The sequence below is a fragment of the Pseudomaricurvus hydrocarbonicus genome (genome assembly GCF_011602365.1).
Classification (GTDB): Bacteria; Pseudomonadota; Gammaproteobacteria; order Pseudomonadales; family Cellvibrionaceae; genus Pseudomaricurvus; species Pseudomaricurvus hydrocarbonicus.
Window position 1 is genome coordinate 115,344 of the sequence record NZ_JAAONZ010000001.1, and the last position, 115,343, is coordinate 230,686.

98 protein-coding genes (2 of these 98 cut by a window edge) are annotated in these 115,343 nt (G+C 53.6%); 46 read left to right on the plus strand and 52 right to left on the minus strand.

Features of this window, described 5'->3' with window-relative positions; genetic code table 11:
• Nucleotides 1-416 carry the 5' portion of a uroporphyrinogen-III C-methyltransferase gene (cobA, locus tag G8770_RS00465; RefSeq protein WP_167180635.1) on the minus strand. The gene continues 451 nt to the left of window position 1, outside the view, so 416 of the gene's 867 nt are visible here — the first part of the coding sequence; it begins with the start codon at nt 414-416; the stop codon falls past the left edge of the window.
• Nucleotides 417-930: 514 nt separating this feature from the next.
• Here cobA and G8770_RS00470 point away from each other — a divergent pair.
• From G8770_RS00470 to moaB, 4 genes are all read left to right on the plus strand, one after another.
• Nucleotides 931-3,822 carry a molybdopterin-dependent oxidoreductase gene (locus tag G8770_RS00470; protein WP_167180637.1) on the plus strand — a complete coding sequence of 964 codons (2,892 nt, stop codon included), beginning with the start codon at nt 931-933 and terminating at the stop codon, nt 3,820-3,822.
• A gap of 88 nt (nt 3,823-3,910) precedes the next feature.
• Entirely contained in the window at nt 3,911-4,921 is a 1,011-nt protein-coding gene (gene moaA, locus G8770_RS00475) for a GTP 3',8-cyclase MoaA (RefSeq protein ID WP_167180639.1), read from the plus strand.
• Between the two features lie 103 nt (nt 4,922-5,024).
• Complete coding sequence (gene mobB / locus G8770_RS00480; protein WP_167180641.1) at nt 5,025-5,558, plus strand: molybdopterin-guanine dinucleotide biosynthesis protein B; 534 nt, start codon at nt 5,025-5,027, stop codon at nt 5,556-5,558.
• Between the two features lie 56 nt (nt 5,559-5,614).
• Entirely contained in the window at nt 5,615-6,124 is a 510-nt protein-coding gene (gene moaB, locus G8770_RS00485; protein WP_167180643.1) for a molybdenum cofactor biosynthesis protein B, read from the plus strand.
• Between the two features lie 21 nt (nt 6,125-6,145).
• Here the strand turns inward: moaB and G8770_RS00490 are convergent, their stop codons facing one another.
• Nucleotides 6,146-8,077 carry a DUF3604 domain-containing protein gene (locus tag G8770_RS00490; RefSeq protein ID WP_167180645.1) on the minus strand — a complete coding sequence of 644 codons (1,932 nt, stop codon included), beginning with the start codon at nt 8,075-8,077 and terminating at the stop codon, nt 6,146-6,148.
• A gap of 617 nt (nt 8,078-8,694) precedes the next feature.
• Between G8770_RS00490 and G8770_RS00495 the strand changes: the two genes are divergently transcribed.
• The gene (locus G8770_RS00495; RefSeq protein ID WP_167180647.1) at nt 8,695-9,843 is read left to right on the plus strand and encodes a glutathione S-transferase family protein; all 1,149 of its coding nucleotides are present in this window, start codon (nt 8,695-8,697) and stop codon (nt 9,841-9,843) included.
• A gap of 24 nt (nt 9,844-9,867) precedes the next feature.
• Here the strand turns inward: G8770_RS00495 and G8770_RS00500 are convergent, their stop codons facing one another.
• From G8770_RS00500 to G8770_RS00520, 5 genes are all read right to left on the minus strand, one after another.
• Nucleotides 9,868-10,854 (minus strand): MBL fold metallo-hydrolase, encoded by a 987-nt coding sequence (locus tag G8770_RS00500; protein WP_208021960.1) that lies wholly within the window; start codon nt 10,852-10,854, stop codon nt 9,868-9,870.
• 148 nt (nt 10,855-11,002) lie between these two features.
• Nucleotides 11,003-11,905, minus strand: coding sequence for a bile acid:sodium symporter family protein (locus G8770_RS00505; RefSeq protein WP_167180649.1), 903 nt, complete (start codon nt 11,903-11,905; stop codon nt 11,003-11,005).
• A gap of 170 nt (nt 11,906-12,075) precedes the next feature.
• A complete protein-coding gene (locus G8770_RS00510) occupies nt 12,076-13,203 on the minus strand; it encodes an acyl-CoA dehydrogenase family protein (RefSeq protein WP_167180651.1) in 1,128 nt (375 codons plus the stop codon).
• A 14-nt stretch (nt 13,204-13,217) separates the two neighbouring features.
• Nucleotides 13,218-14,417: an acyl-CoA dehydrogenase family protein gene (locus G8770_RS00515; protein WP_167180653.1), complete on the minus strand. Its 1,200-nt coding sequence runs from the start codon at nt 14,415-14,417 to the stop codon at nt 13,218-13,220.
• 52 nt (nt 14,418-14,469) lie between these two features.
• Nucleotides 14,470-15,621 (minus strand): acyl-CoA dehydrogenase family protein, encoded by a 1,152-nt coding sequence (locus tag G8770_RS00520; protein ID WP_167180655.1) that lies wholly within the window; start codon nt 15,619-15,621, stop codon nt 14,470-14,472.
• 313 nt (nt 15,622-15,934) lie between these two features.
• Between G8770_RS00520 and G8770_RS00525 the strand changes: the two genes are divergently transcribed.
• From G8770_RS00525 to G8770_RS00545, 5 genes are all read left to right on the plus strand, one after another.
• Nucleotides 15,935-17,821 (plus strand): acyl-CoA synthetase, encoded by a 1,887-nt coding sequence (locus tag G8770_RS00525; RefSeq protein ID WP_167180657.1) that lies wholly within the window; start codon nt 15,935-15,937, stop codon nt 17,819-17,821.
• 69 nt (nt 17,822-17,890) lie between these two features.
• Nucleotides 17,891-19,093, plus strand: coding sequence for a 3-oxoadipyl-CoA thiolase (locus G8770_RS00530; RefSeq protein WP_167180659.1), 1,203 nt, complete (start codon nt 17,891-17,893; stop codon nt 19,091-19,093).
• Between the two features lie 84 nt (nt 19,094-19,177).
• On the plus strand, nt 19,178-21,280 hold the full coding sequence (locus G8770_RS00535) for a 3-hydroxyacyl-CoA dehydrogenase NAD-binding domain-containing protein (protein ID WP_167180661.1): 2,103 nt from the start codon (nt 19,178-19,180) through the stop codon (nt 21,278-21,280).
• Nucleotides 21,281-21,459: 179 nt separating this feature from the next.
• A complete protein-coding gene (locus G8770_RS00540) occupies nt 21,460-22,005 on the plus strand; it encodes a hypothetical protein (RefSeq protein WP_167180663.1) in 546 nt (181 codons plus the stop codon).
• A 195-nt stretch (nt 22,006-22,200) separates the two neighbouring features.
• Nucleotides 22,201-23,001: a DUF4126 family protein gene (locus G8770_RS00545; RefSeq protein WP_167180665.1), complete on the plus strand. Its 801-nt coding sequence runs from the start codon at nt 22,201-22,203 to the stop codon at nt 22,999-23,001.
• Nucleotides 23,002-23,150: 149 nt separating this feature from the next.
• Here G8770_RS00545 and G8770_RS00550 read toward each other — a convergent pair whose 3' ends face one another.
• Nucleotides 23,151-23,912 carry an alpha/beta hydrolase gene (locus tag G8770_RS00550; RefSeq protein WP_167180667.1) on the minus strand — a complete coding sequence of 254 codons (762 nt, stop codon included), beginning with the start codon at nt 23,910-23,912 and terminating at the stop codon, nt 23,151-23,153.
• 827 nt (nt 23,913-24,739) lie between these two features.
• On the opposite strand from G8770_RS00550, the gene G8770_RS00555 reads away from it, so the two are divergent.
• From G8770_RS00555 to G8770_RS00625, 15 genes are all read left to right on the plus strand, one after another.
• On the plus strand, nt 24,740-25,948 hold the full coding sequence (locus G8770_RS00555; RefSeq protein ID WP_167180669.1) for a tetratricopeptide repeat protein: 1,209 nt from the start codon (nt 24,740-24,742) through the stop codon (nt 25,946-25,948).
• A 320-nt stretch (nt 25,949-26,268) separates the two neighbouring features.
• Entirely contained in the window at nt 26,269-27,414 is a 1,146-nt protein-coding gene (locus G8770_RS00560) for a hypothetical protein (RefSeq protein WP_167180671.1), read from the plus strand.
• Nucleotides 27,415-27,505: 91 nt separating this feature from the next.
• On the plus strand, nt 27,506-28,783 hold the full coding sequence (locus G8770_RS00565; RefSeq protein ID WP_208021961.1) for a hypothetical protein: 1,278 nt from the start codon (nt 27,506-27,508) through the stop codon (nt 28,781-28,783).
• 318 nt (nt 28,784-29,101) lie between these two features.
• On the plus strand, nt 29,102-30,697 hold the full coding sequence (locus G8770_RS00570) for a tetratricopeptide repeat protein (RefSeq protein ID WP_167180673.1): 1,596 nt from the start codon (nt 29,102-29,104) through the stop codon (nt 30,695-30,697).
• Between the two features lie 98 nt (nt 30,698-30,795).
• Complete coding sequence (locus G8770_RS00575; protein ID WP_167180675.1) at nt 30,796-32,889, plus strand: PEGA domain-containing protein; 2,094 nt, start codon at nt 30,796-30,798, stop codon at nt 32,887-32,889.
• Nucleotides 32,890-32,982: 93 nt separating this feature from the next.
• Nucleotides 32,983-33,261 (plus strand): hypothetical protein, encoded by a 279-nt coding sequence (locus G8770_RS00580; protein ID WP_167180677.1) that lies wholly within the window; start codon nt 32,983-32,985, stop codon nt 33,259-33,261.
• A gap of 135 nt (nt 33,262-33,396) precedes the next feature.
• Complete coding sequence (locus G8770_RS00585) at nt 33,397-34,194, plus strand: MotA/TolQ/ExbB proton channel family protein (protein ID WP_167180679.1); 798 nt, start codon at nt 33,397-33,399, stop codon at nt 34,192-34,194.
• Between the two features lie 10 nt (nt 34,195-34,204).
• Complete coding sequence (locus G8770_RS00590) at nt 34,205-35,482, plus strand: hypothetical protein (protein WP_167180681.1); 1,278 nt, start codon at nt 34,205-34,207, stop codon at nt 35,480-35,482.
• Nucleotides 35,483-36,562, plus strand: coding sequence for a vWA domain-containing protein (locus G8770_RS00595; RefSeq protein WP_167180684.1), 1,080 nt, complete (start codon nt 35,483-35,485; stop codon nt 36,560-36,562).
• Between the two features lie 90 nt (nt 36,563-36,652).
• Nucleotides 36,653-37,618, plus strand: a complete 966-nt coding sequence (locus G8770_RS00600) for a vWA domain-containing protein (protein WP_208021962.1) — start codon at nt 36,653-36,655, stop codon at nt 37,616-37,618.
• A 175-nt stretch (nt 37,619-37,793) separates the two neighbouring features.
• Nucleotides 37,794-38,543, plus strand: a complete 750-nt coding sequence (locus G8770_RS00605; RefSeq protein WP_167180687.1) for a hypothetical protein — start codon at nt 37,794-37,796, stop codon at nt 38,541-38,543.
• A gap of 7 nt (nt 38,544-38,550) precedes the next feature.
• Nucleotides 38,551-39,264 (plus strand): hypothetical protein, encoded by a 714-nt coding sequence (locus tag G8770_RS00610; protein WP_208021963.1) that lies wholly within the window; start codon nt 38,551-38,553, stop codon nt 39,262-39,264.
• Nucleotides 39,265-39,539: 275 nt separating this feature from the next.
• Nucleotides 39,540-41,042: a M48 family metalloprotease gene (locus G8770_RS00615; RefSeq protein ID WP_167180689.1), complete on the plus strand. Its 1,503-nt coding sequence runs from the start codon at nt 39,540-39,542 to the stop codon at nt 41,040-41,042.
• 441 nt (nt 41,043-41,483) lie between these two features.
• The gene (locus tag G8770_RS00620) at nt 41,484-43,112 is read left to right on the plus strand and encodes a long-chain fatty acid--CoA ligase (RefSeq protein WP_167180692.1); all 1,629 of its coding nucleotides are present in this window, start codon (nt 41,484-41,486) and stop codon (nt 43,110-43,112) included.
• A 223-nt stretch (nt 43,113-43,335) separates the two neighbouring features.
• Nucleotides 43,336-44,400, plus strand: coding sequence for a phosphotransferase (locus G8770_RS00625; RefSeq protein WP_167180694.1), 1,065 nt, complete (start codon nt 43,336-43,338; stop codon nt 44,398-44,400).
• A 32-nt stretch (nt 44,401-44,432) separates the two neighbouring features.
• Here the strand turns inward: G8770_RS00625 and G8770_RS00630 are convergent, their stop codons facing one another.
• From G8770_RS00630 to G8770_RS00725, 19 genes are all read right to left on the minus strand, one after another.
• Nucleotides 44,433-44,618: a hypothetical protein gene (locus tag G8770_RS00630; protein WP_167180696.1), complete on the minus strand. Its 186-nt coding sequence runs from the start codon at nt 44,616-44,618 to the stop codon at nt 44,433-44,435.
• 889 nt (nt 44,619-45,507) lie between these two features.
• The gene (locus G8770_RS00640) at nt 45,508-45,756 is read right to left on the minus strand and encodes a GlsB/YeaQ/YmgE family stress response membrane protein (protein WP_167180698.1); all 249 of its coding nucleotides are present in this window, start codon (nt 45,754-45,756) and stop codon (nt 45,508-45,510) included.
• Between the two features lie 308 nt (nt 45,757-46,064).
• Entirely contained in the window at nt 46,065-47,093 is a 1,029-nt protein-coding gene (gene glsA / locus G8770_RS00645; RefSeq protein WP_167180700.1) for a glutaminase A, read from the minus strand.
• A 234-nt stretch (nt 47,094-47,327) separates the two neighbouring features.
• Nucleotides 47,328-47,807, minus strand: a complete 480-nt coding sequence (locus G8770_RS00650; protein ID WP_167180702.1) for an NYN domain-containing protein — start codon at nt 47,805-47,807, stop codon at nt 47,328-47,330.
• Nucleotides 47,808-47,838: 31 nt separating this feature from the next.
• The gene (gene sbcB / locus G8770_RS00655; protein WP_167180704.1) at nt 47,839-49,260 is read right to left on the minus strand and encodes an exodeoxyribonuclease I; all 1,422 of its coding nucleotides are present in this window, start codon (nt 49,258-49,260) and stop codon (nt 47,839-47,841) included.
• A 228-nt stretch (nt 49,261-49,488) separates the two neighbouring features.
• Nucleotides 49,489-49,986 carry an aminoacyl-tRNA deacylase gene (locus G8770_RS00660; protein WP_167180706.1) on the minus strand — a complete coding sequence of 166 codons (498 nt, stop codon included), beginning with the start codon at nt 49,984-49,986 and terminating at the stop codon, nt 49,489-49,491.
• A gap of 189 nt (nt 49,987-50,175) precedes the next feature.
• Nucleotides 50,176-51,741 carry a SulP family inorganic anion transporter gene (locus G8770_RS00665; RefSeq protein ID WP_167180708.1) on the minus strand — a complete coding sequence of 522 codons (1,566 nt, stop codon included), beginning with the start codon at nt 51,739-51,741 and terminating at the stop codon, nt 50,176-50,178.
• Nucleotides 51,742-51,938: 197 nt separating this feature from the next.
• Nucleotides 51,939-52,463 (minus strand): cyclic nucleotide-binding domain-containing protein, encoded by a 525-nt coding sequence (locus G8770_RS00670; protein ID WP_167180710.1) that lies wholly within the window; start codon nt 52,461-52,463, stop codon nt 51,939-51,941.
• 136 nt (nt 52,464-52,599) lie between these two features.
• On the minus strand, nt 52,600-52,983 hold the full coding sequence (gene gloA, locus G8770_RS00675) for a lactoylglutathione lyase (protein ID WP_167180712.1): 384 nt from the start codon (nt 52,981-52,983) through the stop codon (nt 52,600-52,602).
• Between the two features lie 28 nt (nt 52,984-53,011).
• Nucleotides 53,012-54,025 carry a sulfite exporter TauE/SafE family protein gene (locus G8770_RS23990; protein WP_243760209.1) on the minus strand — a complete coding sequence of 338 codons (1,014 nt, stop codon included), beginning with the start codon at nt 54,023-54,025 and terminating at the stop codon, nt 53,012-53,014.
• A gap of 78 nt (nt 54,026-54,103) precedes the next feature.
• Complete coding sequence (ccoS, locus tag G8770_RS00685; RefSeq protein ID WP_167180714.1) at nt 54,104-54,376, minus strand: cbb3-type cytochrome oxidase assembly protein CcoS; 273 nt, start codon at nt 54,374-54,376, stop codon at nt 54,104-54,106.
• Between the two features lie 216 nt (nt 54,377-54,592).
• Entirely contained in the window at nt 54,593-57,046 is a 2,454-nt protein-coding gene (locus G8770_RS00690) for a heavy metal translocating P-type ATPase metal-binding domain-containing protein (RefSeq protein WP_167180716.1), read from the minus strand.
• On the minus strand, nt 57,043-57,606 hold the full coding sequence (locus tag G8770_RS00695; RefSeq protein WP_167180718.1) for a FixH family protein: 564 nt from the start codon (nt 57,604-57,606) through the stop codon (nt 57,043-57,045). The genes G8770_RS00690 and G8770_RS00695 overlap by 4 nt, the downstream gene beginning before the upstream one ends.
• A gap of 242 nt (nt 57,607-57,848) precedes the next feature.
• The gene (gene ccoG, locus G8770_RS00700; RefSeq protein WP_167180720.1) at nt 57,849-59,297 is read right to left on the minus strand and encodes a cytochrome c oxidase accessory protein CcoG; all 1,449 of its coding nucleotides are present in this window, start codon (nt 59,295-59,297) and stop codon (nt 57,849-57,851) included.
• Nucleotides 59,298-59,894: 597 nt separating this feature from the next.
• Nucleotides 59,895-60,794 carry a cytochrome-c oxidase, cbb3-type subunit III gene (gene ccoP, locus G8770_RS00705; RefSeq protein ID WP_208021964.1) on the minus strand — a complete coding sequence of 300 codons (900 nt, stop codon included), beginning with the start codon at nt 60,792-60,794 and terminating at the stop codon, nt 59,895-59,897.
• A gap of 2 nt (nt 60,795-60,796) precedes the next feature.
• Nucleotides 60,797-60,994, minus strand: a complete 198-nt coding sequence (locus tag G8770_RS00710; RefSeq protein WP_167180723.1) for a cbb3-type cytochrome oxidase subunit 3 — start codon at nt 60,992-60,994, stop codon at nt 60,797-60,799.
• Between the two features lie 17 nt (nt 60,995-61,011).
• Nucleotides 61,012-61,623 carry a cytochrome-c oxidase, cbb3-type subunit II gene (ccoO, locus tag G8770_RS00715; protein WP_167180725.1) on the minus strand — a complete coding sequence of 204 codons (612 nt, stop codon included), beginning with the start codon at nt 61,621-61,623 and terminating at the stop codon, nt 61,012-61,014.
• A 12-nt stretch (nt 61,624-61,635) separates the two neighbouring features.
• A complete protein-coding gene (gene ccoN, locus G8770_RS00720; RefSeq protein WP_167180727.1) occupies nt 61,636-63,078 on the minus strand; it encodes a cytochrome-c oxidase, cbb3-type subunit I in 1,443 nt (480 codons plus the stop codon).
• 256 nt (nt 63,079-63,334) lie between these two features.
• Nucleotides 63,335-64,564 (minus strand): argininosuccinate synthase, encoded by a 1,230-nt coding sequence (locus G8770_RS00725; RefSeq protein ID WP_279537066.1) that lies wholly within the window; start codon nt 64,562-64,564, stop codon nt 63,335-63,337.
• 571 nt (nt 64,565-65,135) lie between these two features.
• Here G8770_RS00725 and pyrC point away from each other — a divergent pair.
• The 3 genes from pyrC to G8770_RS00740 all read left to right on the plus strand — a co-directional run bounded on the left by pyrC (nt 65,136) and on the right by G8770_RS00740 (nt 67,368).
• Entirely contained in the window at nt 65,136-66,179 is a 1,044-nt protein-coding gene (gene pyrC, locus G8770_RS00730; RefSeq protein WP_167180731.1) for a dihydroorotase, read from the plus strand.
• A gap of 11 nt (nt 66,180-66,190) precedes the next feature.
• Nucleotides 66,191-66,865, plus strand: coding sequence for a ribonuclease T (rnt, locus tag G8770_RS00735; protein WP_425049673.1), 675 nt, complete (start codon nt 66,191-66,193; stop codon nt 66,863-66,865).
• Between the two features lie 71 nt (nt 66,866-66,936).
• Nucleotides 66,937-67,368, plus strand: coding sequence for a thioesterase family protein (locus tag G8770_RS00740; RefSeq protein WP_167180733.1), 432 nt, complete (start codon nt 66,937-66,939; stop codon nt 67,366-67,368).
• A 96-nt stretch (nt 67,369-67,464) separates the two neighbouring features.
• Here G8770_RS00740 and G8770_RS00745 read toward each other — a convergent pair whose 3' ends face one another.
• The gene (locus G8770_RS00745) at nt 67,465-68,070 is read right to left on the minus strand and encodes a peroxiredoxin (protein WP_167180735.1); all 606 of its coding nucleotides are present in this window, start codon (nt 68,068-68,070) and stop codon (nt 67,465-67,467) included.
• Between the two features lie 440 nt (nt 68,071-68,510).
• Here G8770_RS00745 and G8770_RS00750 point away from each other — a divergent pair, with 440 nt between their 5' ends.
• Together G8770_RS00750 and G8770_RS00755 are read left to right on the plus strand one after the other, a co-directional pair.
• Nucleotides 68,511-68,720, plus strand: a complete 210-nt coding sequence (locus G8770_RS00750) for a bacterioferritin-associated ferredoxin (RefSeq protein ID WP_167180737.1) — start codon at nt 68,511-68,513, stop codon at nt 68,718-68,720.
• A 349-nt stretch (nt 68,721-69,069) separates the two neighbouring features.
• Nucleotides 69,070-70,347 carry an aspartate aminotransferase type Ic gene (locus G8770_RS00755; RefSeq protein WP_167180739.1) on the plus strand — a complete coding sequence of 426 codons (1,278 nt, stop codon included), beginning with the start codon at nt 69,070-69,072 and terminating at the stop codon, nt 70,345-70,347.
• Nucleotides 70,348-70,472: 125 nt separating this feature from the next.
• Here G8770_RS00755 and G8770_RS24290 read toward each other — a convergent pair whose 3' ends face one another.
• Complete coding sequence (locus G8770_RS24290; RefSeq protein WP_279537067.1) at nt 70,473-71,141, minus strand: class I SAM-dependent methyltransferase; 669 nt, start codon at nt 71,139-71,141, stop codon at nt 70,473-70,475.
• A 300-nt stretch (nt 71,142-71,441) separates the two neighbouring features.
• On the opposite strand from G8770_RS24290, the gene G8770_RS00765 reads away from it, so the two are divergent.
• Nucleotides 71,442-71,789, plus strand: a complete 348-nt coding sequence (locus G8770_RS00765; RefSeq protein ID WP_167180742.1) for a hypothetical protein — start codon at nt 71,442-71,444, stop codon at nt 71,787-71,789.
• A gap of 62 nt (nt 71,790-71,851) precedes the next feature.
• Here G8770_RS00765 and G8770_RS00770 read toward each other — a convergent pair whose 3' ends face one another.
• From G8770_RS00770 to G8770_RS00800, 7 genes are all read right to left on the minus strand, one after another.
• Nucleotides 71,852-72,916, minus strand: a complete 1,065-nt coding sequence (locus G8770_RS00770; protein ID WP_167180744.1) for an AI-2E family transporter — start codon at nt 72,914-72,916, stop codon at nt 71,852-71,854.
• A gap of 232 nt (nt 72,917-73,148) precedes the next feature.
• Nucleotides 73,149-73,535, minus strand: a complete 387-nt coding sequence (locus G8770_RS00775; protein WP_167180745.1) for a hypothetical protein — start codon at nt 73,533-73,535, stop codon at nt 73,149-73,151.
• 68 nt (nt 73,536-73,603) lie between these two features.
• Nucleotides 73,604-74,365, minus strand: a complete 762-nt coding sequence (locus G8770_RS00780; RefSeq protein WP_167180747.1) for a TSUP family transporter — start codon at nt 74,363-74,365, stop codon at nt 73,604-73,606.
• A gap of 85 nt (nt 74,366-74,450) precedes the next feature.
• Nucleotides 74,451-76,007, minus strand: a complete 1,557-nt coding sequence (locus G8770_RS00785; RefSeq protein ID WP_167180749.1) for a phospholipase D-like domain-containing protein — start codon at nt 76,005-76,007, stop codon at nt 74,451-74,453.
• A gap of 190 nt (nt 76,008-76,197) precedes the next feature.
• The gene (locus G8770_RS00790) at nt 76,198-76,788 is read right to left on the minus strand and encodes a 1-acyl-sn-glycerol-3-phosphate acyltransferase (RefSeq protein ID WP_208021965.1); all 591 of its coding nucleotides are present in this window, start codon (nt 76,786-76,788) and stop codon (nt 76,198-76,200) included.
• Between the two features lie 211 nt (nt 76,789-76,999).
• Complete coding sequence (locus G8770_RS00795; RefSeq protein WP_167180752.1) at nt 77,000-78,583, minus strand: peptide chain release factor 3; 1,584 nt, start codon at nt 78,581-78,583, stop codon at nt 77,000-77,002.
• 238 nt (nt 78,584-78,821) lie between these two features.
• Nucleotides 78,822-80,180 (minus strand): MATE family efflux transporter, encoded by a 1,359-nt coding sequence (locus tag G8770_RS00800; RefSeq protein ID WP_208021966.1) that lies wholly within the window; start codon nt 80,178-80,180, stop codon nt 78,822-78,824.
• A 249-nt stretch (nt 80,181-80,429) separates the two neighbouring features.
• Here G8770_RS00800 and G8770_RS00805 point away from each other — a divergent pair, with 249 nt between their 5' ends.
• From G8770_RS00805 to G8770_RS00815, 3 genes are all read left to right on the plus strand, one after another.
• Nucleotides 80,430-82,535, plus strand: coding sequence for a TonB-dependent receptor (locus G8770_RS00805; RefSeq protein ID WP_167180756.1), 2,106 nt, complete (start codon nt 80,430-80,432; stop codon nt 82,533-82,535).
• An 86-nt stretch (nt 82,536-82,621) separates the two neighbouring features.
• Nucleotides 82,622-83,944, plus strand: a complete 1,323-nt coding sequence (locus G8770_RS00810) for a sensor histidine kinase (protein WP_167180758.1) — start codon at nt 82,622-82,624, stop codon at nt 83,942-83,944.
• Nucleotides 83,941-84,519 carry a response regulator transcription factor gene (locus G8770_RS00815; protein WP_167180760.1) on the plus strand — a complete coding sequence of 193 codons (579 nt, stop codon included), beginning with the start codon at nt 83,941-83,943 and terminating at the stop codon, nt 84,517-84,519. Before G8770_RS00810 ends, G8770_RS00815 begins: the two co-directional genes overlap by 4 nt.
• 191 nt (nt 84,520-84,710) lie before the next feature.
• Here G8770_RS00815 and G8770_RS00820 read toward each other — a convergent pair whose 3' ends face one another.
• The gene (locus tag G8770_RS00820; RefSeq protein WP_167180762.1) at nt 84,711-85,067 is read right to left on the minus strand and encodes a MaoP family protein; all 357 of its coding nucleotides are present in this window, start codon (nt 85,065-85,067) and stop codon (nt 84,711-84,713) included.
• A gap of 133 nt (nt 85,068-85,200) precedes the next feature.
• Here G8770_RS00820 and G8770_RS00825 point away from each other — a divergent pair, with 133 nt between their 5' ends.
• A complete protein-coding gene (locus tag G8770_RS00825) occupies nt 85,201-86,073 on the plus strand; it encodes a LysR family transcriptional regulator (protein WP_167180764.1) in 873 nt (290 codons plus the stop codon).
• Nucleotides 86,074-86,136: 63 nt separating this feature from the next.
• Here G8770_RS00825 and nhaC read toward each other — a convergent pair whose 3' ends face one another.
• The gene (nhaC, locus tag G8770_RS00830) at nt 86,137-87,624 is read right to left on the minus strand and encodes a Na+/H+ antiporter NhaC (protein WP_167180766.1); all 1,488 of its coding nucleotides are present in this window, start codon (nt 87,622-87,624) and stop codon (nt 86,137-86,139) included.
• Nucleotides 87,625-87,912: 288 nt separating this feature from the next.
• Here nhaC and G8770_RS00835 point away from each other — a divergent pair, with 288 nt between their 5' ends.
• Entirely contained in the window at nt 87,913-88,818 is a 906-nt protein-coding gene (locus tag G8770_RS00835; RefSeq protein WP_243760210.1) for a kinase, read from the plus strand.
• A gap of 189 nt (nt 88,819-89,007) precedes the next feature.
• Here the strand turns inward: G8770_RS00835 and G8770_RS00840 are convergent, their stop codons facing one another.
• The 5 genes from G8770_RS00840 to G8770_RS00860 all read right to left on the minus strand — a co-directional run bounded on the left by G8770_RS00840 (nt 89,008) and on the right by G8770_RS00860 (nt 95,329).
• Nucleotides 89,008-90,186 (minus strand): alginate export family protein, encoded by a 1,179-nt coding sequence (locus G8770_RS00840; protein ID WP_167180768.1) that lies wholly within the window; start codon nt 90,184-90,186, stop codon nt 89,008-89,010.
• 97 nt (nt 90,187-90,283) lie between these two features.
• Nucleotides 90,284-91,123 (minus strand): ABC transporter ATP-binding protein, encoded by an 840-nt coding sequence (locus tag G8770_RS00845; protein ID WP_167180770.1) that lies wholly within the window; start codon nt 91,121-91,123, stop codon nt 90,284-90,286.
• A gap of 48 nt (nt 91,124-91,171) precedes the next feature.
• Nucleotides 91,172-92,101: an ABC transporter permease gene (locus tag G8770_RS00850; RefSeq protein ID WP_243760224.1), complete on the minus strand. Its 930-nt coding sequence runs from the start codon at nt 92,099-92,101 to the stop codon at nt 91,172-91,174.
• A 103-nt stretch (nt 92,102-92,204) separates the two neighbouring features.
• Nucleotides 92,205-93,524: a CmpA/NrtA family ABC transporter substrate-binding protein gene (locus G8770_RS00855; protein ID WP_279537074.1), complete on the minus strand. Its 1,320-nt coding sequence runs from the start codon at nt 93,522-93,524 to the stop codon at nt 92,205-92,207.
• 983 nt (nt 93,525-94,507) lie between these two features.
• Entirely contained in the window at nt 94,508-95,329 is an 822-nt protein-coding gene (locus G8770_RS00860; protein ID WP_167180776.1) for a hypothetical protein, read from the minus strand.
• Nucleotides 95,330-95,814: 485 nt separating this feature from the next.
• Between G8770_RS00860 and G8770_RS00865 the strand changes: the two genes are divergently transcribed.
• Complete coding sequence (locus G8770_RS00865; RefSeq protein WP_208021967.1) at nt 95,815-96,651, plus strand: type IV pili methyl-accepting chemotaxis transducer N-terminal domain-containing protein; 837 nt, start codon at nt 95,815-95,817, stop codon at nt 96,649-96,651.
• Between the two features lie 133 nt (nt 96,652-96,784).
• Here the strand turns inward: G8770_RS00865 and G8770_RS00870 are convergent, their stop codons facing one another.
• The 3 genes from G8770_RS00870 to G8770_RS00880 form a co-directional block, all read right to left on the minus strand.
• The gene (locus G8770_RS00870; protein ID WP_167180778.1) at nt 96,785-97,426 is read right to left on the minus strand and encodes an ANTAR domain-containing response regulator; all 642 of its coding nucleotides are present in this window, start codon (nt 97,424-97,426) and stop codon (nt 96,785-96,787) included.
• A gap of 285 nt (nt 97,427-97,711) precedes the next feature.
• The gene (gene rimI, locus G8770_RS00875; protein ID WP_167180780.1) at nt 97,712-98,200 is read right to left on the minus strand and encodes a ribosomal protein S18-alanine N-acetyltransferase; all 489 of its coding nucleotides are present in this window, start codon (nt 98,198-98,200) and stop codon (nt 97,712-97,714) included.
• Between the two features lie 74 nt (nt 98,201-98,274).
• Nucleotides 98,275-98,838 (minus strand): hypothetical protein, encoded by a 564-nt coding sequence (locus tag G8770_RS00880; RefSeq protein ID WP_167180782.1) that lies wholly within the window; start codon nt 98,836-98,838, stop codon nt 98,275-98,277.
• Here G8770_RS00880 and G8770_RS00885 point away from each other — a divergent pair.
• A complete protein-coding gene (locus G8770_RS00885; protein ID WP_167180784.1) occupies nt 98,816-99,175 on the plus strand; it encodes a hypothetical protein in 360 nt (119 codons plus the stop codon). The genes G8770_RS00880 and G8770_RS00885 overlap by 23 nt on opposite strands.
• A 78-nt stretch (nt 99,176-99,253) precedes the next feature.
• Here the strand turns inward: G8770_RS00885 and G8770_RS00890 are convergent, their stop codons facing one another.
• On the minus strand, nt 99,254-100,795 hold the full coding sequence (locus G8770_RS00890; protein ID WP_167180786.1) for a 2-isopropylmalate synthase: 1,542 nt from the start codon (nt 100,793-100,795) through the stop codon (nt 99,254-99,256).
• Between the two features lie 161 nt (nt 100,796-100,956).
• Here G8770_RS00890 and G8770_RS00895 point away from each other — a divergent pair, with 161 nt between their 5' ends.
• The gene (locus G8770_RS00895) at nt 100,957-101,328 is read left to right on the plus strand and encodes a hypothetical protein (RefSeq protein ID WP_167180788.1); all 372 of its coding nucleotides are present in this window, start codon (nt 100,957-100,959) and stop codon (nt 101,326-101,328) included.
• Between the two features lie 192 nt (nt 101,329-101,520).
• Nucleotides 101,521-101,985: a hypothetical protein gene (locus tag G8770_RS00900; protein ID WP_167180790.1), complete on the plus strand. Its 465-nt coding sequence runs from the start codon at nt 101,521-101,523 to the stop codon at nt 101,983-101,985.
• 339 nt (nt 101,986-102,324) lie between these two features.
• On the opposite strand, the gene G8770_RS00905 is transcribed toward G8770_RS00900, so the two are convergent.
• Together G8770_RS00905 and G8770_RS00910 are read right to left on the minus strand one after the other, a co-directional pair.
• On the minus strand, nt 102,325-102,900 hold the full coding sequence (locus tag G8770_RS00905) for a hypothetical protein (protein ID WP_167180792.1): 576 nt from the start codon (nt 102,898-102,900) through the stop codon (nt 102,325-102,327).
• 29 nt (nt 102,901-102,929) lie between these two features.
• Nucleotides 102,930-103,691: a class D sortase gene (locus tag G8770_RS00910; RefSeq protein ID WP_167180794.1), complete on the minus strand. Its 762-nt coding sequence runs from the start codon at nt 103,689-103,691 to the stop codon at nt 102,930-102,932.
• A 657-nt stretch (nt 103,692-104,348) separates the two neighbouring features.
• Between G8770_RS00910 and G8770_RS24295 the strand changes: the two genes are divergently transcribed.
• Nucleotides 104,349-104,570 (plus strand): cation:proton antiporter, encoded by a 222-nt coding sequence (locus G8770_RS24295; protein ID WP_279537068.1) that lies wholly within the window; start codon nt 104,349-104,351, stop codon nt 104,568-104,570.
• Between the two features lie 60 nt (nt 104,571-104,630).
• Entirely contained in the window at nt 104,631-105,170 is a 540-nt protein-coding gene (locus tag G8770_RS24300) for a cation:proton antiporter domain-containing protein (RefSeq protein ID WP_279537069.1), read from the plus strand.
• A 350-nt stretch (nt 105,171-105,520) separates the two neighbouring features.
• Here the strand turns inward: G8770_RS24300 and G8770_RS00920 are convergent, their stop codons facing one another.
• The 3 genes from G8770_RS00920 to apbC all read right to left on the minus strand — a co-directional run bounded on the left by G8770_RS00920 (nt 105,521) and on the right by apbC (nt 108,866).
• Entirely contained in the window at nt 105,521-106,714 is a 1,194-nt protein-coding gene (locus tag G8770_RS00920; RefSeq protein ID WP_167180796.1) for a BaiN/RdsA family NAD(P)/FAD-dependent oxidoreductase, read from the minus strand.
• Between the two features lie 228 nt (nt 106,715-106,942).
• Nucleotides 106,943-107,512, minus strand: coding sequence for a dCTP deaminase (gene dcd, locus G8770_RS00925; protein ID WP_167180798.1), 570 nt, complete (start codon nt 107,510-107,512; stop codon nt 106,943-106,945).
• A gap of 247 nt (nt 107,513-107,759) precedes the next feature.
• Nucleotides 107,760-108,866, minus strand: coding sequence for an iron-sulfur cluster carrier protein ApbC (gene apbC / locus G8770_RS00930; RefSeq protein WP_167180800.1), 1,107 nt, complete (start codon nt 108,864-108,866; stop codon nt 107,760-107,762).
• Between the two features lie 317 nt (nt 108,867-109,183).
• Between apbC and metG the strand changes: the two genes are divergently transcribed.
• From metG to rsxC, 4 genes are all read left to right on the plus strand, one after another.
• The gene (gene metG, locus G8770_RS00935; RefSeq protein WP_167180808.1) at nt 109,184-111,235 is read left to right on the plus strand and encodes a methionine--tRNA ligase; all 2,052 of its coding nucleotides are present in this window, start codon (nt 109,184-109,186) and stop codon (nt 111,233-111,235) included.
• 300 nt (nt 111,236-111,535) lie between these two features.
• Nucleotides 111,536-112,111, plus strand: a complete 576-nt coding sequence (rsxA, locus tag G8770_RS00940; protein WP_167180810.1) for an electron transport complex subunit RsxA — start codon at nt 111,536-111,538, stop codon at nt 112,109-112,111.
• 58 nt (nt 112,112-112,169) lie between these two features.
• Nucleotides 112,170-112,793 (plus strand): electron transport complex subunit RsxB, encoded by a 624-nt coding sequence (gene rsxB / locus G8770_RS00945; RefSeq protein ID WP_167180812.1) that lies wholly within the window; start codon nt 112,170-112,172, stop codon nt 112,791-112,793.
• On the plus strand, nt 112,790-115,343 hold the 5' portion of the coding sequence (rsxC, locus tag G8770_RS00950; protein WP_167180814.1) for an electron transport complex subunit RsxC. The gene runs 62 nt beyond the window's last position; only the first 2,554 of its 2,616 coding nucleotides appear in the window; it begins with the start codon at nt 112,790-112,792; the stop codon falls past the right edge of the window. The genes rsxB and rsxC overlap by 4 nt, the downstream gene beginning before the upstream one ends.

A 115,343-nucleotide genomic window follows, 5' to 3' on the forward strand; every position in this document is an offset into this window, starting at 1 on the left:
AATTCAACGTCTATACCGGACTGCTTGAGACGTAACATTTCTTCACCACCGCGACCGAACACAAAGGGGTCACCACCCTTAATGCGACAGATGTTTAAGCCTGTCTGTGCCTTTTCGACCAGCAGCTCATTCAATTCAGCCTGCGGGATAGAGTGGGCATCTTTAATCTTGCCAACATAAAAAGCGGGCGTTGATGCTGGAAAGAGATTGCGAATTTCCTGACTCACCAGATTGTCGAACAGGATCATATCCGCCCGCTCGATTACCCGAACCGCTTTAACGGTCAACAGTTCAGGATCGCCTGGACCCGCGCCAACCAGCCACACCTTGCCGGGTTTTATACCCGCCAGCGGTTTGGCCACCTTCAGCTTTACAATGTCTGTTACTGGACTTGTCACAATGTCTGTCGCGGGCATATTGATGACCTTGAATCATTTAATCTTGATTTAAGTTCAGCAAAGACAGTGCCAGACTGATAAAAAACGTTAAAAAAAATAATAACTTGTTAAAAATCAGATAGTTAAAGAAAAACAAAGGCCACAAGAAACAACTCAGCTTTCTGGTGGGCCACCCCCAATCCCAAACAAATTTGGCATTTACGCACCATAACAATGCTTACGCGCACCACTTTTGCCCCCTAAAGCACTACAAACCAAATATTGCCTAGTCTATTATTTCATTTGAGACAAACCCATTGAGCACACTATTGGTGCAATAAAATAATGAAAACCCAGTTTGGATCACGTTTTAAACGCCAGCTATAGGCGCTCTGCCTATAAAGCAGCAGCCCCACGAGGTTTACCTTGTCCGGTGCCGTGGATACAGGGTTTGTACGCTCACTGGCAACAACCGCTCCAGAATCGGGCTGATGGCTCGGTTATTGCTTAACCTGTACCAGAGCCTAAATTTTTCATTGTACGGAGCCGGATCGTGACCTCAGCAGTCCCCAATATTACCCCCTGGACCAAAAGCACCTGCGCCTACTGTGGTGTAGGCTGCGGACTCGAAGCCCGCCCCAAAAGCAATGGGCAACTGGAGATTCGCGGGGACAAAGACCACCCTGCCAACTATGGCCGACTCTGCTCTAAAGGTATGGCCCTGGGTGAAACGGTGATCCCTGACGGTCGATTACTACACCCCTCTATCAGTGGTGTTCGTACCGATTGGAACAGTGCCCTGGACCATGTGGCGAAAAGCTTCCAGGAAACCATTGCTGAACACGGCCCCGACTCCGTCGCCTTTTATGTCTCAGGTCAGCTATTGACGGAAGATTATTATGTGGCCAACAAACTCATGAAGGGCTTTATTGGCTCCGGCAACATCGACACCAATTCCCGACTCTGTATGTCCTCCAGTGTGGCCGGGCACAAACGTGCTTTTGGTACCGATACGGTACCCGGCTGTTATGAGGATCTGGAATTGGCGGACATGATTGTGATCACGGGCTCAAACCTGGCCTGGTGTCACCCGGTTCTCTATCAGCGCATTAAAGCGGTTAAAGAGCTGCGCCCGGAAGTTAAGGTTGTTTCCATTGATCCCCGGGTTACAGACACCTGTGAAGTTGCCGACCTGCATATTGCCCTGCAGCCCGGCAGCGATGTCGCTCTTTTTAATGGTTTACTGAGTCATCTGGCCAGCTGTCAGAAGGTCGATGAACACTATGTCCAGGAGCATACCGAGGGCTATAACCGCGCCTTGATGCACGCGCTGGAAGATGGCTGTAATGCCGATGCCCTGGCCGAAACTCTGGGCGTCAGACTGGACGACCTGAAACAGTTTTTTGACTGGTTCGCGCACACAGAGAAAGTGGTAACCCTCTACTCCCAGGGGGTCAATCAGTCTTCCCGTGGCGCCGACAAGGTCAACAGTATTTTGAATTGTCATCTGGCCACAGGTCGCATTGGCAAGCCGGGCTGTGGTCCCTTCTCACTGACTGGCCAACCAAATGCCATGGGTGGGCGTGAAGTTGGCGGTCTGGCGAATACCCTGGCTGCTCATATGGAACTGGACAACCCCTATCATCATCAACTGGTCAGTAACTACTGGCAAACGGACAACCTGACTGCCACCGCGGGCTATAAGGCCATTGACCTGTTTGACGCCATCGATCGCGGCCAAATCAAGGCCGTCTGGATCATGGCCACCAACCCCGTAGTCAGCTTGCCCGACGCCGACAAAATTAAACGGGCGCTGACCCACTGCCCGCTGGTGGTAGTCTCTGATTGCATTGCGGACACCGACACCACACGCTGTGCTGATGTGCTGCTGCCGGCTCAGGGCTGGAGCGAAAAATCCGGCACCGTCACCAATTCAGAACGCCGAATCTCCCGCCAGCGACGCTTGCTGCCCACGCCCGGAGAAGGCAAGCCGGACTGGTGGATCATGTGCGAGGTGGCCAAGCGGATGGGCTTCGGTCATGCGTTCAACTTCCTGCACGAGGGAGAAGTGTTTGACGAATATGCACGGATGACGGGGCTTGACTACAGCAATGATCAACTGCAGGTCAATCGCGATCTCGACCTGACCGGGCTGAGCGGGCTCAGTACCAAAGAGTATGCCCAGATGCCGCCTCAGCAGTGGCCGGTGCCACAAAAAGCCACCCGCATTGAACACAAGCGTCTGTTTGCCGACGGTCGCTTTTTTACCCCGAATGGCAAAGCCCAGTTTGTGGCCGTTCGCTATAAGGCCCCGGCGTCCAAACTCAGTAACAAATACCCCCTGAGCCTGAACAGTGGCCGTATTCGCGACCAATGGCACACCATGACCCGCACAGGGCTGTCCACCCGGCTGGGCGCACATTTGCCGGAACCTTACATCTCCGTCAACCAGACAGACGCCGAGCTTTACGGATTGGAAAACGGCAAGATTGCCGCGCTGAGCAATGAGTGGGGCTATGCCCGCATTCGCGTGGATGTGTCCAGCAAGGTGGCTCCAGGCCAATTGTTTATGCCCATTCACTGGACCGGCGTCATGGCCAGTGCCGGCCGCGTCTGCAGCCTGGTAAGCCCTGACACCGATGCGGTCTCCGGACAACCGGAATTCAAATTCACTCCGGTTGCCATCAAACCCTGGCACTATGAAAGTGAAGCGCTGCTACTCAGCCCCAACGTCATCGACACGCAGGATCTGGATTACTGGGTTCGACAAAAAGTCGATGGTGGTTATTTATACCGGGTAGCCAGCAGAGAGGCTCCTGAAGTCTTGGAACAAAAATTAAAACCCTACTGCCAGACGCCCACAGCACCGGCCATGCACACTGGCGCGGCTCATCACCCCAGCGCTCAACAGGTTCACGGCCGTCATCTCAACAGTCGTCATCTCTACTACAGCAGCCCCAGCCGCGGTCAGTACCGGTTTGCCCTGATCAATGGACAACAATTGCGCGGTTGCTATCTCATTGCCCCTAACCTGCAAAATCAGGATTTCGACTGGGTGCAACCCCTACTGGAAGAACCCGTGGATGATAATGTTGAACGTTCCATTCTGACCGGGGTAGCCTCAGGCAAGCTGGCGCAGGGCAAAACCATTTGTGCTTGTAAACAAGTGGGTAAAACCACCATTTGCAACGCCATCCGCGAGCAGCACCTGGCGACGATCAAACAAGTCAGCGACTGCACCGGAGCCGGCACCGGCTGTGGCACCTGCGTGCCAGAGCTTCAGCAGATCCTAAACGAAGAGCTTCAGCAGATCCTAAATGAAGAGCTTCAGCAGGGCCTGAATAAAGAACAGACAGCAAAACCGCAATCAGCCATCAAGGCACTGCCTACGACACCGCTCAAACACGCTACGGGTGCCAGTCTGGCGATAAATGTGGGACACTGACGTGTAATTTTCTACTGGAGGCCTTTGCTCACATAGGCCACAATAAGGTAATACAGAAAATCATAAAGACGGATCAACCGACTAAACGATGAAAGCCCGCACTGAGAGAGAGACAACCCTGACCGACGCTTTTGGTCGCGACATCACCTACTTGCGCCTGTCCGTCACCGACCGCTGTGACTACCGCTGTGTTTACTGCATGGCCGAAGATATGGTCTTTCTGCCCCGTGCGCAGGTACTCTCGCTGGAGGAAAGCATTGAAGTCTGTGAAGCTTTTGCGGAATTAGGCGTCAACAAAATCCGCATCACCGGTGGCGAGCCCCTGGTTCGCAGAGGCATCACCACCCTGTTTGAACAGCTGGGTCAAATTGACTCGCTGGACGAACTGACACTGACCACCAACGGCTCTCAGCTGAGTAAATTTGCCTCACAGCTGGCACATTCTGGCGTGAAACGCATCAATATCAGCCTCGACACCCTGGATGCAGAGCAATTCACCGAACTTACCCGCTTCGGCAAACTCAACGATGTGCTCACGGGCATCCAGGCCGCGAAGGCTGCCGGCATTGAACGCATCAAACTCAATGCCGTGATCCTCAAGCACCGCAATCTGGATCAGGTCTTGCCACTGGTGAATTACGCGCTGGAGCAGCAGCTCGACATCAGCTTTATCGAGGAAATGCCCCTCGGGCAAGTGACCGAACACGGCCGTAAAACCGAGTTTTGCTCCAGCGCCGAGTTGCGCAAGCTGATCGGTGAACACCATTCATTAACCCCCAGTGCCCATCAAACCGGTGGGCCCTCGCGCTATTGGAGCCTGGCCGGATCGAACAGCAAACTGGGTTTTATTTCGCCCCACAGTGAAAACTTTTGCAGCAGCTGCAATCGCGTTCGCGTCACCGCAGAAGGAAAATTACTGCTGTGTCTGGGCAATGAAAATGCCGTCGATTTAAAAGCGGTAATTCGACGCTACCCCGGAGAACGTGAGCGGCTCAAGCAAGTCATTGTGGATGCCATGAGCGCCAAACCGGAAAAGCATCATTTTTACGAAGACGACGCTCCGCAGATCATTCGCTTCATGAATGCAACGGGGGGCTAGAAACTAGAAACTAGAAACTAGAAACTAGAAACTAGAAACTAGAAAAGCCTAACCAGCAAAAACCGATTTCCTCTTTTACAGTTACCCCTGAGCACAGATATTCGTGGAAAAAAAATCCCCTAAAGTTTTTGGCATTACTGGCTGGAAGAACAGCGGTAAAACCACTCTGGTGAGTGAGCTGGTGCGCTGGTTTTGTGATCACGGCATCAAGGTGTCGACCATCAAACACGCCCACTGTGATTTCGACATTGATCGCCCTGGAACCGACAGCTTTAAGCACCGCCAGGCCGGAGCTCAACAGGTATTACTGGCTTCAAGCCACCGCTGGGCACTGATGAATGAATTGCGCGATCAGGACGAACAGGAGCTGGAAGATCTACTGGAAAAGCTTGATCCGGTGGACCTGGTGCTGGTGGAAGGTTTTAAAATGGGCGACCAGCCAAAAATTCAGGTGGTGCGCCCCAGCAACAACACCGAGCGACTCAGCCAAGAGGCTCAGCCGATTGTCGCCATTGCCAGTGATCAGGACATCTCGCCCGCCGACTATGGCTGTTCTGGTCCCCTGCTCGCTCTGGACAATATCAACAGTATCGGATTGTTCATTACCGAGTACTGTCAACTGACATTGAAAGCCTAACTATTGACACCCCATAACTGCAGTGAACTGCAGGCAAACATCGACGTTGGATCCCCATGAGAGCTGAATTTATCCCTCTAAACCTGGCCGTACTGACGGTGTCGGATACCCGTACCGAAGAGACTGACACCTCCGGACACCTGCTGCGCGATGCGCTGATCGAGACTGGCCACCACTATTACGACCACCAAATCGTCATTGACGACATCTACCAGATACGTGCCGCCACTTCACAATGGATCGCCAACAGTGACATTCATGGCATCCTGATTACCGGAGGGACGGGCTTCCACGGCCGCGACAGCACGCCTGAAGCCATGCTGCCACTGTTTGATAAAACCATTGATGGCTTCGGTGAATTATTCCGCCAGGTATCCTTCGACCAGATTGGCAGCTCCACCATCCAATCCCGTTGTGTGGGTGGCCTAGCGAACCGCACAGTGATTTTTTGCCTGCCCGGCTCGAACAACGCCTGCAAAACCGGGTGGGAGCACATCATTAAACCGCAACTGGACAACCGCCAGAAACCCTGTAATTTTGTTGGCTTGGTGACTCAACGGGATTAACAGCCTGCCCATGATGACCGCTTAGGGTGTATACCAAATGGGGGACGACCACGCTCGCTCCTGAATACTGACCGGCAAATCACCCCGCGGCGGTATGCCCAGGGTCATCGCATCGTATGTCGACCAGCGTGGGGTCGGGATCTGCAGAACCCGGGCATAATAAAACGCATGCATTGCGGGGTCGAAATCCGGGTCCTTCCAGACCGTGAACAACTGCGCATCACCAATGGCATTGGTATAAGTCGCCGTGGATGCATTAACGGTGTTACCTACGGGTGCAACCTTGCCCGCAGGGTCCACGGTACGGCCGTCGGACAGGGCCACGTTGTAAATTTTTTCATAGGCCTTGCCATCTTTTACCCAGCCTTTAATGACCTGTACTCGATCCAGGTTTGCGCCATCGGCTTCTTTGGTCGCAAACACGACAAAACTCGGGGTCTGGTCTGACCGGCCAGCTTTCAGCTCGCCCCCCATGGGCACCCCTTGTGCGTAGGCCTTTTTCACCCAGTTATCCGCCGTCATCATGTCAGGGTTGAAATCATACCCGCCAAAAAATCGAACTTTTAAACGCGGACCGGAGGTGGCGAACGTCTCTTTCTTTTGAATGGCGTCAAACAAACTGTCTCGGGTATTTTGTTCCGCCCAAATGCCGGCAACACCACCGGAGCTAAATTCCCGAATCTGTTTTTTGTTAGCCTCGGGAAAACCTTCAGGTCCGTTCAACCGATCCTGCGGGTTATTTTCCAAACCGAATTTACCGGTATAATTGTCTTCTTCGATAGAAGCGGCAGAATTGTGCGTATCCGAGTCCCCGATCAAACCGAATTTATAAGGATTTCCCCGTCCCCGCGATTCCAACAATAGACCGCGTTTGAGCGCATCACGTGCGTAACTGCCCACCCGATGGGTGGGCGGGTTGGCATTTGCAGACAGGGTGTAATCCCAGATCTCAAAACCGGAAAATTCATCCGTGGGCGATAAGTCCGGATGGGTTTCCGATGTGCCTTTGATTTGAGTGACTTCGTAAATGGGCTCGTTGCGCATGCGGGTGTTGGCGTAATAGGGATTCAGATCGCTTCCCCCATAGGAGGTTTCCTCCGGAAACATCAACCCATCGCTGGCATTGCCGTTATGAGCGACTGCCAGCAGCGCTGCCCCGTGAATACGCTGTTGCTCCATCCACCGCCAGAGATCTTCCGGCTTGTCGGAATCCACCGTGGAGAAAGGCACCTCGGGAATGTGGCTGGAATTTTTGAAAAAAACCACGCGGTGCAGATTGCGTTCTCCCGGCGCCGAGGTCCACTCGAAACCCGGAAAAGTGGTAAATTTACCCGGTTCGTTGTGTTTTTCGGCGGTAGTAACGACCTCTTTCCAGATGGTGTGAGTCACGGCCGGATCGCTTAACTGCGGATCGGACTTACCGGCATTCATGTCGTCAAGCACTTTTGAGAATGCGGCGAACGCTCTCTGTCTGTCTCCAGAGGTCACTTCTTTGGCAATCGGCAATTGGCTAAACGGACTGCTCGGGTCCTCCATTTTTTTAAACACACCGAGATATTCCGCGTGATCTGAGACGACGTACCAATCCAGTGGTTTCTTTATCTTTAACTCGCCTCTGCCGCCTCCCCCAGGAATAGCCTCACCCTTAGCCCAACGAAAAGCATCATCGGGCTCCGTGACAGAACCATTGGTATAAGCATCAAACGAATAACTGGTGTGAACGTGAAAATTCCCGAAGTACGCCTCCTTATCGGAATTAACCCTGACATCACTGACGCTCCCCTCAGCCTGACCGGATTCTTGCGCCCCGGATTCTTGCGCCATAGTCGGCGAGACAGCGGCCTGCTGATCACCGGAGTTACATCCCACCAGCACTAACACCGACCAGAGTGACACGCGACAGACAAATTGAGGAACCGCACCCGTATGGCGGAAAAATGGATTGGCAATCATGGGCATTCTCCGATTGAAACTTCTTGTCACCCTGAGACATCTGACTCGGCAACATTTATTGTTATAACGTAGACAGCGACTTAGGCGGAATACGGGCTCTTAAAAAAAACAATCTCGACACGCGGCTCAACGTGTAAAACCAACATCTCGATTTGGGTAAAAACCCTCATCTTACAGAGTTTGGGAACTATAACCCCGCTCGTCTAAAAACCCTAGCCCCTATTGCCTAAAACCCTAGCCCGCTTGTCTAAAAACATGGCACCCGTTTTGTTTAACGCCGCAGCGTCACTTTGTCTTACACCCACTTGGTCTTACACCCACTTGGTCTTACACCATGGCCTCGCTTTGTCTTTCACCGCCGCCTCGCTGCATTGATGGTAAACGGTCTATCCGCGCTCTTAACTCAGCCTTAGCCGCACTGGCTCTCTTATTCGTGCAAAGACACGCCCTTGTGTTTGCGAGCGGAAGGTGAGATTTATGCTTGATTGGCCCCAGTCAGCCGGTGGGCGATTTACCCAGCCAGTCTGGTCTGAAATGACATGTTTATGGCTGTTAAAGTTCGGTAATATGAAGCACACAAAAAAGAATAATGACGTCAAAACGCGAGGAATCTGCCGATGACACCGCATGAGGTTCAATCTCAACAGCATCAGTCTCGACTGCATCAACTAATAGGCGCCGAGGTTTCACTGTACACGGGCAAGTTGCGCAGCTATCTGCAATACAAAAACATTCCCTTCACCGAGATCACGGCCTCAACCAAAGTCTACCGCGAAATTATTCTCCCTCGCACCGGCGTCCGATACATTCCTGTGTTGATCACCGATGATGATATCGCCCTGCAGGACACCACTGAGATCATCGATTTTCTCGAACAGCGCTATCCGCAAGACAGTGTGTATCCCACAGGGGCCTGTCAAAAACTGATGGCACTGCTGCTGGAAACTTACGCCGATGAATGGCTGGTGATCCCGGCCATGCACTATCGCTGGAACTACGAGGAAAATCGCGAATTCGCCATCCGTGAGTTTGGCCGCACCGCGGCACCCACTGCTTCAGCGGAAGAACAGCTGGCTATAGGCCGGAGCAATGCCAAACCTTTTGCGGGCGCCCTGCCCAGGCTGGGGGTAACAGCGAACAATACCGCCGCCATTGAAAAAAGTTATCTGGCTCTGCTCAGCGAACTGGACAACCACTTTCAGCAGCACCTTTTCCTGTTCGGTGCCAAACCCAGCATTGGCGATTTTGGATTATTCGGGCCCCTCTATGCGCACCTGTACCGCGATCCCTATTCCGGTCGCTTAATGCAGGCACAAGCCCCCCATGTGGTTGCGTGGGTCCAGCGCATGTTGCAGCCTCGCTCCGGCAGCGGAGAGTTCCTGCCAGACGACCAGATCCCTGAAACTTTGCTGCCCATACTTTCACGCATGTTTGCCGAACAGGGGCCCGTCTTAAAAGCCACCATAGATCAGGTAAAAAACTGGGCTGCAAACCATGAGGACGAGGTAATACCCCGCGCCATCGGGGAATTGACCTTTCACCTGGACGGCATTGCCGCCACCCGCCTGACATTCCCTTATATGCAATGGATGTGGCAGCGTGGCTACGATGCCTATCGGGACATGACAGAGGTGGATCAGCGGAGAGCGCAAGCCATACTCGCACCCGTACCGGGTGCAGCAGGGTTATTGCAGTACCCCATCGAACAAAGGGTCAAACGCCAGCACAACAAATTGATCTTAACTCAATCACACTCGGCTCGCTGAGATTGAGCCGAGTGGCGCTGCCCGTCAACGCGTTGCAGCTCGTCGCGCTGACCACACCACCAACCCCTGAGCGTTCAAGCCCATGTCAAAGGCAATGGTTTCAGCCGCCACCGATGTTTCACAACCGTGCGCAACGGCCCGCTTGAGGGTGTAATCGGTTAAACGGGTAAGAATGGCATCCAGCAACATAACCTCCCGTTTCTCACCTTGCGCCCCAGATTTTTTCACCTCGGCCTCGGCCTGATCCACCAGTGATACGTAAGCATCAATTTGTTCAAGCAACTGCGGCGCCAGGGCTTTGGGGTTTTCTACCACACCATAATGTGTCAGGTACATACGTTTTGGTTGCATCGCCAACAGCTTGCCAATGGAAGCCTTCAACGCGTCCGGATCAAACTGAACGGGGGTGGTGGTGGGAAAGATGAATGGCTGCCCATCCACCATCAGTTCGCGATAGGCAATGCCAAACGTGTCACCCGTGAAAAAACTGCGGGTCACGGCATCCCAAACGCAGAAGTGATGATTGGCGTGACCCGGGGTGTCGACAAACTTCAGCGTCTCGCCACCCAGTAACAGCTCATCGCCATCGTCGGCAATGACAATACGAGAGTCATCCACCGGTATAAGGTCACCGTACATTTCCTGAAAGGCCGCCTCTCCGTAAACCGCGGTAGCCCCGGCCTGTAATTTGGTCGGATCTACCATATGTCGGGCGCCTTTGGGGTGGATCACCAGCCGCGCATACGGCAGGTCTTGCATCAGCAAACCCACACCACCGGCGTGATCCAAATGCACATGAGTCGGGATCACATAATCCACCTGATTAAAGTTGACGCCTCTTTCTTTTAAATGGGTCAAAATGCTGGGAACGGAATGGTGGGTACCGGTTTCCACGATGGCAAAACGGCCATTCCGCTCAAGCAGATAGCACGCCGCCAAGCCAATACGTATCATCCCGCTGTCAATTAAATACACACCTTGCGCGACTTCGTTAGCAATTACCTGATCCAAGCAAGCCTCTCTTACGTTTCTGTTTATAGTTAAAGTTCTGCTCCGCTAGAGGACAGTATAGAGAGGCCGAATACAAAAAACAGCCCGCGGAGTGACCGCCCTGACTGCCTTTACCCAAGGTGCTCAGGAAAACGCCTGCCCGCTGCCATCATTCCGGCTGTAATTGCAGGGCCCCCTTTCTACGCCATACCACCAAGGCCAACCCCAGGAAGGTCTGCAAAGCACCATATAAAAGCAAAGAAAAAAGGACAAAATTCCCCAATGGATCATCCACCCCGTGGACCGCCGGGAACAATGACACCTTAATCAGCAAGCCCAGATTGATATTACGAACGACCACTTCCATCTCAATAGCCGTAGAGTCTTCACGAACGAGACGAAACAGACGTGGGAGAAGCGCACCAATGGCCGCCAGCAACAGAAAAAACAGACCTATCAGAGCCACATTGCTCCAACCAAAAGCGCCGACATTGAGCCGCCCTGCTCCCGCAGAACCCACCACAATACACATAATGGCAAACAGCGACCCACGGATGCCCCAACGGGAGACCCATGCGGACAGGCCGGGTAAAAACTGCAGAATCAACATCCCCAAAATCAGGGGGATGAGCAGACACAGGGTGATCTCAGTGGCAATTTGTCTGGCCGGCATGGTGAAATCCGGTGGCATGTAGGCGGAAATCAGGAAACCTAAAATCAGCGGAGTGGTAATCAGGCACGCGACCGTGGTAAACGCGGTAACAGAAATGGACAGAGGCACACTGCCTTTGGCCAGATAGGTGAAAATATTGGACACGGAACCGCCAGGGATTGCGGCAATCAAGGCGATCCCCACCAAAACACCCCCCGTGAGACCCAGCGACACAATCAAACCGAAGGTCACCAGTGGCACCGCAACCAGCTGTGTCAGGCACCCCAAAGTGACGGCTTTCGGTGTTTTTAAAACAGTTGTAAAATCCTGTAATCTCAGGGTCGCGCCCATTCCCAGCATCGCCAGAAACAACTGTACGGCCGCAAACCAATATTCATTCTCGACATACCATTCAAACATCTTTTTCCCCGAGCAAAAAGCGCAATACTAGCAAACAGCATCGGCTGAGTCTGTCGTGAGGGTGACATACTCGGATGGGCGTTAAAGCAAGAAAAAAGGCAAAAAAAGGGGCAGTTGTATCTACAACTGCCCCTTCCTGAACACGCCAAAGACCTATAAAAAATAAAGTCTTACAATTTGGCGAAACGCTGGGTGTGAAAGTCACCGTTACCGAACAGCAGTTCAATCATTGTCAGGCGCTTGAAATAGTGCCCCACATCCAGCTCTTCCGTGACACCAATGCCGCCGTGAATCTGGATCGATTCCTGTCCAATTTTACGGGCCGCCTTACCAATGCGGGACTTCATCGCCGACACCGCTTTATCCGCCTCGGCGCCGCCCTGATCCAGCTTCATGGCCGCCATCAGCACAATAGACTTGGCCTGCTGATGTTCAATAAACATATCCGCCATGCGGTGCTGTAGCGCCTGAAATTTGGCAATAGGCACCCCAAATTGCACACGGGTTTTGGTGTACTCCACAGTCTTTTTGTAGGACACTTCCATCGCCCCAACCGCTTCTGAACAGATCGACAAAATGGCCCGATTTAAAACCTGGTTCATCACGGGCAGCGCCTGCCCTTCGGCACCCAGTAATTGATCCGCTGACACCGTCACATTGTCCAGATGCACTTCTGCCGCACGACCACCATCCTGTGTACGATAGGTTTTCAGCCGAACCCCGTCACTCTTGGGGTCTACCAAAAACAGCGAGATGCCCTCGGCATCCATTTGTGAACCCGAGGTGCGGGCAGAGACTGCAATGACATCGGCCGCAGCACCGTTTAATACCACAGCTTTATGCCCTGAAAGTCGGTAGCTATCGCCGTCTTTCGTGGCGGTGGTGGCCACATCGGCAAGGTTATAGCGGCTCTGTGGCTCTGCATAGGCAAATGCCATTTGCAGATTGCCCTCCATAATACCGCCAATCAATTCGGCTTTTTGGGTGTCATTACCCACGGCGGCTACCAGCCCGCCCCCCAACACGGTTGTCGCCAGGAAAGGCTCAATAACAATTCCTTTGCCAAACTCTTCCATCACCACCATTAGGTCTGCGGCACTGCCTCCCAGGCCACCATCGGCCTCAGAGAAAGGCACCATTAACCAACCCAGTTCAGCAAACAACTTCCAATTGGCTTCGCTGTAACCAAGATCACTCTTGACCAGCTTCATGCGGGAATCAAAGTCGTAATCGTTCTGCACAAACTTGGCAATGCTGTCTTGCAGCATTTGCTGCTCTTCACTGTATGAAAAATCCATAATGATTGCTCCTCTTACAGGCCGAGAACGGCTTTACAGATAATGTTTTTCTGAACTTCGTTACTGCCACCATAAATGGAGGTCTTACGATTATTGAAGTAGGTCGGTGCGGTATTGGCCGCAGAACCCGGCCCAACCCATTCACCGTCAAAATTGATGTCGAATTGTTCGTCCAGGAACGGCAGCGCGTAGTAGCCGGCGATTTCCATTTTCAATTCGTCAATAGCCTGGGCGATCTCAGTGCCCTTGATTTTTAGAATCGAGGACTCAGGACCCGGTGCCTTGCCCGTGCTGACTGCGGCCAGCGTCCTGAGCTCTGTGTATTCCAACGCCAGCAGATCAATTTCCAGCTCCGCGACCTTTTGAGCGAAGGCCGGGTTTTCCAGGAGCGGGCGGCCAAAATCATTGGTTTCCGTGGCCAGTGCTTTCACGCTCTGCAGCGCCATTTTACTTTGGGCCACACGCGCAATGCCCGTGCGCTCATGGGTCAGCAAGACCTTCGCATAAGTCCAGCCCTTACCCTCTTCACCGATCAGGTTTGCAACCGGTACACGCACATTATCGAAATGCACTTCATTGACTTCGCGGCGCTCATCCAGCATGTAAATGGGCGACACGGTAATACCCGGCGTGGTCATGTCGATCAACAAAAAGCTGATTGCTTCCTGATTTTTGGCGTCACTGCCGCCGGTGCGCACCAGACAGAAAATCCAGTCCGCATACTGACCCAGGGTAGTCCAGGTCTTGGTGCCGTTGACCACATACTCATCACCGTCACGGGTGGCGGTGGTTTTCAGAGACGCCAGGTCAGAACCGGCATTGGGCTCGGAATACCCCTGACACCACCACACATTGCTGTTGAGAATGTCCGGCAGGAAACGTTTCTTCTGCTCTTCGTTACCAAACCCGTAAATCACCGGTGCCACCATGCTCATGCCGAAGGGAATCACACCGGGGGCTCCGACTTTGGCGCATTCATTGCTCCAGATGTACTTTTGAGTGGAGGTCCAGCCAGTACCGCCGTATTCAACCGGCCAGTTCACGGCCGCCCAGCCCTTTTCGGCCAGAATTTTTTGCCAGGTGACAAAATCTTCTTTTTCGAAATGCAGTCCTTTACGGGCTTTTTCAGCAATGTCTGCGGGTAATTTTTCTTTCAAAAACTGACGAACTTCCTCTTGGAACGCCAACTCTTCTGCAGAGAAATCCACGTTCATTCTCTCTCTCCTCTTGGGTGTGTTATAAAAAATCAGGTTTAAATATTGTGTCTTACTGTTTTTCTTTCACCATATTGCGGGCAATCACAATCTGTTGAATCTGGCTGGTGCCTTCATAGAGACGAAACAAACGCACATCCCGGTAAAAACGCTCAGCCGCGTATTCCGAGATATAACCTGCGCCGCCGTGTATTTGTACGGCGCGATCGGCAACCCGGCCTACCATTTCGGTACAAAATAATTTGCTGCAAGCCGCTTCCGTGCTGACCGGCTCACCCCGGTCGCGCTTTCGGGCCGCCTCCATCACCATGGACTTGCCGGCGAAAGCTTCTGCTTTTGAGTCCGCCAGCATGGCCTGAATTAACTGATGCTCACAAATGGGCTTGCCAAACTGAGTGCGCTCCATGGCAAAACGCAAGGCATCGTCAATCAACCGCTCGGCCACCCCCACACTGACGGCTGAGATATGCAAACGGCCGCGATCGAGAACCTTCATGGCAGTATAGAAGCCCTTGCCTTCAACGCCGCCAATCAAGCTGTCTGCCGGCACACGCACATTGTCGAATATCACATCACAGGTAGAGGAACCCGCCTGCCCCATCTTCTTGTCTTTGGCGCCCAGGCTGATGCCGTCAAGGCCCGCCTCGACGATGAACGCGGATACACCTTTTGCGCCTTTAACACTGCTATCGGTACGCGCCATCACCGTAAACGTGCCAGCTCGGGGGGCATTGGTGATAAAGCGCTTGGTGCCATTAAGAATATAATGATCGCCCTCGCGTACTGCGGTGGTTTTCACCGCAGCTGAATCAGAACCCACATCCGGCTCTGTGAGACAAAATGAACCGATTAATTCACCTGAAGCGTATTTGGGAAGATATTTTTGCTTTTGAGCCTCGGTTCCGTCAAAAACAATACCCGCCGAACCAATGCCGTTGTTGGTGCCGACGAGGGAGCGAAACGCCGGTGAAGTCTTCCCCAGCTCCATCGCTACCAGCACTTCCTCTTCCATGGTCAACCCCAGACCGCCGTACTCTTCCGGGATGGTCAGGCCAAACAGGCCCATCGCCTTCATTTCCTCAATGACGGCATCGGGAATGGCATCGTCTTCCGCCACCTGCGCCTCCAGCGGCACCAGTCGATCACGAACATAACGTGCCAGACTGTCCAGCAACGGATTGAGTGTTTCCGGGTCTCTGATCATGAACCTCTCTCCAACGATTTTTTACTTTAAAAATTATGCTTGTGATTATATTTCGGGCTAAAGTAAGGGGAAATACTAACAAGTAATTCCGCAGAGTGGAATTATCATCTCAATAATGTTTAAAATAACCCGGATTGTTCAATCACCCCCAGGCATAGAAATACCCGCATGGGCGCTGATGGGACCGACCAGTGAGTGTGACCACCCGCTTTTTGGACACTGAATCTAATAAAAACCAGAGGCCAGTAGGCCTCAAACTGATTCCTACGGGTCAAGGTAGTGAATCGGTACTTTGCAATATGGAGAGACACTGATGAATGCAGCACTGCCCCAAGGCCCCGCCGCCTCGGAAATGCACAGCCTAAAGGTTATCGAACAATTTGAAAAAAGCCCTCTTTCGCAGCGCTATCCGTGGACCAACAGCTACGATTTGATCCTTAACGCCTGTGAAAAGTGGGGAGACGATACCGGCCTGGAGTTCGTCCCCACCGGAACCGCCGGTGAACCCAGCGAAGTCATCAGTTACCGTCAGCTGGCGCGCCGTATCACCCAGACCGCGAATTTATTGCACAGCCTCGGGGTTCAGTCACAGGATGCCGTCTCGGTCATGATGCCCTCACTGCCTGAGACCTATTACGCCATTTGGGGAGCCCAGGCTGCAGGCATTACCAGCCCCTTGAACCCCATGCTGGACGCCCATCACCTGGCAGAAATCATCGACGTCACACAATCCAAAGTGCTGATCACGACCGCGCCCTTCACGGCTAACCGTGATCTGTGGGAGAAAGCGGTCGAGGTGGTTAAACAGGCGACCAACATCACCCACATGGTCATCATTACCCGCCCCGGACTGACCGAAGCCCTGCCTTCGGCGCCGCGCGAAGGGGTGATTATGGTCGACTACAATGCCATTGTTGATAATTTTAACGACAGCCGGTTGGACTCCGGCCGCCGTTTTCACGGTGATGACGCCGCCGCCTATATGCACACCGGGGGCACCACCGGTCGCCCCAAGGTCGCTCAACTCAACCACAGCAATTTTGCCTTTGTGGCTCAGTTAATCGCCGACATGGGGTCAGACCAGCCGCGCTACAACACCCCCTGTGCGCTGCCCCTGTTTCACATCTTTGGTCTGGTAGTCACCGGGATCGCGGCCTTTAGCATTGGTAACCCTATTATCATCCTGTCGCCTTCGGGGTTCCGTAACCCCAATGTTGTGGCTAACTTCTGGAGCTATGTCGAACGCTTCAAATTTAAAGGCGTCGCCGCCGTGCCGACCATTCTGTCGGTGCTCTACGAAGTTCCGGTGGGCGATCACGATGTCTCGTCGCTGGAAGAAATCATCAGTGGTGCCGCGCCCCTGCCCGATCATTTAAAACTCAAATTTGAAGACCGTTACCACTGTCGGGTGCGCAACGGTTACGGCATGACAGAAACCACCGCCTTGCTCTCACTGAGCCAGAAAGAAACCCCGGTGCCACTGGGCAGCTGTGGCCTGCGTCTCCCCTATGCAGAGAGGATCATTGGTCACATTGACGGCAATAAACTGACAAAAATTTGTGGCCCCAACGAAGCCGGCGTGATCCTGACGCGAGGACCGAATGTGTTTGCCGGTTACCTGGAAAAAAGTGACAACGACAAGGCCTGGGTCGACAACTGGTACAACACCGGGGATATAGGTTACCTGGATGAAGAGGGTTTCTTGTTCCTCACCGGACGCGCCAAAGACCTGATCATTCGCGGCGGCCACAACATCGACCCGCTACAAATTGAAGAGCCGTTGCTGAACCACCCGGACGTGGCCGACGTGGTGGCGATCGGCCAGCCCGATGCTCACGCAGGCGAACTGCCCATCGCCTATGTGGTGGCCAAGCCCGGCAAGCACATTGACGAGCAGGCACTGCTGGCCTACTGCCAGAAACATATCTCCGAACGTGCGGCCATCCCCAAACGCATTCAACTCCTTGAGAGCATTCCCCTCACCGCTGTTGGAAAAGTGTTCAAACCTCGCTTGCGTGAAATGGCTGCCGAGTACGTGCTGCACAGCATTCTGACTCATACCGAAATTGGCGCAAACATAGCAGTGTATACGGATCAACTGAAAGGCCTGACTGCGACTATAACGCTGGACGACAAAGACCAGGCTGAAACCGTTGCATCGGCTGTGCAATCGCTGCCGTTCCACATTGATATCGTGTAATGGCTTGGCCAATCGCTGGCACAACCACCACCGAGCAATTTATACCTGACACACGAATAGAGAAATGCTATGTCTGAAGCCTATATTTACGACGGCGGTCGCACTGCCTTTGGCCGTCACGGTGGCGCACTTTCCTCCGTACGTCCCGACAACCTGCTTGCCCATGTGATTCGCAGCCTGGTTGAACGCAATAATTTTGAACTCGGCCAGTACGAAGATGTGATCGCCGGCAACACCAATCAAGCCGGTGAAGACAGCCGCAATGTGGCCCGCTTTGCCGGTTTGCTGTCCGGCCTGCCCATTGCCACCGGCGGACTGACCGTCAACCGCCTGTGCGGATCCGGGCTGGCGGCGGCACTGGATGCCGCTCGCTGCGTAAAAACAGGTGAAGGTGAGCTGTTCGTTGCCGGTGGGGTGGAATCCATGAGCCGGGCACCGCTGGTGCTGTCCAAAGCCACCAGCGCTTTTGACCGCACTCAGGAAATTGCTGATACCACCATGGGGGCCCGCTTTACCAACCCTGAAATCGTACGCCTGTTTGGCGGCCACAGCATGCCAGAAACCGCGGACAACATTGCCGCCGATATTAACATCAGCCGTGAACAAAGCGACATTTTTGCAGCCGCATCCCAATCGAAATACGCAGCCGCACGAGCGGAGGGTTTCTTTATCGATGAAATTCTGCCCATCGAAGTTTCCCAAGGTCGCAAAAAGCCCTCAATCACCATTGATAGCGATGAACACCCCCGCCCACAAAGCAACCTCGACGCGCTGAGCCAATTGCGCCCCCTGAACGAAGGTGGCGTGGTGACCGCGGGCAACGCGTCGGGCATTAATGACGGCGCGTCTGCGGTGATCATTGGCAGCGAAAGCGCCGGGCTGGCAGCGGGGCTTGCACCCCGAGGCCGTATCCTGGCCGGAGCCATTGCCGGTGTCGAACCCCGGGTGATGGGCCTGGGCCCGGTTCCCGCTACACGCAAAGCTCTACAGCGTGCAGGGCTTAGCCTGGATGACATGGATGTGATGGAATTTAATGAAGCCTTCGCCACTCAAGCGTTAGGCTGTATGAAACAACTCGGTATTGCTTTCGATGACCCTCGTGTTAATCCCAATGGCGGCGCCATCGCTATCGGTCATCCACTGGGGGCTTCCGGAGCCCGAATTCTCTACACCGCACTTCGACAACTGGAACGCAGCAACGGTCGCTACGCTTTGGCGACCATGTGCATTGGCATCGGTCAGGGTATTGCGATTGTGATTGAGCGATTGTAAGTCTGGCCAGATTGACGTTTGAACGATTTAAAACCCCTGAGCCCACAGCTTGGCTCACCACACCCTACACGCAGGAGAGACTCTATGTCGGTCGTTACTTATACCCTTGAAAATGAAATTGGCATCATCCGGCTGAACAACCCGCCGGTCAACGCCTTATCGCTAGCCTTGCGCAGCGGCCTTGAAGAGGCCATCAACAATGCGCAAGACGACGCCAGCAAAGCACTGGTCATTCTGTGCGAAGGACGCACGTTTATCGCTGGCGCCGACATCACCGAATTCGGCAAGCCCCCCATGGAACCGTCGCTTCCCGCGGTCATTGCCACCCTTGAACAATCCAACAAACCCATTGTGGCCGCCATTCATGGCACGGCACTGGGTGGTGGCTTCGAAGTGGCTCTGGGCTGTCACTACCGAGTGGCACTCAGCTCGGCCAAAGTCGGCCTGCCGGAAGTCAAGCTGGGGCTGCTGCCCGGTGCTGGCGGTACACAGCGCACACCACGTCTGGCGGGAGTTGAGGCGGCGCTGGAATTGATGACCTCCGGAAACCCCATTTCAAGCCAAAAGGCACACGCCCTGAACCTGATCGATGAAGTGGTAGACACTGACCTTGAAGCGGCAGCCATTGCTTTTGCCCAACGGCTGATCACTGACCAGGCACCGTTGAAACGCATCCGCGACATTAACATTGACCCCGCCTCGGCGCCCAAAGAGCTTTTCGACGGCTACCGCAAAACGTTGGCTCGACGCGCCCGCGGCCAAATTGCCCCGCAAAATATCATTGCCTGCGTCGAAGCGGCGGTCAATCTGCCGATGGATGAGGGATTGGCAAAAGAGCGTCAATTGTTTGCAGAATGTCTGACCTCACCTCAGTCCGCCGCCATGCGCCACATGTTCTTTGCTGAACGTGAAGCGGCTAAAGTCAAGGGACTGCCGAAAGAGACACCACTGCGCCCCGTCAACTCCGTTGGCATCATCGGTGGTGGCACCATGGGTGGCGGTATCGCCATGAACTTCGCCAACGCCGGCATTCCCGTGACGCTGTTGGAGATTAATGACGAAGCGCTGCAACGGGGCCTGGGCATTATCGAAAAGAACTACGCCATCAGCGCCAAAAAAGGCAAGCTGAGTGACGCGCAAATGCAGCAATGCCTGTCACTGGTGCAAGGCAGCACCGATTATCAGGATCTGGCCGAAGTGGACCTGGTGATCGAAGCGGTGTTTGAAAATCTGGACATCAAAAAAGACGTCTTCACCAAGCTGGATGCCGTGTGCAAACCCGGTGCCATCCTGGCGACCAACACCTCCTATCAGGACGTCGATCAGATCGCTGCGGCCACCCAGCGTCCGCAAGACGTCATCGGTCTGCACTTTTTCAGCCCCGCCAACGTCATGAAACTGTTGGAAATTGTACGCGGGGAAAAAACCGCCGATGATGTCATCGCCACGGCCATGCAAATGGCCAAAACCATTAAAAAAGTGCCGGTACTGGCCCGCGTCTGCTATGGCTTTATCGGTAACCGCATGTTGCAACCGTATTTTCGCGAATCGCAACTGTTGTTGATTGAAGGCAGCACGCCGGAAAAAATCGACAGCGTCATGGAAAATTTTGGCATGGCCATGGGCCCCATTGCCGTCAGCGATCTGGCGGGTATCGACATCGGCTACAAAGCCCGTCAGGGGTTAAGCGCTGAGCAAAAAGGCCCCGCCAAAACCCACTGCGTGTCCGATGCTCTGGTGGAAATGGGTCGCCTGGGGCAAAAATCCGGCGCCGGCTTTTACACCTACGACCCGGAGACCCGAGCTCGTCAAAGTGACCCGCTGGTGATGGAGCTGGTCGAAGCGCAAGCCAAGGCACAGGGGATCGAACGCCGTGAGATCAGTGACGAAGAACACCTCAATCGCATGACCTTTGGCCTAATCAACGAAGGCGCCAAAATCCTGGAAGAAGGCATCGCTCAGCGCCCCGGGGATATCGACGTGGTCTACATCTATGGCTATGGCTACCCGGTGTCACGCGGCGGTCCCATGCATTACGCCGACAGCGTGGGCCTAAAAAAGATCTATGACACCATTTGCCAGTATCGTGAGCAGTACGGCGAAGTCTTCTGGCAGCCCTCGGCGCTGTTGAAACAACTGGCGGAAGAGAACAAAACCTTTGCTCAATGGGCTCAGGAAAACGCCTGACCAATTGCCAATCGGTCACCTGCGCATCGCCAGGCGACCGATCCGGTCAACCAGCGCGGCAACCATGCCGCGCTGGCTCCAAAACCTCAAAAAAACTGCTGATTCGCATTTATTCAGTCAGGATTCAGTCTTGTGAGGGGATACTGGCTCCACCTTATTGAAAAACCTCGGTGGGCACTATGAAACAGCTTCCTCAACCCTCAATCACCACAGGCGTGTATAGCGCCCTGATGGTTATCGGCCTGACATTGTTGACCCTCACAACCAGCCTGGAGGCCAGCGCGGATGATCGTCGCTACGACGGCTATGATTCACACCGCCATAATCAGCAGCAATTCGGTCACAACAAACATCAAAAGCAAAACAAACATTACTCTGGGAATAAGCACCAAGGCCATAAAGCCGAACAGTACTATTCGAATAAGCACCAGGGCCATAAAGCCAGACCTTACTATTCAAACCCGAAGCACGGTTCTTATAAAGGTTTCTATAACGGCAACGGACACCACACGCACGCCCTCAACAAACATGGCTTGCACACTAAAAAATATGACCACCGCCGCTACCATCATGACACGTACCGGGACCGCCACTCCTCTCATGACAGTTTTAGCCTGAACATCTGGGGCTTCGCCCCTCTGGTACCGCACTACCGCAGTTACCCCTCTTTCAGTGCGAGTTACCATTACCACAACAACAACCAACGCTGCTACAGTAGGCATTAACGTTGAGGAGCCGCTCTGCGGACACCTGGAACAATCGCTGCGCTGACACCACCGCTGCAGCCCGGTGACACGGTCAGCTTGCCCTAAGGTAAGCCACAGATATTCCAGAGCATCTATTCACCCGTGGTGCCAAAACACCGCCAGCAACACCACCCCCTGAGCGCTGACTTCAGGCTCAATACGAGGTTATATTACATGGAAAGCTATCAAGCACTGCTTGCGACCCTGGCCCTGAGTATGGGGGCATCCTGGGCCAGTGGTATCAATTTGTACGCTGTCTTACTGGTGCTTGGCATAGGCGGCTCTACCGGCAATATCGACTTGCCGCCAGACCTGCAAGTCCTTGCTGATCCGATGGTCATTGGGGCCGCCGGTTTGATGTATTTCGTAGAGTTTTTCGTCGATAAAACCCCGGGGGTGGACACCGCCTGGGACACCTTGCACACATTTATCCGCATACCGGCAGGCGCCATGTTAGCTGCCGGGGCCGTGGGGGACGTCACCCCGGCTCTGGAGATTGCCGCCGGCATCATGGGGGGTGCCCTGTCCGCAACCAGCCATGTGACCAAAACCGGAACCCGCGCCCTGATCAATACATCACCAGAACCTTTCAGTAATTGGGGCGCCTCTATATCAGAAGACATCGTGGTCTTTACAGGGCTTTGGACGGCGCTCAACTACCCTCTGGTTTTTTTGTGCCTGCTGTTTGCGTTCGTTGTGCTCGCGATTTGGGTATTGCCCAAAATATGGCGGGTGCTGAAAGCCATCGTCTTAAAAATAGGCGGCTGGTTAGGCATGCGGGATGCACCACCCCCCGCTTACAGCCACACCAGCGGGATGTCCCCGATTGACTTTTCTTTGGCTATCGACAATCACCCGGTGTATAGCGAAGAGCAATTGCGGCAGATTGAAGCCTTGCAATGCCTGAAAGAGGCGGGAAAAATCAGCGAAGAAGAATTTTTGAACACAAAAAAGAAAATATTGGGTGAAGAGTAAAGACAAGGCCTGATTAAGAAACACGCGCGCCCTAACGCTCCGGAACAGTGCCTGCCTTTTTTAAGGGAGTCCAGACAATCAACCGGCAATCAATCAACCGTCGGTGAGGCCTCGAGCGTTCGAGCAAGTGTTAAGCTGGTCGCAGCGACTCAAGGCTTGCCCAACCACTGGCGGATATACTCCGCACACGTCTCCCACCCCTGCTCGGCGACCACCCAATGAGTCTGCCCGGGAAAACAATGGTAATCCGCCTGCGGGTATTTATTGGCGACGTTTTTAGCGGCATTGGCCGGGATCAATCTATCCAGTTCCGCCCCCAACACCAGTGTGGGGCACTGCACTTTTGACGCACGCACTGCGGTTGCCTTGCGCCGATCGAGAAATGGCAGAGCGATCTCCAGCAACACTCGTCCTGATTCATAACCTAAACGATCATAGTAGACTCGACGCTGATCCTCCGGAATCAGTTGAAATGAGGAATAAACCACACTTTCAAAGCTGGGCCGGTGAGGCTTTTTCCAGAAGCCAGGCTGAAGGCACAGCGGTATAAAACTTTTTAGACCCGAGGCACTGATGGCCAACACATCATTCGGTGGTGCCGGGCAGGCCAGTACCAAACGCTCAACCAACCCTTTTTCAGCCAGTTTTTGCGCAATAAGCCCTCCCATTGAATGTCCGATGACAACCGGTTTTTCAGGCAGCGTGCGAATTAAAGTTTCGAGGTCTTCCACGTAATCCAAAAGACTCAAATGGCCCAATTCTTCATGGCCTGGATCCGCTTGCTGGTCTCCGTGGTAGCGCAGGTCGGGCGCAAGGCAGTCAAACCCCTGAGCTTCCATGTAGGTTTTCATGGGCTGCCAATACCAACCCCCACCCCACATGCCATGAATGAACACAATAGTTTTCTTCATTTGCACTCCCTTATTGTTCTCCCTGAAAGGTTTGCTCGACTCCAGTACCATAGCCTCAAGCGCTACCATGCTCTCACGCTGGGCAAATCGTCTCAACGAAGACCATTATCCCACGCGGTGCGGCTTGAGGCCCGTACAGAATAAATTCATGCCGCCACCAACGCAATTGATTGCACTTCAGACGCGCTCCTGTCACCTCTTCCACACTTGCCAATAAAATTAAAGACTATGATATAGATTATTTCGAGATAATACTTTACGGTATTTATTAGCATTAGCCATGAGAAATCCAGTCAATCCCTTGTTAAAGAGGCCACCTGCACAGGCAAAACCGGCAGTATTCAGGGGCTTTCGGCAACATTGCAGGGGGATCCAGTTTTTGCCCTCCCCGGTACTGGATTTAGGAAACGAATTAAAAAATGACAAACTGTAGAGCATCGCACAATAGATTCAGGGGGCTTGGCTATACTTTTTTGTGAGACCGGTCGAGACTACTTTGATTCCCCCTGGTGCAGCAATCAGGAACCCTTTGCTGACCAGTAGCTTGGGAATCAGCTCAACAATTACCGGGGATCGACAAACATGCGTACGATGGCATGCTGCGCATAACATCGTTTGACTCTGACGCGACTAAAGATGTGAATAACATGAAATTGTCTTTCTTTTGGCTGGCCGTTTTAATAACAACACAAGGTTATGCATTCGCTCAAACACCGGAAAATGAAGTCCTTACTCCAGAGGGTCAAAACGAATTCCCTGACACCAATAATGCATCGCGGGCAGCCCCAGCAGGGCCGCTAGGCGAAGGCCTTTTGGTCGGGACACAATTGAGTCAGTCTCCAACCCACCTGGCTCAAAATGATTTGAGCCCCAGAAGCTTAACCCGCGCTGCACCTACCGAGACTTTTGAAGGTGGCTTTGAAGAGAGGAGCTATCTGGATGCCATCGCGGAACTGGAACAGCACTACGGCCCCTACCACAGTGACCTGTCGCAATACCTGATGGGGCTTGGTATCAGCTATAAAAATCAGGGCAAGCATGAAGAGGCCACAGAAATATTCAAGCGCGCCATGCACGTCAGCAGAATCAGCGAAGGGCTTTACAGCTTGGGGCAGGTGCCCATTCTGGAACACCTGATCGAAAGCAATGTCTCCAGTGGTGACTGGGAAGGCGCCAGTGAAAGCCATCAATACCTGTACTGGTTATACCGCCGTAATTACGGTGAAGAAGACCCCCGGATGCTGCCGGCCATTACCAAGCTCAGCAACTGGCACTTAAACGCGTATGCACTGGATGTCGGCAGCGGCTTATTCCAGCATCTGATCAGTGCCCATAATCTTTACACCATGGCCGTGAATATCATTGACCGGACTTATGGTCACAACGACATGCGATTAGTGGGCGCCCTAAAAGGGTTGACCGTATCCAATTACTATCTCGCCACCTATCAGGCCAACGCCGCCAAGCAAGCGGAATTTGAGAGCAGCTTCAGCAGCCAGCGCGCCAGCATTGACGAAAAAGCTCGCCTCGACCAATACATACTGAACAGCTACAGCAGCGGCAAACGGGCCATTTCCCGCATACGTAATGTCTATGCCGCCAATCCGGAAGCCCCGGATGAGGCCGAGATTATTGCTGAAATCCAATTGGCGGACTGGAACCTCCTGTTTAACCGCTGGCACACAGCGATCGACATGTACCAGGAAGCCTACAATGCGCTGTCCCAGCACCCCAACGCCAAAGACAAGATCGATCAATACTTTGGCCACCCCGTGGCCTTACCCGATTTGCCGCTGCTGAAAGGGAATACTGACACGGCCAACGACGCCGATGAATACGTGTTGGCCAGGTTCAACGTCTCCAAACACGGTCAGGCCAGAAACATTGAAATTTTAGATGCCTTTCCTGAAAACAATGTAAAAAACCGTTCTCAAGTTCGCAAGACACTGAAAACAACCAAATTCAGACCCAGATTCGAAAATGGCGAGCCCGCTGCCACAGAAAATATCACTCATCGGTACGTTTTTGCGAACTAATCCCGTTACCCGCACTCCAAGATTTGTACTCTGGGGGCAGTCTAAACCCAACGAAGGCGGGTGTTTGGCCTTCACAGGGGTCTGTAACCCTCAAACTTGAAGCTGCCCCAGTATAAAATGCGCCTGATCAGCACATCAAAAACCCGAAAAATGCTATAGACTTGGGGTAAGGCTATCTTGGTATAAACCACTTGATATCAACCGCTTGGTATCAACCGATTCAGTCGGGATCTGTATTTAGGGCTCGCGGCAGTGCTGAGACAATGGTGCCGGGGGCCATCTTCCGATTGAGAAGATGCGTTAAACAACAGGGAATGAACATGGGTAGAAAAGCTTCGCTATTAGCGTTGGCCATTACTGCGATTGTCTTAACAGGCTGCAAAGAGGAACAACAGAGTTCCTCTTCTCCATCAATGCCATCACCCAGCTCGCCATCCAGCGCCTCGAGCAGCCCTCCTGCACCCAGCAGCCCCAGTTCGTCCCAGCAGCAGTCTCAACAACAGTCTCAACAACAATCCCAATCGTCGCCCAGCAGTTCGTCATCCAGCTCTCAGGCCTCGGCGCAACAAAGTGCTCGGGAGCGAGATTCCGCTCAGCCCAGTGGTCCAGAGCCTCAAGCCCGGGGAGAAAGTGGCAGTCAGGAAAGCGCTGACCTGCCTGCGGATGACGCCAGTGCTGATGACAATGGGGAGCCAGATACTGCTCAACCCAGCGAATCTTCACCCAGCGATGACATTGATTTCTCCGAAGAGGAAGCCTCAAGCGCTTCGGCGTCGAGCTCTTCCGCATCCAGCTCTTCAGCGTCCAGTGCATCCTCTTCAAGTTCATCAGCTTCCAGCTCCGCCAGCAGCGCATCTTCAGGGTCCTCGGGCGGCAGTAACGCAGCAGCGGCCGGCGGCCGAGCTCAATCGTCCCCCTCCAACTCCGGCCCTATGGGCGGCAGTTCAGGCGGCCCCATGACAACGGCCGAACGCGTTGCCGCTCTCGAAGGCCAGCTCGATGAATCCATGGCCAGCTACGACGGCATGATTCTAAGAGAGCGTGAATACGTTCTCAGCCGTTCCAATCAAAAGGGCAGCGAAGATGAACTGGAAGCTGCCGACGGCGGTGGCCTGCCCTATGAAGAGGTCGGTGAAGGGGATGGAGAAGGCGATGGCCAGGGCGGTATGGGTGAAGGCGCTCCTCCCCCACCATCAGGCCCCGAGGGGAGTGCCAGTCAGATGCCTGGCCAGAGCGGCAGTGGTAACGATTCTACCTCATCAGGCAGCGGCAGTCGTCCAGAGGGCAATCAAACCCGGGAAGGTGATTACCAACACGCCGGTGGCTATGCTCCGCCCGCAGACATTCCGGACGGCAGCGATGACGATGTAGTGGCGCGTCAAATTCGTGAGGCAGCCATGAAAGAAGCCGACCCGGCGTTGCGTGAAAAACTGTGGGAAGAATACCGCAAGTACAAAAATCAGTAAGCGCTAAAGCGGGTAAATGCACACCATCAGGTCCGTAAATAAACAGTCATTACACAAATACCAGTCGAACAAAAAGCCAATGAGTCAGCCCATGAACATCTCAGCGTTTTCTGTCAAAGCCCCTGATCTTCGCGGTGACCGTGCTCAAGACAATCTTCGCGATTGTTTGCACCCTGCCCGTCACTCCCTCCTGCGGAGAGTGTTGTTCACTTGCCTGATAGTGCCATTGGCCATTTTATCGGGCTGCTCCAGCAATACGGTGAAAACCACCCAGGTGGTGCCTGTAATGCAGGAACAGGCCGCCATCCCGGAAGCTGAACTGCTGGATGTGGGCATCCACTTGTTCGATCCTGGCCTGGAAGATGCCAATGATGACGATCAGGTTGTCTTTCCCGAAATCCGCAAGGCTGAATCACGCTTTATTCCCTACCATCTGATGCAGACATTGCAGTCCAGTGCGGCCTGGGGGGCGGTTCGGGTTATCCCAAATTCACAAAACAATGTGGACGTCACCGTCAAAGGCCAGATTCTGCAGTCTGACGGCGAGCAATTGCGCATCGTGGTCCATGTAATGGATGCCACCGGCAATGAGTGGTACGAAAAAGAGTACGAGGGCCTTGCCAGTAAATACGCCTACACCAAGCGTCGCAACAGCGCGGTTCCCAATGAACCCTTTCAGAGTCTTTACAACCAGATTGCGAACGACATGCTGCGCTATCGTCGTGAAAACTTTGCAAGCGCCGATTTGCAAAAAATTCGCACCATTGCCGAATTGCGTTTCGCTCAAAGTTTTTCTCCGGCCGCTTTCGGCGGTCACTTAAAAGAAACCTCCAAGGGTGAATATGAGATTACCCGATTGCCCGCCGAGGGAGACCCTATGCTCGACCGGATCCGCCAGATTCGTGAACGGGATTATCTGTTTGTCGACACCTTACAGGATTACTACGGCGGTTTCGTGAAAGACATGGATCAGCCCTATCAGGAATGGCGCGGCCAAAGTTACAACGAAGTCATCGCTCTGAGGGAACTCAAACGCGATGCCCGCAATCGAACTATTATGGGGATTGCCGCCTTGATCGGTGGAATCGCGGCAGCGGGTGGTGATCACGGGTCAACGCGAGCGGCTGGTACCGTGGCTGTTGCCGGCGGGGCCTATATGATCAAAAGCGGATTTGATAAACGCGCAGAATCGGAAATGCATGTCGAGGCACTGCAGGAACTCGGCGACTCACTGGAAGCCGCCATCGAGCCACAGGTAATCGAACTGGAAGACCGAACCATCACCTTATCCGGCACCGTCGAAAACCAATATGAGCAGTGGCGCGAATTGCTCCGTGAAATTTATCAAGTCGATACCGGAATGCAGTAATACCACCTGGCGCCCTCGTGCACTTAATCCCTGCATGAGGCCGGCAACGGCCATGAAGCGGGACAAGGATTGCGCGGGATGGCTGCTCATCTGTCCCGGAACGGGTGACTGCCCGGAATTCATGCAGCGCTGACTGGCAATCTGAAGAATAAACATCAATAATCAATGTGTAGGTATTAATCTAAGAGGCACTATTGTTAGAACCTTTGATGTAATTACCCCGGTCCGTCCTGCTGTTTTGCAGCAGATGGAAGCTGTGAAATAAAACAGCATAAGGACCTCCAGGCCATTCGACAGTGAGCAATTGAATACAGAACCATGACGGAGTCAAACATTAAACCCCAAACAGCGTCTTCTGCCGCCGACGCCAGCCCAGGCGCGGACGACAAGTGGGATGACAGTGAATTTCAGTCTCATCAGAAGCCCAACTGGCTGAAAACGCACCAGACCGAAGTCATCGGCTTTGCCGCATTAAGCGTCATTCTGCTGGCTGTCATCTTCTGGCTACCCAATGCCGTCGAACCACCAATACATGATTCAGCGGCTTCCTCTCAGTCCCGGCAAGCTGCCACCCCCCCCCAGGAAGCCGCCAGCAATACCCAGGGCGACGTAAGTCCCACCCCCTCTCCCAACAGCACCGGGCCACTGGAATCCCCATGGCAAGATGCCCAGACCACCAAGGCTCGACGTGCGGCCCAGGAAATCCTGGCAAAACTGCTGGACCAGCAAACCACTCTGGAGGGCATGCAGGTCAACCTGTGGGCCAAAGACGCGTTTGAAGCTGCCACCCTGAAAGCGAGTGAAGGCGACGAGCTCTATCGGACAAGAGCCTTTGGTGACGCCCTGGCCAGTTACGAAACAGCCCTGAAACTTTTTGAACAACTGGTGGCGCAGGCAGAAACAGAGTTCGCTCAGGCGATTGCTGCCGGTGACACGGCCATCACCAGCCAACAACCACAGGCAGCGGTAGATGCCTACACTCTTGCGACGGCCATTCGACCCAACAACAGCGATGCCCAAGCCGGATTGGCGCGAGCCAAGGTTCAGGAACAACTCATCGATCACCTCGAAACTGCCGACAATTTGATGTTGCAGTATCAATACCAGGAGGCAAAAGATCACATCAATCAGGCTCTGTCCCTGGACGGCCAATCCAAAATCGCGGCAGAGAAACTGGTTCAGATTAATAAAGCCATTGCCGAAGGCAATTTTGCCAGCCATATGGGCCAGGGCTATAGCCATCTTGAGCAGGGGCAATACTCCAAGGCCATCGCTCAATTTAAAAAGGCTCAAGCCTTAAAACCCAACAATCAGACAGCGCGTGACGCCATTGTCCAGGCCAGCAATCAACAGACCCAATATCGAATTCAGCAAGCCCTGCAGTTAGCCGCACAACAGGAGGATCAGGAGCAGTGGCGAAATGCCCTGTCCAACTACCAGGCCGCCGAAACGTTCGACTCCAGTCTGGTTGCTGCCAGAGTCGGTATTTTGCGGACCCAGGCTCGTGCCCAACTGGACGAACAACTGCAACAGCTGATCGATCAGCCACTGCGCCTTGCCGACCCGGCCGTATACCGCAGTGCACAGCAACTGTTGAGTGATGCCAGTAACGTCAAACCCCGCGGTCCGCGTATTGAAAAACAACAGCAACAATTGCAACAAGCGCTTGAAAAAGCACTGGATCCTGTCGCGGTGTTATTGCGCTCTGACAATCAGACACAAGTGACATTATACCGCGTGGGGCCGCTGGGCAATTTCAAAGAACAGACGCTGGAACTGAAACCTGGCCGTTACACACTGGTAGGAAGCCGTAATGGCTATCGGGATGTACGGGAAGAATTTACACTGCAGCCGGGCACCAACGCCAAAACCATTGTCATTCAGTGTGAAGAAAGAATTGCTCTGGGAGGATAAATGTAACAACCGATCGACTGCATTCGCGCACCGACATTACTGGCACTCAGGCTTTGTGCGGCAGGCAGACATTCACCACTCTGATTCAGACTGAATTTATGACTCAACAGGAAGAGATACCCGATATCAACGAGCGCAGCGATTCCCCTATGGCGGATGACGACATCATTCAACCGCTGGATTTCGAGCCGGCACAACCGCGACAGCACTCCCCCGGCTGGAAACCCTCCTCGCTGTCCGTCACGGTTGGCATTGCCTCGTTAGTAACCCTGCTGGTATTAGCCTATTTATTTGCGGCAAAATCCCTGTACATACGCACCAACACTGAACAACCGGCAATCAGCGTCGACGGTTTGCTGACGCTGAACGTGGGCGAACGTTTTCTGCTGTTAAAAGGTCCCCACCAAGTCAACATTCAGGCAGACGGCTACTACCCCTATTCTGAAACGCTGCAGATAAACAGCGATGACAATCAATATCACGACATTGACTTGAAACCGTTGCCCGGCCACCTGACCGTGATCAGCAATACCCCAGCCCAGATCTCTGTAGATGGCACCCCTTTGGGGGCCAGCGGAGAGCGCCTGCAAAACATTGCCGCTGGCGACCACCTGTTAAGCGCGCAGGCGGACCGTTACCAACCCCTTGAGCAACCAATCACCATCGAGGGGCTGGATAAAGACCAGAGCCTGACCATCGAACTGCAACCGGATTGGGCTAACGTGGACATTACCTCCACCCCCGCAGGGGCGAGTGTATTCTCCGACGGCGCTGAAATTGGCACAACCCCGCTGACCGCGGAACTGCTCACCGGCAAACATGATCTGATGGTCAAATTAGCCGGCTACAAAGCCTGGCGCCAGAGCCTGAGAGTCAAGGCTCAGGAAGCCGAAACCTTGCCGCACATTACACTCGTCAAAGCTGACGGGTTAGTGGACGTGGTTTCCAAACCTGCCGGTGCCAGCGTCACCGTCAATGGGCAATTTCGAGGCAAAACCCCGGTGGAAATTGCCCTTAGCCCCGGCAAAACCTATAACTTCACCCTGTTCAAAGACGGTTACAGTCCTCAACACCGCAAGGTCAGCGTGACCTCGGGCAAAGAGGCTTCGCTGTCGGTAAATTTAACCGCTGACCTGGGCAACATCTCCATCTCCGCAACCCCTGCCGATGCGCTGTTGTATGTGGATGATCGCTTAATGGGACGAGCCAATCAAAATCTGACGTTACCGGCCCGCAAACACCGTATTCGCATCAGCAAAGAAGGCTACGCCGATCATACTCAAACTGTGCTTGCGCGACAGGATCTGGATCAGAACCTGACCATTCGTTTACTGACCAATGAAGAGTACAAGTGGAAGAACATCAAACCCACCCTGCACACCGCAGCCAAACAAAAACTGCTGCTGTTTAAGCCTGACCACACGTTCACTATGGGTGCCTCACGCCGGGAACAGGGCCGTCGCGCCAACGAAGCGCAGCGCACCGTTAAGCTCGACCGGGCTTTTTATCTGAGTGAAAAACTGGTGACAAATGCTGAGTACCGACGCTTCGAAAAATTTCATACCTCGGGACACGTTAAAGGCAATAGCCTGAACGGTGAACAATATCCGGTGGTCAACGTTACCTGGCAAAAAGCCGCCCTCTACTGCAACTGGCTGTCAGCGCAGGACAACTTACCACCGTTTTATCAGGTCACTGGCGGTGTAGTCAGTGGTTTTAACTCCGAGAGCAATGGCTATCGTTTGCCCACTGAAGCCGAATGGTCGTGGGCCGCAAGACTCTCGGGCAACAAGATGATGAAATACTCCTGGGGTGAAAATCTGCCGCCGGCAAAAGGTTCCGGTAACTTTGGCGACCGTCAAGCCGCAGCCCTGTTAGGCGCCATCCTGGTCAGTTATGACGATGGATTTGCAGTAACTTCTCCGGTGGGTAAATTTCCTCCCAACCATCACAAGCTGTACGATATCAGCGGTAATGCGGCCGAGTGGATCAATGATTATTACGGCATAGAAACCGGTTTGTCACTCAAAGCGAAAGTCAATCCGATGGGGCCGGACAGTGGCGATTACCATGTGATCCGCGGCTCGAGCTGGGCCAACGCGACCATGACAGATTTGCGTTTATCTTTTCGGGACTACGGAACCGAAGCCCGCAATGATCTGGGCTTCCGCATTGCCCGGTTTATTGATTAAAGATTGCCGTTAAGACCATACAATAAGTTCACGACCAGACATGTAGAGCCTACAGGTCACCCATAATTGAAGATCATAAATTAAGAGCATTCAGTGAAGACCATTAGACAACGCAATGTAACCACAGCACTCCTTAGCGGCGTATTACTGCTGGTCATCTTCAGTCCACTTAGCCTGGCTCAAGCCACCACGCAAACCGAAGACACCACGTCAAAATCCCAGCAGCAACAAGAGTCACAAGAAGAACAAAAACAAACTGACACCCCCAAAGCAGCCGCGACAAAGACTGGCAGCGGCCAAACGGATCCGAACTTCACTCCGTCAGAACAAGTCTCTGAAGACTTGTCCGTCTCTTTTCCGGTGGACATATGAAGTGGCTAGCGGCGACCCCCGGGGGCCTTCTCTTGCTGCGCAGCTCACCTTGCAATAGCTAGTGTAGAAAACACCAATGAAAACCGATTTTCGAAACAACCAAATTACCCAGATCATGAGTTTAGGGACTTAACTATGAAACGCAACGCTGGATCAGAGTTCATCTACCAACTGTTTGCCCTGCTGATTTCCATCATCATCGTTCACTCTGTTTATGTGGCATGGGTTCGCCCCAATGCCGATGCCATTCTACAAGAACAAATGGACAAGCAAGCTGCAGGTGAACCTTACGTGGTGCAGCGAAGTCTGTTCGTGGTCATGCGCGATTACGAGCAGGAAGCCTGCTTTGTGTTAATGCTGTGGGCTATGTGCATCATGGGCTATAAAGCACGCCAGGCCATCCAGGAACGTAAAATGCTGGACATGCCGCTGCTTCGGGTTCGCGAAGGTGCCAGTATTCTTCCCGATGACACGGTTGAGTTTTCCAGACCCATTGAAGCCCTGCCCGCTAACCAACAAGCACTTTTAATTCCTCGCACCCTGACCACAGCCCTGCAGCGCTTTCAAACCACTCACAATGTGGCCGACGCCAGTACTGCGGTTAAAGATGCCTGCGAAACAGAATCCGACCGGCTGGACAGTGAACTGTCCATGGTGCGTTACATTGCCTGGGCGATTCCCTCTATCGGGTTTATCGGTACGGTACGCGGTATTGGCGAAGCCCTGGGCCAGGCACATAAAGCGGTTGAGGGCGATATTGCCGGGGTAACCATCAGCCTCGGCGTTGCCTTCAACTCGACCTTTGTGGCTCTGGTTATCAGTATTGTTGTCATGTTCTTCAGTCACCAATTGCAATTACTGCAGGAACGGCAAGTACTGGACACACAAAAATACTGCAACGAAAAACTGCTGCGTTTTCTGCGTGCTATCTGAGTAAATCATCATGCCTTTGTTCTTGGAACTGAATGATCTGGGTATCCGCTGCTACCATCAAGGCGAACTGCTATTCCAGAGCCCTGGCGTTGCCATTGTGGATAAGCCAATGCTGTTTGGTACAGACGCCTGGCACGCCAGCCGTAAAAAGCCCCTCAATACTCACTGTCAGTTTTGGTCACAACTCAATACAGACCCCATCCACAGCCATCACCCACAAGTGCGGCATAATGCAGATTTGGCCTATTTGCATTTACAGCATATAGAATCGCAATTACCCATCAATTTTGCAGATCAGGAAGTGATTTTTTCTCTGCCTGGCTCTACTCCCCGTGAATCACTGGGACTGTTGCTGGGCATTGCCCAGCAATGCGGTATGAACACAGTGGGACTGGTGGACAGTGCGCTGGCATCGATGATCAGGCACGTCAAAGACCAGAAACAATGGCATTTGGAAATGTATTTAAACCACTGTGTGTTAACGGAGCTGACACTTTCTGACAACCGTTTACAAAGGACCAACGTTGAGACCTTCAGCGATCAAGGTTGGCTGGACTTGCACAATCAACTGTTGCGATATTTCAGTGAACTGTTCATTCAACAGACACGCTTCAACCCTCGCCACGGCGCCGATTCGGAACAGTCCCTGTTTGATGCGATCCCGCTATGGCTGCAGGAATCTGTCAACACCGATACGCTGGAATGTGAACTGGAAGGTTACAGCATTAAGTTGGACACCAAAGCCTTGCGGCAGTTTGTGCAAAACTTTATGCACCCCTTACACCAACAACTCCGTCATACTCCCAACCTTTATTTAGGCGACCGGCTGGCCCAGTGGGCGGCTATATTAATCCACCCCATCAACGCCAGCCCAGTCACCGAGCGGGAAACAGCCTCTGCATTACTGACCATCAGTCAGCAACTTGCGTCATCCCCGGAGGGGGTACGCTTTATCAGCAGCCTGCCCTGTGAAGCCGTTACGCCAGTTACCGAAACCAGACCAACGGCTTCCCATTTGCTCTGGAAGCATCATGCATACCCGCTGCACGGGCATTATTCACTCAGTCTTCAAGGTGACATGGTCCGCGGTGAACACGCTCAGGCACTGCTGACCCTCAAAAACGGTGTCATTGAGGCGGACGCCGTACATGCTGACAGGCTCACCTTAAACGGTAGCGCCTGGAACCTGGACTCCACCGCTCAGGCCGAATACCCCTTCCTGTGTGGCGACTCGCTGCGTGTCAACGACCTAAAGGCTGAGCTGATGTTCATCCGGGTGGAACGTTAAATGGCCAAAAAACGTCGCTTTACAACGTTTAGTCTGTCTTTCCTCGACATCATGTCTTGTGGCTTTGGTGCCGTTGCGCTTATCTTTCTGATCATTAAACACGATGTGGACAACCGCATAAAAGTAGAGAACCAGGACCTGCTGTCTGAAGTCAGCTTGCTGCAAGAAGATATTCAAGACGGTGAAGAAGGTATGGTGCGTGCCCGCAACACCTTGTCGGCTTTGGACCAACGTCTGGCCGATGCCGACGGACTCGCCACGCGCATCAGCCAGGATATTGAAGCCTCCCGCTCCCGACTGGAAGAACTGATATCGGATCAGGACGACGACTCCATCGAATCCCTGGAGCAAAAAGTTCGTCAGTTACAATCTCAAAAAGACGAACTGGAAAGAGTTCAGCAAGACAAAGGCAATGACGTTCGTCAGTTCATTGGTCAGGGTAATCGGCAGTACCTCACCGGTATGAAATTCGGCGGCTCGCACATCCTGATACTGCTGGATGCCTCGGCCAGTATGTTGGACGAAAGCATCGTCAACATTATTCGGCGCCGCAATATGCCTGACGGCATCAAGCGCAACGCCGAGAAATGGCAGCGTTCCATGGCCACGGTGGACTGGCTGAGCTCGCAATTTCCCGGCGAAAGCCTCTATCAGATATACACCTTTAATACCGACGTCACCTCGGTTCTTAAAGGGTCTGAAAACAGCTGGCTCAAAGTCAGTGACGGCGCCCAACTGGAACAAGGCATTCTCAATTTGAGAAAAACCGTACCTGAAGGCGGTACCAGCCTCGAGCGGGTGTTTCAGGCTGTCAGCCTTCTCAATCCGCGCCCGGACAATATTTATCTCATTACCGATGGCTTGCCCACTCAGGGTCTGAGCAAGCCCAGAAAAAATACCATCAGCGGGCCGGAACGGGTCAAACTCTTTAATAAAGCGGTAGGTCTGTTACCTGACGGCATACCGGTCAACGTTATTTTGGCCCCGATGGAAGGTGACCCGATGGCCGCAGCTGCCTTTTGGCAACTGGCCCAGATTACACAGGGGTCGTTTATCAGCCCATCCAAAGACTGGCCTTAAGCAGCGACAGGCGTGAACCCCCGCAACTGACCGCATAGCCCAACAAGGAATTGCACGGTGAGAAAACGCAGAGACCAAGAAGAGTTTAACATGTCCTTTCTGGACGTGATCTGCTGTGGATTCGGGGCCATTGTACTGCTGTTGATGATCACAAAAACGGTACAGCCCCTGGTCGTTGAGCAATCCACGATCAATGCCGAAGGCCAGATCAAGGCCTTGCAGGAACAGCTCTTCACGTTGCGCGGTGAGACCCTGGTGCTGAATCGCGACCTGGACGCCAAACACGAGCAGCTCTCTGACAAGCAAAAGCGCATCGCGATCCTGAAGAGCAAACTGAAGCAAATACAGGCCGACTTTGCCGCCATGACCTCGTCATCCTCCACGTCAGAAAGCAAACGCGGCGAGTTGTATAAGGCCATGCAGACACTGACGGCTGAAATGGAGCGGCTGTTAGGCAAACAACATCAGCGTCAAAACAGTGTCATCGGCGGCATTCCGGTAGACAGTGAATACATTATTTTTATCATTGATACCTCCGGCAGTATGTTCAACTACAGCTGGGAGCGAATGATGCAAGAGCTGATCGCCACGCTGGAAATTTACCCTCAGGTTAAAGGTATCCAGATCATGAATGACATGGGAGACTATATGTTCTCCAATTATCGCGGTGAGTGGATTCCCGACACACCCGGGCGGCGGGAGATCATCATGAAGCGTTTGCGGCGCTGGAACCCCTTCAGCAACAGTAGCCCGGTGGAGGGGATTCAGCGCGCGGTGCGCCAGTTTTATGATCCCAATAAAAAAATCAGCCTGTATGTCCTGGGAGATGAATTTACGGGCCGCTCAATTCAGACCGTGGTCCAGACCGTAGACCGCCTGAACAAGGAACGAAAGCCCGGTGAACGCATGGTGCGCATCCACGCAGTGGGCTTTCCGGTTCAATTTTCCCGCCCGGCTCACTTGCAAACCACCGGGATCCGGTTTGCCGCCCTGATGCGGGAATTAACCTATCGCAACGGCGGAACTTTTGTTGGATTAAACGACTTTCGACCCTAACGTATTGTCGGTTTTCAACTAAACTGGAATTGCTATGGACAAGAAAACACTGTCTGGACATGTACCTGATAACAGAGTGCGGATTTGTGAAAGTCAATCAACACGCGAGCGTGCAGGCCGGAGTGACAACTCACCCGCCGTTGTTAACTGCGCCACACACACCTACTGAGAGACGATGACCATGAAGTCTGTCACCAAAGTGGTACTTCTGGGCCTTTTAAGCCTGCTCTGGGGCTGTACCAACAATATGAAGGTCACCGGCACTTTCCCCAAGCCCCTGATTGCATCGCTCCCGCAGCCCGTTGGCATCATTTATGACAACGACTTTCGAAATTACGTCTACACCGAAACCAGTGACGACCGGGGTAAATGGATCATTGATGCCGGGGCGGCTCAGGTGGATTTATTCAACACTGTCATCCCCGAACTGTTTGACTACGTTGAAGAATTGACCGCCATTCCGTCTGCCGACACGCCCGCCAATGTGAAATTGGTCCTCTACCCTAAAATCATCGATTTTCAATATTCGGTACCTCGTGAAACAAAATTCACCATTTACGAGGTCTGGCTTAAATACAATCTCAGCGTCTACGACGCTCAGGGGGCAATGGTTGCCGACTGGATACTGACCGCCTATGGAAAAACACCAACGGCCTTTATGCAGACAGACGAAGATGCCATGAACGCTGCGATCATGGTGGCCCTGCGCGATCTCGGCGCCAACCTCTCCATCGGTACCCGCCGGGTTCCGGAAATCCGCGCCTGGCTGGAAAGAAATACCCCCAATGACCCGTCATTAAAAGCCGTACAACCTATACAGAGCACTGACGTTAAGGCTCCCACCGTCATGTCGCCGAAGTCTGCACAAAAGACGCCCGCCCCGAACGGTTCCATACCCATCCACACCGCCCAGCATCAGGAGTGACGTGCATATGACTCTTTTAATTCGCACTCCACAAACCCAACCTCAGCATGGCACACTCTCGCCGCTGCTCATTCTCTCAGCCTTGCTGGTGCTCCTTCAGGGGTGCACCTCGATCACTATCGATGAATATCACGCGCGCGAACATCAGTCCATAACCGCCGGAGAACACGTCGTCGTGCTGGGGCGTCGTCATTCCAATGACTACGAAACCGAACCCGAGTTGATTGAGTGCATCGGGGATATACTCGACGACGACAACGAAGTGATTACGGTCATTCCCGAAAAGCAATTTGTGGATGCCCTCTACCCCTGGTTTGAACCCCGCACGGCCCCCATGCGGGTCAAAGATATGGGTCGACTGCTGACCCGTGAAGACGTCGCTGAAACCATACGCAGCTACCACATCCGGTATATTATCTGGGTGGACGGCAACACCGAAACCACCAGCAGCAGCGGCTCCATTGGCTGTTCTATCGGTGCCGGTGGCGCCGGCTGTTTTGGATTTGGCACCTGGGATAAGGAGTCCGATTACGAGGCCGCCATCTGGGATTACCAACATTTGGAAAACATCGGACAAATCAGTGCGGACGCCTCAGGAACCTCTTATATGCCCGCAGTGGTCGTCCCCATTCCGCTGATCGCTCGAGTACAACGCAACACCTGCGAAGCAATGGGACTGCAATTGCGGAGTTTTTTGAACCCCACTGAAAAAGCCCTATGACTTGCCTCCTTCATCGTGTCCATCCACAAAATAAACCCTATGACACTAACAGGGGACTGGCGCCTAAAAACAAACACATCGGAAAAGGACAGTCTGAGCCGCCTCCCCCACCCTGAAACTGGCCGCCCGTCTAGCCGATTACCTCGGGCTGCCTTTACCCACAGTCTGCGCGACACCTGAACAATCATCGCCCCCAACATTGGACCCAAGAGAAACCTGATACTCACCACCAGCGTAAAATGACCATGTCAAACAAAGCGAAAAGAGAAATTTATATGAACATACGTGCCATTACTCTCATACTCATCAGTGTGTGCCTTTTGAGTGTAACCGGCTGCGCCATCAACCCTGCCAGTGGTACCCCCGACTTTGTGTTTATGAGCGAACAGGATGAGCTCGAACTGGGTAAGGAATTGCACGAGAAAATCATCGCTTCTACCCCGATTTATCAGGATGAAAAACTGGCCGCTTACATTGATGACATTGGACAGAAGCTCGTCAAAAACAGCCACCGGCCAGACCTCAAATACACCTTTACCATCATCGACAGTCCAGACATCAACGCCTTTGCCTTGCCAGGCGGCTATATTTACGTCAACCGCGGCCTGCTGAGCTATCTGGATTCCGAGGCCCAACTGGCCGCGGTTATGGCCCACGAGATTGGGCACGTCACAGCACGACATTCGGTGAAACAGGATGCTGCCCGAAAAGGCTCCAGTGTGGTCACGGTTTTGTCCGTGTTAACCACCGGCAGCAGCGTCATCGGGGATGTCACCGATTTATGGGGAACCGCCGCCGTGATGGGGTACGGGCGTGATATGGAACTGGAAGCTGACAGCCTGGGCGCAGAATACCTCTACAACACGAACTATAACCCCAAGGCCATGATTGAGGTGATCGGTGTCCTGAAAGACCAGGAGAAGTTCTCACGCCGTATGGCTCGCGAGACCGGCAAGCAGGTCGCCACCTACCACGGCGTCTTTGCCACTCACCCGCGCAACGACGAACGTCTTCAGGAAGTCGTCGGTAAGGCTGGCGACCTGTCCAAAGACAAAGCCGGGAGCGACAATCGGGATCAGTATCGCGAAGCCACAGAAGGCTTGCTCTACGGCATCAATTACAACCCCAAAACGGCCAAAACCGCTGAAAACAACACCTACAGCCACAGCAAACTGGGCTTCAGCATTGACTTCCCCAAAGGCTGGGAATCTGAAAATCAACGCCAACAGATCCTGTCAAAAGCCCCGGATGGCCATGCCCGGATGAGCATTCAGGTCGATCTGCTACGGCAACCGGTCGCGCCCGATGTGTACATCCGCGAGGTGCTCGGTATTCCTTTTTTGCAACAATCTGAGCCCTTTACCCAATTCGGCCTTGTCGGGCATACCGGCATTCAACCGGCGGGCGACAAGCACCAATACCCTACCCGCATTGCGGTTATTTACCAGGGCCGCCGTATTTACATCATTCGCGGTGAGGTCAGTGGTCCGGCCACCGCTACTGAAGCCGCCACGGAGGAAAATGCCCCCCCCCAAAAAACGGATGACGAACAGTTTGTCGCCAGTATTCACTCATTTCGCCCCTCCCGGACAGCTCGCCGTGTCGCCGGAAAAAGTAAAAGCCTGCATTACGTTAAAGCCAATGAGCGCACCACCTTCAAACGTCTGGCTGAGCATGTCGAGCTGGGCAAATACGCCGAGGCACAATTGCGCCTGCTGAATGGCTATTACCCCCGTGGAGAGCCTCAGGTTGGCGAATGGATAAAAATCGTCCGATAATGGTGGCACTGTTATGCCCCGGTCATACCGGCTTTCCCCGGGCTCAGAGTTGAGCATTAGCCGGGGTATTTCTATATTAGTAAGCCGTGAGTCTGTCGCTCCGTAAAAACCGTACCTTCAGACCGCATGCTCATACTGAGCCCCCGTGAACTCGAATCTACACAGCGCGGTGGAGCTGTGAAGAGCTGATTGGGAGCTTGCGCTCAGTGACCAATGGTAGGCGAGCAGTCAGCAAAAGAAGAGGCTCGACGCTATCATTTAAACGTTTGTTTAAATATAATCTTGAGCCGTAAGGTCAAAACCTGACCACACTGGCTCAAAAATTGAATAACAAAATTTGTTGACCATTTAAACCAACATCCAAGTTGCGGTGACGCACCTAATGAATTGGCGATGTCGGCCTCATATGGCGACCTCACGAGAGACCAAGGGAGAAAATGAATGCACAGTACGATGATGAATACCCCTCTGACGATCACTTCGTTGATGGAATTTTCAGAGAAAGTGCACAGCGCGGCCGAAATCGTTTCCGTCACTGCAGACAACCCTAACCACAGCTACACCTACGGTGATGCCTTCAAACGAGTGCGTAAACTGGCCAATGCGCTGGAAAGCCTGGGGGCAAAGCAGGGTGACTGTATTGGCACCCTCGCCTGGAACGATTACCGTCATCTGGAACTGTATTACGCGATTTCCTGCTCTGGTATGGTTTGTCACACGATAAACCCACGCCTGTTTCCAGAACAACTGGAATTCATTGTTAACCATGCTGAAGATCGCTGGATTTTTCTGGATGTGGCCTTTGTGCCCATTATCGAGAAAATTCAGGACCTGATGCCTAATGTTGAAGGCTTTATTGTCCTGACAGACGAAGCGCACATGCCCGAAACCACGCTGCGCAACGCCCTGTGTTACGAAACCCTCATCGCCGACAAAGCCGATACGTTTGCCTGGCCAGAACTGGCCGAAACCACCGCGTCCGCCATGTGCTACACCTCCGGCACCACAGGCAACCCCAAAGGCGTGGTCTACGATCACCGCTCTACCATCCTGCACGTTTATGCCAGCTCTTTACCGGACGCCATGAACCTGTCCGCCCAAGAAGTGGTGATGCCTATCGTACCGATGTTTCATGTCAACGGCTGGGGGCTGGTGTATTCCGCACCGATGGCTGGCGCGAAGATGGTGATGCCTGGACCTAAGATGGGCGACGGAGAAACCCTCTGTAACTTGATTAACACCCATAAGATCACCTCATCCGCCGGTGTACCTACCGTGTGGCTGGCACTGTTGCAGTATCTGGAAAAGTCCGGCGAGAAAGTTCCCAGTTTACAGCGCCTGACCGTGGGTGGAGCGGCTTGCCCTCAAGTCATCATTGAAGAGTTTGCCAGCAAACACAGCGTTGAAGTTCAGACGGCCTGGGGCATGACCGAAATGAGCCCACTGGGTACTTACAACCGCCCCAACCCGAGTGAATTTGAGTTACCCAAGGATCAGTTTCTCGCCAACCGCCTGAAGCAGGGGCGCCCGGTCTTCGGGGTCGATATGCGCATTGAAGACGAAGATGGCAACGCTCTGCCGTGGGACGGTAAATCCTCAGGCTCCGTTAAGGTACGTGGCCCCTGGATCACCAAAAGTTATTATAAAATGGAGACCGGTGGCGCCGATGAGAACGGCTGGTTTGAAACCGGCGATGTTGCCTGCATGTCACCAGACGGCATGATGCAAATCACCGATCGCACCAAAGACGTTATTAAATCTGGCGGCGAGTGGATTTCCTCCATCGATCTGGAAAACTGTGCGGTTAACCACCCCAAAGTGGCTGAAGCCGCCGTTATCGGTGTCCCCCACTCCAAGTGGACTGAGCGGCCCCTGTTGTTAGCCATCTTAAAAGAGGACCAAACCCTCACCGAAAAAGAAATGCTGGAATGGTTTGACGGCAAAGTGGCTAAGTGGTGGATCCCGGCAGATTGCGTGTTTGTTGACTCCCTGCCGCACACCGCTACCGGAAAACTCAGTAAAAAAGACCTGCGCGAAGAGTACCAAGACTTTAAATGGAGTGACGAGTAACCCTCGGCCACCCGCTGCTGCGGTCACGCAACACCCCAAACGCCCCTTCTGGGGCGTTTTTTATGCCTGCCTGTTACTGCGCCCGGGATTCTCCTACACTGTTGCCGCCGGATCCCGCAAAATGGCGGCCACGGCCACCACAAACGCATGACAAAGAAGAACGCTGCAACCCCAAGGCTGCACACAGCAAGACGTCAAAAAGCCACGATCACAAGGACCTCCTTTGGACATTCAAACACTCCTGAAAGACCTCTTTAACGCTCACCAGGCGTCCCCCTGCGCAACACTGCAAGAGCTCTGGAGTGGCTATGGCCGCATTGTCCGATTTAAGCTCACCGATGTTCAAGGCAACCCCTGCCACCCTGCCAGTGTGGTGGTTAAGCTCATTCAACCGCCGACGGAATCCAATCACCCCCGAGGTTGGAACACCACTCGCTCACACCAACGCAAGCTGACCTCGTATCAAGTGGAAGCTCACTGGTATCAGCACTGGGCCAACCACTGCAACAATCAATGCAAAGTGGCCCACTGCTATGGCGTATTTGAAGAAAGTGCAAGCAACAAGACCTGCATCATTTTAGAGGACCTGGATCTCAGCGGATTTGATCTGCGCGCCGACGACCTCGCCCAGGACATAGACACAACCCTGGAGCTGTGCCGGGCCAGCTTGCGCTGGCTGGCCCGTTTTCACGCATCCTTTTTGGTTTCAACAGGACCACAATCCCCCCCAGCGGCAACGCCACAGAATGAAGAAGAGCGTAACGGACTGTGGCCAATAGGCACCTACTGGCATCTGGATACCCGACCGGATGAATGGGAGCGCATGGCAGACTCACCGCTCAAACAGCGAGCCCGCGCCATCGATCAACGCTTAAACAGCTGCAGCTACACAACGCTGGTGCACGGCGATGCGAAAGTCGCCAACTTCTGCATTGACAGCAGCGGCACGCACGTGGCCGCGGTCGATTTTCAATACGTCGGTTACGGCTGTGGCATGAAAGACGTGGTTTACTTGCTGGGCAGCTGCTTAAGCGAACACGAATGTGAACACTATCATCAAACATTGCTGAATCACTACTTTCAGGCACTCAGACAAGCCGTAGCCAGCAATCCACAGCTTAAAGACACCCACAAGGATCGACTGGAGCGGGAGTGGCGGGAACTGTTTGCCTTCGCCTGGGCCGATTTCCATCGTTTTATTTTAGGCTGGTCGCCGGGGCATGACAAAAACAATCGCTTCAGCCAAAAAATGGCCGATGAGGCACTGCATCAACTCAACTACGACTGACGCGGTGTGGCTTTTGCGCGGATACTACTGCCCTATTGAACGCTTTCCTTTCTGCGTTGATTGGCCTCAATCATTAACCCTTCGACGTTATTGGCTTTTTGCAGAGCATCCATTTGCTGTTTAGGAATCACTCCCGTGGGCTGGGCATCGGTTTTGGTGTCGCAACCGACAAAAAAGAACGCACAGACGAAAAAGGCAATATACAGAAAAAATCTCATCGTTTTACTCTTATTATTTTAAAATCAACTTTTCAACTTTCACCGTGTTCACGAGTTACTTCCGGTGCCGAACGGCTCGTACAGATCTTCATGCAAGCCACCTCTTTGGCCCCCTTCCCAAGAGTCACTGACCTCAAACAATCGCCCCTCTCCTGCCAATATTACCAAACACACCATTGATGAATCCCTTATGCCTGCCTTACAGGTTATGGCTACCATCACACAATGGCTGAGTGAGCGTCTGCTTACACCCACAAAAGTACACTCTTGTGGTTGCCGTGGCCAGGTATTGTATCGGTGTAATGCCGCTGCCCCTGTGCGACCCATCACAAAAAAGGCTGAGTGCGGCTTAAACCGCAGGCACACCAAAAGTACTGCTTGCCTGTTTCAACATCCACAGGAAAAGGGGTATCAGATGCTCTTACCGGTTTGTTCATCGCACACCTCCAACGTTCACTCTCAAGTCTGCTTAAGTATAGGAAACTCTCGCCCAGCCATGAGTGCGGCGATGGCTGAACGCTAGAGGCTAACAACATGTCGACTTTAGCGGCTATTGGCGGGTGAGGCCTGCTGCAGGGATCAGCGCCGACAATCACCTCGAGGTTTGAACTGATCTCTTCGGCTGTTCAATCCCACCCGCGAATTCTCAACAACGCATTAATGGTCGACGTTTCAAAACGGTATTTCACACACTCAGCAGGGTTGCCTCCGACAATTCATCGGCTCTTTTTCATCTGGGCTGGGTCCATACATAGTGAGCACCTCAAACTGTGTAAAACTGGCCAAGCACCTTGCAGTTCAAGTTTCTATCGTGTCCGCACCATGGCCATATCCTGAGACAAAAAAAAGGCCGTTTACAAACGGCCTTTTCAACCAGCGGCTTACCGCGTCACCTTTTCACCAGACCAACGATAAACAGTAAAACGCCCGCCCCCACCGTTGCGGTGATAATGGAGCCAATCAGGCCTCCTGCCGACACCCCCAGGAGACCAAACAAGAAACCACCGATCACCGCTCCGATAATGCCAACAATAATATTGCCGATCAGGCCAAAGCCACCACCAGCCATCAGGTTGCCCGCTAACCAGCCGGCAACCGCACCAATGGCAAGAAAGATAATCAATCCCGTTACATCCATATTCCACCTCTCATTGTGAAACTGCATCTTTAACAGCATGCAGACAAATGCCGACACCACGAATGAAAGTGCACAGTGCCGGCGACCCTGTACACTTTATGACTTCTTCCTGTCTGTTTTCAGTTGCCTATCCGTCCTGCCTTTTTCTGTCTTGCCAATCCTTATGTTGCCTCACAACGATGCAATGTCGGAGTTGTTAAGTTGGGGCTATTGAATCAATCGCGTGCGAAGCCGCTGGATAACATTGTTTGCTGTTGCCCGCACACCGGCGTCTGCCAAAACTTCACTCATGCCCAAATAAGAGCACACTAGCGGGGGCTAACCTCATAGGGGTTGCCACCCAACGCGTTAGAAATATCGGTAATGGCCTTTTGAGCCCGCACACTGTTGCCTGCCGCATCCAGCGGAGGCGAGATCACAGCAATACCAAACTTACCCGGCGAGACCGCGATAAGCCCCCCGCCGACGCCACTCTTAGCCGGCAACCCGGTCTTATACAGCCATTTACCCGAATCATCGTACAAGCCTGCCGTCGCCATCACGGCCAGAATTTCAGGCACATTCTCGGATTGAACAAGCGGCTGGCCGGTCACGGGATTTTTACCGGCATTGGCCAACGTTGCCGCCATCATCGCCAGGTCTTTTGCCGTCACCCCAACTGAACATTGCCGCGTATAAATATCGGTGGCCTGTAAGGGATCCCCATTGATATGACCATAGGCATACATCAACATGGCCAGGGCCTGATTGCGCTGATTAGTGGCCGCTTCCGATTGATACACATCGTCCAGCACAGTCAGCTGCCGACCGGCAAAATCACTGTAGTAGCTGAGTATGGAATGCCAGATATCGGCGGCGTCTTTCCCTTTCACCATACTGGTGGCTGCAATCGCTCCAGGATTAACCAGCGGGTTCATTTCTGCGCCCTGGTGTTGCTCAATGGCATTGATGGAATTGAATACCTGACCGGTTGCGTCCACACCCATATTGTCATAAATCGATAACCTACCGGACTCTTCCACCACCTTGGCCATGGTAAAAACTTTGGATATCGACTGAATAGAAACCTGGGTATTCAAATCACCCGCTGAATAGAGTTTTCCGTCAGTCGTGATCAAAGCAATACCAAAGAGCGCAGGGTCCACTTCGGCCAATGCTGGAATATAGTCCGCATTGGCGCCATCACTCAGTGACCGATAATCTTGATAGGCTTTATCCACCGCCGCCTGGATCTGGGTATCGTCAGGCAATGACGCTGCCACAACCAGGCCATTCATCAGCAGGGCCCAGATAGCAGCGGTGACGAACTGAATCGTTGCGTGAATCCGTTTAGTCATGCGCGCCCTCATGAATGAAACCTGTGGATGAACCCGCGTTAATCACGCGACAGGGCATTGATTGAAATAAAGATGCATCTGGCACCGGTCACAGAGCTGCCCTTCTTTCATCGTTGGCACGAATCTGACGGGTTTACCCAGCGGTAGAGTCAATCAGTATAGTCAAGATATGAGAAGCGAAATGAGAGGCAAGCAGAAGTTTTTGCAGTTCAGCAAAAGTTATTCATATGGCCATTATTTATTCAGCAACAAGGCGCCTTCAATGGGGAAAAAAGTAGAAGCGGCTGCCACCAAAGCGTCAGCGGTCAACGCTTTGACGCCGTAAACATCGACCTTGACACCGTATTTGTCTTTTAACCGTTGCACCAGAATATCAAAATCGCCGTCGCCAGAAACAAGCACCACTCGATCAACTTCCTGAGCGTAATCCAGCCCGTCAATCGCAATGCCCACATCCCAGTCACCTTTTGCAGACCCATCACTTCTTTGAATAAAAGGTTTAAGCTTTACTTCAAACCCTATCGCTCTGAGGATGTTCTGAAATTGTTTCTGTTGGCTGTCGCCGCGATCGATGGCGTACGCAAAGGCGTGCTTAACTTCACACCCGCTCGTCACCTGCGCCCAAAAAGCGTTGTAATCAAAATTACAGCGAAAAGTTTGACGGGTTGTATAGTAGACGTTTTGAACGTCGACCAGGATCAACAGTTTTTCCATTTAGATGTGAGTATCCCTTTTAAATAACGGTTTACAACAGTGTGGCTGCGTAGTCTTCAAGAGCCGTTAATACGCCATGCTGTTGCGGCGTTAACTCTCGCTCTTCACGCAGCGCAGCGGTTCGCTGATACAGTTCACTGAGAGTAATGCCCGCGCCAGCCTCCGGGTTCGTCAACCAGTCTTGACGCCATTGTTCATAGTCCTGCAACTCATCCGGCGAAAGGCTCTGTGGAAAGTAACGGGCGCGATAACGCAGTAACATCGCCGTCAAACGGTCGTCTTCAAACACAAAATGTTGAGCAGCAAAGGTATCCGCATCGGCATGGCGCACTCGTTCACACGTGTACTTATCGCCATCCTTTAAAAACCCGCCATACAGTCGCTGCTCAGGGTCAACCGGTTCTGAAAAACTTGATCCGCCATACACTTTTTGTAATTTTTCTTTCAACTGCACCGCGTGCAATTGTTGCCAATGACGTTCGCACAAGGCTTTATCAATTTTCAGGCGCTCAGCGGCCGCATCATCCAGCAATTTGACGGTGGTCAACACCGGGCACTTGTTCAAGTGCACCAATTTAAGAGGAACCCGTTCCTCTCCTTCAGCCAGATCTGCGGTTGGTGTGTACAATTTTTCCGCCAACTCTTCCGCTGACAGTTTGATCAGAGGCTCTGGATTCACCGATAAATTACACACAATGACGGCATTCTTGTTGGTCGGGTGCATGGCCAAGGGTGCGACAATGGCCGCGCACCCATTGTCGGCGGAAAACATCGAAGAAATATGCAGCAGAGGCTTGCGATTGACCACATCGATCAGCGCCGTCACTTTTTTCTTGCTGCGCAATTGATAAATGTGATCATACAGAGCCGGCTGCCGGTCTTTAATCAGTTTTGCCACCGCGATGGTTGCGTGTACATCCGACAGCGCATCGTGTGCGGCTTCATGGCCAATGCCATTGGCTGCCGTAATGTGCTCCAGCTTAAAACTGGGTTTGCCATCTTCGTGATTGGGCCACTCGATGCCATCCGGGCGCAAAGCACGGGTTAACCGCACCATATCGATGATGTCCCAACGGGAGTTGCCGTTGCGCCACTCACGTTCGTAGGGGTCATAAAAATTGCGATAGAGGGTGTAGCGGGTCACTTCATCGTCAAAGCGCAGTGAATTGTACCCCACTCCACACGTACCCGGCATGGACAGTTCAGCGTGAATGGCCGCGATAAATTCGGGCTCGCTCAGGCCTTCAGCCAATGCTTTTTGTGGCGTAATCCCGGTCACCAAACACGCTTCGGGTTTCGGTAAAACGTCCCGGGTTGGTTGACAATAAATCACCAGGGGTGCGCCAATGATATTGAGGTCTTCATCCGTGCGAATACCGGCAAACTGAGACGGCCTGTCTTTTGAAGGTACCTCGCCCCAGGTTTCGTAATCGTGCCAATACAGGGTTTTCATCGTTGAACTGCGCCTCCCCCAGCTTCCATTCAGAAGACACAGTGTACATAACGGAGATGCGAGTAGCGAGTGGCGAGTGGCGAGTGGCCACCCCAGGGTGCCTTCTCTTGCTGCGCAATTCACCTTGTAGTGGCTAGTAATTATAAAGCCGGAAACCCAGACTATAGCAAACCCTGCGAGGCTTTATTCTTGTCCTCGCTTCTACTCACTCGCCTCTCGCCACTGCCCTTAATGAATATACTGGTAGTATTCCACGCTATCGGGTGTGCAGCAGAGGGTCATGGACTGATCCTGATCCAGCAGGGAGAGAAAATCTTCGCCCTGCATGTGAATCACGCGCTTGTGATCACCGGCTTCAAAATAGGCATCCTGCAGGTCTCTCAGGCAGTGATCCCAAAGAACCGGCAACTCAAACGCCTGGCCCAAGGCGGGAACAGCACCTGGCTCACAGCCCTCCAGAAGCTTTTCAACCTCTTCTTCCGTCGCCAGGCGGTGCTTATGGCCGGTTTCATTATCAATCCAGCTCAGCACCAGAACATGCGAAGCGGGCAACAGGCACATCAAAAAGTGCTCCCCATTCCACAGCACCACGGATTTCACCATCTGTGAGGGTGAAATATGTGCCATGTGGGCGGTTTGCATCGCAGAGAATGACTGTGGGTGTTTCAGCGTTTCAAACTCCAGCTGATGCTCTGCCAGATAGGTTTCTGTGGGTAGAAAATTCATCACCATACCTCCTGCGTTGCTATGAAAGAAGTATAGTTCGCGGGGAGGCAAACAGAGGCCTAAGAGCGTAATACTCTAACAGCGCATCAAGATAGACAAGAGTGATAAGGGGCGTAAACCACGCCGAAAGCGTTGCTGAATAGCCAGCAGTCACAGGGCCTGCGGCTATTCAGCGGGGGGTGGACCGGATTAGCCTAATACGTCACTGGCCACATGGTATTTGGGGTCTTCCAGCACGTTGACTTCACACAGGCTACCGGCTTTTTTAAGCAGGATGCGACATTCGGGGCTCAGGTGGCGCAAATGCAATTTGGTGCCGTGGGCCTTGTATTTTTCTGCCAGGGTATCCAGAGCTTCGATCCCGGAATGATCACTGATGCGTGAGCGCTTGAATTCAATCACCACATGCTCAGGATCGTTGGGAATATCAAACAACTCTTTAAAATTACTCACAGAACCAAAGAAGATCGGACCCCGCAGGTCATAAATCTTTTGCCCGTTTTCATCAATGGTGATTTCGGCCTCGATGTGCTGGGCGTGTTTCCAGGCAAACACCAGCGCCGAGACGATAACGCCAACGACCACCGCGATCGCCAGGTCGAAAAAGACCGTCACACCCGACACCAGCACAATGATGAAGGCATCGGTAAACGGCACTTTGCGCATGATGCGGAAAGAAGACCATTCAAAAGTCCCCAATACCACCATAAACATGATACCGACCAGCGCTCCCAGCGGGATCATTTCGATAAATTGAGCCCCAAACAGAATGAACGCCAGCAACACCAAGGCGGCGGTGATGCCGGACAAACGTCCGCGGCCGCCAGAGTTAATGTTGATCATAGACTGGCCAATCATGGCACACCCGCCCATGCCTCCGAAGAAGCCATTGGTGGTATTGGCAATACCCTGACCAATGCACTCACGATTGCCCTTACCCCGAGTATCGGTCAGCTCATCAATCAAGGTCAGTGTCAGCAGGGACTCAATCAAACCAATCGCCGCGATGATCACCGAGAAAGGCAGAATGATCATCAGCGTTTCCCAGGAGAAAGGCACCATCGGGATGGCGAAGCTCGGCAGTTCACCTTTTAGCGTTGCGCTTGCTGCCTGATCCGCTGGCAGCATATCACGCACATAATCAATGACGGTGCGAGCGTCCAGGTCCAGTCCAACGACCAGCAGAGTGACAACAATAATGGCCACCAAACCGGACGGTACAGCGGTGGTCAACTTGGGCAGAAAGTGCATGATGAGCATGGTCAAAAAGATCAGCCCACCCATGATGTACAGCATTTCGCCCTGCATCCAGGCCATGACCCCATCGCTGACTTCCACTTTAAACTGCCCAAGCTGTGCCAGGAAAATGACAATGGCCAGACCGTTGACAAAGCCCAACATCACCGGGTGTGGCACCATGCGGATAAACTTTCCGAGCTTGAATACCCCGGCCAGAATCTGCAACAGCCCCGCCAGAATGACGGCGGCAAACAAATACTGAACACCGTGGATCGCCACCAAAGAGACCATCACCACCGCGGTAGCGCCAGTTGCCCCGGAAATCATGCCCGGACGACCACCAAAGATCGACGTCAGCAAGCCCATCATAAAGGCCGCGTACAAACCAACCATTGGCTCAACACCTGCCACAAAGGCAAAGGCTACAGCTTCCGGCACCAACGCCAGAGCAACAGTGAAACCCGACAGTACATCGTTTTTCACATTATTTTGTTCAGAAGTTATCAGCTTAAACATCAAAGTCTCTCAGGGAGCATGGGCAGAACGAAAAAGCAGCGATACTAGCAGATAGGGACTGCCACTCCAACCCGTGGCTATATTTCATACAGTCAGGCTAGACTAAATAAAATTACCCAGTGAAACAAGCCGGAGGGGGTCTGTGCGAGGTTTAGACAAGACTATAAACAGCTGAAGACAGAAGCCGCGATAACGACTCAATAACCTAAAATACCGTCTCCAGCTACTTCGGGAGAATGCACCAGATAGTCCCGCAATTTTTGGTTGGTCTTGCAAAGACGACGACAGGACTCGCGGGCAATATTGAGGATCAACATGGAGAACAGCTCCTTATCCTTTTGGTACATTTCTTCCAGAGCCTCTCCCGACAGCACCAGCAAATCGGATTTCTCCATGGCGATGGCGGTAGCAGAGTGAGGCTGAATGCCGATCACCGAGGTTTCCCCAAAACAGGTGCCCGGTACGAGTTCGGCTTTCAATCTCGGCTCCCCCCCCACATCAAACACCAAATCCACCTTCCCCGTTTCCACAATGTAGATGTACGACGCACTGTCGCCTTCTGCAAAGATGGTCTCACCCGGCTGGTAATGAACCAACTTCAGACGCTTAAAAATCTCATAGAGCTGGGGCTCGGACAACCCCCCCAAAATGGAGATTTTATCGAGGATTGGCAACACCTTTTCCACCTCCATGAGAGGCTCTCTGGGAATATGCTCGGTCATGCCACCACCTCCTGGATGGGTGAAATGATCACTATCCAACATCTGTTATGCCGCTTTTATCTTGCGACGCACAGGACTTCATAAACTTCCTGCTTCTTAGACAAAGGTAGTCGGGATTTCTTCGGATGTCAGTAGACTACTTGGCTCCTAACAACTCAATCTTATAACCATCCGGATCTTCCACGAACGCCAGAATCGTAGAGCCGTGCATCATGGGTCCGGCTTCTCGAACCACTTTACCCCCTCCGGCACGGATTTTTTCACAAGCGGCGTAAACATCTTCTACCTCAATGGCAATATGCCCATAGGCTGTCCCCAGATCGTAACTGTCCGTTTCCCAGTTATGAGTGAGTTCCAGTACGGTGTTTTCGGCTTCATTGCCATACCCCAAAAAAGCCAGGGAAAACTTGCCCTCGGGAAAGTCATTTTTGCGCAACAATGTCATGCCCATGATGTTGGTGTAAAACTCCAGCGAGGCGTCTAAATTACCTACTCGTAACATGGTGTGTAATAATCGCATGGGCGTTCTCCTTCAGACTGTCAATGATCTATTCAGATGAATGGTGATGATGGTGTTGCGGCTGGTCAGAGCCTTCAGCGGGTAAAGAGCCGTCAGCGGATAAAGAGCCGTCAGCGGATGAAGAGCCTTCAGCGGCTGTAGTAGATGATGAGCCTTCAGCGGCTGTCGATGAAGAACCTTCTGCGGGCGCCGACAATGAACCCTCAGCGTCCCCATCATTGTCAGCGGCCGACATCGGCTGAGCGGCATCCGCGCCCGGCTCATGGTTCCTGTGAGCGTCATGGTTCATATGAGCGTCATGATTCATGCTCCCGGAAGGCTGCTCTGCCATGGGGTGATTGGTATGGTCGGCATGATTCACATGCTGCGCCGTACCCCAGATGGTCCACAACCCAAAACCGATGATGAGCAGGGCCATCAGCGTGCGCAGCCCCTGCTTTTGCATGATCGCTTTGATTCTTTCGGCGAACACACCACTGGCCAATACCGCCGGCAGGGTGCCGATACCGAACGCCAGCATGACCCCGGCAGCGCCAACCACACTGGCTTGCACCAGGGCATAGGCCAGGGCCGTGTACACCAGACCACAGGGCAGCCAACCCCACAAGCCCCCCAATAAAAACGCGGAAGCAGGAGTTTTAACCGGCATTAAGCGACTGCCCAGCGGTTGAATCCGTCGCCATAACACCGCACCCGCTTTTTCCAGGTACGTCAGGCCACGCCACCAGCTCGCCAGGTACAACCCCATGGCAATGAGCAGCACCCCGGCGATAATCCGCATGATACTGAGCCCCTGCCCTGTTGACAGCTGATACCCCAGACCACCGGCCAGCACTCCAATCAAAGTATAACTGGTGATACGTCCCAGATTATAAGACAGCAAAATTCGCCAACGCCGACCCGGCTCACTGGCCGGCACGGAAAAGCTCAACGCCGCCATGATGCCACCACACATACTGATACAGTGGCTGCCCCCCAGAAAACCAATAATCAATGCTGACACATAGGGAACAATTTCTGGCGATGAAAGATAGGCTAGCAAAACAACGACTCAGTTAAAGGGAGGAAAGTAACAACAAACAGAATGATGCATTCCGTGCCAACGGTAAAATGGCGACAATTATCGGCTTTTTACCGGCGTCTCGACCGTGTCCGGCTTGGCGATGGCACGTTGCTCCGCAACCGCGCCTTGCGGCCCCTCTGAATCGTCTGTCGCGAGTGATTCGTGCTCCGGGGCAGTGGGCCTTGAAAGCGGCTCCTCATCAAACAGGATCCGATGGCCTTCCGTGTCCAGATCATCGTATTGGCCACTGTTCACCGCCCAGTACAAAACCCGAACGGCCAGTACCAGAAATATCACTGCGATGGGGATGAGGAGATAAAGACTTTCCACGGCGATTCCTATCTGGCAAGTTGCAACGCTTCAGGCTGCTTCAACGCTGGGCTCTTGCAGCGTTGGCGTATTTCAATTTAGGTCTGGATGAACTCGGACAGCCCTACCTGAAGGCGGTGTCCCGCAAGGCACTGACCCGGCTATTGTCCCGTTTATGGTGACCGACGTCCAGAATCCGTTTACCGCCCTCTTCTGGCAGCAGCCACCTCGGCTTGCTCATTTGCGACCAATTCTTAGGGCGTTCGCGACCACCACCAGCGAACTGGTCGACATCCCGATGGCCGCCGCCCAGGGTGGCACCATGCCCAGAGCCGCCAGGGGCAAGGCAATCACGTTGTAACCCAAAGCCCAGCTGAGGTTTTGCCGAATGATTTTGCGTGTTAGGTGAGCGCACTGGAAAGCCCGCTCCAGGGCCATCAAATCACTGCCCAGCAAGACACTGTCAGCCCGTGTTTGCGCGAGATCGCTCGCCCCGCCCATGGCCACAGAAACAAAAGCACCACTGAGTACGGGCACATCGTTGATGCCATCACCGACCATCAACACTTTTTCACCGGCTCGGTGCGGCTCTCCCGACGGCCCCTGCAGTGATTGCACATAGGCCAGCTTCTGATCCGGGCTTTGGTTGGATTGCCAGTGGGCAAACCCCAGCTCAGCGGCGACTCTGGCCACTTCACTTTCACCGTCACCGCTGAGTAATTCCACCTCAATGTTTCGCTCTTGCAACGCGGCAATCAGGGGCGCTGCGGTATCGCGCAAGCGGTCCTGCAACCGTATCCAGGCAAGGCCGCCCTGCGCATCCCCAAACAACAACCACTGCCCGGGGCGCTCGGGCAGTGGCGCGCCCGGACAGACGAAATCCGCTTTACCCAACCGGAACTGCTGGCCATGCCATCGCCCCTGCACACCTGCTCCGGTTATCTGCTGCAGATGATCCGCAGTGAGCCCTCGCCCATAGGGCATGAAGGCCTTGGCAATGGGGTGAGTGGACCCGGTTTCCAACGCGGCGCATTGGGCCAAATACTGCCCTCTTAACTCTTCACTGAGGGGCTGGCCGGCCATGTCCATGACGTCCACCACCTGCGGACTGCCCACCGTTAAGGTGCCGGTTTTATCAAAAATAACCCTCTGCACCTGTGTCAGGCCCTCCAGCACATGCCCGCGCGTAACCAGCAGACCGTGCTGGCGCAACCAGGCCACCGCGGTCGTCAGGGCCGCAGGAGACGCCAGCGACAAGGCACAGGGACAGGTCACCACCAGCACGGACAAGGTCACCCAAATAGCCTGACCCGGATCGATCTGCCACCAGGCGAAAGCGACCGCACAGGACACCAGCAATACCGCCGCGACAAAATACCCCGCCAGGCGGTCAGCCATCGCCACCTGTGTAGGCTTATCCTGCTGCGCCTGCTCCACCAGCCGTTCAATGGCCGAGAGCCTGGTGCCTTGACCCACCGCAGTCACTTCAACCCGCAACACACTGTCCGTGTTTAACGTCCCGGCGATCACCTCATCCCCAGGGAGTTTTTCCACCGCGTCTGGCTCACCGGTTAACAGGGTCTCCACGACGCCACTGCGACCTTCCAGTACCCGCCCATCACAGGGGATACTGGTGCCGCTGGCCACCAGCACGCAATCGCCCACCTGCAGTTGCCGCAGGGGCACCGTCTTCCAGGTGCCGTCAGACGTTTGCAGCTCGGCCGTCGCTGGCAGTATTTGCGCCATACGATCCGAGTCGATGCCATTGCGGTGACGCGCCCGCATCTCCAGGTAGCGGCCCCACAACAGAAAAAAAGTAAACATGGAGACAGAGTCGAAATACACTTCACCGCCACCAAACACCGTGGCCCAGCAGCTGGCAAGATACGCACCGCCAATGGCGATGGAGACCGGCACATCCATGGTGAGATGACGCGCCAGTAGTGAGCGCTTGGCCGCGACGAAAAAAGGCTTCGCGCTGAAAAAAACGACCGGGGTTGCAATCAGTAAGCTGAGCCAACGCAGGTACACCTGCCAACCGGCGTCGGCACCGCTGTAGAGTGCCACGGCCACCATGCCCACTTGCATCATGCCAAAACCGGCCACCGCCAATCGCATCAGCGCCGTGCGGTTTTCTTTTTCGCGCAGCTGTTGCTGCTGATCTTCGGTTGCCGGTACCGGCGGATAACCGATGTGAGACAGCGCCGCCATGATCTCGCTGAGGCGAATAACATCGGCATTCCAATTCACCAGGCAGCGGTGAGTGGTTGCGTTCACCCTCACCCGCTCAACCCCGGCAAGCTGAGCCAAGTGATGTTCGATCAACCACACACAGGCGGCACAGCTGATGCCTTCCAGAAGCAATTGGGCCTGCTTTAACGCGGGTGACTCATTGTCAGAGGTTTTGGCAGAGGTTGTGGCAGAGGGCGTTTCAAGGCTGTGCACAAACTCAGCCTGTACCTCGGGTAAATCATAGATGGCGAAGTTCGCCGTCTGTTCATTGGGGCGAGGATTGTTTTCGGTGCGAAAACGATAAAAATTTTCCAGGCCGCCAGATACGATGGCCGAGGCCACCGCCTGACAACCAGGGCAACAGAACGCTCGTGCCTTGCCATCAATCTCCAGAGAAAAATGACTGTGGGAAGGAACGTTTAAGCCACAATGGAAGCACCCCGAAGCAGCGGCAGTCACTCATCGCCACCAAAGGTCAGACTGGAACCCTTGGCCAAATCCAGCTCCCCAATCACCCGCCAATCCTCCAGGTCGGGGGCGGCGTCACCCAGCTCCGCCCGGGTCACGGGAACCGATGTCAATCTCACGTACCAGCGATTCAACAAACGCTTTTCCAGCTCGCCCTGATAGCGACCGGGCACCACTTCATGCAGCACAATCATGGTGTCGTGGTCCGCTTCCAGCGGGTGATCAAAATACAGATCCAACTGGGCAGGCAATTCATAGCCGGAGTCAGTACTGGCGATGGTTAACATCACATCCCCCACCTCTTGATCGACGGTGAGCTGGCCAGACAGACCCAATTGATGAGCATGTCGATCCTGATCAACCCGCTGATTGATCATTCGACCTTCCTTGTAGTAATTATCCAACACCATATCGTCTGCGCCCTTGACGATGATCGTCAGAAAAGGCACCCAGATCACCATGATGATCAACAGTGGAGCCAAGACAAACCACGCCCAGAACTGCTTATACCAGGGGCCGTTGTCTTTACCGTTCAAATTTTTGTCAGTCATAACACTCAAGTTTCAGTCGCAGTCGGTTGCATGGTTGGCGAGCACACCCCGCAGGGATCGCAGCGCAAACGGGTTAGTGCGCCATTCTACCACTGACAACCCTAACCTGACGATTTCCGACGCAATCTTTACGCTACTTGGCGCGGCTCACAACATCGTCAGCACCCTGAAAACTCACACAGAGTGGTTTTCAGAAACGGCAACCACTCATTGTCACGGCCGCGTCTAACAGCCCGCCCCGTTTACTCATCCAGCCCCTGGCTGGGGCCAATAAAGCTGGCCTTTTCCCTCGCGGTAATGGTGGGGTCTTTTTTCGCCGTCACAATAATGTTGATGACATTTTTCGACGATTTCAGCTGATCTTTTGGAATTGACACCCGCACCGGCAAGGTGAAGATTTCGCCCTCTTCCAGCTCCATTGGACGATAGCCACGAATGCGGAAGTCTCCATCGCCCTCTACGGCAATATCGTAGCTGTGCGCATGGCGGTCCATATTGTTGATTTTAACGGTATAGACATTCTGCACCTGATCATGGGACAGGCGGTACAAGCGGGCTCCCCGATCACGAATCACATCCACCGACAGTGGCTCACGCGTGCCGACGGTGTAGACAAATGCCGTCATCATCACCAGTACGGCGACAATATAACCAAACAACCTGGGGCGCAGAAAGTGGGTCTCTCCGTTTTCCAATTGATCCTCAGAGGTATAGCGAATGAGCCCCGGCTCATAACCCATCTTATCCATCACCTGATTACAGGCATCGACACACAACCCACAGTTGATGCAGTCGTATTGCAAGCCGTCGCGAATATCGATATCCACCGGGCACACCTGCACACACCATGAGCAGTCGATGCAATCCCCTTTGCCTGCCGCCTTGTAGTCTTCATTGGGCTTGCGTGGGCCACGGCTCTCACCGCGTGACTTATCATAATGTACCGCCAGTGTGTCGGTGTCGTACATGACCGATTGAAAGCGCGCATAGGGGCACATGTATTTACACACCTGCTCGCGCAACCAGCCAGCATTCATGTACGTCATGAAGGTGAAAAATAACGTCCAGAAAGCGGCCACCGGACTGATGCCAAAGGTCACCAGCCCGGATTCGGCAATGGAGGGCCAGAAGCCCAGCAGCAGCTCTCGAATGGGCGTGAAATAGCCTACAAAAGTAACGCCGGTAATAAAGGCAATCAATATCCAGAGAAAGTGCTTGCTGCCTTTACGGGCCACCTTTTCCAGACTCCAGGCCTGCTTGTCCAGCTTCATCATTTTATTGCGGTCACCCTCGCAAAAATGTTCGGCCCAGATAAACATCAATGTCCAAACCGTCTGCGGACAGGTAAAGCCACACCAGACCCGCCCGACCAGCACCGTCACCGTGAACAGGGTAAACGCGGCAATGATCAGCAACCAGGCCAGCAACATGCCGTCCTGTGGCCAGAAGGTCATCCAGAGAATGTGGAATTTTCGCGCCGGCAGATCAAACAACATCGCGGGCCGATCGTCGATCACCAACCACGGCATCAACAGAAAACCAACAATCAGCGGCAAACCGGTATAGCGGCGGATATTTTGATAGAAACCGGAGATTTTACGGGTATACACTCTGCCGCTAGAGTCATACAACATCCGGTAACGTACATCATCACCGGCCTGCTCTTCTACGGTTGGGATTTTATCGCCCATTCTCTGCTTCTCCTTAGGAATTACTCAACGGCAGGCTGCCGCAATGGCTGGCCCTCCTTCGCCCCCAGGCTCTTCGGCCATTAGTGAGGTGATTAATCATCACGGTACATTGGTAAACATCTTGGCACTGAGTGCGGCTCCGGGCTGGCAACCACAACGGTTAAACCCGGCAACGGCTGGCTTCGTGGCTATAAAACCCAGTGTGAAGCGCCGTTAAACTGACCGTAGCTGGCAGCGTAATTGTCCCGAACACCAGATTGCCCATCAGCTCAACACCTAGCTAAGGAACAGACAACACCAAACCAACGGTTATAACATTATAACTCTTTTAATGGTTGACCTTACTTGATCAAAGACAACCTTTAGGGATCGGGAAAAAGTTGCGCCAGTTTAAAGAAAGCGGCTCGTCGCTCGAAACAGAAAATTGCTTTTTGCCTTAGCTGTAAAAGCGTTAACCCTTCAGCCATTACACTAAAAACAGACAGCCTTCGCGCCAACAACCGTCAACCCCAAAATCGCCCACAACCAAACGGTCAAAGCCAAAAACAACAAAGCCCCGATAACGGGGCTTTGCAGGACTCTCACAACAGCGAGAAATTACTCCACATCTTGTGACAAGCTGTAAACGTAAGCCGCTAGCAGGTGGATTTTATCCGCACGCAACTTGTCTTTCTGAGCCGGCATCTGGTTAGAGCGACCGTTGCGGATCGAGTGACGGATGCCTTGAGGCGTACCCTCATACAACCAGATATCGTCCGTCAGGTTAGGCGCGCCCAAACTCTGACTGCCCTTGCCGTCAGCACCGTGGCAAACCGCACAATTCTGCGCAAACACCTGCTGACCCGTAGCGGCCAAAGCAGCGTCGTGTTCCTGACCGGAGATCTGCAACACATACTCGGCAGCGGCTTGAACATTTTCTTCGCCGATGACCGGTCCCCAAGGTGGCATAGCCCCACTGCGACCATCCGTAATGGTTTTATGAAGACTCTCGGGGTCACCACCGTACAGCCAATCGTCATCGGTCAGATTCGGGAAACCGTAGTTGCCCCCAGCGTCCGCGCCGTGGCACACCGCACAGTTGTTGGCAAACAAGCGCACACCCATCTTCAAGGCCCGTGGATCCTGAGCCACTTCTTCAATCGGCATGTCGGCAAACTGGGAAAAGCTTTCACCGTAAGCCTCTTCCGCTTTTTGCTGTTCACGCTCTAACTGATTGTGCGAGGTCCATCCCAGTATCCCTTTCCATGACCCCATGCCCGGGTAGGCGATCAGGTAGAAGACAGTAAAGACAAACGTGGCCAGAAACATGTAAAACCACCACTTCGGCAGGGGGTTGTCATATTCTTCAATACCATCGTAAACATGGCCGGTGGTGGCATTCTCCGGCTCACTTTCATCGCTAACAGCAACCTTGCGGTTTGCCATCAACACCCAAAACAGCAGCACCAGGTTTACCGTGGTCAGAACGATGATCCACAAACTCCAGAAAGTACTCATAATCAATCCTGTTTTTTCTTGTCATCTCCGGAAGACTTTATTGAGTCTCCGGAGCTGTTGATCTCATCATCACTGAACGGCAGATTTGCAGCTTCGTCAAACTGCTTCTTGCGGCTGGGTGAAAACGCCCACCAGCAAACCCCCATAAAGGCGATAAACACCAGTACGGTCGACAAGCTGCGAAAATCATTAATATCCATGATGGAGCCTCAAATCATTAACGTTTTTGTTGCAGCAACAGACCCAGCTGCTGAAGATAAGCCACCAGCGCATCCATCTCGGTCACACCTTTGACCGCAGCCTGAGCTCCGGCAATATCTTCATCGGTGTAAGGTACGCCGACTGAACGCAGAGCGGCCATTTTCTTGCCAGTGTCTTTGCCATCCAGCACGTTATCGAACAGCCAGGGGAACTCTGGCATGTTGGACTCAGGAACCACGTTACGAGGGTTGTACAAGTGAGCTTTGTGCCAGGCATCAGAGTAACGACCACCGACACGGGCCAGATCAGGACCTGTGCGCTTGGAGCCCCACAAAAACGGGTGATCGTAAACCGACTCGCCAGCAACAGAATAGTGGCCATAACGCTCAACTTCTGCACGCAGTGGACGAATCATTTGTGTGTGACACACGTGACAACCTTCACGGATGTAAATGTCACGCCCCTCCAGCTGAACCGCGTTCCAGGGCTTCAGGCCCTCGACCGGCTCAGTGGTTTCCTTAAGGAAAAACTGAGGAACGATTTCAACCAGGCCACCGAAACTGATCGCAACGACGACCAGTATCACCATCAAGCCAATGTTCTTTTCTACGATATCATGATTTTTCACAGTCGCTTCTCCTTAGGCCGTTTGCGGCTGCGCGTTGGTAACTTCGTCTTCTGACTCAGTCATGGTGCGATAAGTGTTGTAAGCCATCAGCAACATACCGGCCAGGAAGAAAGCCCCACCGATAGCGCGTACGAGGTAACCGTGATGACTGGCGGCAACGGCTTCTGCAAAGCTGTATGTCAGGGTGCCATCGGCGTTAAATGCACGCCACATCAAACCCTGCATGATGCCGTTGACCCACATCGCAGCGATGTACAGAACCGTACCAATGGTCGCCAGCCAAAAGTGCGTATTAATCAACTTCACACTCCACATGGCTTTACGGCCACTCAGGATCGGCAACAGGTGATAAATAGCGCCGATAGAGATCATCGCAACCCAACCCAGGGCACCGGAGTGCACGTGGCCCACGGTCCAGTCGGTGTTGTGAGATAAGGCGTTAACCGTCTTAATCGCCATCATCGGCCCTTCGAAGGTAGACATACCGTAGAACGACAGAGAAACCACCAGGAAGCGCAAGGTAGGATCCGTGCGCAGCTTATGCCAGGCACCGGACAGGGTCATAATACCGTTAATCATGCCGCCCCAGGATGGCGCCAGCAGGATCAGTGACATCACCATACCCAGGCTCTGGGTCCAGTCCGGCAACGCCGAGTAATGCAGGTGGTGAGAACCGGCCCAGATGTACAGGCTGATCAAGGCCCAGAAGTGGACGATGGACAACTGGTATGAATACACCGGACGGCCCGCCTGCTTCGGCACGAAGTAGTACATCATCCCCAGGAAGCCGGCGGTCAGATAAAAACCGACCGCATTGTGCCCATACCACCACTGGATCATGGCATCCATCGCACCGGAGTACATGGAATAGGATTTGGTCAATGTCACAGGGACAGCCATGCTGTTGACGACATGCAGCAGGGCGATGGTGACAATGAAAGCGCCGTAGAACCAGTTCGCCACATAAATGTGGGACGTGGTGCGTTTAACAATGGTGCCGAAAAACACAATGGCGTAAGACACCCACACCAGCGTAATCAGGATATCGATGGGCCATTCCAGCTCAGCGTATTCTTTGGCGGAGGTCATACCCTGCGGCAGCGTTATCACCGCCAGAAGAATCACCAGCTGCCAGCCCCAAAAGGTAAATGGCACCAAAAAGCCGCCAAACAACGGCGCACGACAGGTCCGTTGCACCACATAATAAGAGGTAGCAAACAAGGCACAGCCACCAAAGGCGAAAATAACCGCATTGGTGTGCAGGGGGCGCAAACGCCCGAAGTGCGTGTATGGCTGGAGGATGTTGTTTAACTCCGGCCAGACAAGCTGGGAAGCGATAAGCACACCAATAGCCATTCCAACCACGCCCCAAACGACGGTCATAACGGCAAATTGGCGTACTACGTTGTAGTCATATGCAGGCTGCTCTCCAGCCGCTGCCAGGTTACTACTCATAGTGACGATCCTAATTGGTTTTAATAGTAAGGAAGTTAAGTTTCAGAATTCTTGACTTCATCAGGCCGGGCACGCCTTCCCACCAGTCCAGTGAGGCCCGGCCTTGCGCCTGCCAGCCTGAATTTGCATCCGCAAATTCAGGCAAATTAGATGCCTCTCAATAACCACAAAGTGTAGGCCATAGAGCATTTTTTGCTCATATCACCCGACACGACATGGCATCCCCCAAAGAAAGAGGAAGGCATCTCGGCAAAAATTATTTCAGGTCACGACCTTTTCCGGCAGCAATGCGCAAACGCAAAGCATTCAGTTTGATAAAGCCAGCCGCGTCTTTTTGATCGTAAGCGCCAGCATCGTCCTCGAACGTGGCGATTTTTTCATCAAAAAGGCTGTCTTCAGAACGGCGGCCGACCGCAGTCACAGAGCCCTTATAGAGCTTCACACGAACCTCGCCGTTAACGACCTTCTGAGACTCGTCGATCGCGGCCTGCAGCATCTTGCGCTCCGGACTCCACCAGTAGCCGTTGTAGACCATATTGGCGTATTTCGGCATCAGCTCGTCTTTCAGGTGCGCCGCTTCACGGTCCAGAGTCAGAGACTCAATGGCACGGTGGGCTTTCATCATGACAGTACCCGCCGGTGTCTCGTAGCAGCCCCGGGACTTCATGCCCACGTAGCGGTTCTCAACGATGTCCAGACGACCCACACCGTTCTCGCCAGCCACTTTGTTGAGGTATTCCATCACGGTGGCAGGACTCATGGCTTGACCATCAATGGCCACGATGTCGCCCTTTTCGTAGGTCAGGACCAAATAGGTAGGCTTGTCAGGTGCGGCTTCCGGTGAAACCGTCCAGCGCCACATTTCAGGGTCTTCCGCTTCCCACCAGGGATCTTCCAGGTTGCCACCTTCATAGGAGATGTGCAGCAGGTTGGCATCCATTGAATAGGGAGACTTTTTCTTACTGCTGGCAAAATCCACAGGGATGTTATGGTCTTCGCAGTATTTCATCAGGGTTTCGCGAGAGGTCAAATCCCATTCCCGCCAAGGGGCAATCACCTGCACCCCCGGCATCAAGGCGTAAGCACCCAGCTCAAAACGCACCTGGTCATTGCCCTTGCCCGTTGCCCCGTGAGAAATGGCATCGGCACCGGTTTCCTTGGCAATCTCGATCAATCGCTTGGCAATCAGCGGACGCGCAATGGAAGTACCCAACAGGTACTCGCCTTCGTAAATGGCATTGGCGCGGAACATGGGAAAGACAAAGTCGCGGGCAAACTCTTCACGGAGGTCATCAATGTAAATTTCCTTGATGCCCATGGCTTGTGCTTTAGCCCGTGCAGGCTCTACTTCTTCGCCCTGACCAATATCAGCTGTGAAGGTTACAACTTCACAGTTGTATGTCTCTTGCAGCCACTTGACAATCACAGAGGTATCTAACCCTCCGGAATACGCCAGTACGACTTTTTTGACGGATGACATATGCATCTCCCACGCAATCACGGTGTGTTTGTATCGCCCGCGACAAAATGCCGCAGGCACTGGAAATTTTGGGCGCAAATTGTAGCTCTTAATGCCACTAAAGCCCAGTTAAATGCAGGGTTATTCATGCTAAACAATGGTACTTATCGGTAAAACTATAGCCGCCCCAGCCCCGCCTGCGCATTCTGTAGCCATCCTGCCGAGAGAGTGACCAAAGCTGTAGCCCGTCAAAATGTCGACCAGCCCGGGATGGTCAATTCGACCACCTTTTCAAGCCCCCACGGTCGAGCAGCTCAAATCAAGCGGCTCAGGCGCCCCATCTTGTCACTCACGGCCAGAACACACATGGAATCCGGGCGCTCCAGACCACCCCCGCTCATGGTATGCTTAACAGCAGGCGTGGCAATCCTGTCCATTAGAACCATTTTTCGGTAGGATGCGCCACCGGATTTGGCACTTGCTTACACAGTAGCTGACCTAAATCAAAATTTGCCCGCCACTTTGGCCCGCCAACCGCCTTAAAGAGAGCCGCCAAAGTGCCTGCCACCGCTTCACCGACTGCATTCAGGAGCCAATCATGACCCAGAAACCATCCACCATAACCCTTCTGCGTCCCGATGACTGGCACATCCACTTGCGCGACGGTGCAGCGCTCTCCAGCACGGTTGCTGATGCCGCCAAAACCTTCGGTCGCGCCATCATCATGCCCAATCTGGTACCGCCTGTAATGAACGCAGCCCAGGCCCTGGAGTACAAGTCACGCATTCAGGCACAGATTCCCGCCAATACCGCCTTTGAGCCGCTGATGGTGATCTACCTGACAGACAACACCACCCCCGAACAGATTGCAGCAGCCCGCCAGGCCGGCGTCGTGGCCTGTAAACTCTACCCGGCTGGCGCCACCACCAATTCAGACTCGGGCGTCACGGACCTGAAAAAAGTCTACCCCGCCCTGGAAGCCATGCAAGAACACGACATGCGCTTTCTGATGCACGGCGAAGTCACGGACAGCGACATCGATATTTTTGATCGGGAAAAGGCCTTTATAGATCGCACCCTGGTCAATCTGGAAGAGCAGTTTCCGGAACTCAAAATGGTACTGGAACACATCACCACCAAAGATGCCGCCGAATTCGTCGCCTCTGCCAGCAACCATGTGGCCGCCACCATTACCGCTCACCACCTGCTGTTTAATCGCAATCACATGCTGGCCGGCGGCATCCGCCCACATTATTACTGCCTGCCCATCCTGAAGCGCAACATCCATCAGGAGGCCCTGATTCAGGCTGCCACCAGCGGTAGCCCTAAATTCTTTTTAGGCACTGACTCCGCCCCCCACGCACGCGACAAAAAAGAAGCAGCCTGCGGTTGCGCCGGTGCCTACACCGCTTTCCACGGCATCGAGCTCTACGCCCAGGCCTTCGACAATGCGGATGCCCTGGACAAGCTGGAAAACTTCGCCAGCGTTTTCGGGCCCGATTTTTACGGTTTGCCTCGCAATAACGACACCATTACCCTGTCCAGAACGGACTGGCAAATCCCTGAAACCCTGCCTCTGGGCGACGACATTCTCGCGCCACTGCTGGCTGGCGAAACCATTCACTGGAAGCGCACCGCTTAAGGACCCTATCTGTGACCATTCTGGAACCCGTAGTCGAGTCCGACTCCGACACCGCAAAATCCCCATTAGCGAAACGCTTTCGAGGTTTTTTACCCGTGATCGTGGATGTCGAAACCGGTGGCTTTAACTGCGATACCGACGCCCTGCTGGAAGTGGCTGCCGTCACCCTGCGCATGGATGAAAACGGATTGCTGCATCGACACGAGACTTTTGACTTCCATATTGACCCCTTCGAAGGGGCCAATATAGAGCAGTCTGCCCTGGACTTTACCGGCATCAATCTTGAGTGCCCGGATCGCCCCGCACTTCCGGAAATGATGGCCCTACCGGAGCTTTTCCAAAGCATCCGCAAAGCCGTTAAGGAGCATGGCTGCACCCGTGCAGTGATGGTTGCCCACAACGCTCATTTTGACCTGGGCTTCGTCAACGCTGCCGCCAACCGCTGTGAAATCAAACGCAACCCGTTTCACCCCTTCAGCTGTTTCGATACCGCCACCCTCAGCGGCCTGGCCTTTGGGCAAACCGTACTGGCGAAAACCTGCCAGATTGCCGGCATCGAATTTTCCAACAGCGAAGCGCATTCCGCAGCTTACGACGCCGAAAAAACAGCCGATCTGTTCTGCCTGATTGTCAACCGGTGGCAAGAGCTGGGCGGCTGGCCGTTACTCGAACAGCCCGAAGCTTAACACCAGCGAGGCGGCTGAAAAAAACTCATCCGCCCGACGACACAACCCCGACCGCCGCAAGAGACCGCCACATGGCTCGCGTACAACTGGAATTGCCCGAACAGTTCATCTACAAAACCAGTATGCAAATTCGCTACACCGATTTAAATACCGGAGGCCATGTAGGCAACGACCAGATGATCTCGCTGATATCATCGGCCCGTTACAGCTTCTTTCAACACCTGCAGGTCAACCTTGAAAACATCGACAACCACCGGATTGTGGTAACCGATCTGGTCACCTCCTACCGGGCGGAAAGTTTTGCGGAAGAAGTGCTGCATTTCGAACTGGGGTTTATGGACTTCAACGCCTACGGCGGGGATATCATTTTTCGTGTCACCAAAACCGACAAGACCCTCGTAACCCTCGCCAAAACTGGCTTTGTGTTTATCAACCAGGCGGGGAAAGTGTCACCAATTCCTCAGGGGTTTATCAATCTGCTGCCCGACAACGTCAAACCCTGACAGACTCCACACCAGTAAAGCCCTGCAAATGACCGAACCCCAAACGCAAAAAAGCCACCCGAAGGTGGCTTTTTTCGCAGCGAACGCCCAAGCCTCTTACAGGCTGTCAGCGTTCTCGCTCAGGTAAGCCGCAACACCGTCCGGGGAAGCAGTCATGCCTTTATCGCCTTCCTTCCAACCAGCGGGACACACTTCACCGTGCTCCTGGTGGAAAGCCAGCGCGTCAACCATACGCAACATCTCGTCAACGTTACGTCCCAGTGGCAGATCGTTAACCACCTGGTGACGAACCACACCGTCTTCGTCGATCAGGAAAGAGCCGCGGAAAGCAACACCGGCGTCAGCGAATTCAACGTCGTATGCCTGGCAGATCTCGTGCTTGGTGTCAGCCACCAAGGTGTATTTGACGGGACCAATACCACCTTCGTTAACGGGAGTGTTACGCCATGCGTTGTGACTGAACTGGGAATCGATGGAAACACCGATCACTTCAACACCACGCTTCTGGAACTCTTCAAAGCGGTGGTCAAACGCCAACAACTCAGAAGGGCACACAAAGGTGAAGTCCAGTGGGTAGAAAAAGACAACCGCTTTTTTACCTTTAATGGCTTCGGACAAAGTAAATGAATCTACGATTTCGCCACTGCCCAGTACGGCTGCTGCGGTAAAATCTGGTGCTGGCTTGCTAACTAATACGCCCATGATAAATCTCCCTTCATTATTTAGAGCAATGCAATTACGGTATGTAACCTTAGCAGCAGTCAGGAAAACTGCTACCGACAAATTCGGCCAGAGGGTCTTAACAGGTTCAACATTGTGACCGCAGGCAGTCAAATATCAACCTATGAATTTCTAACGCCTCAATAGCTGCTGGCTATAATACACAGCCCATCCGCCCTGTCCCATTAATTTTTTATATCGCTCTGATTACAGCAAACATGCCGTCACACTACCAACTTCTTATGCCCAACTACCCAACAAATGGTGCGTTTTACAACCAAAAGATAGTTAATGGGAAACAGTCTCAATTGTTGTTGACAACAATTCTCGTTAGCACTACTATCAACCCATAAACAAACGCTATCGCTTTGATAGCTCTGTGATTAACGCCCTTTGGGGCTCAGCTGTTGGATATACGAGTCATGTACGTTTGCCTCTGTAAAGGTATCACCGACAATCAAATCAAGGATGCTGTCTTTGGTGGAGCCTCCAGCCTGCGTGAAGTGCGCAAGCAACTGGGTGTTATGAGCCAGTGCGGCAAGTGCGGCATCATGACCAAGCAAATTGTCGAAGAGACGCTCTCGGTGCCAACGACCCAGGAACAGGAAAACCTGTTTTACGCGGTCAACTGAACGCTACACCTCGCGTCATCCAGACGCACCAATCCGCAGACATTTCTGCTACCCCTTGTGTCATCTCTGCGGCCCCGATTATCACTCCTGGGGCCCTGAAGGTCCAAACCCAAAAGGTGGCGCCCCCCAATCAGCCATTCAATAACCCGCACGCCACCGCTCACTGAATACCCGCAGCTCATCCGGCAACCCCAATCAACAGTGTTTTCCTGCCATGAGCTGTTGGCCAGAGATTGACCATCCAACAGCTAATGCTTTCTATAGCCGGACAAGAACAGGTATAATGCGCGCCGATTTCTGTCCGCCACATCCCCACTCTGGGGCTGGCAACACCTTGAGGAATAAAACCTTGAATTTGGATCAAGCGACTCCGGAACAACTTCAACAATGGGAAGCAGAACTGGCGAACCAATACCAAAGCCTGCAAGACCAATCTCTCAACCTGGACCTGACCCGCGGCAAACCGTCGGCTGAACAGCTGAACCTGTCAGATGCGCTCGACGGCATCCTCGACGGTGACTATCGCGCGGCTGACGGCACGGACGTGCGCAACTACGGTGGCCTCGATGGCATTCAAGAAGCCAAGCAATTTGCCGCCGATGTCCTGCAAGTCAATACCAGTGAAGTTCTGGTCGGTGGCAACAGCAGCCTGACCTTGATGTTCCAAACCGTTCTGTTTGCCCACGAATTCGGCCTGCAAGGTGCTGATAGCGCCTGGAAAACACAAGGCAAGGTCAAGTTCCTGTGTCCGGTCCCCGGTTATGACCGTCACTTTACTGTGTGCGAGCAGCTGGGCATCGACATGGTCACCGTTCCCATGCTGTCGACGGGCCCGGACATGGACCAGGTCGAAGCCATGATCAAAGCTGACCCGCAGATTGTTGGCATGTGGTGTGTGCCGAAGTACTCGAACCCTACCGGTGTGGTTTACAGCGACGAAACGGTGGAGCGCATCGCCCAGCTGGCCAACATCGCCAACCCTTACTTCCGGGTGTTTTGGGACAACGCCTACGCTGTTCACGACCTGGTCGAAAACCCACCCGAGCTGGCCAACATTATGGACGCCTGTCGCAAGCACAACACTGAAGACAGCGTGCTGCAATTCGCCTCGACCTCTAAAATTACCCATGCGGGTTCAGGCGTGTGCTTCATGGCCGCCTCGCCGGCAAACCTGGCGGGCTTTCAACAGGTTCTGGCCAGCTGCACCATCGGTCCTGACAAAGTGAATCAGTTGCGCCACGCTCGCCTGCTGCCGGACATGACGGCATTGCGCGCGCACATGAAAAAGCACGCAGCCATCATTCAGCCTCGCTTCAATTCGGTACTGGAAAACCTGAGCAGCGCTTTTGACGGCACCGGACTGGGCACCTGGGAAACGCCAGTGGGGGGTTATTTCATCTCATTCGACACCCTGCCTGGTTGCGCTCAAGCCGTGGTTAAATTAGCCGCTGACGCAGGCGTGAAACTCACCCCCGCCGGCGCCACCTTCCCCTACGGCAAGGACCCCCAGGATCGCAATATCCGCCTGGCGCCCACCGTGCCCACGGTGGAAGAAGTGGATCAGGCCATGAAAGTGTTTGAAGTGTGTGTCAAATTAGCCTCTGTGCGCAGCAAGCTGGCCGCCTAATCGGCCCGGGACCTTAACCGGCCCCACCTTCAAGCAAAAGCGTCAAAATGGCTGCCCCGGGGCAGCCATTTTTATTGGCGGTCCTCGAACCTACCGCTTTGCCACTGCCGGTTCGTTCAAGGCGGTTAAAGACACGCAGCTTCTGTAGCCGCCTGATAGATTCTGACATCGCGAAATTCTGCGGACTCATCCAGGTCCGGCATGGTGCAGCCGGAACGGCGATCAATTTGACGATAGGGTGGAAAATCAAAGTTCTTCACTCGCGAATCCGCAATCAGAACCTCGCCCGCACGATCGACAAAGCGGGACAGCCAGGGAAAATTATCCCGATCGTAGAGAACGTCTGCAACGATGATGAGGTCCACCGAACCGTCGATGTGGTCAAAGTCATCACTGTAGGTTAACGTCACCTGGTTCAGCTCGGCGTTCTCCCGAGTCGCCAACATAGCCACCGGATCGATATCGCAGGCAACCACTTCCGCGGCTCCCGCCTTGGCGGCGGCTATCGCCACAACTCCCGAGCCACACCCAAAATCCACCACCCGCTTGCCCGCCACCAAGTCGGGATTCGCCACGATGTACTCTGACAACACCAACCCGGAAGCCCAGCAAAAAGCCCAGTAATATGGCTGGTCCATTAACCTCAAAGCCGCTTCCTGAGGCAGCTGCCCCTGCGGATAGTCTTTGTTCATCAAATAGAGTTTGATGCCAGTGCCGTTCTCGAGATCCAGGGCTTCAATACGCGCAGTGGGTAAAATTTCGTGGACAATGTCCGTAAGCGTTGAACTGATCAATCTGGTAGATTCCTTGGCACAGGCTGAACAAAACAGGCATCACAACACCAAGCGTCTGCGTCTGTCTGCTAGCCGGAAAAGCATAAAAGCCAGCATTATAACCCTAACTCCGCCTCAAAATTCAATCACCAACACACAATGGAGAGGGATGCTGACGGCCCCCAGCTTATTCAATCCAGCTTTCAGTGCCCAAAATCTATAGCTCAATGATCTAAAAAGAGTAACTGTTTAACAGTATTTGGTTCTAATGTTAGACAGAATTGAAGGGTCATCATATTCCCAGAAGGATCGGTCATCCCTATGTGTGCATGTAACAGCCTGAAACGAGTTTTCACGCGGTTGCCCAGCTGCCTGTTATTGGCGGGCCTGCTCTGCCTCACTGTCTCTGCACATGCCGACAACAGCCTGGAAGGCGAATGGATTCAATACCTGAAACAAGCTCACAGCCAGGCGGGCAAACCCATGCCCTACGCCTATCTGGCCGATGAAGATTTGATTCGCCTCACCAAAGAAGACCTGCAGCGCCTGACAGGCTCCTACGGTGACAAAGACGATCACAAACGGTCCAAGCTGCAGTTCAGTGAATTGAACTATCAAGCCGACGTCACCGACGATTACCTGCAGCTGCGGTTTTTTTATCAATTTTAACCGTCGCGCAGCAACGGTATCAAAGCAACTCCCACCAAGAACTCACCCCTCGTCGAACAAGCTCACAGCAACTCAGGTGAACTGACGTTTTCTGTCAAGCCCATATCCTTTCCTGACCCCAACATAACCCCCAGCCAACGAGTTCCTTCCAGGCTTTCCAGTGCAAATTTGACCATCATCGTCAATGGCACCGACAACAGCATACCCACCGGCCCGAAAACCCAGCCCCAGAACACCAAAGACAGGAATACCACCAGCGTCGACAGATCCAGACCCTTGCCCATAATACGCGGCTCCAGCAGATTACCAACCACCATGTTAATGGCAACGTAGCCTGCCGCGGTCAAAACAGCGTCGGGAACCCCCAGCTGGATCAGAGCCAGTAACACCGTCGGTACGGCGGCCAAGATGGAGCCCAGATTGGGAATAAAATTCAGCAGAAAAGCCAACAACCCCCAGAGCGCCGGGTAATCCACCCCCAGCCACCACACCCACCCCATCACCAGAAAACCGGTGAGCAGGCTCAAACTGGTTTTGATGGCCATGTATTGGTTGACGCTGTGAGTAAAACGTTTCAGGACGGTCACGGCTCGCTCTGCCTCCGGGTGCGCGCTCAGCATTTTATCGCTGAAACGAACCTCCTCTGCGAGAACAAAAAGTACGGTCAGTAAAATCAGAATCGCATTGGTCATGACGTTGCCGAAGGAAGCCAGAGTATTGCCCACAAACGCCAAAGCAATATTGGGGTTAAAGACCTCTTTCCACATTTGATTGGGCAACTCAATACCCCTGCCCTGCAATAACTCCTGCAACTGCAAGCTAAGAAACTGTAAACGCTCCTGATATTGAGGCAGGTCTTCCCTAAACTCGTTGATCGAAGAGCCCACCACCATACCCACCAGAAAGCCAATCCCGACGATGGCCAACAACATAATCAATAACGCCAGCCAGCTGGGAATGCCTTTTTTCTTCAACCACGCGAAGGGCGGAGTACAAATCATTGCAATAAACAGTGACAGTAAAAACGGGATCAGAACCGACTCCGCCGCACGCATACCGGCAATCACAATCACAAACGCCGCCATCACTATCAGAAAGCGCGCTACCGGGGTATCTTGTAATGCCATAAAAAAGATTTCCTTAACTTGAACCAATCACAGACGTTAAAGCAGCCCAGCATATCAGCTGCTGGCTGGCGCTGACATCTTTTCGGTTTCCAAGTTGTGGAACTGGATACTTGTTCTGCAAAAATGATCCGGGGAGCTAACTGGCAACACCCAGTGAAAGGATTCCGGCAGCGGAGTCAGGCCGTCTCAGGCGCCGCCATAAAGGCATCCACCTTTGCTCAAAAAGCCGACGTTAGTCGCCTTTCAGTCCAGGCTTTTTCAGTGTCGTGTGTTTTGAGGTTTTTTGATGTTGCTGCACTTGCTCCAACAACTCGCCGATTTGCTCCATCCCGCGTTGATCCAGTAAAAAACCGGTACGGCGCCCTTCACCCATAAAACTCACCTCATCAATTTCCACACACCGCTGGCGTATGCGCTCAAGGAAAGGATCACTGCGTATGGGATAACCGCAAAAAACCCGCCAATCGTTCTCCGTTGCCTGTCCGAGAAGCATCCATTCCAGCAACCTCTGGACGTCTTCGGTACTGACCTGGTAATGAGGTGTTTTCACCCACATCAACAGCGCCATCACCAGGGCACAGATTACGACGCTAAACAGGATTGAAGTGAGCAACAGCACAGGCAACTTTCCGACAATGTTTTCGGTTAACGACGGCAAACCCGGGGACAGATGGAAACATCAAGACCTCAAGGAAATATCAGGAGTTTCAGGGCCAGCACCAATATAACCACCACCAGTACCGGTCGAATCAACGCGGCCCCCTTGTGGATGACCAGTTGTGACCCCAGGCGGGCACCGATGAATTGTGCTGCCGCCATGGCAATGGCCAGCCCCCACACCACCTGCCCAGCAAGAATAAAGATCACCATGGAAGTGGTATTGGTGATCAACACCAATGGCTTGGTGTGGGCGGTCGCCTTGCGGAGATTGAACCCCCTCAGCGAAGAAAAGGCAACCGCATAAAAAGACCCCATCCCAGGCCCCAGAAAACCGCCATAGAAACCGATGCCACCGCCGATGAGTGCATCAAAGCGCTTTGCTGGCCAGCGAGGCACGCTGTCTTCATCAGACATTCGAGGCGATATCGCAACGTACAGCGCCAACCCAATCAGCAGATAAGGCAGCATCATTTCCAGCATTTCAGAATCGAGTTGCTGCACAATCAATGTACCGCAGACCGCACCAACAAAAGCATACACCAGCGAGGCTTTCATGCTGCCCAGGTCAATGTGTCCTTTGCGCAAAAAATTGAGTGCTGAAGACAAGGTGCCAAACACGCTTTGAAACTTGTTGGTCGCCAGGGCATTCAATGGCGGTATGCCCGCCGCCAGTAAAACAGGTAAGACAATCAATCCCCCCGAGCCGGCTATGGCACTGATAAAGCCCGCCACAAAGCCTATGATCGTGAGAAACACAAACATCCCCACCGACAGATCCAACATCAACATGCCATCAAACTCTCAACCTTCCTCATTACACAACTGCTGAAGAGTGCAGCCAGAGGGCACTCTGGGGTATCTCGTATCTCAAAAATTACATTTCCCCTTCAACAACCGGCATATGAGAAATAAACCAGTCCTCAATACGCTGCATAAATGAGTTTGCTGGCTGAGACGTTAACACCAGATCATCCGAAACCCAAGTCACTTGATCACGCTCATTCAACTCAAGGTGCCAGGCATTGGCTTTGGTAAAATCTGGCTCAACACTGGAGCGAACAGCTTTGTTGAGAGCTTGATCTTTCACCAACAGCCCCATTTCCGTATTTAACTTAAGGGATCTAGGGTCCAGATTGGCGCTGCCAATAAAGACTTTATCGTCATCAATCACCAGTACTTTGGCATGCAATGCCAGACTTTTGCTATCCGTCGGGGGGAACATATAGAGAAAACGCTGCTTGGCATCAGCGCGCACCTCATGCAACTTTGCCCCGTGAGACATGAGTGTGTGAATGTGATTGCGGTAGGCGCTGTGCGCCGCAAGATGATTGTTGGAGCGCAAGGAATTGGTCAGAATACGAATGCGAACGCCCCGATCAACCGCACGTTCAATAGCGCCTTCAAGGTCAATGGTGGGAATCAGGTAAGCAGAGATGATCAATATTTCTTCCTCAGCCTGATCGAACAATGCAATGATTTCATTGGCCACCTGAACCGGTGCACTGTCTGAGTCGGCAGGATTGTCACCGGCTGGCACATCCACATAGAGTACAACCTCACCGGAATAAGCGCCGTCGACCAATTGCAACCAGCGTTTTTTGCGAACGCTGTCAGACTCCTCCCGGTGCAGATGGGTATTTTCGACAGTCACCTGACGCGACTGCTCCAACTCAAAAGGAGCCTCAGTGACATGAGACAGCCGCTCAACCGGCAGCGACCACAAATCGTTCCAATATTGATCAAAACTTCTCGTCAAATCGGTAATTATGCTCCCACCGACCAATAGCTCCATATCCCGAAAATTTGCCAACCCGTGGAGGCCATAATACTCATCCGCCAGGTTGCGGCCACCGACAATGGCAACGCGGTTATCCACAATCATGGCCTTATTGTGCATGCGGTGATCCAGCCGGTGAAACTCCGTCAAGTTCACCAGCGTCCTGATCACAAGCCCGTTCATCCGCCGCTTGTAAGGGTTGTAAATCCGATACTCAATGTTGGGGTGTTCATGTAGCGCCAGGGTGGCTGCGTCATCTCCCGCAAGGAAGGTATCGTCAATGAGCAACTTAACCTGTACCCCCCGATCAGCGGCTTGAATCAAATGATCCATCACCATCGAACCCACAACGTCATGACTCCAGAGGAAGGTTTGTAAATCGATGCTCTCGGTAGCGGAATCAATGGCCAGTAAACGCCAATCCAGAGACAGGCCACCATCACTTAATAGAACCTGCCAATCCCCCTGTCGCCTCGCGGCCAACTCGTCCCAGAGATCGTTGGGAGCTGCTGCAGGTGTATATTCCGGCGCAAGCACGTCCAGCTTTAACGACGAGCACCCCATCGCCAGCATCAGCAGGGTCACAGGTAACAGCGCTCGGAAAGGATGGCATGAAATCAGGTATTGGTAAAAGCCGGACGGGTCAGCATTCATCGCCGCGCCTCCTGGCCACCAGGCCGGTAGGGCAACAAACCGCTGAAACCCGGCGGTAAACGCAGAGCCTCTGGGTTGAAAACTCTGCGCAAAGGCAAGTGCGCTGATAAGGGTTGTGCGGGTGAGTTGAGAGTGCAAAATCCGGGAGTCATGAGCTGATTACCATTTCAGGAGACTCCCTCAGTATAGATTATTGATTTTGAGGGTTAATCCCGACGAACTTGTCATTCATATACTGACGGATCTCTTCGGCCTGAAGTTCATGGTTTCCCGTTGCCCGCACCACTTTATCGATAATAATCGATTTCTCGGGGGCATTCATGCCCACCAGCATAACAGGCACGTCCGCATCATAGGCAATACGCAAAAAGCCGGTTTTCCAGGAATAGACTTTGCTGCGGGTACCTTCCGGTGTGATGCCCAGCCAGACTTGGTCGTGATCGCGATACCAGCCGACGGCCTGACCCACCACGTCAGTGGCCTGCTTGCGGTCAATGGGAATGGCCCCAAAATTCATGAACATGTTTTTAAACGGCCAAAAAAAAGCTTCCTTTTTCATCATAAACGAAACTTTTAAATTTAATGCCAGCAGCACGCTGACCGCCAAAATAAAATCCCAATTCGATGTGTGCGGTGCCAAAATAACCATCAACTTGGGTTCATTGGGCAGCTCACCGGTCAGTTTCCAGCCCATCAGTCGCAGCATAAAGCGGCCAAACTTTTGGGACATGCCTGCCTTTCGTTGAGGCATATTCTCAGGAATCGTGGATTCGATCGTCATGCGGTAACCTATCTTTAAAACGGTGTCGGCTGAAGCTGGTTCCTCAACCAAGCCGTTTTCACTCTCTCTTTTTTCTGGTGAAAGTTATTATGTAGAAGCAGTTTTTCTTTTCACCAGGCTTCTGCGTTCTCAATCATTGCCGGCTGAAACCTGGCGACATATCGCTGTAAACGAATGCCGCGGCAAGCTTCTGACTCGCAGTGAATGGTACTTAATGTTCCCGGGTAGCCCGGAAACGCACTTCAGGATGACGCTCTTCGGTTAACGCCAGGTTCACCCGCGTTGGAGCGAGATAGGTCAGATGACCGCCGCCATCAATGGCCAGGTTATCCACGCACTTGCGCTTAAACTCTTCGAATTTCTTTTCATCGTCGCAATCAACCCAGCGTGCCGTATTAACACTCACCGGTTCATAGATGGCTTCGACTTTATATTCGTCTTTCAACCGGTAGGCCACCACTTCAAACTGCAGCACCCCCACCGCGCCCACCACAATGTCATTGGAACGCTCGGGGAAGAAGACCTGAGTGGAACCCTCTTCCGACAACTGCTGCAAACCTTTTTGCAATTGCTTGGTTTTGAGCGGGTCTTTCAAACGAATTTTTCTGAACAGCTCCGGAGCGAAGTGAGGAATTCCAGTAAACTTCAGGTCTTCGCCTTCGGTAAAGGCATCGCCAATCTGAATGGTGCCGTGGTTGTGCAGGCCAATGATGTCCCCGGAAATCGCCTCTTCCACATGACTGCGATCACCGGCAAGGAAGGTCACCGCATCGGCAATCTTCACATCCTTGCCCAATCTCACGTGCTTCATTTTCATGCCTTTGGAATACTTGCCAGAACACACCCGCATAAACGCAATCCGGTCGCGGTGCTTCGGGTCCATATTCGCCTGAATCTTAAACACAAAGCCACTGAACTTTTCTTCGGTGGAGGCAACCGATCGGTTAATGGTGTCCCGAGCGAGGGGTGGCGGAGCGTATTCCACAAAACCATCCAGCATTTCACGCACACCAAAATTACCCAGCGCGGTCCCGAAAAATACTGGCGTCATACGCCCTGCCAGGTATTCCTCGACATCAAATTCGTGGGTGGCACCGCGCACTAACTCGATTTCTTCCCGAATGTCATCGGCATAAGCACCCAGCAGGGTCGTGGCTTCATCGCTGTCAAGCCCCTGAATCTGGACATCATCGTTGATGGTATGTCCCATCCCCTGCTGAAACACATGGATGGTATCGGTGTAGAGGTTATACACTCCCTTAAACTCTTTCCCCATGCCCAGTGGCCAATTGATGGGGGCGGCAGCAATTTTCAACACCGATTCCACTTCATCCATGACATCAATGGGATCGCGAATATCGCGGTCCATTTTGTTCACAAACGATAAAATCGGGGTGTCGCGCAATCGGCAAACTTCCATCAATTTGATGGTCCGGTCTTCCACACCTTTGGCCCCATCAATGACCATCAAGACCGAATCCACCGCCGTCAGGGTGCGGTAGGTATCTTCAGAGAAGTCTTCGTGCCCCGGGGTATCCAGCAGGTTAACGATACGGCCTTTATAGGGGAACTGCATCACTGACGAGGTTACCGAGATGCCTCGCTCCTGCTCCATGGTCATCCAGTCGGACTTGGCGTGAGGCCCACGTTTGCCTTTTACGGAGCCCGCCAGCTGAATGGCGTTGCCGAACAGCAGCAGCTTTTCAGTAATGGTGGTTTTACCGGCATCCGGGTGGGAGATAATCGCGAAGGTACGGCGTTTGCCGACTTCCTGCAGGAATGAAGCATTTGACATGAATCTGGGTTCTTTTCAATTCAGGGCGAAGCATTAGTGCTCGACGCATCAGTAAAGCCGGCTATTTTCGCGCATCGCTGCCGGATACACAATCACCGCTGCCCAGTCTGCTCAAATAACCCGTCGCCAGGCCTCAATGGAGCCATCAACTCAAGCCCAATGACCGGGACCAGCGCTGACCACCCGCGATCAGCGGCTCTCTGGTCGATGTCGCAGGCTTGACTGTAGCGGGCGCGGCTTACTGAGCACCGCCGGCGCTGCTCTGCACCCGGTACAAATAACGGCGCAACCATCGGTAACCCCAGGCCGCCATGATGATGTTGGACAGCGCCGTGGCCGCAAACAACCCGTTTACCCCCCAGACCGTCTGGCCAATCAACGCCAGAGGCAGGTACAGCCCCAAGACCCGCAGCACCGAAATCACCATGGCGGGAACGGGAAACCCCAGGCCATTGAAGGCGGCGTTCACGGCCATGACCAAACCGGCACAGCCGTAACTCACGGGAACGAGGGTTAAATAGGCAACGGCAACCGCAATCACCGCCGGCGAATCACTGAACCAGGCCGCCACTGTCGCGCCCAGCAACCACATCAACAGCGTCAGACCCAACCCAAACAACAAACAAAAACGCAACACAAACGCCAGCACCTGATCTTGACGTGCATGGTATTCATTGGCCATGTTTTGCCCCAAAAACGGGCCAATGACACCAGACGCCGCGTAAAAAGCAATCAACACCACCGGTTCGATACGCATCGCGACCCCAAAGCCGGCCACGGCATCCACCCCATGAGCGGCCACCAGCGCCACGGTAATCCCGCCCGCCAGGGGGATGATCATGTTGGAGGTCATGGCCGGAAGACCAATATGCAAAATGGAGCGCCAGGACAGCTTGAGCGTGCCCCAGTGACGGCTGGGCCAGGTCATCAAGCCCAGGTGCCGGGTGACAAAGTATAAAGACGCGACGGCCATCCCCACCCGGGTGATCAGCGTTGCCCAGGCGGCACCGGCAATTTCCATCCGCGGCACGACGCCCCAGCCGAAGATCAGCAAGGGGTCGAGAGCCACATTCACCAGCGCTGACACCAGCATCAGCATACCGGCAAACTTGTTATTACCGGTGGCGCGCATCATGGCCGACATCACCATCGGCATAATGACAAACGGGGTATTGAGGTACCAAACCGTCATGTACTCGGAAATCAGCGGTATCAAGGTCGCGTCGGCCCCGAGCAGCAGAAACAGCGGTTCTATCGTCGCCAAGCCCAGGCCCATCATCAACAAAGAGAGAACAAAGCTCAGCAGCAACGTATCGCCCGCCAGCTCGCGACTCCCTTCAAGATCCCTTTGCCCCAGGCGTCGAGCCATCACAGACGAAGTCCCCGCCCCGAGCCCGATGGCCATACTGGTCACCAACATGACCACGGGAAAGGTAAAGCTCATGGCGGCTAAGGCATCACTGCCCAGCTGCGCGACAAAAAAGGTATCCACCGCATTGAACGACATGGTCGCCAGCAGACCCCACACCATCGGCAGTGCCATCAGCGTCAATTGTCGCCCCACAGGGCCTTCGGTAAATGAGACAGATTGTTTCACAAGAGATCCGTAAACAAGGTTGATGGCCGCACAGGCCTGACTCCGCGCCGGCATGAAATTGGGCGCTATTAAAACACAGTTTGCCGTCATGGACTGCACAGCCTGCGACAATGTGTCACATCGCGAGCCCCCCCGGGTATCAGTACCATAACCCCCATTAAAAACAGCTTTTTTTATTTGCCGGTATACCGCCTTAGGTTTACCGATTTCCTGGGGGCCTCCTTGTTAATCTATAAACGCAACCTGCTAATGTATAAACGCCACCTGCTTGCCAGCGCTCTGGTGCTCACCCAGCTGCCCGTCTTCGCGGACGCGTTGCCCACGGTCTCAGTGGAAGAAAGCATCTGGCCTTTCGCCGTCCATCACACCGCCACGACGGCTGACATCCACGCCGCCGACACGGCCTCCGCGCTGCAGGCCCTAGCTGGCGCAGCCGTCAATCGCAATGGCGGACTCACAGGCATTGCTCAATACCGGGGGTCATCCGGTGACCGGGTTAACGTAACCATTGATGGCGCCAGTATTGGCAGCGGTGGCCCCAACGCGATGGACACCCCCCTGTCCTACATTCCGGCATCCCAATTGGCCAGTCTGGCAATCGTCCGCGGAACCGCTTCCGTCAGTGAGGGCCAGGAAACCCTGGGCGGTCACATCGCTGCAACCAGCTACCAGGGCGAATTCACGGACAGCGCTGCCGCCGACCTCAATGGCCGGATTCACACCAACTGGCACAGCCAGAATCGCGGCAGCAGTTCCAGCCTGCAGATTATTGGCGCCAACCAGAATTACAAGGCGGGCTTCAGTGGCAGCTACGATCACGCCGAGGACAGTATTTTCGCCGGCGGCAACATCGACAGCACCCGCTATGAACGCCGCCGCCACGATGTTTTTTACGGCTACCGCCAGCAAGACACCGAAGTGAATATCAAACTGGGCCAAAACAACACCGGAGACTCGGGAACCCCGGCGCTGCCAATGGACATCACCGCCATTGACAGCGACCTGGCCAGCGTCGATGCCTCGACCCAAGCCTTTGACATGCTGCTTTCCTGGCACAGCAGCTACAGTGACATTGACCACACCATGGACAACTTCAGCCTGCGTCCGCAACCGGTGATGGGCCCACGGCAAACAAACGCCACCGGTCGCCAGGTGGCGCACAAACTGATGGCAACCCGGACGCTGGACAACAGCTTGATCCGAATCGGCACCGACTATTCAGACACGACGCACCATGCCTTACTCACCAATCCTGACATGGCCCTGTTTGAAATCCAGAATTTCAACCATGCCGAACGCACCATCAGCGGCGTGTTTGCCGAGTGGCAGCAATCCCGCGGGGCTTTGAGCTGGGAGCTGGGCGCTCGCTTCAACCGTGTTGAGATGGCAGCCGGTGAAGTGAGTGCGTTCCTGGGCGCGGGCGTGAGCGGCATGATGGACATGGGCATGATGACCACTATGGCCAACATGCTGGCGATGGCCTTTAACAACAGCAAGCGCCACCTCACCGATCACAATCGGGACCTGGTGTTGAAAATGGCCTACCAGCTGAGTGACACGCTCAGCGTAAACGCCAGCCTCTCCCACAAACAGCGAGCGCCGTCCTATCAGGAGCGTTATTTATGGCTGCCGCTGCAAGCCACTGGCGGGCTGGCGGACGGCTACACTTATCTGGGCAATCTGGATCTGGAGAGCGAAACCGCCAGGGAACTGAATCTGGGTCTCGACTACCGCACTGAAGACGGCTACCTCTCGCTGCAGACCTTCTACCGCGAGGTGGATGACTACATTCAGGGTACCCTCTACCAGGCCAGCGGCAATATGATGATCGACAATGCGGTAGCCATGTTTGCCGCCATGATGAGCAGTGGCAATCCAGCCCTGCAATACAACAACATCAACGCCCGGCTGTACGGCGGAGAGCTAACTTACGGGCTGCAGCTCAACCCGCATTGGTCGCTGTCCGGCAGTCTGAATTACATCAGGGGCCAGCGCGCCGACAGCGACGACGACCTGTACCGAATCGCCCCGCTCAACCACCGGATCGCCCTGAACTATCAGCAGGACCAGTGGAGCGTCCGACTGGTCAGCGAAATGTTTGACCAACAACCCCACGTCTCGGACTACAATCGCGAAGCCAAAACCAGTGGCTATGGCGTGCTGCACCTGTCCGCCAGTTATGACCTGAGTGACGCCCTGCAACTGCGGGCAGGGATCGATAACCTGGCCGACAAACGCTATCGGGATCACTTGGCCGGCTACAACCGCGTCAGGGGCAACGAGGACATCGCCGTCGGTGAGCGACTGTATGGCACCGGTCGCAGCGCCATACTGGGCCTGACCTACCACTGGTAAGCCAGATCCCGGAGCTCAAGCTACCTCCGGGCAATGGACGACGCTAAAGCTCGCCACGGGCAGCAGAAGTCACTTAAGATACGCCCATGAACAGTTTTAAATTTACCGCCTCAGCACCGGAAGCCAACCTGCGTCGCCTGTTAATGATTCGCGGGTTGTTTCTGCTGATGGTCTGCGCCACCCTGGGCTATTGTTTCTGGCAACTGCAGCTCCCCCTCGCCTACCGTTCAATTTTGTGGGTATTGACCGCTATGACGGTGGTTTCCATCGCCTCCCTGGTTCAGCTTCACGCCTCTCAGCGCACCTCCGAGCTCGCCTTTTTCACTCAATTACTGATTGATGTTGTTGCCGTGAGCTTGCTGCTGTTCTTTGCCGGTGGTGCCGACAACCCCTTTGTCTCTTATTATTTAGTGCCGCTGTGCATCGCCGCTGCCACGCTGCCCCGCCACTTTACCTGGCCGCTGGTGCTCATCTCCCTGTTGCTGTACAGCAGCCTGATCTTTTTTAAAATCCCGCTGCCGGACATTGCGCCCCACCACTCCCACGGCTCCCCCCGGGGGTTCAGCAATATCAGTATTCACACCATCGGCATGTGGATTAATTTTCTCTTCAGTGCCTTGCTGATCAGTTATTTTGTCTTGGCGATGGCAACGTCATTGCGACGGCAGGATGCCGCGCTGGCAGAACTGAAGGAAGACCGCTTGCGCGATGACCAGCTCATGGCACTGGCCACGCTGGCCGCAGGCACCGCACACGACCTGGGCACCCCCTTAACCACCATCAAGGCGCTGTTGCATGAGATGCAATCCGAGTATGTCCAGGCCCCCAGACCGGGCACCGATCAGGGGCTGGAATTGAAGAACGACCTGGAGCTGTTGCAAAATCAGGTGTCACACTGCACAACCACCCTGCAGCAATTGAACCGGCAAGCCGGTGAGCTCAAAGACGGCATCCTGCCGCTGAACGACCTGCGCCAGCAATGCAGTAAAATCATTGATAACTGGATGCTGCTACGACCCGAGGTGGAAGCCCGGGTTCACTGGGATGACCTCGCACCGCAGGTGCAGGTACGCTGGCAACCCACGGTGGCACATTCCATCAGTAACCTGCTGAACAACGCAGCTGACGCCAACCCCAAAGGCATTGCGGTGGATGTCCACTGGACGCGAGAAAAATTGACGCTCCAGATCCACGATAAAGGACCCGGCATCGAGCCTGAGCTGGCTCAGGATTTGGGCAAGGCTTTTGTGACACATAAGGGCCAAGGACGCGGTCTGGGGCTCTTTTTAACCCGTGCCGCTATTAAACGCTATGGCGGTGAAGTCACCATAGCCGGACACCCTCAACAAGGCACCTTGACCACTCTGACATTGCCGTTGCACCCCGGCGGCCAGGAGTCTCAGTCATGACAGGCACTGCTGTCTCACCCACAGAACCCTCAACAGCGACGCCAGAAGGCCCGGTGATGCTGGTGGTGGATGATGATGCCGCCTTAACCCGAGTATTGGCCAGGGCATTTAAGCGGCGCGGCTATCGGGTGTTTGAAGCCAATTGCAGTGACGCCGCGCTCTCTGTGTGTGAGCTGCACAAGCCTGATCGCTGTGTACTGGATTTAAAAATTGCCCACGAGTCCGGGCTGCCGTTGATCAGCCGGCTCAAACAGCTGCTGCCCGAACTGGAGATTGTTATGCTCACGGGCTATTCGAGCATCAATACCGCCGTAGAAGCCATCAAGCTAGGCGCCACCCATTACTTGTGCAAGCCCGCAGACGCCGATGAGATAGAACGGGCTTTTGGCCACCGAGCAGGTCAGGAAGACACGGAAATTCAGGCAACCCCGCCGTCAGTCAACCGGCTGGAGTGGGAACACATTCAGAAAGTGCTGGCCGAACACGACGGCAATATTTCCGCCACTGCACGCGCCTTGAACATGCATCGCCGAACTTTGCAGCGCAAATTGCAAAAGCGACCGGTGCGACAATAGCCTCCAGCCATTCTCTGGCCATTGAGAAGTACGCAAGGCTACAAGCACACGAGCTGTCTTATGGGCTTGCTGCAATCCTAAAGACCGCGACGCCAGTGGCTCTGGTGAGCGGAGGGTTTTCGTATCCGAGGCGACCACCGCGAGCCTGCGTTTCACGCCACAGGGCAACGCGATAGAACGTCAACCGTCGGCTAGAACTCTTCCACGTCGAAAGGTTCAGAACTGACGCCATCATCATCGTTGGAGCTGGCCCCCAAAGACACGAACACCACGTTCCGGGAAGATTTTTTCTGAAAGATAGCCCAGACTTTTTCGTGACGACTTTGCGGCTCTTTTTCCCCCAGGCAATACTTCACAAACTCCTGCTCCTCGGGGGTTACCGGAGTTCGCTCGCCACTGGCAAGGGCCAGATAGGCGTAGCCGTGATTCTCCAACAACTGCACCTGCTCACGGGTGAACTCTCCGCTTCTGGCAAAACCGTAAGGGAAGTGATCTGTGCCCCAGAACTTGCGTCCTTTTTGATCAAAGTCTTGAAATTGCGTCGCCATAATAACCACTCAAAATACTGATTGAATCCCATTTCCGCGATTATCTTTAGCCAACTTTAGGCTGTACAATGACTTTTTTTTGTTGTTCCGATCAACATTATTGATTGAAGGGCCTGACCAGAGTGAACCCCCTATGAACACTGAATTACTTCGCACGTTTCTGGAAGTCTCCAAAACCCGACATTTTGGCCAAGCCGCTGAAAACCTTTGCCTGACCCAGTCTGCGGTGAGCTTCAGAATACGGCAATTGGAAGAAATTATCGGCGTGCCGCTGTTCACCCGGGAACGCAATAACATACTGCTCACCCCTTCCGGTGACCGCCTTCTCCCCCACGCCGAAAATATCCTCGCCTCCTGGCAACTGGCCTTGCAGGACGTGGCCGTTTCTAGCGGCCAGGATATACAACTGGCACTGGGGGCCACCTCCAACCTGTGGGATACCTTTCTCCAGGCCATCCTGCCGAAGCTGGCTCAACAGGTAGAGGGGTTGCACATACGCACCGACATCAGCAGCCCACAGGAATTGACCCGAGCCCTGCTGGGCGGTCGCCTGGATATGATTGTGGTGCTGGATCCGCCCAAGGTGGTCGAAGTGGAAACGATCAAAATCGGCCATATTGAATTGGTCTGTGTGGCCAATACTCCCCAGGCCCGCATTGAGGATATGGAGAACATCGGTCACATCTTTGTCGACTGGGGAACCGCCTTCAATTTACAACACGCCCGCCTGTTCCCCCGGCCTGTAGCCCCTATCCTGCACACTGGCCAAAGCCACATCGCTCTGGAGTTTTTATTGAGCCACGGCGGCTCGGCGTTTTTACCCAAGGCGCTGGTGACCCCGTATCTGCAAGAAGAACGCCTGTTTATGATGCCAGAAATCCACAGCCTCAGCCGTGATGTTTACGCCGTCTACAACAGCGGCAGTCGACGCGCCGAGTCTCTGCGCCCCATTGTGGATCTGTTGCAAAAAGCCGACCTGAAACCGACCAGCCATACCCCCCGGTAACGTCGGGTTAAGGTCTGTAGCGGTGGAAGAAAGCGCGTCGAGGCAAGCAGAAACACTGACATCTTACGAGGTCAGTTTCACCTGGCGGTAGCCCGTGGCCGCCATCACCAGGGTCATAAATGGGCTGATCAGGCAAAATAGCGCAAAGGGTGCGTAACTGAGAGTGGCCACCCCCAATACCGTGGCGTGATACGCCCCGCAGGTATTCCAGGGCACCAGCACCGAAGTGACCGTTCCGGTGTCTTCCAGAGTTCGGCTGAGATTTTGTGAGGCCAGGCCCCGTTCCTTGTAGGCATTGGCGAACATCCGCCCCGGAATCACAATGGCCAGATATTGATCGGATGTAGTGGCATTACTGAACAAACAGGTACCGGCGGTGGTGGCGATCAAGCCGGTCACCGAACGGGCTTTGCTGATCAATGCCTGGGTAATGCGTTGCAGGAAACCGGAAGCCTCCATCGCGCCGCCAAACGTCATGGCGGACATGATCAGCCAAATGGTGCCCAGCATTCCAGAGATCCCCCCGGATGTCAGCAACCCATCCAGCAACTCATTGTTGGTGACAATGGCAATATCGCCAAAACAGGCCTTCATTACCCCTCGATAGACCGCAAACTCTTCAGTTCCGCCTTCTGCAACCCCGATACTTTTCACCAGGTCTGGCTGAAAAATGAGCGCGAATAGGGCCCCCGCCACCACGCCGGCAAACAGCGCTGGCAGCGCCGGGACTTTTTTCAGAATCATCACCAGCACCAGTGCCGGGACTAAAAGCAGCCACGGGCTGATGTGAATATTTTCACGCAGCACAATCGCAATCTCGTCGGAGGCCAAAGCCTCCGGCTCTTGTGCGCCAAACCCCAAAAGCGCAAACAGCGTCAGGGCAATGACAATCGAGGGCATGGTGGTAATCATCATATAGCGAATGTGGGTAAACAATTCAGTGCCCGTCGACGCCGCCGCTAAATTGGTGGTATCGGATAAGGGGGACATTTTATCGCCAAAATACGCGCCAGAAATGATCGCTCCGGCCACCATGCCGGGGGCGATCCCCATCACCTGCCCGATCCCCATCAAGGCAATACCAATGGTCGCAGAGGTAGTCCAGGAGCTGCCGGTAAAAATGGCCACAATGGCGCTGATCACCACCGCTGAAGCCAGAAACCAGCTGGCATTGAGAATGTGCAACCCATAGTAAATCATGGTTGGGATGACACCGGAGAGCAGCCAGGTACCCGACAAAGCCCCCACCATCAACAGAATCAGCATGGCCGGTATGGCTATTTTCAAACTGGTACAGATGCCCTCTTCGATTTCCTTCCAGGAGGTGTGATAAAAAAAGGCGACAATCGACGCCACCGCGGCACTGAGCATCAGGATAACCTGATTGGAACCACTGACTGCGTCATCTCCGAAAATAAACACATTCAAGCTCAACATGGCCACCATAAACACCAGAGGGATGCAGGCTGCCAGCAACGGAATTTTCGGCCTATCGTGCAAGACTATGTCCAGCTCCGCCTCGAAGTCGTTCTTTTTATGATCAGAGTCCAAAATCACCACCAATGTGCTTATAACGTGTAACTAAAGTACGTGTTTTGAAATAAAAAAAACAGTAAAAATAAACAGTAGCCGTGTTCAAGCCATCAAGGTTCAGTATACTCATAAGTGGCGACCCTGAATGAGGGACGCCTGAAGGCACCGCTGAGCACTACTGCCAGTATCGAAGGTGCCCTGAATCGCCAATGTTCAGGTGATTGAGCCTTGTCACCACACGACGATTGGTTAAGACGATCACCCATGGACAGCCATCTGGAACCCCCAATCAGGGACACGTTTTGTATGCACCAGTCGACTCTTATGCCCCCGCCAACCCTGCAAGACTTTTTAAATCACCATCAACTGCCCGACAGTTATGCGGAAACCATCGATAATTACGTCCGCCCCATGGCACAGGCGTTAGCGCAACAACACGCGCAGGAAGTCCGCCCCTTGATTGTTGGCGTGAATGGCTGTCAGGGCTCCGGCAAAACGACGCTGTCGGATGCCATGGTGATGATTTTGGCCGGCGAGTACCAGCTTAAGGCCGTGGCCATCTCGATTGATGATTTTTACCTCACCAAGGCTGAACGCGAAACACTGGCCACCGAAGTTCACCCCCTGTTGCGCACACGCGGCGTACCCGGCACCCACGACGTCAGCCTCGCTCTGGAAACCCTCGAGGCACTGACGCAGGACTCGGGCTTGGTGGCGATCCCTCGCTTTGATAAATCACAGGACGACCGGGCTGCCAAAGAAGATTGGGATCGGCAGCAGAGTCCATTAGACATCATTATTCTTGAAGGCTGGTGTGTCGGTGCAGAAGCAGAACCCATGAACGGGTTGATGGATCCAATTAACGAACTTGAAGCCCTGGAAGATCCCGAGGGCAATTGGCGTCATTACGTCAATGCGCAATTGCAGTTGGGCTATAAAGAATTGTTCAACAAGCTGGATGCCCGCATCATGCTGCAAGCGCCCTCGTTTGATTGCGTCTATCGCTGGCGTCTGGAGCAGGAAGAAAAGCTCAAGCAAAAAACCAGTGGCAGCGGCATCATGTCGGAGAGTGACATCCTGCGTTTCATTCAGCACTATCAGCGCATTACCGAAAACACGCTGAAACGCCTGCCGGACAAGGTCAATTTTCTCATGGTTCTGGATTCGCAGCGGCGCATCACCAGCTTTCAACAGCCCATTGCGCTGTCATAAAGCCAGCTCCGCCAGTTGAGAGGCAAGATCCGTCGGTTCAGTGGTCACTCATCCGCTGTCTCTAGCCCTGCGCTACGAACCTTCCATAAAATTCCTGGTTGCGCAAAGCACAATATCATAAACAAAACCGCACAAAAAACCAGACACTGACGGATCAGTGTCTGGCAACTACCACTTATTGAACGAGGATCAGAAAGAAGCTTCAGCCGTCAACCAAACTTTATCGGTATCGGCACCAAAATCGTCAGCCGAATAATCCGAATACTTGAGGCTCAACCCCAATGGGCCAAATTTTTTCGCGACCACGAAGCCCACCTCGGAACCCAGAGAATCCATACCGGATGCCGATGAATCATCGGATTCCAGAGTGTGGTACACCAACGACAATTTCACCCCACCGAGTACCGTGGTCGCCGAGGCGTACAGATCTTCGATACCACCGACGATGTTACCGGAACCACCGCCCAGGAATTTATCATTCCAACCCTGGAATTTATGTAAGGTGGCTAACGGAGTGATGAACTGGCCATCGGTACCATCAGCACCCATCAGCTCATAACCCGCCGCCAGGGTGACAGCACCAACTTTGTAAGAGCCTTCGGCCAGAACGTAGTCAGCATCGTAGCTGGCGGGGTTATTCGCTGCATCCGATTGCGTGGCGTACTCCAGCGCGTATCCGAAATCGCCAGTTTTACCCGCAAAACGCAGGCCATAAGTATCGGTAGAAAAAGAGGCAACGTCTTCGTTATCAATCAGGTACGCGTACCCAGTAATGCTGCCCACTGAAAAACCGGAATATTTGGCATTGAGCAGGTAGGTATCATTTTCATTGTCACCGCGAGGATCATCTTCGCCAAAAATTCGATTGACGTTATATACGTAGGCCAGGAACACATCGGTATCGGGCAAGGATTTGTTGCTGACCGTAAAGCCATCATAAGTTTGCTCGTTCTGGCGGAAACCCACCCCACCCACAAAGCGCTGATTGTCCAACAGGATGCGCTGGCGACCATACTTCATGGTGGTGTCACCAACGGCGTAGGACACATACGCCTGGTTCACTTCGGTCCCCTCAGGATCGCCAACTCCGCCTTCAAAATCGGTTACATGGGTCACATCGTCCATTTCGATCAAACCACCGAACCCTTTGTACGCACCCGACTTATAGGTTAACCGGGTTTTTAGAGACGTCAGGTCAACTTTATCAGCGCCATCCACATCCACCTGCTCACCCCGCAGGCGAAAATTCAGTGACACATCACCTTCAGACAAGGCTTCGTTTATGGTTTCCGCTGCCAGGCTGGGCATGGCCACACCACACGCAGCTGCGATCACAGTAGACAATACACTATTTTTGAATACTCTCATGGTTATCTCCTAAGTTTTAATTTTTTGCCTGAGCTTTTTTTGTTGAAAAAAATTTACGTTACTGTTTAACACTTAATGCTTGATCAACCCGGATCGCTTACGCAACCGCAGATTTGTTATTCGTGGGCGGAATTTTTTTTCGGCTGATTGGCTCAATTTTCCTCTGCTTTTCGTAAAGGAACTTCAGCACCTCGGAGCGCAAGTGGATGTACACCGGATCCTCAGCCAAAGACAAGCGATCACGTGGACGCTCTAAATTGATATCCAAAATCTCACCGACGGTCGCTGATGGACCATTGGTCATCATCACAATACGATCAGACAACAGTACGGCTTCGTCCACATCGTGAGTAATCATGATGACGGTGTTATTCAGTTCGGCCTGAATTTCCATCAGGGAATCCTGCATGTGCGCACGGGTCAGGGCATCAAGTGCACCAAAGGGCTCATCCATCAGCAGAACTTCCGGCTGCATCGCCAGGGCACGGGCGATACCCACACGCTGCTTCATTCCCCCTGAAATCTCATCGGGACGTTTGTTGATGGCGTGATCCATGTGCACCAATTCCAGGTTGTGTTCAATCCACTCTTTTTTCTCAGCTTTGGATTTACTCTTTCCGAACACCTGATTGACCGCCAGCTCCACGTTTTCATAGGCCGTCAACCAGGGCAGCAAAGAGTGGTTCTGGAAAACGACGGCACGCTCAGGGCCGGGAGCGTTTACCTCCTTGCCGTTTAAAACCACGCCGCCTTTGGAGGCCTGATACAGTCCCGCCACCACATTGAGCACGGTAGATTTACCACATCCGGAATGCCCGATCAGGGACACGAACTCGCCTTTTTCGATTTTCAAACTGACATCGCTTAATGCCTTGAATGGCCCTTTAGGGGTTGGAAACTCCATGTCGATGTGGCTGATATCCAATAAGATGCTCATTGCTATTCTCCTAAAAATTCTGACTGTTTGATTTCAGTAAGCGTCTGTTTATCGATCCGCACTGGCTTTATCCCAGGACACATAGCGCTGTATCTGCAGCATGCCCCGATCCAATAAAAAGCCAATAAAACCGATAACAAGAACAGCCGCCATAATTCGACTCAAAGAGTCAGAGCTTCCGTTCTGAAATTCATCCCATACAAATTTACCCAACCCCGGGTTTTGAGCCAGCATCTCAGCTGCGATCAGCACCATCCAGGCCACACCGAATGACAGACGCATACCGGTAAAAATCATGGGAATCGAGGCGGGCAGGACAATTTTACGAACATGAGTCAATGGCGGCAGGCGCAAGACTTTACTGACGTTGACCAAATCACTGTCAATGGAAGCAACACCCACCGATGTATTGATGACCATTGGCCACAGGCAACAGAGCGTCACGGTAATCATGGAATTCAGAAAAGACTTTGGCACCGCTGGATCCGGGGTGTCGTAAACCGCACTCACCACCATGGTCACCAGAGGTAACCACGCCAGCGGCGAGACCGGCTTAAAGATCTGCACAATCGGGTTAACCGCAGAGTTCAACGGCCGACTCAGACCCACGGCAATCCCCAGAGGAATTGCGATGATGGCCGCAAGCAGAAAGCCGCTGATAACAGTTACCAGACTGGTGACGATTTGATCCAGAAAAGTTTCTTTACCGGTATAGTCACGAACTTTAGACACATAATCAGGATCCTTGGCAACTCGCGCTGCATTGCGCTTTTCCTGGCGTTCGTAAAAAGCGTCAGCTTTTTCTCGTTCCCTGACATGCTCGTCATAGAGGCTGCCAAATTGCTCAACCACAGCGGCAGGCCCCGGGAATTTCCCTAAAGAAGTATTAATATTTTGCGCCGCAACAGACCACAACAACAAAAACACCAGAACACCCAATAGAGGGAAAACGATGATTCTGGCCAGCTCACTCGCCATGCTTTTAACACGATCAGAGCCAAGCTGACTGTCGTTAATTTTACTGAATAACGTCGTAATGGTTGTCATGATCTGTTCCTCGTTACCTATTTAAAATTGACTCTTAGAGCTTGTCGCCGGTTTTCAGACCAATAGCAAACTTGTTGATGTACTCGTTTGGCTTGGAGCCGTCATACACAATGTTATCAATGAAGTGTTTCTGAGGACCACGGAAGCCATCTTCAGTAGCGAAGTCCGGAAACTCGCTGGCAGAAATCAAACCTTCTTCGATCAAAGATTTCGCTGCGGCTTCATAAATGTCGGGACGGTAAACCTTGGCAGCCAGCTCTTTGTACCATTCATCGCTTTGATCCGTTGAAATCTGTCCCCAGCGACGCATTTGTGTCAGGTACCAGATCGCATCGGAATAATAGGGATAGGTCGCGTTGTAACGGAAGAACACGTTGAAATCAGGCACTTCGCGCTTGTCACCTTTTTCATACTCAAAAGTGCCAGTCATGCTGTTGGCAATCACGTCGTAATCCGCGCCTACATAATTGGGTTGTGACAGAATTTTCACAGCTTCTGGACGATTGCCATTATTGTTTTCATCCAGCCACTTGGCGGCGCGAATGAGAGCACGGGTTAAACGGATAGTGGTGTTCGGGTATTTTTCGGAGAACTCTTTGGTGATACCGAAAACTTTTTCCGGATTGTCTTTCCAGATTTCGTAATCCGTGACCACTGGAACACCAATACCTTTAAAGACGGCTTGCTGATTCCATGGTTCACCCACGCAGTAACCATAGATAGTGCCGGCTTCTAACGTAGAAGGCATTTGTGGTGGTGGGGTAACGGACAACAGGGCATCCGCATTGATCTGACCAGAGGTATCACCTTTTTCCGGGGCGTAAAAACCTGGGTGAATACCGCCTGCTGCCAACCAATAGCGCAACTCATAGTTATGAGTGGATACCGGGAAGACCATACCCATGTTAAACGGCTTACCTTCTTGTTTGTACTTCTCAACCACGGGCTTTAACGCATCAGCCTTGATCGGATGCACGGGTCGACCGTCGTCCATTTTGGGAATGTTGGGTTTCATCTGCTCCCAGATTTCATTGGAAACGGTAATACCATTACCGTTCAGATCCATCGAAAAAGGCGTAATAATGTCAGCCTTGGTGCCATACCCCATGGTGGCCGCAATAGGCTGACCCGCCAGCATGTGAGCACCATCCAGGCGCCCATCAATCACACCATCAAGCAGAACTTTCCAGTTCGCCTGAGCTTCGATGGTGACGTACAAGCCTTCGTCTTCGAAATAGCCTTTTTCATACGCAATCGCAATCGGCGCCATGTCCGTCAGCTTAATGAAGCCAAACGTCAGCTCCTCTTTTTCCGGATAACCCAGCTCTTCAGCGTTAACCAGCGACACCCCCATGGATACACTGACTACGGTTGTAAACACACTTGCTTTTACGGCGCTCTTGAATGGTGTTAGCCACTTCATAGGTGCTTCCTCTTTATGGTTAAAATCTTTTCAATGTTTTCAAACTGTAAAAAAAAACGCCCATCACCCCATTGCTGACAGAATCAGTCATGGTGTGATGAGCGCCTTTGCCCGTAGAAGTTAAGCCCCGTTGCTTGACTTCCGCTGTATCTGTAACCGCTGTGTTCGCGTCTCAAACATCCCCGCCATCTCCGTTGACGGCTGAGGATGCTGAAATTTATTCAGTGTGCTCCAAAATAACCCGCACACGTTGTTTTGATTTCAACAGAGATAATGCAGGGAGTGTGCCAACAATAAATTTAATCAAGAAAAACCTAAAAAACCGCCATTTTTAACCGTTTGTGCACCACTTAAAGACACAAATATTGAAAAGAGATCCGCAATGGCATTTAGCTCTCGAAGCAAAAAGATTGATCTCACCCAAAAACAGCACTCAGGGAGCGCCTAATTGCACCATTACTTATCACCAATGACCGTTTTTAGCCTCTTCGATCAGAGCGGCAATCGGGAAAACCCAAAAAAACTGACGTGTCGCGTCAGACACAAGCCCACCACGAAGAGGCCATGACCCCGTCAGAGCGGCCAGGAACCGATGAAGAAACGAACAATCGAATGGACAAACAGACTTAGGCGCAGGGTGAAACACCCCAAAAAGGAAGAAGAAAGTCGGCCAGTAACTGCCAACCGGGACGGCCTGCCCGCAGAACAAGATCTAAAAGCGATGCCGATGGATAATAGCCGCAAGGTCAGACCGGCCGAAAAGGTTCAGAGGGGTTGAAGATAGCCGCGAATGTTACAATTTAGAGGAGACAAACGGTTTACGCCCGACACACTGACAGCCGGCAGACCAAGAGCAGCTTACCCGACACCCTCACCTGGCGCGGCAGGCCGGCCATCAAGCAAACCTCAGCCGTTTACTGCCAGCGCTGCTCTTTAACCAACTGATCGAATTGCTCCAGCAAGCTGTCTATAGCCGTTGTCGCCAGGGAGAAAAACTCGCCCGGCTCAATACTCGGCACATCCTGCAACAATTCATTATTAATGCAATCAATGAGCCTCCTGACCGATGTAATCTGTTTTTCCGAATCACCGCTTTCCTTCCAGAGACGACCGGTATTTGTCTCAATTTTCTGGCACAAATGATTCAGGCGTATCTTGGAAACACTGTCGCAATAAGAGGCTGCCGAAACACCGGTTCCTATAGCCCGGGCTTGACCGATGTATTCGGCCGCAGACAAGAGGTCACGCCAATACACGTGCAGGGGTTTACTCTTGTTGTCCTTGAGTAAATACAGATCACTCTCCTGAGCCAGGTCATCAATCAGGTACAGAACATTTTTAATCAGATGGTTGTGCTGCGACAAGCAGCTCTCAATCTTTAACGTTTGAAAATTCCCCGCCAAACGGGCCCAGTGCTGAGTAATGCCCTTCCAGCGCGGGTTGTCCTCAATATCCAGATCAATGGTGGCGATCTCCATCAAGTCGCGACTGACCTCGCGCTGCAATCTCTCGATATCCAGAATCAAGCTGGATTCGCCATTAAGATACCCACTGCACAATCCGCGGTGTTGCTGAACGTGACTCAACAGAGATCGTAAACTGGAAAGCCACTTGAGACCCCGGATTTGACGTTCTTTGCGACGGTGGCGTTTGGCAATAGAAATGCCTGACACCACGAATGCCAACACCATGACCCCAACAATCAATGCACCAAAGGAACTCGCCACACTATTCATAGATACCACCCTTTTGCTCAGCAGTGGGCTGAGGCATTGTCCGCAGACCCCACAACCAAAACCTTAAACAGCAATTATTATTCCATTTACTCAAGTATCTTCAAAATATTCCTGTGTTCACCCACCTGCAACGCAGCGGACAGCCTGCCCCGCGGGAACTCACCCAGGCCATTTCTGTCGCCTCCCTGGAATCGTACTTTTCCCGAATAAACCGCTCTCCATGACCAGGACACCAAGGCCCGGCAGCGCCCCGATCAGCCAGAGGGGCCGGCAAAATGTGTCCGTGCAGACCTCCCTTTCATCGCATCGCCCCAATACGATCCTCGCGGCTTAGGCGTGCACCAAGTTAACGCCCCAACCCCAAAATAATAAGTTGGCCAACTTATTGCTAAACGTAAAATATAAAAATAAGTCAACCACGTGAAAGCCCAAACGAAACACAAGCCAGGTCGACTGGCAAACAAAACAGCTAAAAGGAGAAATGCATGCTGTTCAGAAAGAGTCCGCTCAAAGTATTGACCACCGGCACAAGCCGGGCATTAACAATCATCACGCTGCTGACCACCTCACTCTTCACCGTTGCCAGCCCCTTCAGCAGCGCAGAAATTCACTCCATGGGCGAGGCCATTAACATTGCGGGACGACAACGGATGCTGTCGCAGCGCATTGCGCAATCCTACTTTCTAAAAGGCTTAAAACCCGACTCGCAGCGAGGCGAAACCCAGTTGCAACGAGCCATCAATGAATTTGAACGCAACCTGGAGAACCTGAAAAATTACGCACCGGCAGCCCCCATTAAATCACAAATTTTAACCGTCGAAGCCCTCTGGCGTCCCTACAAAGAATTAGCGTTAAGCCCGGCTTACAAGGGCAGCGCCGAAATCCTTTTTGAACAGAGCAACATCATCCTCAACCAAGCCCACCTGTACGTTTCACAATTGGAAAAACTCTCGGGGACCAGCAAAGGGGAAATCATCAACCTGTCCGGACGACAGCGTATGCTCTCACAGCGGATTGCCAAAAACTTTTTAGCCTTGCGGTGGGGTGTTCAGGACGCCAAAGCCACTGAACTGCTTTATGAAGACCTGGCCGAGTATGAAAACGTCTTGTCATACCTGTCCGAAAGCGAACTCAACACTCCAGACATCAACACCCAGCTCAGTAAAGTAAAAGGGCAATTCAAGTACGCCTCAAAAGGATTTGACGGTGCCATGAGCCTGTCGGAGCAGCGTTTGATTCACGTTGTCACAGGCACCACTGACGCCATGCTGCAAGGCATGAATGTGGTGACCGGCCAATACGCCGCACTGCTTACCGACTGACAACCATTATGCGCTGTGTCAGCCACCACTGGCTGGTACAGCGTGCACGCCATAAGCTAACGCCAAAGGCGCACGCCAAAACATTATGCCCCGCATGCAACAGGGGGAGAACCTTAAGCCCGGCAAGTCACGCTTATATTTTCGCAGCCCCCAGCATGGCGACCACATCTATCACGGAATCAGCCACCGCCGCCAGGGGTTGCCCCTTGTCCATCGCCATCTTGCGCAGCATGCGGTAGGCCTCTTCTTCACTCAAGCCCTGATTGCTCATCAACATGCCCTTGGCTCTGTCGACCTTCTTGCGATCCGCCAGCTTGGTCCGCGTTGTTTCCAATTCCTGACGCAACGACAGCGTTTCTTTAAAACGTGCGGAGGCAATATTGATAATGGAGGACAGGCGATGGGGCTGAATGTCATTCACCACAAAGGCGTTGACGCCACTGGCCACTACCTGCCTGATGAGTTTGGGGGCCTCTTTTTCAGCGAACATGATGACCGGCTTGGGGCAATAGTCGCGAATCAGTTGCAATTGCTGCAGCAGCGCCTGATCAGGCGCGTCGGTGCCAATCACGAGAATATCCGGCTGGTGAGCTTCCACCTGCTTCAGAAGCTGGCCAGAGTCCTTCATTTTCAGGGCAAGTCGATAACCCGAGTCCTCCAGGCCACGTCTTAGAGCGGATGCGCGCTCAGGGTCTGCATCCAGCAACAAAACCAGCTCTGCCTTGCTCGTAGTCTCATCCAAATGACCGGAATTCGATTTTAAATGCATCGTCATTTTCGACAATCGGTGACCCGCCCTCTCAGAGATCCTCACAGCCAAGGCGTTGTTTGCCGGCTGCCCAATACTCTCATCAAGCCAAAAGCGTGCCATTTATGCAGTGGCCGCCCTGCCCCATTCTGATTGGGTTGCAGCGCGAGCGCCTCCTTCAGTGCACCAAAACAAGACTCATTTTGAGGCAAAATGACAATTTGACGCTTGAATATGGGGCGCTAAAAACCTGAAAAATCGAAAAAGGCTTTCCTTGAGGCGCAGGGCGGAGGGCCATCTTGGTGCAAGCGACTATAAAAAAAGTTCTGTGGCCATCAGAATGGCATCCTCAGACCCTTTTTCGGTCGGGTAGTAATTGTGACGCAGCCCCACTTCGGCAAACCCGGCCGCCTGGTAAAGACTGATGGCGGAGGCATTGGACTCTCTGACCTCCAGATACATGCGACTGGCCTGGGACGCCACCTGTTGCATCAGCCACTCCAGAAAGCAGGTACCAATGCCCTGCCCCTGACAATCCGGCGCCACCACAAAATCCAGCAATTCAGCTTCGCCCACCACAATCGAGACAAAGGCAAAACCGATCCATTCATTCTGAGCCTGAATCCCCCAACAAGCGTACCGGGAAAGTCCTGACTCGATCAGCGAACGACTCCAGGGGTGGGAGTGAGCGCGTTGCTCCAACGCAACGATCGCCTCAAGAGCCTCGGTGGGTAAGGGCATGGCCCGAAATGAAAACTGTTTGGGGGTCGTCAGAAGGACTGAAGACGGGGAATGACTCATAGAAAAACGCCTGACAAGGCCACAACTACACGGCCAAATATAAAAAAGGGTTATGAAGTGAACACGGAATGACGTTAACGCTGCCGCAAGGGCTGTATGCTTTTCCAGGTTTGAGCCTTCAATTCAGGCTCCTGCAACATATCGCACAGGCTGGGTACGACAATCGCAGTCACCTTCAGAGGTTCCACTCGCACGGCCTTGCCAAGTGCACAGGCAAAGGAGTCCACGGCACTTAGCCCCGGTGAACGGGCTGTCGCCAAAGAGGCATCGTCGCCGGTTTCTGCAGTGGCGGGCAATAACTCTGGAGGTAATACATAATGACAGGCCTCTGCGCCCATCAATAGCACATACTCCACAGGTTCCATTTCCAGTCGCCCTTCCAACATAGCCAGAATTGTATCCCGCGCGGCATCATCCCCTTTGGGAGCCAGAGGGTAATCGTACATGGGCCATCGCAACACATCCGCTTTCGGCAAGGGTGTTCGAGGCAGCCCCAGCGCCGTCAGGATATTGGCCAGCAGCGGCTCGGTGGGCAGAGCCAGCTCGGCGTGCCGGCTGTCAACCACCAGCAGTTTGTCACTGACCCGCCAGAGGCTGAGCGCAAAACGCGGGTCGGTGACCGCTTCGGTCTTGGGCATAACACCGCTGACGGTTGGCCGCTGTTTCACATCGGCGGAGCGCACCACCTCAGAAATCGCCGCCAACGCCCGTCCCGCACCCTCATCGGCAGGTACTGCAGAAGAAGCTGTAGGAGAAGATATTGCAGAAGAAGCGGTGGTAACCGCTGCTGAAGAAGCCAACGCGGCAAGCGGTGCGGCGGCAGCCGGGCCAGCGCCCGGCAGCTCGGCCCTGCTTGGCAAACCTTCGCCAACCGGCATTGACACCGGCGGGGTGTCAGGACCCGATTCAGTCGGTAACACCGGCGCGCAGGCCTGTGGGGCCGGTGCCAGCGGTAAAATCCAGCGCGGCATATAGCTGTCTACCCCTAGGGCATCTAGATACTGCTGTCTCTGGATTTCATTCATCGATACGGCCGCTGATTCAGTGATTCGTTCACACCCCCCGCTGCGGGTGTGCCCTGCCCTCGGATTCTAACAGATTCAAAGCGTGTAAGTAGGCTTTTGCGGAAGCGGCGATCACATCCGTATCAGCCCCGACACCGTTGACGATTTCGCCATTTTTGGCCAGGCGCACAGTGACATCCCCCTGCGCTTCGGTGCCCGCGGTAATGGCATTCACAGAATACAATTCCAGCGCCGATTCGCTGCTCACCACCTTCTCAATGGCCTTGAAAACCGCGTCCACGGGCCCACCACCCTCGGATTCGGTGGTAATGGTGTTTCCCAGTCTGGTGAACGTCAGCTGTGCCCACGGCTTCTGGCCGGTCTTGCAGGCGATTTCCATGCCCACAAAACGGTAAATTTCCGTGCCGCTTTCAGCTTTTGCGTCAGACACCAGCGCCTGCAGGTCCTCATCGAAGATCTCATGTTTTTTATCCGCCAACGCTTTAAAGCGCTGAAAAGCATCGTTCAGCGCCTCGGGCGACTCAAAGGTCACCCCCAATTCTTCAAAGCGTGATCTGACCGCCGCTCGGCCAGAGTGCTTGCCCAGCACCAGCTTATTCGCCTTCCAGCCCACGTCCTCAGCCTTCATGATTTCATAGGTTTCGCGATGCTTGAGCACCCCATCCTGATGGATACCCGACTCGTGCGCAAAGGCATTGGCACCGACAATGGCTTTATTAGGCTGTACCGGAAATCCGGTCACCGTCGCCACCAGGCGTGATGTCGGCACAATAAACGTGGTATCGATCGCCGAGGCCAGCGGGTAGAAATCCTTGCGGGTGTTCACCGCCATCACAATCTCTTCCAGCGCTGCATTACCCGCACGTTCACCGAGGCCGTTAATGGTACATTCCACCTGGCGCACGCCATTCATCACGGCGGCCAGGGAGTTGGCCACAGCCAAACCCAGATCGTTATGACAATGGGTCGAGAGGATGGCTTTATCGGCATTGGCAACGTTGTTCATCACATTGCGGAAAATTGCCCCATACTCTTCCGGCGTGCCATAGCCGACAGTATCCGGAATATTGATGGTACGGGCACCCGCGTCAATCACGGCTTCAATGATCCGGTACATGAAGTCCGGCTCAGTGCGACTGCCATCCTCCAGGGAAAACTCAACATCTTCGGCAAGGTTGCGGGCCATTTTCACCGCTGTCACCGCCTGCTCCAGCACCTGCTCCGGCGCCATCTGCAACTTGTACTTCATGTGTATGGGGGAGGTGGCAATAAACGTGTGAATACGCCCTGAATTGGCATTTTTCAAAGCTTCGGCGGCCCGCTCAATGTCCGGTCGCACCGCTCGCGCGAGACTGCAAATGGTGGAATCCCTGACGGTCTCTGCCACCGCCTTCACCGATTCAAAATCCCCCTGACTGGCAATCGCAAAGCCCGCTTCAATGACATCGACACGCAGCTTTTCCAGCATTTTGGCAATCCGGACTTTTTCATCCAGCGTCATGGAGGCCCCCGGGCTTTGCTCACCATCCCGTAAGGTGGTATCAAAAATGACTAATTTTTCTTTATTCATAACAAGCCTCTGTGCGCCTATAACGCTGTTGTCCATTGCTGCCCTTGGTTATCACGGGGCCCTGCAGTTGATTGCCGACTCGGTAGGGAGTTTGTGCTTTGTGCGACAGTCTCGCTGGTCACTAGCGGATAATTATACTGACACTGTGAGCGCCTGTCCTGATGGAAACGGTGATTGCCTTGCTGATGCATTGGCTGGGCGCACAACCCGAGACCATTCGTTTTGCCACCAAAGCCGCTTTGGTGCCCACCTGGTTTCTTGCCATCTATACCATGATTGTCCTGCTGGCGCCGCTCAGCTTTCAATTTTGGCGTCGCTACGGCTGGGGCTCTCTGATGGTATTTGTCGCACTGGCCGCGGTGGCTGATGTGTTGTTTTTTCAGGCTGATCTGCACTGGCTGGGCTGGAGTAATTACTTTTGGGTTTGGCTGGCAGTCACCATCTTGGCTTCGCCTGGCACGATGGCCGTTTGGGCAAGCCCGTGCTTATGCTGTGCATTGCGGGCGCGGCTTTGGAATTGCTCTACACCCTGATATTTCATGGTCCCTACCCGCTCGCCATGGTCGGATCACCGGACAAGGCCGTGAGCAATTCACTGCCACCCAAAATCACACTACTGATCCTGGGATTGATTCAATTCGGTGTGTTGCACGCGCTCGAAAAGCCCATGCAGAAACTATTGTCCAACGCCAAACTCTGGACCCTGACCGTGTTAGTCAATTCCCATGATCATGACGGTGTATTTATGGCACATGACGATTCTGGTGCTGGTGTTTGGCGTCGCCTATATCAGCGGCGGCCTGGGCATGTCCTTGCCCCCGGGCATTGAAATTTGGTGGGCCAGCCGTCCCCTGTGGCTTGCGGGACTCATGCTGCTACTCATACCGGTGGCATTATCGCTGTCACCTCTTGAAAGGCTGCCATACATGCAAGCTGCGGGTGTGCCTTCCAGCTGGAGACTCATTGCCGGGGCCATGCTTGCCGGCCTGGGTATTGCCCTTGCCTCACTGAAAGGCTTCAGCGGCGATCCCGGCTCCCTGTGCTCATGGTCGGCGATGTTCCTGTGGTCGGCGATGTTCCTCTGGTCGGCGATGTTCCTGCTCGGGCTCGGCGCCCGAATGGGCGGTATCTGCTTACTGCCACAGATGCCTTTGGCCAGAAAACCACTGAACAAAACCGGCAACGGTTAAACACGAAACGGGGCAAAAGCCCCGGCGAAAACCTGAAAGATAATGCACGACTGTCACCTTGATCTGGCAACTCACCCGCGCCGTTCGAAAAAACGGTCATCCCGACAGGAGAACAGGCGTCGAGCAAAAACGAACACGTAAATCAGGCAGCGAGACAAGCTTCGGGTCCTGCCAATGACACCCGAAACTTGTTTGCTTTAAGCGGCCCAACCGTGCTTATAAGAACTTGTTCCGCCAGTCACATTCACGGTTCCTACAGGCAGAGCTTTTCAATACTCTTCCGTAAGTGGTCTCAGCACCGGCAGATCTCACTCTCTACGTGTTCTGTTACAACCACACTCAAGCCTGACGGCGACGCAATCGCAACAACCCACCTGCGGCAAACAACAAGCCACTGATCATTCCCAGCAGCGGTAAAGAACTTGCAGTGGTGGGCAATGCCGACACTTCCTCAGCATCTGTGGGATAAATCTTTTCCATGGCATCGTCATCGGCAGCAAAGGCAATGGAGTCAACACGCTGTTCAAAGAACTTGTCCTTGGAAATATACACCTGTATCTCATCGCCTTTTCTCAAATCCTTCACACGACGTTTTCGACCATCGACGATGGCACTATGCTCCATATCAGGTGTCACCTCGATGGTTTTATCCGAGGCCGGCAGATACAGCTTCATCGTGCCTTCCCAGTTGCTGCGAACAATCATTTCTGCTCGCGCATAAAGAGCTCCATCGATGTCATAAACGCCTTCACAAGCTCCCGCCAGCATGCCAAAACGAATTTTGGCCTCTTGGGTTGCCTGATAATCCTCGGCATAATCGCTACAATCACCAACACGTACCGGGTCAGCGGCTAGTGCTGTACCAGCTCCCACCAGTGCTGTAACAACTATCAACGGTTTGATCAGTTTTTTCATTGGCTTTCTCCTCGGGGTTGGGGGCACTTTCATTGTGAATAATTCAGTACCCCATGGGTATTCGGATCAGGATGGGTATCCACAGAAGTCACAAGGTTTGTGATGTGAATCGGTTTAGGGAAAATGTCGTTGCGGCTATCGTCGTTCGGCTGCTCTGGCAATGCTCGAATAATCAACCGCTCGGGTGCGTAACCCACATAATAAAACGGGTAGCAGGTTATCAAGGTCAGCGTTTGAGAATCCGTAGGATCCAGTACAGAGATATCCAGTGGGTCCGTTATGAACAGCTCTTTGACGACAAAGACCTGTGTGCCCTTGAGAGTCTTCAGTTTAATTTGGTCACCGACAGCGATATCCTTCAGCGGACGAAAAAAACCGTCGCGGTGGGCCGATACCACCATATTGCCTTTTTCACCCGGGTAGGCGGTACCATCAACAATTCCGGCACCCCGATTGAGTGTCAAGCGATCGGTCCCAGGAAAAACCGGCACCTGCAGTTTCAAACGGTCAATCGCCAACACCGCCAGAGGCACTTTATCACTGGTCAGTTCGGTGTACTTTTTTTTGCGACTTTCAGACCACAAACTTTGATCCGGTTCTTCTAACTTGAGTGCCTCTAGCGCTTCTTGCGCTGACAAGGCCTCATCAAAAGCCGCCATCGCCTGACGCGACACAAGCGCAGAGTCCAAATACGCCATACCCACAAACAACAGACCCAGCACACCAAAGCCCAATAAAAACCGCTCCAGGTAAACGAGAAAGCCAGGCTTCGTCAACCAGTCGTATCTCAAGGGTGTCTCTCCTTGGTCACTTAATCCAACGTGTTTACATGAACTTGCTTTATTGTTCTTTGCCATTGACCAAAAGCTGCCTGATCACCCGGCGTATGGACACCCCAAAATGCGCCACGTTTAGAACAGGCTGATTCGCAGTGTCGCTTCACTTGCGGACTGAAGATATCAGGCATGCACCTCAGCAAGGCAGAAAAAGCGAGTGTTATAAATGAGAAAAAATGACCTGGAGTTTCTTTCGAATCCCTCGATCAGCGTTAGACAAGTCCGACGCCAGAACGACAAACCCCAAAACACGGTTTTAAATTCGGTTCACTCCGGAAACTCGTCCTCATTCGAACATCGTCTTCAACCACTTTACCCTTAAAATTACGGTCTTATGCAACAACATCATTGGTAAAGAGTGTAGCAGGAATAATCGAGCAAACTGGATTCGAAGAATCAGGCGCCTTTAATTTGACCTCGCGCCATAAACCCGGCGTCTATTACTTCATCAAGGAAAATATTTGCGCCAGTTTCTTGACCAAAAAAATCTTTTGGGACGCGGCTGACATAGACTCATGACGGTGGCGTTGAAATCCATTCCGCCACAAAATGAAATATAAAACAGGTTTTTAACTGAAAAAATCAACCTGTCGGCCGAAAAGGTTTTCCCTCATGACTGACATTTTACTTCTGGCCTTCATTTTTCTCGTCGCCGGTGTCATCGCCGTCCCCATCGCAACGCGCTTTTCGTTAGGTTCCGTACTGGGTTATTTACTGGCAGGCATTGCCATCAGCCCATTGCTGACGCTGTTGAAAGTCGATGTGATTGCCGTACAACATTTTGCCAAATTCGGTGTGGTGGTGATGCTGTTTCTGGTGGGGCTGGAACTGTAACCCAAATCCCTATGGGCCATGCGCTCTTATCTGTTGGGTCTAGGCTTTGGGCAGGTCGTATTGACCACCCTGGTGCTGATGGCTGCGGGTGTGATATTCGGTCACTCCTGGTCCGAGGCACTGGCCATTGGTCTGATACTGACCCTGTCGTCCACGGCCATCGTCCTGCAGTCCCTTGAAGAAAAAGGGCTGTTAAAATCTGATGGTGGGCAGTCGTCATTTGCGGTACTGCTCGCCCAGGATATCGCCGTGAGCCCCATGCTGGCTCTGGTTCCGCTGTTGGCCTTGCCCGACCTGGTGGAGACACTGCATCACACCGCCGACCCGGCTCAACACGCCAGCGCGCTGAGTCTGGTCGATGGACTCAACAACTGGCAAACCGCCCTGGTCACCCTCGCATCGATCACACTGGTGGTGTTGGGCGGCAGCTTGCTGACCGCACCGATTTTTCGCTTTGTGGCAACTGCCCGTTTGCGTGAACTGTTTACCGCCACCACCCTGATGGTTGTCATCGGTATCGCTTTATTGATGTCTCTGGTCGGCCTCTCGCTGGCTCTGGGGACCTTTCTGGCCGGTGTTGTGCTGGCAAACTCCTCTTAACGCCACGAGCTTGAAAGTAACATTGCCCCTTTTAAAGGGCTGCTTTTAGGGCTTTTTTTATCACGGTCGGAGCTGGTATTAATTTTCCGTTACTGATGGACAACCTGGTCTCTATTATCGTCCTGACCCTGGGGCTCATGACAATCAGGCCTATATGGAACGAGTAAAGGAAGTGAAGGAGGTGTTGGGGCCTAAAATCGCCACCAAGATGAAAGCCCTGCGCACGCAAGACTCTGAGCGGTAAGGGCCACGCCCTTTTCTTGAATGAAAAACTTAGCCTCATCGCCCCGCTGATCGACAAACCCCTGACAAACACAACGGCTAGCCAAACGTAACCGCCCGCCGAAAGCCTAGGCGAAGGATCCGGCCGCGTGCCCGGACGCCCAGGCCCACTGAAAATTGAAACCGCCCAGCCAGCCGGTGACGTCCACCACCTCACCGACGAAATACAAACCCGGCTGGTTTTTCGCTTCCAGGGTTTTGGACGACAGGTCATCGGTATTCACCCCCCCCAAAGTCACTTCGGCGGTGCGGTAGCCTTCGGTGCCGGCGGGAAGAATTGTCCAGCCGTGCAGCTGATCGGCCAGGGCTTGCAATTGCTTGTCACTGTAGCTGTTCATCGGCTGACTGTTGAGCCAGTGTTCGCAAAACACATTGGCCCAGTTTTTGGTGTGCAAATTCGCCAGCACGGTTTTGAGTTCCGCTTTGGGACGCTCCTCTCGGGCTTGCTGGAAAAAGTCCATCAGGTTGCGATCCGGACTCCAGTCAATGGAGATGTCTTTGCCCGGTTGCCAGTAAGAGGAAATTTGCAAGACCGCCGGGCCACTCAGCCCGCGGTGGGTGAACAAAATGTTTTCCCGAAAGCTTTGCTCGCCGCAGCTGATGCGCACATCGGCCGAGCTTCCCACCAGGGATGCAAAGGGCGCGAGCTGTTCTTTGGATAACGTGAACGGCACCAGACCGGCGGTGCGCGGCAGCAACCGCAAGCCAAATTGCTCGGCCAGTTCATAACCCAAGCCGGTCGCCCCCATCGTGGGGATAGACAGGCCACCCGTTGCCACCACTAAAGACTCTGCCGCAATGTCGCCGAGTGTGGTCTTAACGAGATAGCACGTCTTGCCAGTGTCATAAGCCACCGACTCAATACTGCAATGGGTGCGCACTTGCGCTCCGGCCTGATCGCATTCGCTGAGCAACATGTCGACAATGTCACTGGCCTTGTTGTCGCAAAATAACTGCCCCAGTTTTTTCTCGTGGTAGGGCACCTGATGCTTGCCCACCAGCTCAATAAAATCCCACTGGGTGTAGCGGGCCAGAGCGGATTTAAAGAAGTGAGGGTTTTCACAGAGAAAGTTGTCGGGCTCCGCGTACATGTTGGTGAAGTTACAGCGACCGCCACCCGACATCAGAATTTTCTTGCCCACTTTATTGGCGTGATCCACCACCAGCACCTTGCGCCCGCGCTGGCCGGCGCTGATGGCACACATCAGGCCCGCGGCTCCGGCACCGATTATCAACACATCAACCTGTTGTGAGGCAGTCATACTTCATTCTCTAAAAAGGGGTTCTGGCTGTTTGGCCAAAGCAATTGCGCTGCTTGACGATGACAATGGCGCTACGCCGGTTTCGCCCGATGGCGGGCAGAACCCAGCCGAAGCCACACAGATTAAACGCAAAACGGGAGACCCGAGGCACATCACTTAAGCGTCAAACTTAAGCTGCACTTCAGGCCTCCCATTCAAGATCCGTGAACAGACCGAGCTACGGAAAGATCAGGTTTGCGGCAGTGTCACGCCGGTCTGTCCCTGATACTTGCCACCGCGGTCTTTATAGGAGGTCTCACAAATCTCGTCGGATTCGTAGAACAGCATCTGTGCCACCCCTTCATTGGCGTATATTTTCGCAGGCAGTGGTGTGGTGTTGGAGAACTCCAGAGTCACGTGACCCTCCCACTCCGGCTCCAGCGGCGTGACATTGACGATGATGCCGCAACGCGCGTAGGTGGATTTTCCCAGACAGATGGTCAATACACTGCGGGGGATACGGAAGTATTCCACCGTGCGGGCCAGGGCAAAAGAATTGGGCGGGATGATACAGACATCTTCCTGTATATCCACAAAGCTGTTGGCATCGAAATTCTTGGGGTCTACCACAGAGGAATACACGTTGGTGAAAATCTTGAACTCATTGGCACAACGCACATCATAGCCGTAGCTGGAGGTACCGTAAGAAACCAAACGCTCACCCGCGTCGTTATAGCGTACCTGTCCTGGCTCGAAAGGCTCAATCATGCCTTCGTTTTCAGCCATCCGGCGAATCCACTTGTCGGATTTAATGCTCATGTTGTCCCCGTTTGAATCAATCTGGTGTGAGACACGCTCGCCACCATCGCCTCACCCAGGAGAAACAGGATGGGCAGACAGCAAGCCAGTACTCGGAAGTAGAAGAAAGAGGCCGAATCATACTGGCTTTGCCGCTGCTAAGCAAAGGCCCACCGAAGGTACGCAAAGGCCCCCCAGAAGGTGCGCCAAGTGCCACAGAAAGTCCGCAAAGCCCTGCAAAACTCGTCAAGCGGCCCCTCTCTGCGGATTAATCGTCTGAAATTTCGATGACCGGGGCCGCCCCCTGAGACACGGACTTGGCCAGCTCGGCCGCCAGTTTGAGCGCAATGTGGCGGTACGTCATGGCCAGGTCCGAATCCGGGTCTGCGGCAACGGTCGGACAGCCACTGTCGGCCTGCTGGCGAATCGACAAGTTCAGCGGCAGGGCTCCGAGCAAGCGGGTCTGGTAATCACTGGCGATGCGCTGACCGCCACCCTCGCCAAAAATGTGCTCTTCATGGCCGCAATTTGAGCAAATATGCGTCGCCATGTTCTCGATCACCCCCAATACCGGGACGCTGACCTTGCGAAACATCTCAATGCCTTTTTGCGCGTCCAGCAAAGCAATGTCCTGCGGTGTTGTCACCACCACAGAGCCCGTCACCGGCACCTTCTGCGACAGGGTCAACTGAATATCACCGGTGCCCGGTGGCATATCGATGATCAGGTAATCCAGTGGCGGCCAGGCCGTCTGGGTCAGCAACTGCTGCAAGGCCCCGCTGGCCATGGGCCCGCGCCACACCATCGGCGTTTGCTCGGTAACCAGATACCCCATGGAAATGGAATGGATACCGTGGGCCTCAATGGGCACCAGCATCTGTCCCTGCGGGCCCTTTTCCAGCTCTGGACGTTGCTTACCTACCCCCAACATGGCTGGCACACTGGGGCCATAAATATCCGCATCCAGAATTCCCACGGTCGCACCTTCGGCCTGCAACGCCAGGGCCAGATTGATGGCGGTAGTGGATTTGCCCACCCCGCCCTTGCCCGACGCAACCGCGACAATGTTCTTCACATTGGGGATGGTCGCCCCGGGATCCATCACCGGCCCCGACGGTATCGCCCAGCCGATGTCCACCGCCACCTGCTCCACACCCGGCAGGTCTTTTACTGCCGCCCAGATGGATTCGCTCAACGCCTTCAGCATACCCTGAGCCGGAATCGCCAACAGCACGACCAACTCGACCTTGCCGTCCACGACGGACACGCTTTCCACCTGCCCCAACTCCCCCAGCGTTGCCTCCAGGTTGGGCAGGGGCAAGGCCAGTACACGGGCTTCTATTTGATTGGGCAACAACTCACTGGCGTTGGACATGGCGACTTCCTTAGTGGGTAGAAAAATTAGTCAGTACAAATATAAGTACAAAATGGCAGCTGCCCGCAGGGACAGTCATGAAAGGGGTAACTGGCTGTAGTATAAAGATTTAGGGCTTAAATGGAGATCAAAAGGCCAAATCCAAGGCTGAATTCGTCAAAATGGCACGAAACAGGCATTTAATTAACCAAAGACAGCGGTAAATTCACCGCCAACCCCTGATCTCATCGCTAAAAAATGCTATAGTTCGGCGCTTTTTTTCAGGGGCTGATCATACGCCCCGACACATCCAACCTGTCAGTGAGATTGCATTTATTATGACTGAACGTCGTAAAATTCTGGTTACCAGCGCCCTGCCTTACGCCAATGGCTCCATTCACCTGGGTCATTTGGTGGAATACATCCAAACCGACATCTGGGTGCGCTTTCAGAAAATGCGTGGACACGAATGCACCTACGTCTGCGCCGACGACGCTCATGGCACGGCCATCATGCTCAAAGCCGAGCAGCTGGGCCTGACGCCCGAACGACAGATTGCCAACGTCAAAGCCGAGCACGAAAAAGACTTTGCCGAATTTTTGGTCAACTTCGACAACTTCCACTCCACCCACTCGGAAGAAAACCGCGAGCTGTCCAACTTCATCTACGAAAAGCTGAAGGCCAATGGCCACATCGCCAGCCGCAAAATTACCCAGGCGTTTGACCCGGAGAAAGAACTGTTCCTGGCCGATCGCTACATCAAGGGCACCTGCCCCAAGTGCAAAATGGACGACCAGTACGGCGACAACTGTGAGGCCTGTGGCGCCACCTACTCGCCCACCGAACTGATTAACCCCAAGTCCGTCATCTCCGGTGCAACACCCATTGAAAAAGAGTCCGAGCACTTTTTCTTTAAATTGCCGGAATTTCAGGATTTTCTGAAGACATGGACCCGCGCGGGCCACCTGCAGGACGAAGTCGCCAACAAGCTGGCCGAGTGGCTGGACAGCGGTCTACAGGAATGGGACATCTCCCGCGACGCACCCTATTTTGGTTTTGAAATCCCCGGCGAGAAAAACAAGTTCTTCTACGTCTGGCTGGACGCCCCCATTGGCTACCTGGCCAGTTTCAAAAACTACTTGTCCAAGCAGGAAGGGGTGGACGTCGAGGCGACGTTCAACGACTACTGGAAAGCGGACTCCGACTGCGAGGTGTACCACTTTATCGGCAAGGACATCGTCAACTTTCACGCCCTGTTCTGGCCAGCCATGCTCAGCTCGGCTCAGTTGCGCACCCCAACCAAGGTCTGCGTGCACGGCTTCCTGACCGTCAACGGCAAGAAAATGTCCAAATCCCGCGGCACCTTTATCAATGCCCGCACTTATCTGGACCACCTGAACCCCGAGTATCTGCGCTACTACTTCGCCGCCAAGCTCAGCAGCTCCGTAGACGATCTCGACCTGAATCTGGACGACTTTATTCAGCGCGTCAACAGCGACCTGGTCGGTAAAGTGGTGAACATCGCCAGCCGCACCGCCAAGTTCATCCAGAAAAGTGGCGGCACCCTGTCCACCACCATTGCCGACGAAGCCCTGTGGCAGAAGTTCATCGACGCCGATGCCATCATTGCTGGCCACTTTGAAGCCCGCGACTTCGGCAAAGCCATGCGTGAAGTCATGGCCCTGGCCGATGCCGCCAACGAGTACATTGCTGCACAAGCACCCTGGTCACTGGCCAAAGAAGAGGGTACCGAGCAACAGGTGCTGGACATCTGCACCCTGGGTGTGAACATGTTCCGCGCCCTGCTGACCTACCTGAAACCGGTCGTCCCGGCGCTGGCGGCGGGGGCGGAAGACTTCCTGGGTGAAACCCTCAGCTGGAATAGCCCGGTCGCTTTCCGCGGTGGCGAAGCCATCAACAAATTCAAACCGCTGCTGACCCGCATCGAGAAGGACAAGGTAGACGCCATGATTGACGCCAGTAAAGAAGCCCTGGCCTCGCTCGAAGCGCAAGTCTCCGCGCCTGCCACTGCCGACAGCGAGCTGGCGAAAGAGCCGCTGGCGGATGAAATCAACTTCGACGACTTTGCCAAGGTCGATTTGCGTGTCGCCCTGATCGCCAAAGCAGAACACGTCGAAGGCGCCGACAAGCTGTTGCGCCTGACGCTGGATCTGGGCGGTGAAACCCGCAACGTCTTCTCCGGCATCAAAAGTGCTTATCAACCGGAAGACCTGGAAGGCAAGCTGACCGTCATGGTCGCCAACCTGGCGCCGCGTAAAATGAAGTTCGGCATTTCCGAAGGCATGGTGCTGGCCGCCGGCCCCGGCAAAAAAGAAATTTACCTGCTGGAACCCCATTCCGGCGCGAAGCCCGGCCAGCGGGTCATGTAACTCGCCACCAACCTCGTTATTGCCCCCCAAGCCGGTGCTCCAGACAAGGAGCGCCGCAGCAAGGTGAATTGCCCCAGGAGCAAGGGAGGGTGACCAGGGCAACCTCTCAGGGCTTGCGCCACCCAGGGGAAGATTGCCGCGCTGCGCTCGCAATGACGAGATTGCTATTGATTAATGACCTGGTTTTTACTGGCTATTAGCTACACACTCAGCCAATAAGCATTATCGGCAAAACCGTTAACCGAAACCTTACTTATCCATTAAAATGGTAAGGATTTCAAACGCCTGGATGGACATCCTATGACAGATTTTGTGGTGATTCTGATCAGCACGATCCTGGTCAACAACTTCGTACTGGTTCAATTTTTGGGGCTCTGCCCGTTTATGGGTGTGTCCAACAAATTGGAAACCGCCATTGGTATGGGGGGTGCAACCACCTTTGTGTTGACGCTCGCGTCCATTTGCAGTTATTTGGTTCACAACTTCATCCTGGAACCCCTGGGGCTCGAGTACCTCAAGACCATCGCCTTTATTCTGGTGATCGCCGTCGTGGTGCAATTCGCCAAGATGTTCATCGAAAAGACCAGTCCCCTGCTATACCGCGTGCTGGGAGTCTTTTTACCGCTCATCACCACCAACTGTGCGGTACTGGGTGTGGCGCTGCAAAACACCGCCAAGGCCCACACCTTTACCGAATCGGCACTCTATGGCTTTGGCGCCGCGCTGGGGTTTTCCTTTGTGTTGATTCTGTTTTCCGCCATGCGCGAACGCCTGGCCGTGGCCGATGTGCCCGCACCGTTCAAAGGTGCCGCCATCGGTATGATTACCGCGGGGCTGATGTCCCTGGCCTTTATGGGTTTCAGCGGTCTGGTCTGATTGTGTTTCTGATTGTAATTTTGACAAACAACAGCCGACCCCAACAACGTTGACGACTATGTACGAATATCTTCTCACACACCCGTTTCTCGCGGCACTGATTGCCCTGGTTGCCCTGGCTTTAGTGTTTGGCGCAGTGTTGGGTTACGCCGCGGTGCAATTCAAAGTCGAAGGCGATCCCATTGTGGATCAGCTGGATGAACTGCTGCCGCAAACCCAGTGTGGCCAGTGCAGCTACCCCGGCTGTCGCCCCTACGCCGAGGCCATTGCCAACGGCGATGCGATTAACAAGTGCCCTCCCGGCGGCCAGGCCACCATCAACGCCATTGCCGATTTACTGGATGTGGAAGCGCCCACACTGGATGAAGAGCACGGCGAAGAAGCCGAAGTCAAAACCGTGGCCTACATTCGCGAGGACGAATGCATTGGCTGCACCAAATGCATACAGGCCTGCCCGATGGACGCCATCCTCGGCGCCGCCAAACAAATGCACACCGTCATTGCTGACGAATGTACCGGCTGTGACCTGTGTGTCGAACCCTGCCCGGTTGATTGCATCGACATGTTGCCGGTGGCATCCGGCCTGAGCGATTGGAAGTGGAACAAACCACCGGCCGTGGTCGAAAACTTCCAGCTCATTGCCAGCGATAAACAACCTGAAAAAGACGGAGCGGCCGCGTGAGAAAAATTTGGTCGATCCCCGGTGGCATTCACCCGGAAGAAAACAAAAGCCAGTCCCTGCAGCTGCCTCTCGGTGAGGTTGCACTGCCATCGGAACTGATCTTCCCGCTCAGCCAGCATATTGGCGCCCCCGCCAAGCCGATTGTCACGGTGGGTGAGCGCGTGTTGGCCGGGCAAAAAATTGCCGACGCCAAAGGCATGATCAGCGCAGCGGTTCACGCCTCAACGTCCGGTACCGTGACCGCCATTGAAGACCGCACGCTGCCCCACCCTTCCGGATTAAGCGGCCCCTGCATCGTGCTTGCGGCTGACGGCAAGGACGAATTTGCCGCCTTTGAAGCGTGCGAAGATTACCTGTCACTGGACAAGGCGGTGCTGGTGCAAAAAATCCGCGAGGCCGGTATTGCCGGCATGGGCGGTGCCGGTTTTCCCACCGCCGTCAAGCTCAGCCCCCGCGCCAACCAGCCCATTGATACGCTGATCATTAACGGCACCGAATGTGAGCCGTACATCACCGCTGACGACATCCTCATGCAGACTCAGGCCGAGGACATCATCAAAGGCACCCTGTTGCTGGCCCACATACTGAGCCAGCCCGGCCGTATCGTCATTGGCATTGAAGACAATAAACCGCTGGCCATTGCTGCCATAACCCAGGCGGCCGAGGGGACCCCGGTAGAAGTGGTGAGCTTTCCGACCAAGTACCCGTCTGGCGGAGAAAAACAGCTGATTCAAATTTTGACCGGTAAAGAAGTCCCCTCTGGCGCCTTGCCTTCGAGTATCGGTATCGTCCTGCAGAATGTTGGCACCACCGTCGCCGCGTACGAAGCCGTGCGTTTTGGCAAGCCACTGATCGAACGCATCACTACCGTGGTGGGCGAAGCCCTGGCAACCCAGCGCAACATTCGCGTGCGCCTTGGCACCCCCATTCACCACGTGCTGGCGGAACACGGCTTTGCGGAAAAGAAAGCCATGCGCCTGATCGTCGGTGGCCCCATGATGGGGTACGCGCTGGAGCAGGATGACGTACCGGTGGTAAAAACCACCAACTGTATTCTGGCACCGACGAAAAAGGAAATGCCCCCTCCGCGCCCCACTCAAGCGTGTATTCGTTGTGGTATGTGCGCCGAGGCCTGTCCCGCCAGCCTGCTGCCACAACAAATGTACTGGTACGCCGCGGCGGAAGAATACGATCGCCTGGAAGCCCAGAACATTATGGACTGCATTGAATGCGGCGCCTGTTCGTATGTCTGTCCCAGCAATATTCCACTGGTGCAATACTATCGTGCCGCCAAAGGCACCATGCGGCAAATGGCGATCGACAAAGAGAAGTCCGATCGCTCGCGCAAGCGTTTTGAGTTCCGCCAGGAACGTATCGCCAAAGCCGAGGCGGAAAAAGAAGCCAAGCGCCTGGCCCGCAAAAAAGCCGCTGAACTGGCCAAACAGAAACAGGAAGCCGATAAAGCCGCGGGCGTGCAACCTTCGGGTCACACTGCCAAAGCCGACATTGTCGCCACCGCCATGGCCAGCGCCAAGGCCAAACAGGCGACGCCGGAAGAGCAAAAAGCCAAACTGGAACGCGCCGTCACCAGCGCCGAAGGCCGTCTGGAAAAACTGCAACAGCGCCACAGTGACGCCGATGGCGATATGAAAGAACGCCTGGCCGCACAAATTAAGCAGGCAGAGCTCAAGCTGCAGGAAGCCAAAGACAAGTTAGCCCACTTTACTCCCGTGCCTACCGCCATCACCACGGTTGCAGCAGATGCACCTGCCGCTACCGCTGACCCCAACGACCCGGTTGCGGTCGCCATCGCCCGCGCGCAAGCCAAGATGACCATGGCACCGGACGAAAAACTGCAAGCCAACATCGTATCGTTAACCGGGCGCCTGGCCAAAGCCGAAGAAAAACTGGCGGCCGCCAAAGCGGAGAACTCCGACAAGGTCGACGCCCTGCAAACCGGTGTCGACAAACTCAAAGAAAAAATTGCCAGTGCCGAACAGGAACTGGCTGAACTGACCCCCTCGGCACCCACAGCCACACCGGCACCTGAGCAGGATGCCGCTGCAGCCGCCATCGAACGCGCCAAAGCCAAGGCCGCCGCACAGGCCAACCTGTCTCCCGAAGACAAGCTGCGTGACCAGCTGACCAGCATCAACGGTCGCCTGGAAAAAGCCCGCATCAAGCTGGAACAGGCGCAGGCCGAGAACACCGACACGGTGGCTGCGTTACAACTGGGACTGGACAAGATGCTCGCCAAGCAGGATAAGCTGCGGGACGAATTGCGGGCCCTGAACCCCAACGCCCCGGAGCTGACCGATCAGCCGGCAACCGCTGCAGAGGTTGCCCCGCAACCCGCGCCGACAGTGGACGCCGCCACGGCCGCGATTGAAAAAGCCAAGGCCAAAGCCGATGCTCTGGCCAGCATGTCGCCAGAAGACAAGCTGCGCGATCAAATAGCCTCCCTGGAAACCCGTCTGGATAAAGCCAAGCAACGACTGGCCAAAGCCGAGGCGGAAGACGACCCTAACCTGGACGCGTTTAAAGCTGGCG

What these genes read in the sequence shown, in the direction of transcription:
- moaA (WP_167180639.1), top strand. Translation starts at nt 3,911, where the DNA reads ATGAAAGCCCGCACTGAGAGAGAGACAACCCTGACCGACGCTTTTGGT.
- moaB (WP_167180643.1), top strand. Translation starts at nt 5,615, where the DNA reads ATGAGAGCTGAATTTATCCCTCTAAACCTGGCCGTACTGACGGTGTCG.
- G8770_RS00490 (WP_167180645.1), bottom strand. Translation starts at nt 8,077, where the DNA reads ATGATTGCCAATCCATTTTTCCGCCATACGGGTGCGGTTCCTCAATTT.
- G8770_RS00495 (WP_167180647.1), top strand. Translation starts at nt 8,695, where the DNA reads ATGACACCGCATGAGGTTCAATCTCAACAGCATCAGTCTCGACTGCAT.
- G8770_RS00505 (WP_167180649.1), bottom strand. Translation starts at nt 11,905, where the DNA reads ATGTTTGAATGGTATGTCGAGAATGAATATTGGTTTGCGGCCGTACAG.
- G8770_RS00510 (WP_167180651.1), bottom strand. Translation starts at nt 13,203, where the DNA reads ATGGATTTTTCATACAGTGAAGAGCAGCAAATGCTGCAAGACAGCATT.
- G8770_RS00515 (WP_167180653.1), bottom strand. Translation starts at nt 14,417, where the DNA reads ATGAACGTGGATTTCTCTGCAGAAGAGTTGGCGTTCCAAGAGGAAGTT.
- G8770_RS00520 (WP_167180655.1), bottom strand. Translation starts at nt 15,621, where the DNA reads ATGATCAGAGACCCGGAAACACTCAATCCGTTGCTGGACAGTCTGGCA.
- G8770_RS00525 (WP_167180657.1), top strand. Translation starts at nt 15,935, where the DNA reads ATGAATGCAGCACTGCCCCAAGGCCCCGCCGCCTCGGAAATGCACAGC.
- G8770_RS00530 (WP_167180659.1), top strand. Translation starts at nt 17,891, where the DNA reads ATGTCTGAAGCCTATATTTACGACGGCGGTCGCACTGCCTTTGGCCGT.
- G8770_RS00535 (WP_167180661.1), top strand. Translation starts at nt 19,178, where the DNA reads ATGTCGGTCGTTACTTATACCCTTGAAAATGAAATTGGCATCATCCGG.
- G8770_RS00540 (WP_167180663.1), top strand. Translation starts at nt 21,460, where the DNA reads ATGAAACAGCTTCCTCAACCCTCAATCACCACAGGCGTGTATAGCGCC.
- G8770_RS00545 (WP_167180665.1), top strand. Translation starts at nt 22,201, where the DNA reads ATGGAAAGCTATCAAGCACTGCTTGCGACCCTGGCCCTGAGTATGGGG.
- G8770_RS00550 (WP_167180667.1), bottom strand. Translation starts at nt 23,912, where the DNA reads ATGAAGAAAACTATTGTGTTCATTCATGGCATGTGGGGTGGGGGTTGG.
- G8770_RS00560 (WP_167180671.1), top strand. Translation starts at nt 26,269, where the DNA reads ATGGGTAGAAAAGCTTCGCTATTAGCGTTGGCCATTACTGCGATTGTC.
- G8770_RS00565 (WP_208021961.1), top strand. Translation starts at nt 27,506, where the DNA reads ATGAACATCTCAGCGTTTTCTGTCAAAGCCCCTGATCTTCGCGGTGAC.
- G8770_RS00570 (WP_167180673.1), top strand. Translation starts at nt 29,102, where the DNA reads ATGACGGAGTCAAACATTAAACCCCAAACAGCGTCTTCTGCCGCCGAC.
- G8770_RS00575 (WP_167180675.1), top strand. Translation starts at nt 30,796, where the DNA reads ATGACTCAACAGGAAGAGATACCCGATATCAACGAGCGCAGCGATTCC.
- G8770_RS00585 (WP_167180679.1), top strand. Translation starts at nt 33,397, where the DNA reads ATGAAACGCAACGCTGGATCAGAGTTCATCTACCAACTGTTTGCCCTG.
- G8770_RS00590 (WP_167180681.1), top strand. Translation starts at nt 34,205, where the DNA reads ATGCCTTTGTTCTTGGAACTGAATGATCTGGGTATCCGCTGCTACCAT.
- G8770_RS00595 (WP_167180684.1), top strand. Translation starts at nt 35,483, where the DNA reads ATGGCCAAAAAACGTCGCTTTACAACGTTTAGTCTGTCTTTCCTCGAC.
- G8770_RS00600 (WP_208021962.1), top strand. Translation starts at nt 36,653, where the DNA reads ATGTCCTTTCTGGACGTGATCTGCTGTGGATTCGGGGCCATTGTACTG.
- G8770_RS00605 (WP_167180687.1), top strand. Translation starts at nt 37,794, where the DNA reads ATGACCATGAAGTCTGTCACCAAAGTGGTACTTCTGGGCCTTTTAAGC.
- G8770_RS00610 (WP_208021963.1), top strand. Translation starts at nt 38,551, where the DNA reads ATGACTCTTTTAATTCGCACTCCACAAACCCAACCTCAGCATGGCACA.
- G8770_RS00615 (WP_167180689.1), top strand. Translation starts at nt 39,540, where the DNA reads ATGAACATACGTGCCATTACTCTCATACTCATCAGTGTGTGCCTTTTG.
- G8770_RS00620 (WP_167180692.1), top strand. Translation starts at nt 41,484, where the DNA reads ATGCACAGTACGATGATGAATACCCCTCTGACGATCACTTCGTTGATG.
- G8770_RS00630 (WP_167180696.1), bottom strand. Translation starts at nt 44,618, where the DNA reads ATGAGATTTTTTCTGTATATTGCCTTTTTCGTCTGTGCGTTCTTTTTT.
- G8770_RS00640 (WP_167180698.1), bottom strand. Translation starts at nt 45,756, where the DNA reads ATGGATGTAACGGGATTGATTATCTTTCTTGCCATTGGTGCGGTTGCC.
- glsA (WP_167180700.1), bottom strand. Translation starts at nt 47,093, where the DNA reads ATGACTAAACGGATTCACGCAACGATTCAGTTCGTCACCGCTGCTATC.
- G8770_RS00650 (WP_167180702.1), bottom strand. Translation starts at nt 47,807, where the DNA reads ATGGAAAAACTGTTGATCCTGGTCGACGTTCAAAACGTCTACTATACA.
- sbcB (WP_167180704.1), bottom strand. Translation starts at nt 49,260, where the DNA reads ATGAAAACCCTGTATTGGCACGATTACGAAACCTGGGGCGAGGTACCT.
- G8770_RS00660 (WP_167180706.1), bottom strand. Translation starts at nt 49,986, where the DNA reads ATGAATTTTCTACCCACAGAAACCTATCTGGCAGAGCATCAGCTGGAG.
- G8770_RS00665 (WP_167180708.1), bottom strand. Translation starts at nt 51,741, where the DNA reads ATGTTTAAGCTGATAACTTCTGAACAAAATAATGTGAAAAACGATGTA.
- G8770_RS00670 (WP_167180710.1), bottom strand. Translation starts at nt 52,463, where the DNA reads ATGACCGAGCATATTCCCAGAGAGCCTCTCATGGAGGTGGAAAAGGTG.
- gloA (WP_167180712.1), bottom strand. Translation starts at nt 52,983, where the DNA reads ATGCGATTATTACACACCATGTTACGAGTAGGTAATTTAGACGCCTCG.
- G8770_RS00695 (WP_167180718.1), bottom strand. Translation starts at nt 57,606, where the DNA reads ATGACTGACAAAAATTTGAACGGTAAAGACAACGGCCCCTGGTATAAG.
- ccoG (WP_167180720.1), bottom strand. Translation starts at nt 59,297, where the DNA reads ATGGGCGATAAAATCCCAACCGTAGAAGAGCAGGCCGGTGATGATGTA.
- ccoP (WP_208021964.1), bottom strand. Translation starts at nt 60,794, where the DNA reads ATGAGTACTTTCTGGAGTTTGTGGATCATCGTTCTGACCACGGTAAAC.
- G8770_RS00710 (WP_167180723.1), bottom strand. Translation starts at nt 60,994, where the DNA reads ATGGATATTAATGATTTTCGCAGCTTGTCGACCGTACTGGTGTTTATC.
- ccoN (WP_167180727.1), bottom strand. Translation starts at nt 63,078, where the DNA reads ATGAGTAGTAACCTGGCAGCGGCTGGAGAGCAGCCTGCATATGACTAC.
- G8770_RS00725 (WP_279537066.1), bottom strand. Translation starts at nt 64,564, where the DNA reads ATGCATATGTCATCCGTCAAAAAAGTCGTACTGGCGTATTCCGGAGGG.
- pyrC (WP_167180731.1), top strand. Translation starts at nt 65,136, where the DNA reads ATGACCCAGAAACCATCCACCATAACCCTTCTGCGTCCCGATGACTGG.
- G8770_RS00740 (WP_167180733.1), top strand. Translation starts at nt 66,937, where the DNA reads ATGGCTCGCGTACAACTGGAATTGCCCGAACAGTTCATCTACAAAACC.
- G8770_RS00745 (WP_167180735.1), bottom strand. Translation starts at nt 68,070, where the DNA reads ATGGGCGTATTAGTTAGCAAGCCAGCACCAGATTTTACCGCAGCAGCC.
- G8770_RS00750 (WP_167180737.1), top strand. Translation starts at nt 68,511, where the DNA reads ATGTACGTTTGCCTCTGTAAAGGTATCACCGACAATCAAATCAAGGAT.
- G8770_RS00765 (WP_167180742.1), top strand. Translation starts at nt 71,442, where the DNA reads ATGTGTGCATGTAACAGCCTGAAACGAGTTTTCACGCGGTTGCCCAGC.
- G8770_RS00770 (WP_167180744.1), bottom strand. Translation starts at nt 72,916, where the DNA reads ATGGCATTACAAGATACCCCGGTAGCGCGCTTTCTGATAGTGATGGCG.
- G8770_RS00780 (WP_167180747.1), bottom strand. Translation starts at nt 74,365, where the DNA reads ATGTTGATGTTGGATCTGTCGGTGGGGATGTTTGTGTTTCTCACGATC.
- G8770_RS00785 (WP_167180749.1), bottom strand. Translation starts at nt 76,007, where the DNA reads ATGAATGCTGACCCGTCCGGCTTTTACCAATACCTGATTTCATGCCAT.
- G8770_RS00790 (WP_208021965.1), bottom strand. Translation starts at nt 76,788, where the DNA reads ATGACGATCGAATCCACGATTCCTGAGAATATGCCTCAACGAAAGGCA.
- G8770_RS00795 (WP_167180752.1), bottom strand. Translation starts at nt 78,583, where the DNA reads ATGTCAAATGCTTCATTCCTGCAGGAAGTCGGCAAACGCCGTACCTTC.
- G8770_RS00805 (WP_167180756.1), top strand. Translation starts at nt 80,430, where the DNA reads ATGTATAAACGCCACCTGCTTGCCAGCGCTCTGGTGCTCACCCAGCTG.
- G8770_RS00810 (WP_167180758.1), top strand. Translation starts at nt 82,622, where the DNA reads ATGAACAGTTTTAAATTTACCGCCTCAGCACCGGAAGCCAACCTGCGT.
- G8770_RS00815 (WP_167180760.1), top strand. Translation starts at nt 83,941, where the DNA reads ATGACAGGCACTGCTGTCTCACCCACAGAACCCTCAACAGCGACGCCA.
- G8770_RS00820 (WP_167180762.1), bottom strand. Translation starts at nt 85,067, where the DNA reads ATGGCGACGCAATTTCAAGACTTTGATCAAAAAGGACGCAAGTTCTGG.
- G8770_RS00825 (WP_167180764.1), top strand. Translation starts at nt 85,201, where the DNA reads ATGAACACTGAATTACTTCGCACGTTTCTGGAAGTCTCCAAAACCCGA.
- G8770_RS00835 (WP_243760210.1), top strand. Translation starts at nt 87,913, where the DNA reads ATGCACCAGTCGACTCTTATGCCCCCGCCAACCCTGCAAGACTTTTTA.
- G8770_RS00840 (WP_167180768.1), bottom strand. Translation starts at nt 90,186, where the DNA reads ATGAGAGTATTCAAAAATAGTGTATTGTCTACTGTGATCGCAGCTGCG.
- G8770_RS00845 (WP_167180770.1), bottom strand. Translation starts at nt 91,123, where the DNA reads ATGAGCATCTTATTGGATATCAGCCACATCGACATGGAGTTTCCAACC.
- G8770_RS00850 (WP_243760224.1), bottom strand. Translation starts at nt 92,101, where the DNA reads ATGGCGAGTGAGCTGGCCAGAATCATCGTTTTCCCTCTATTGGGTGTT.
- G8770_RS00855 (WP_279537074.1), bottom strand. Translation starts at nt 93,524, where the DNA reads ATGGGGGTGTCGCTGGTTAACGCTGAAGAGCTGGGTTATCCGGAAAAA.
- G8770_RS00860 (WP_167180776.1), bottom strand. Translation starts at nt 95,329, where the DNA reads ATGAATAGTGTGGCGAGTTCCTTTGGTGCATTGATTGTTGGGGTCATG.
- G8770_RS00865 (WP_208021967.1), top strand. Translation starts at nt 95,815, where the DNA reads ATGCTGTTCAGAAAGAGTCCGCTCAAAGTATTGACCACCGGCACAAGC.
- G8770_RS00870 (WP_167180778.1), bottom strand. Translation starts at nt 97,426, where the DNA reads ATGACGATGCATTTAAAATCGAATTCCGGTCATTTGGATGAGACTACG.
- rimI (WP_167180780.1), bottom strand. Translation starts at nt 98,200, where the DNA reads ATGAGTCATTCCCCGTCTTCAGTCCTTCTGACGACCCCCAAACAGTTT.
- G8770_RS00880 (WP_167180782.1), bottom strand. Translation starts at nt 98,838, where the DNA reads ATGCCCAAGACCGAAGCGGTCACCGACCCGCGTTTTGCGCTCAGCCTC.
- G8770_RS00890 (WP_167180786.1), bottom strand. Translation starts at nt 100,795, where the DNA reads ATGAATAAAGAAAAATTAGTCATTTTTGATACCACCTTACGGGATGGT.
- G8770_RS00895 (WP_167180788.1), top strand. Translation starts at nt 100,957, where the DNA reads ATGGAAACGGTGATTGCCTTGCTGATGCATTGGCTGGGCGCACAACCC.
- G8770_RS00900 (WP_167180790.1), top strand. Translation starts at nt 101,521, where the DNA reads ATGATCATGACGGTGTATTTATGGCACATGACGATTCTGGTGCTGGTG.
- G8770_RS00905 (WP_167180792.1), bottom strand. Translation starts at nt 102,900, where the DNA reads ATGAAAAAACTGATCAAACCGTTGATAGTTGTTACAGCACTGGTGGGA.
- G8770_RS24295 (WP_279537068.1), top strand. Translation starts at nt 104,349, where the DNA reads ATGACTGACATTTTACTTCTGGCCTTCATTTTTCTCGTCGCCGGTGTC.
- G8770_RS00920 (WP_167180796.1), bottom strand. Translation starts at nt 106,714, where the DNA reads ATGACTGCCTCACAACAGGTTGATGTGTTGATAATCGGTGCCGGAGCC.
- dcd (WP_167180798.1), bottom strand. Translation starts at nt 107,512, where the DNA reads ATGAGCATTAAATCCGACAAGTGGATTCGCCGGATGGCTGAAAACGAA.
- apbC (WP_167180800.1), bottom strand. Translation starts at nt 108,866, where the DNA reads ATGTCCAACGCCAGTGAGTTGTTGCCCAATCAAATAGAAGCCCGTGTA.
- metG (WP_167180808.1), top strand. Translation starts at nt 109,184, where the DNA reads ATGACTGAACGTCGTAAAATTCTGGTTACCAGCGCCCTGCCTTACGCC.
- rsxA (WP_167180810.1), top strand. Translation starts at nt 111,536, where the DNA reads ATGACAGATTTTGTGGTGATTCTGATCAGCACGATCCTGGTCAACAAC.
- rsxB (WP_167180812.1), top strand. Translation starts at nt 112,170, where the DNA reads ATGTACGAATATCTTCTCACACACCCGTTTCTCGCGGCACTGATTGCC.